Below are 115343 nucleotides of genomic sequence, written 5' to 3'. Positions count from 1 at the left end.
GAATGGCGAAACAGGTATCAGCGAGAGACCTTCAGGCCCGCCTTTCAGAAGGATCGCCAGCGACAGCACCACCAAAATGGCGACTTCCAGCGTGATGACCACGCCCAGCACGCGCGCATTGACTGCAACGCTGCGAGTACCCAGCACACCAATCAGCAGCGTCATACCCAATGCCCAGAAGTACCACGGCATGCTGAAGCCCAGCAGGTCCAGAGCCGTTGCATCTAGAAACACTGCAAAGGCACCGCCACCGCCAATTGCCGCGCAGGCATACACCAGTAGTGCCACGTATGAAGCACCGGCGCCGGCCATAGGCCCCAGGCCCTCCGAAACGAAACCGTACAAACCGCCCACTCGGCTCAGACGAGCCGCCATCGCGATGTAGCCGACTGCAAAAATTGCCAGAACCAGGGCCGCGAGCAGGAAAACCACTGCACCGCCCGCGACACCGCCTCGCCCCACCAGCAAGGGGATCGCCCCTAGGGAAAACCCCAAGGGCGCCGCTGCGGCAATGACGAAAAACATCAGTTGCCAAGCACCGACCCGGTGCGCCAAAGTCCCTGCCGAACCGCCATTCACGGGCCGTGATTCAGAATTGGGCATGTGTACCCCTCGCTTATTATTGTTGTTGCCAAAACGTTTTGGCGACAATAGAGTTGGCTGACTTGCCTTGCGTTGTCAACAAGATTTACAACGGAGTTTCGATGAGCAAAACACCACGCCCCAACATCGGGGACGTTGCCCGAGAAGCGGGTGTTTCCAATACGACGGTGTCCCACGCGCTCAATGGCAAAGGGCGTGTTGACGAGGAGACGCGGACACGGATCGCTGAGGCTGCACAGCGAATCGGTTATGTACCCAGTCGCGCGGCACGCAGTTTGGTGCTGGGCAAATCGGATGCCATTGGCTTGTTTCTTCCCCAAGTAGCCAATTTGTCTCTGCACGAATTGCTGTCTTCGGACTGGTATGGGCGAATCGTGGCGGGTGCTAGCCAGGCTGCTTTCGAGTCAGGGCGGGTACTGACGCTGCTACACATGACATGCGCAGCGGAAGAGGCGGCGCGCTTGGGGCTGGATGGAGTGATTCTGCTCGATCCCGTTCAGGACGATCCTCGCAAGCACGTCCTGCTCAAGAATCGCTTGCCGCATGTCCTTCTGGGCCGGGATACCCAAAGCAGCACCAGTTGCACGGTCTGCCCCGATACCCATCGCGCCATGGTCACGCTGCTTGAACATTTGCTTGAGGCCGGAGCGACCTCTATTGCCTTGCTGACGCACGATTTGCCCTGGGATTTGCTGGACGAAGAACAGCAAACCTATGTGGACTGGATGCGAGCACACGACATGCCAGCGGTGTCCCATACCGTGCCGATCAGTGAATCGCGCACTCGTGAGGAGATTTATCAGTCGGCCTATAAGGTAGCCTGCGCAGTGCTTTCAGCGCCCAATCGGCCTCGGGCGATCATAGGGTTAGTCGAGGACTTTGGCCCTGCCATCGTTGCGGCGGCAGAGTCTTTGGGCCTGCGCGTGCCTGACGATCTGCTGGTCGCTCAGGACTCTGATGGGCTGAGAGCGCAGTTGAGCAGGCCACCCATTACAGCTATCGATATGCACCCTGAGCAGCAAGTTGCGGCCGCTGTCGCGCTGCTGATCGAACAAATCCAGGGCCACTCCGTAGTTATGGAAACAAGAGCCCCGATCACCTTGAACGTCAGAGGGTCGACAGTGACCCGCTCGTGAGGGAAAGTAAGTCAACGAGCGTGACCATAATCGGTCACGTTCACATTGATCCTGAGATCGGCCCCATTGGATTTGGCACAGCCGACCCATAGTGGACTTCCGTAGTGACCTGTGCACAAGGTCACTATGGTGGTGGAGCTTTCACTTTGCCTGCACGATGCCCGGTGGCGACCATGTTCCGGAACCAGCTGGAAGAATGGAGGGCGCCTGCGTTTTCGGCCAGTAGAGGCGCATAACGAGATAGATGGGGCCGTTGAGGGCTGGCAACCAGTTTGCTTCTTTCGCCTTGCCTGGGGAATCCTTCTGGATATAGAGGGTGAGTGATCCATCGGCATTCTTTTTCATGCTGGGCAACATTGGCGAATTGATGAGGTAGCGGTTGATCGAGTTCTGGATCAACAGCTGCCTCTTGCCGTGGTACATCGTGACTGACCAGAAAGCGTTTACTGGCGGTAGTTTGCCGGCTGGAAAGGTCAGCGTGTAATTGTGCTTACTTCCATCGAGAAGCTCACCTTTTGCGTCGTTGCTGGCAATGGGGTACACATCTTCGACAGCATCATTGCCATAGATACCAGCCTTCGCAGCGGTGGCACGCATCAGCCAATTGCCGTTGTAAAAGTTCTCGTCTCCAAAAACAGAGCCGACCTTCCATCCATTGACTTGCTTGACCCTTGATGCGAGAAACTTTTCGATTTTCTCCTCACCGTCCTTCATGCCGAGCAAAACGGCCGCTTTGTGTTCCTCGGAAAGATCTTTGAACTCAAAGGTCTTTCCGGGCCCGATTCCGATGCTGGCGAGTCTGGCGCGCAGGTTTTTATCCAGTGGGGTTTCTGGCACGAATTGAAGCGCGGCATCCAGATACTCGTAGAAGTTATCTTTGATTCCCTGGGAGGTGGCCGGGGGGAAATCAGTATTGGGTATGGCGGCTAGAGCCGGTTGTTTAAGGAATGCCGAGAGTGTCTGCGCTTTGTACCCTGACTGAACCTTCATTACGTTCGGCATGTCCGCTGCGTTGAACAGTTGAGTCCGAAAACAGTGAGCGCGAAGGGCGTGGTCGAGTGAAAGACTTTTTTGATTCCGTCAGGTGGCGAACCTTTCCAATCAGGGCCAACTACCAAATAGTCGCCAGGTTCCGTTCCAGTGGCGCGACTGCCAATGTAGCGGTAGTTATAAGTGTTGCCATCGATAAACTGCACCGAGTATTAACGTTTTTTACGACTGCCGGTACGGAATGACGATGGGCTCAGAGCGCAGATCCAGCCAGAGCATGGAATATGGCGTATCGTTGATGACTCCGTAAGGAATGTCAGGTGTCGGTTTATTGCAACCAAACGCACCGAAACAGCTAAGGCCGTTCTTCGTATCCGATCACTGTTCGAGACGAAAAGTAGTCATTCGTGACTGACTGCTCCTGGCCGATTGTGTTGAAAAAGTCGGCCTGCGTTTTTATGGCAGAAACGTGCGCGTCGGAGGTTGAAATCCAGAATCTTCGCAGAGGCTTTAGGTCCAGATTTAACGTAGCAGCGTGCTAAAAAGGCGCTTTCGCCGATCAGTCTTCTGACCGTTTGAGAAAACCGACTTTTCAACAGAATCGACCCTTAGCTGACATTCGAGTGCATAAGTCCAGTGAGTATGCCTGGCTGATAGAGAAGAGCGCCTATGCGGCGCTCGCTGGCTCTCAGTTAGCCTTCGCAACAGGGGGGGGTGTCCATTGGCCGTTCAGCGCCGCTGGCTCTGGCCAGTACGCACGGATATACAGCGAGAAATCTGCGCCTTTGGGGGCCGGCAACCAATTGCTTTCCTTGTCCTTGCCCGGCGATTCGTTTTGCACGTAAATCGTCAGTGAGCCGTCAGCGTTGGACTTCAAACTCTTATTTTTGGTGCCGATGGAGTAACGGGCCAGATCGTTGGGGGAGAAGAAGTGCTGCTCGTTATACAACGTCAACGACCAGAACCCTTTGACCGGCGGCAATTGACCTTTGGGGAAGGTGACGCTGTAGCCGTTCTGCCCATTCAGACGAGTGCCGGATGCATCCAGGTCTTGGTAAAAGTACTTGGTCTCTTTTTGCTGGTTGACGAAGATATTCGAGCGCGCAACCGCAGTTCGGGTGAAATAGTCGGTACCAAAAGCCGCGCCATTGCTAACGGTGCTCCAGTGGTGGGGCAGTTGCAGGCCGTAGTTGCGGAACTGCAACAGTGGGTCGACGACTTCGCTGTCGGCCTTTTTGGCTTCATCGATCATCGCGGCCTTCAGCTGCGGATCAGCTTTGGCGATAGCAGCGAGAGCGGCCATTTGCGCGTAGCGGGCCTCTTCGCCTGGCAGCGGTTTGGCGTCTTTGAGCAGTGCTGGCAACTCGTCGAAGAACTTCTCTGGCACGACCCATTTGGTTTCGCTACTGCCTGATTCCTGCGATGGAAATTTCGGCAGCTGCGACCAGTCCCGGCGTTTGACCTTGCCGTCGTACTTGGACAGCGGGTACATATCAATCCCGGCCAGTGTCGGCTGCACGGCCTTGCGATCACCTGCCGTATCGTCCTGGAATACTCGGGGAATCACAAAGCCGGTGTTGGTGTGCGCACGGAACACCTTGGTGATGCCGGCGGGTACCTTGCCTTTCCAGTCAGGGCCTACTAGCAGGTAGAAGCCAGGTTTTGTTCCGTACATCTTGCCGAGTTCGGCAAAGCTGTCAGAGCGCAGGTCGACAACCTGATAAACCCAGAAACGGTTTCCAAAGTCTGGCACTTGAATAATTACCGGCTCCAGATCCAGGGCAATGCTACCGGCGCCGTAAACCACGTCCTGATTTGGACAAGCCACTAGACGCTCGGCAGGATCGATATAGTCACTGAGCAATGACAGGTGGTTGATTGGCGCCACCGGCACGATTCCGCCCATCAGACCGGGTTCTGGCAGGTCTTTAAAGGTCTGGCGGCGGTTGAAAATGTTGGCCATCGGCCAACCCCAAAAGTACGCCTCCCGCGCCATCATCCGAACGTAGGACTCAGTCACCTTGGTGTCGGCAATCGGCCCCGGAGGTGCCATATCGGCCGCAAAACTCTGGGTTGTCAGCAAACATGCGGCAACGAGGGTGCTGAGCGTCAGTGCGAGTAGGGGGCGACGATTTCCATTCATAGCGTGTCCTTGATTGTTTAGAGTCATGATCCGTAGGGAGCGCAGTTACGATAGCTCAACTCCAATTGAAACGTTGTGCACGTCCATTTGATGTGGCCGCTTTTGGCCGATTGCGGCCTGTCGCAAAGTGCAACAATAGCCCCCCACCTCGAAATACCAGACTCAGCTCTGCGCGTTCAAAAACAAAGAAAACAACTCTGACTGAGATTTAATCCCAAGCTTGCTGTACATGTGCTTGCGATGGACCTTCACCGTCTCTGCGGAAATCGCCAGCTTGCGCGCGATCTCCTTGTTCGAGCAGCCGCTGAGCATCAACCGGCCGACATCCAGTTCGCGGGCAGAGAGCGGGGTGTCCAACTGTTGGTCCGTGGAGCCCAGCCAGGTCTGCCAGTTGGGCGCAGGCGAGGCGCTCTGCTCCAGTGCCTCGCGCTCGAAGGCCATGCGCTGACGCATCAAAGGGGCAACCCAGGATTGGATGAGTGTGAGCAGGGCGATCTGGTCTGCGCTGAAGGGGCGCTCACTTCCCAGCGACAGGCTGAGGGTGCGTTGCGCGTCGAGCTGGACGTTGATATGGACTTCGTCGGCGACGATATTGAGGCGGAAATAGCGTTGGTAGTAGTCGGTTTGCTCGAAGCACTCCGGCGCCACGTCGGCTAACCAAAACAAGCCATTGTGTGGCGCTTCCCGGTTGGCCAGGTAAAAGGGGTCGAGCAGGTACAGGCCTTTGAGGTAATCCTGAAACAGGGGGTCTGGCCCGCCATCCTTGCCAGGGCATTCTGCGAGCACCTGCGGGCAGCTATTGCTGAGAATCAGCGCGACCCAACTGTCCACCGGAATGTACCTGCCCAGCAGACGCACCAGGACCAGCCAGAAATTAGGACGGTCAAGTGCCTCGATCAGCCTGCCAATCGCCTGGTGCCAGGCCATGTCCTGCAATGTGATGCTCACGTTCCTACCCATATGGGGTTACCCCATCGAAGTGATTACTTTCCGTTTTATGGCTCTCCATACTTTGTTCAGCCCTGGCGGGTGCTGTTCAGTTTGGCGATTGCGACCCGAATACACGTGAAAGGATCACCGATGAAGATTGAGCTTGTACAACTAACCGGTCGCGATGGCGATACCGCTTATAACCTAGAGCGTACCTTGCAGGCCATCGCTAGCTGCGCTGCAGATACCGATCTGCTGATTTTTCCAGAGACGCAGTTGATGGGGTTTGCCAGCGCGCAACAGCTCGCTGATGTCGCCGAGCCCCTGGACGGTCCCAGTGTGCAGGCCGTACAGCGCGCCGTAAACGAACGCAATGTCTCTGTGGTGATTGGCTTGGCCGAGAACGCCGCCGGCACCTTCTACAACACCTCATTGCTGATCACCCCGCAAGGCATCGCCTTGAGTTATCGCAAGACCCACCTTTGGCCGTCGGAACGGGGCTTGTTCCAGCCTGGAGATCGCTATGCCACTGTGCTTTGGCAGGGCATCCGCGTCGGCATCCTGATTTGCTACGACATTGAGTTGCCAGAAAGTGCTCGCGCACTCGGCCAGCTTGGCGTCGAGCTGATCCTGGTCACCAACGGCAACATGGACCCGTACGGCCCTGTGCACCGTACCGCGATCATGGCCCGTGCTCAGGAAAACCAAGCATTCGCAGTGATGGTGAATCGAGTGGGCGAGGGCGATGAGGGCCTCGTTTTTGCCGGTGGGAGCGCGGCAATCGACCCCTTCGGGCGCACGCTGTTCGAAGCGGGGCGCGCAGAATGCCGTCAGGTGGTGGAGCTGGATCTCGACCTGCTGCGCACCGCCCGCCAGGAATACGACTACCTCAATGACCGCCGCCTGCTGCTGGCCGGCGAGCGGGTCGAGCACCCGGATGGCCGACGTGAACTGCTGATCCCCTTGGTCGGGGGCGAGGGGGCTGACCACGCCAAGGCGGTTGCCCCGTCTTAACGCCGATCTGCCTTGCCATAACCATAATTCATTACTGGCCGTCGCCGTGCTCGTGTCCCTGGGCCCGGTGCCAACGCGTTGGAGCACCCCCATGAAACCCACTCGTTACCTGCAAATCGCACTGGTCTCGCTGTTCAGTGTCGGCCTGGCCTGCGCCGAGGCTGATGAAGCCGCCAAGCGCAGTCTTCATGTCTACAATTGGTATGACTACATCGCCCCGAACACCATTAAAGACTTCGAGAAAGAAGCGGGTATCAGCGCGGTGTACGACGTGTTCGACAACAGTGACGTGATGCAAAGCAAGTTGATGGCCGGCCGCAGCGGCTATGACGTAGTGGTGGCCAGTGGTGACCTGCTGCCGAACCTGATCAAAGCGGGCGTGCTGAAAAAACTGGATCGCAGCCAGTTACCCAACTGGTCCCACCTGGATCCCGATCTCCTCGCCAAGTTACAAGGCAACGACCCCGCAAACAGCTATGCGGCCCCCTATCTATGGGGCACCACTGGCATCGGCTATGACGCGGACAAGGTTAAATCGATACTGGGCCCAGATGCCCCAGTCAACTCCTGGGACTTGATTTTCAAGGAGGAAAATGTGGCCAAACTGAGCCAATGCGGCGTGGCCATGCTGGACGCGCCTAACGAGGTTATTCCCATTGTGTTGCACTACCTGGGGCTGCCCTACAACAGTCAGAATCCGGACGACTACAAAAAAGCCCAGGCACTCCTGCTCAAACTGCGTCCGCATATCGCCTACTTCGATTCTTCCAAGTTCATCTCTGACCTGGCCAATGGCAACATTTGCGTCGTGCTGGGATGGGCGGGGGGTGTTGCCGATGCGCAAAAAGCGTCCGAGCTGGCTGGCAACCATCGCAACCTTGTCTACAGCATTCCGCGTGAAGGGGCTCCGGTGTGGGTGGAGAGCCTGGTACAGCTCAACGATGCGCCCAACCCTGAGCAAGCGTTGGCCTTTATCAACTATATGTTGCGCCCTGAAGTCATCGCGCAGTCATCCAACTACCTGAGCTACCCGAACGCCAACAAAGATGCCACCGCGCTGGTCGATCAGAAAATCCGCGACAACCCAGGGGTGTATCCGTCCAAGCAAGTCCTGGACACATTATTTCCGCTGGAACCACTGCCGTTGAAGGCTGAGCGCGTGCGGACCCGCACTTGGAATACGGTGAAGACCGGCGCCTGATAGGCCCGTTCTGGCGATGCCTGGCCAAGCCCCGTCATGAAACCCATCGAATAAGAGAGCACTCATGAAAGACACGATCAAGCCCCGTGCCCGCGACCTGAACATTCGGTTCGGCCAACTGCAACCTGGCGCCCTGAATGCCATTACTGATGTGCCGGGCGTACGGGTGGGCCACAGTAATGTGCGGGGGCGTACCGCCAACGGTCGGGACATTATGACCGGTGTCACGGTCATTGAACCGCGAGCCGGTTCCACCAGCCAGCATCCGTGTTTTGCCGGTGTCCACGTGTTGAACGGTAACGGCGACGCCACCGGCCTGGAGTGGATTCGCGAGGCGGGTTTGTTGACCAGCCCCATCGCGTTCACCAACACCCACAGCCTGGGCGTGGTGCGCGATGCGCTGGTGGTGCTGGACCGTGAACAACAGCCCGATGACGGCCGTCTGTACTGGAACATGCCGGTGGTGCTGGAGACCTATGACGGCCTGCTCAGCGACATCAACGGTTTTCACGTGAAGCCTGAGCATGTGGCACACGCCTTGGAAAGTGCGGTGGGTGGGCCCGTGATGGAAGGCGCGGTCGGCGGCGGCAGCGGCATGATCTGCCACGAATTCAAGGGCGGCATCGGCACCGCATCGCGGCGCCTGGGCAGTGCGCAGGGCGGTTGGACCGTTGGCGCCATCGTGCAGGCCAACCACGGCATCCGTAACGAACTGCGCGTGGACGGCTACCCGGTCGGGCGCTACATGGAACAGGCCGACTCGCCATTCCTCAAGGCTTCGTTGCCGCACCCAGGCATGGGTTCGATAGTCGTTTGCCTGGCCACCGACGCGCCGTTGCTGCCGCACCAATGTACGCGCCTGGCGCAACGTGCAAGCCTGGGCCTGGCCCGCACCGGTGGCGGTAACGAAGACCACAGTGGTGACATCTTCATCGCCTTCGCCACCGGCAATCATGTGCCGCCGGCCGCTTATGAGTGCAAGCGTGCGTCCACCACCGACAACCTGAGCATGGTCAACAATGACCACATCAGCGAGTTGTTCCTGGCTGCCACCGAAGCGGTGGAAGAAGCAATCATCAATGCCTTGCTAGCCAGCGACACCGCCGAAGGCAATGGCCATGCGGTGCCGGGGCTGGACGCTGAGACGCTGCTCGACGCGCTGCATCAGGCCGGCTGGCCGGGCGCGGCAAAAGGTTGACGGAACCTGCGGTATTGGGGGGGCGTGCGTGTTCTGCATTCATGCCACCTCCAATGCGGTGATGCTCATGGGCTATGACCTGGAGGGTGAACGTAAATCACGCGATGCCCGACTTGCCTGGCCTTCGCTAGAATATATTTCTACAGAGCCTAGTAGTTGTCCGCCCATCGGCACATTTTGCTCTCGCCCAACAGCACAGGTTTGCCCGGTTCCGACCCCTGCGGTAGTTGCCTGGCCACCACCGTGCAATAGGAACTTCCCGAGGCGTTAAGTTCGTAGTCCGCTCCCGGCTTGGGTACAAAGGTGAACGTGTTGTAGCAACCATCGCGGTTGTAGACAAAGGCCATGGGCTCGCCTGCCGGTATCTTGAACTCACTCGACACCGTGCCAGGTGGCTGTGCGTCATTGGGTGGCATGCCCAGGCTTTCGTTATTGCGGTCAGCGTAGCCTTTGCGCGGCGCCACCAGCACACCGGCGCCGGGCAGGCGGTAGTCGATGCAAGCGGATTTGGGGATGGCCCTGACCATGCCATCGCTGAACACTCGCAAGCGTGCTGTCTGATCACTCGCTGGCAGGCTGTAGGGCGTTGAAAAAGATCTGACATTGGTGAAGGATCCACAGCCGCTGAGTAGTACCAGCAAGCTTGCGCCGACCAACGCGTTACGAAAGGGCGAGGGTAGAGTCAAGAGGGGTGCTCCATGCGGTTTAAATCTCCAGGTAAACGGCGCCATACACCGTGGCGCCGACAGTTGCCAGTCTTGGTCCACAAATGTGGCAATAAGTGCCCCGGCGCCGTGCAATTGAAATGTCGTGGCTGCAATAAGCGCTCATGGCCTGATCGCGGCGCCTGTGGGAGCAAGCTTGCTTGCGAATGGGCCAGAAAACCCCAGCCAAACTATTTGTCTGTAGGCGCGGATTCATCCGCGAAGCCCGCGGCGCGGAATGCCTGATTCACCGTTGCCTTTCGCAAGCAAGCTTGCTCCCACATTGGCTGCAACGTGCCGCATTCTGTTGGAGGTGTTGAGCACTTTGCAATGACTGTGGAAGCAAGCTTGCTTGCGAATGGGCGCCCGAAAACCCCAGCCAAACTTATTTGTCTGTAGGCGCGGATTGGTCCGCGAAGCAAGTGATGCTGAGACCGGCCGCCCGCGCGGCCTTTCGCAAGCAAGCTTGCTCCCACATCGGCTGCAACGTGCCGCATTCTGTTGGAGGGGCGCTGAGCACTTTGCCACGACTGCGGGAGCAAGCTTGCTTGCGAATGGCCGCCAGAAACCCCCAGCCAAACTTATTTGTCTGTAGGCGCGGATTGGTCCGCGAAGCAAGTGATGCTGAGACCGGCGCCCGCGCGGCCTTTCGCAAGCAAGCTTGCTCCCACATTGGCTGCAACGTGCCGCATTCTGTTGGAGGTGGGAGCAAGCTTGCTTGCGAATAGGCGTGGGCGCGAATAGATCGAAAACCAGGGACGCCGTGCGCCCCATCGCAGCCTGCGGCAGCGGACAGCAGGTTACGTTGCCGCGTAATCGTTACGGGTACTTCGCATCTAAGTATGGCAAGGCTTTTGATCAGATCACTCGTAGCCTGCTAACAACGCATCCACCAACCCTTTAGCCCCGTCAATGTGGTGCAGTGCAGACCACACCAACCCTCGGTCAGGGTTGGGCGTGTCGCACAGTTCGAACGTTGAGGCATGGGCGCATTTGAGTAAGTGCGACAGATGGGTCAGTGCATCTTCCAGGCTGATGCCTGCGTTCACACTGAAGAAGGGTTGTTGTTCTGAATCGCAGGTGCCGAAGGGCAGCGTGGTGGTTTCTGTGATGTCATTCATGGTCAAAATCCTTATCAATAAATTCCAAATGGCGGATACGAGCGGTGGCTTTAGGATTTGGGTATTCGCCAGAACTGCCACCAACGCCTGGGCCGGCTTTACAGCGTTCGACGTTGAGCTTGGCGTGGTAAATCGCATAGCGCTGGGCCAGCACTTTGGTCCAGGTCGACGGTGAACCTGGGGGTGGCGTTCAGGGGGTGGTCGGCGGGTAGGTAGAGGGGGATTTTGGGTGGATCGGGGGTTGGTTTGACCATGATGGAGATTGCGTAGAGTTCAAGGAATTACCAACCCGTCGTGACCAAACGAATGGGTGGCAACTGTGCGAGGGTTGGTCAACCGAGCTACGGACACCTCGGCGCATCAGAAGATGCCCCGCGCACAGCTGCCATAAAACGTCATGCGAGAGCATGGCTAGGCAGTACGGAGTGTTCATAGCATCGGGTGACCAAACCCGGCCGCGGATGAGCCGTGGCGCAGGGAGAATAGTTACGGGATGGGATGAGCACAACTAAGGAAATGTAAGCGAATTATTCAATTATTGCAGGAGTTGTAGGATAAATCCTAGGACTTTTCCGAAGGTTTTGTTTCGTCACGTGTACGCGGGTGAAGGGTAGCAACGACCGTCCTAGTTCTGTTTCTTGAATGAGCACTGTTTGATATCAAGTGGGCGCCGCCGTGTATCAGGCCCTCACACCGACACCGCTCTCACCCCATCGCAACCCCACAAACCCCACCCCCGCACCTACCACCAACAACCCCACCGAAACCACCAAAGCCAACCCCAACCCCGCCATAAAACCCTCCACCGTTACCCCTCGCCCCCAAAACCCAAACACCGCCACCCCCACGATTCCGCCAACCTGGCGAGCCGCATTCAGCAGCCCAGACGCAATGCCCGCCTGGCTTCTGTCGACCGCCGCCAAGGTCGCACTGGTGATGGTCGCAATTGTCAGCGCAATCCCACCCCCCGCCAACAACATCGGCACCACCAACCAGCCATAGGCCTGTGCCGCCAACGCGGGTATCAGCAGCAGGTAGCCCAACGCACTGATCAGCAACCCAACGGTGGCCAGGGCGCGTTTGCCGATGCGGCCCATCAACTTGCCAGCCACGATGTTCATGCCCATCAGAACCCCCATCATCGGCAAGAAAGCCAAGCCCGTTTGCTCCGGTGTGAACTGTTCAATGGCCTGGAAGTACAGGCTGAACGCGAACACCATGCCGTAGAAGACCAGGTTCACCATCAGCCCGATCAGGGTTGCGCTGCTCAGCGTGGGGTTGCGGAACACGCTCAGCGGCAGCATGGGGCGGGGCGTGTGTGCTTGCAGCCAAATGAACAGGGTGCCTAGCAGCAAGCTCAGTAACGCGGTGCCCAGGGTGACGGGGCTTGTCCAGCCCACTTGGCTGGTTTGCGTCAGGGCAAAGGTGAAGCTGGCCAAGGTCAGTGCCCCGGTGATTTGCCCAGGTATGTCCAGGGCCCGATCCGGTTGTGCGGGGGAGGTGGGGGCATAGCGGTAGGTAATCCATAGACCGGCAAGGCCGATGGGTACGTTGAGGTAAAACAGGCTGCGCCACCCCAATGTGGCAATCAGCAGCCCCCCTATCACGGGGCCGGCAGCCAGGGCGATACCGCCGCCGGCGCCCCACCAACCGACCGCGCGGTTGCGCGCCGCTTCATCGGTAAAGGCCTGTTGCAGCAGCGACAGCGAGGTGGGCACCAACAGTGCCGCGCCAACACCTTGCGCCAGGCGCCAGGTAATCAGTGCCTCAAGGCTGTGGGCGGTACCGCAGCCCATCGAGGCGAACGTGAATGCGCCGAAGCCGATCATGAACACGCGCTTGGCGCCCAGCCGATCGCCCAGCGTGCCGGCCAGCAGCAGTAGCGAGGCGAACACCAGTGCGTAGGCGTTGACCACCCACTGCAAGCCGGTGACGCCGGCGCCCATGGCCAGGCGCAAGCTTTGCAGCGCGACGTTGACCACGCTGACATCCATGAGCACCACGAAAAAGCCCAGGCAGGTGGCGAACTGCACAAGCCTTGCAGAGGAGCGGGGTGGGGTTGGCATCGTTTGACCTCCTGGTTGGAGGTGACAGGGTACGGCGGTGCGATCTGTGCGAATATTCGGTAAGTCTGCACACTTGCCTGGAGAAAACGCACCGATGTTTGATTGGGAAAACCTTCGCGTGTTCTTGGCCGTGGCGCGCGCCGGCAGCTTGTCGGGCGCAGCAAGGGCGCTCAAGGTCGACCATGCCACGGTGAGCCGACGCTTGAATGCGCTGGAAGCCCAGTTGAACGTGCGCCTGGTCGACCGCCAGCCGCGCGCCTGCCACCTCACTGCCGTCGGGCTGCAGGTGCACACCCTGGCCGCCGAGATGGAGGCCAACGCCTTTGCCGTGGAGCGGCTGGTGCGCGCCGAGCAGTCGCCGGCGGCGGGGCGGGTGACGGTCAGCGCGCCGCCGGTGTTGGCCAGCAATTTCCTGGCGGGCACGCTGAGCCAGTTCTGCAAGCTGTATCCGCAGGTGCAGCTGTCGATCGCCAGCCAAGCGCAGAGTGTGTCGTTGGGCCGTCGCGAAGCCGACATCGCCGTGCGCTTGTACCGCCCGACCGAGCCTGACAGTGTCACGCGCAAGCTGGGCGACATGCCGTTCGCGCTGTACGCAAGCCAGCACTATGAACACCTGGGCACGCCAGCCGAATGGGCGTTCATCGCCTACGAACCTCAGTATGCCGACATGCCCCACCAGAAATGGCTGCTCAGTGCCGCGCAGGGCCGCAAGGTCGTGTGCGAAGTCAGCGATATCACCACCCAGCACGCGGTCGCCCGCACGGGTGTGGGTGTGGCCGGGCTACCCACCTTTATCGGTGATGCAGACCCGCTGTTGCGCAGGCTGCCCTGTGAAGGCGATGGGTTTTCCCGTGAAATCTGGTTGGTGGTGCACGCGGACCTGAGGCATTCGCCGCTGTTGCGGGCGGTGATGGGGTTTATCGTTCAGGTGATTGGCGAGCGGTTCGGTACGCTGGCATGAGTTGCGGTGCGCCCCGTCGCAGCCTGCCGCGCAGGCGCAGGCGCACTCGCCGCACCGTCCTTAAGCACCGACACCGGATAAATCGCCGTGAACGCCCCGGCATCCACCTCCAGCGCCCGGCAATCCACGCCGTACACGTGCGCAAGGTTATGCGCGGTCAGCGTGGCGCGTGTGGTACCGCTGCAATGCACCTGGCCCTGATGCAGCATCAGGGTGTCGTCGGCATAGCGGCTGGCCAAATTCATGTCATGGAAAATGGCCAGCGTGACGATGTTGTTTTCGCGGGTGTACGTGCTCACGGCGTCGAGTATTTGCAGTTGGTTGGCCAGGTCCAGCGCTGACGTCGGTTCGTCCAATAGCAACAGTTGCGGGCTACGCACCAAGGCAAGGGCCAGGCCGATCATTTGCCGTTCGCCGCCTGAGAGTTGCCCGGGCTGGCACTGGGCGAAGCGCTCCAGGCCCAACAGCTCGAGCATGTGCGTGGCTTTGCGCTGTGGGGCTTGGCCGGTAGTCCAGCTGCGTGCACTGCCGCGCTGGGCCAACAGCAGCAATTCGTACACCGACAGCCGTACGTCCAGGTGCCCCATGTCTTGGGCCACGTAGCCGATCAGTTGCGCGCGGGTGCTTTGGGGCGTGCCCAGCAACTGCGTGCCATTGAGCGTGGCCGAGCCTTGTGCCGGCACCAGCCCGCACAGGCCTTTCATGAAGGTGGACTTGCCCGCGCCATTGGCGCCCAGCAGGGCCAGGGTGCGGCCGGGCTGGGCCTGGATGTCCAGGCCCTTGAGGATGGGCTTGCCTCGCAACGTGACTGTGTAGTCGGCGGTAGTAAAGCTCATCGGGACGTCAGCCTCCGGTCGCGCAGGATAAGGATGATGAAAAACGGCAGGCCGATCAGCGAGGTCATCATGCCGATGGGCAACACGGCGCCGGGCACGATCAACTTGCTGGCCAATGACGCCAGGGTCACGAAGATCACGCCGCAGGCGACGGTCACCGCGATGGTGAAACGTTGGTCTTCACCCACCAACAAGCGGGCGACGTGGGGTGCCACCAGGCCGACGAAGCCGATGATCCCGACCACCGAAGTCACCGCGCCCGCCAGCATGGCCGCCAGCACCAGCATCACGGTGCGGACCCGTTTGACTGGCACGCCGAACACCACGGCCTGTTCGCCGAAGCTGCGCAAGGCGGTCAACGCCCAGGCCTGCGCCAACACGATCGGCAAGGCGACGGCAGCGATCACCGCGCACAGGGTCACTTTGGTCCACGTGGCGTGCAGCAGCGAACCCATCAACCAGAAGACGATGCTTTGCAGTTGGTCGGCGCTGGCCACGTATTGGATCAGACCCAGCAGCGAGCTGAAGACGAAATGCACGGCGATACCGAGCAGCGTGATGGCTTGCAGGCCAATGCTGCCCCGGCTCATCAGCAAAATGATGCCCACCGTCAGCAAGGAAAACAGGAACGCATTGGCGGTGATGATCAGGTCGGTGCTCACGCCGGGCAACGCCTGGCTGATCGACACGTTGAAGGCCAGGGCCAACGAGGCGCCAAACCCTGCGGCCGAGGACAGGCCCAGGGTGAAGGGCTCGGCCAGGGGGTTATCCAGCACCGTCTGCATCATCAAGCCCGCCAACGACAGGCTGGTGCCGGCGAGCACGGCCATCAGCGTCATGGGCATGCGCAGCTCCCACAGGATCACGCGGGTGCTGGCATCGACGCTGTCGGGCTGCAGCAGGCCGCGGATGGCCTGGCCGAAGGTCAGCGTGCCGGAGCCGACCACAAGGTCAGCCACGAACGCGGCCACGGCACACACCACCAGGATCACCAGCAACAGGCTGCGGCGCCTGACCGTGTGCGTGTAGCGCGCTTGAAGCGCTGCCGGGGTGACTGGGGTCGTCATGGGTGGATCGCAGGGGCAGGGGCGTACAGGATCGACGGCACCGCCTTGAGGCCCGTCAGGCTGAACAACGCCTTCAGGCTTTGTGCGGTGTCCAGTTGCCAGGCGCTGTCCGGGTAGAATGACTGGCTCAGGTATTCAAGCGCCAAAATGTTCCAGGAACTGGCGTAGAACTGGTGGTAGATGCCGTAGACCCGATGGTTCTGGCTGGCCTTCAATTGAGAGAAGCCGGGGCGTTGCTGCAGCAGGCTCAGCGAATGGTCGATGGCTGCCTGTTGAACGCCCTCGCCAAAACCGAACGGCGCGGCGACCGAGGTATTGCCGGGGAATTTGGAACTGGTCATCAGGTACACGTCAGGCTGCTTGCCCAACACCGTTTCCAGGGTGACTTCCCCCGTCGCGCCCGGCAACAGGCTCGACCCCAGGTTTTGTCCGCCTGCGGCCTGCACCAGTTTGCCCCAGTACACGTCGCCATGGGTAAAGCAGCAGGTGGCAGAGCCGGCCTGGCCCGCTTTGGCTTCCACGAACACCACAGGTTTTTGTGTGTGCTGCTGCGCAATGGCCGTAACTTTCGCCAGCCGGGTCTTGTAGAAATCAAGGTAGGCCTTGGCCTCGGCTTCGCGGTTGAGCACCTTGCCCAGCAGGGCCACGGTCTGTTGGCTGTGGGTGACTGGGTCCAGGTCGCTGTCCACGAACACCACGGGAATGTGCAGCGCGGCCAGCTTTTGCTCGACCCCGGCACTGGCGAGCGACGCCCGGGCACGGGTCTGAAACACCAGCAAATCGGGGCGAGCGGCCACGATGGCTTCCAGGTTCAGGTCGCCCTCGTCACCAAACTGCATGTCGGTGGCTTGGTTGGCAGATTGGGGCCATTGCCGTTCAAACACCTGCCAGGTGTTGGGGTCGCTGCGTTTGATGATGTTGTTCCAGGCCACGATTCGCTTGAACGGGTCTTGGCGGTCGAGCACGGCCAGGGTGAACAGGTCGCGACCGTCTTGCAGCACCACGCGTTGGGGCTCGTGGTCAATCACCACTTGCCGGTTTGAAACGTCGGTCACGGTCACCGGGTAAGTGGTGGCATAGGCCATGTTTTGCCCGGCCAACAGCAGGCCGATCACAGGAAAACCAAAGCGTTTGAATAGGTGCATCAGGACATCCAAGGCAGGAGGAGGGCGAATCCAAGCGGCGCACAGCTCAGGACAGGAGGGGGAGTTTATGGAAATGAATATCATTATCCAATTAATTATTCTTTATTTTGGACACAGTGGTTCCATCGGCATTGGCGTGAAGCCCGGCCACCTGCCATTCGTCTGCTACGCGGCACTTGCCATTCACCAATGCCTCTCACGTTTAAGCGCCGACAAGCCGAGCGCTACAGTGGACGGAGAGCGAACATGCACATTGATGAAAATGCGCCGGGCAATATTTCCCAAAAGGGCGTGACCAGCCGCACCGACAGCGAAACCGGGCATGATTCAACCGGCAAGCCCCCGGCAGATTCGATACCCGAAGATAACAACGCGTCTGTCGATGAAGACATGGCGGACGTGGAGGCTGCTGATTCGGTAGCCAGTGAGCATCCCGCGCCTTGATGGTTTGGCGCTATCAAGCATGAACGCCTGGGGGCGCAAGGCTTGCCCGCGACGGTGATCTTGAGGCCGCTGTCGCAGGCACGCCTTGCTCGCATAATGGCGACCATCGTCTGATCAAAATCCTCAACGTACCCGTTAGATGGCAGAATCTGCACAACGTGAACGTTTTGGAGACCACAATGCTTCGTGTATTTGAACGAAGACTCGACCCTTTTCCACCTGACGAAGTGCCGCCGCCGCCCATGGGGCTTGCGCGTTTCCTGTGGGCCTGCACGCGCGGTGCCCGCGGTTATGTCCTGTTGCTGGCGCTGCTCGGTGGCGCGGTGTCGGTTTACGAGGCCTGGCTGTTTTCGTTCCTGGGGCAGGTGGTGGACCTGCTCTCCACCTGGCAGGCCGGTGGCGATGCGGCCGGCCGGGAAAGCCGCGTGTTGTGGGGCATGGGCCTGGTGATGCTGGCAAGCGTTGGCTTGGTGGCGTTGCGTACCATGGTGCAGCACCAGGTACTGGCGATCAATTTGCCGTTGCGGCTGCGCTGGGACTTCCATCGGCTGATGCTCAAGCAAAGCCTTTCGTTTTTTTCCGATGAGTTCTCAGGCCGGGTCACCACCAAGGTGATGCAAACGGCCCTGGCCGTACGTGACGTGCTGTTTACCCTGATCGAGATCATCCCCGGCATCGGCGTATATTTCATCGCCATCATCGCCCTGGCCGGCGGGTTTGCGTTGAAGCTGATGCTGCCGTTCCTGGCCTGGTTGGTGCTATTTGGGCTGGCCATGGTTTACTTCGTGCCCCGCTTGGGCAAGGTCGGGCAAGAGCAGGCCCATGCACGTTCGTCGATGACCGGGCGTATCTCGGATGCTTACACCAACATCACCACGGTCAAGCTGTTCTCCCACTCCAACCGCGAAGCGCACTTCGCGCGCGCGGCGATGGAAGACTTCAAGCACACCGGCTTTCGCCAGATGCGCCTGGTCAGCCAATTCGAGATCGTCAACCAGGCCTTGGTGGTTGCACTGCTGATGGCCGCTGGCGGCTACGCCCTGTGGCTATGGCACCTGGGCGAAATCGGTACCGGTGCGGTGGCGGCGATCACCGCCATGGCGCTGCGTATCAATGGCATGTCGCACTGGATCATGTGGCAGATGACCTCGCTGTTCGAAAACGTCGGCACGGTACAAGACGGCATGGCCACCCTGACCCGTGGCGCCAAGGTGCAGGATGCGCCGGATGCGGGCGTGCTGCAGACGCGCGGCGGTGCCGTCACGTTCGATAACGTGAGCTTTAACTACAATGGCGAACGCCAGGTGCTCGATGGCCTGAGCCTGAGCATCCGCCCAGGCGAAAAAATCGGCCTGGTGGGCCGCAGCGGCGCGGGCAAGTCCACGCTGATCAACCTGCTGCTGCGCTTTTACGACGTGGACAGCGGAGCGATCCGTATCGACGGGCAAGACATCGCGCAGGTCACGCAAGACAGCCTGCGCAGCGCTATCGGCATGGTCACCCAGGACACCTCGCTGCTGCACCGCTCCATCCGCGACAACATCGCCTACGGCCGCCCTGAAGCGAGCGACGCGCAAATCCGCAGTGCGGCGGCCAGCGCCCAGGCCGATGGGTTCATCAGCCAACTGAGCGACCGCCAAGGCCATACCGGCTACGACACCCTGGTGGGCGAGCGCGGTATCAAGCTGTCCGGCGGCCAGCGCCAACGCGTGGCGATCGCCCGGGTAATGCTCAAGAACGCGCCCATCCTGCTGCTGGACGAGGCTACCAGCGCGTTGGATTCAGAGGTCGAAGTGGCCATCCAGGAAAGCCTCGATGACATGATGCACGGCAAGACCGTGATCGCCATCGCCCATCGGCTGTCGACGATCGCGGCCATGGACCGGCTGATCGTGATGGATGACGGACGCATCATCGAACAGGGCACCCACGCCGAACTGCTCGCCAAAAATGGCATCTACGCGCGGCTGTGGCAGCACCAGAGCGGTGGTTTTTTGGGTGAGGACAAGGGCGTGACCGAGGCCATGGACCAAGCCTGAGCCTGAACGGCCGTGGGCGCTATTTGCACTGGGCCAACACGACCTTGCAGGTATCCGGCGTGCCCCCGGAACGGCTGGCATAGCGCGCGCAATATTCCAGGGACTTGTGGCGCGCAATGTTCTCGCTGGCGCCCCAGGCCAGGCCGCCCTCGCCGCGGGTGGGCAGCGCCTTTGCATAGCATTTGGAACTGGCCTGGCTGGAACAGCCGGCCAGCAAGGCCAGTTGCAAGGCGAGCAGGGCCGGCAAGGCCCATCGAACGTAGGGGCGCGGGGTAATGCTGGTCATTGCGGGTTCCGTGTGACGGGGGCGGCTGCATCTGGCTTTGGGCCAAACCTTGGGCCGTCATTATGCGGGCGTTCGCGGCGGTGTCTACTGCTGGCCGAAGGCCCCCAGCGCTCGCTCCCAGATTTGCCGGGTGCGCAACCACACCACTGCCTGCCAATCGCTGTCGGCAGGGTAGAACTGTTCCAGCAAACCGCGCTTGATGCGCGCGCCCGTGGCGTTCAGCGGGTCGCCGTAGAGGTGCAGCCAATGGTCATCGCGCAAGTGCTGGTGCACCTGGGGCCCGGCATAGGTGCCGCACTCGATCACGAACGGCATCAGGCGCACACCGGGCAATGCGTCGACCAGGGCCTGGGAGGTGTAGCCCGTGGAGGTGGCGGCAACGCCGGTGTCGCTCAGGGTATTGGCCCCGGTGATCAGGGTGTACAGCCACGGGCCAAACAGCGCCTGGGCGTCGGCCAGCGCTGGGTAGGGGGCTTGGGTGATGGTCATCAGCATGGGATGGCCGTACGCGCCGGCGCCAGTGTGCAGGTCGAAGGTCATGGCCTCCTGGGCGTGGCTCAGGTGCTGTTTGATGATATCGCGCAGCGTACGGTTGGACCACGACGGGCCAACGCCGCCGAAAAACAAGCCATCGGCGAACTGATACTGGCCGGCCTCAACGATCGACATCAAGCCTGGCCAGCCGTGCTCGTCGATCAGGGCGGCGAAGCGGGCGTCGGCCGCGTCGCGCTTGGGCCCTTGCAGGCTTGCACAGGTATACAGGTCATGAACCGCCGCATAGGCAGGGTTGTCGGGCAACGGTTGGGTGAAGTCCAGGTAATTGCGGTTCAGGTCGAGGTTGTCTTCGTTGACGCGGCGCATCCAGGCGGTGCCCCACGGGTTGATCAGGTGGACCATCACGATGGCGACGTCATCGGGCAACGTACGGCCGGCCAGCGATTCGAGCCAACGGCTTTGGCAGTCGGAACCGTAATAGCCCTCCACCCCATGGGTGCCGCTCAAGGCCACCAGCAGCCGCTTGGCTTGCGGATTGCCCAGTACCGCAACGTCGGTGCTCAAGGCCTCGCCAAACGGTCCGGCCAGCGGGTGTGCATAGCGCGTCAGGCTGGCGCCGGCGGCGCTGGCGGCGCTCAGGAAACGCTCACGCAGGGTGCGGTAGCTGGGGCTGGCAGGGAACGGAGTGGTCATGGGTGTGGCTCGCAAAAGGGTGCCTGCTGACTCTACAGGCATCGGCACAGGATGGAAAACGACTCAGCCCGCCAGCAGTGGAAACAACGGATGCGCCATCACCGCGCCTTCGGCCAAGGTTTCCCGCAGCCCGGGGAACTCTGGCGAAGTCACCCACGGCCGTGGCGCATGGCGCACGTCATCACCGAGCATGCGCACCGAAAACGCCCGGCGCCGCTGCCCACCGCCCACGCCTGCAGAGGCGTGCAGGGTAAGCATGTTGAAGCACACCATGTCGCCTGGCTGCAGCGCCCAGCCCAGGATCGGAAAGTCTTGGCGGTGCGCCTCGATGTTCGGCAGGTCGGCCAGGCTGCCCTCGGCGAACCACTTGGCCTGGTTGTCCATGAACGAGCGCGGCATTAGCCACGGGCCCAGGTGGGAGCCGGCGACGAACTCAAGCGTGGAGGCTTGCGCGACCGGGTCCACGGGGATCCAGAAACTGATGGTGTCGGCGCCGGTGATGTTGTAGTAGGGCTGGTCCTGATGCCAGGGCGTGCGCTGGCGGGTATTGGGTTCCTTGACCAGCAGGTGGTCGTGATACAGGCGGATCTGTCGGCTGCCGAGCAGGCGCTGGGCGATCGTCGCCAGTGCCGAATCCTCGATGAAACGCTGGTAGTGAGGGTTGTCCTGCCAGTTGCAGAAGTCTTCGAAAAACCAGCCCGGGTCATCCGGGTTACTGGCCACCTTGGCCCGCGGGCTGGGGTGGGCGAGGTTCTGTTCGATGCCGGTTTGCAGCTGCGCCACTTGCGCTTCGGTAAACGCATTGCGTATGCACAAGGCACCGTGGGTGCGAAAAAACTGCTGGGCGTCGCTGCCCAGGTCGTCGGCCTGGAAGTCACCCTCGGTCAATGCGAATTTATGCATGGCAATCACTCACCCGAGACGTCATAGCTGAAGTATTTGGCCGCGATCTTTTGGTACTCGCCGGATGCGTGCAGGGCCGCGATGGCCCCGTCGAGCCGCTGGCGCATGGCCGGATCGTTTTTGCGCACGCCAATGGCCACGCCGTTGCCAATGATGCTCTTGTCGATCACCGGCTCGCCGGCAAAGGCAAAGTCCTTGCCTTGAGGCTTTTGCAACAGGCCGCTATCACCCTGCGCCGAGGCTTGGAACGAGGCGTCCAGGCGCCCGCTGGTCAGGTCCATGAATACCTGGTCCTGAGTCTGATAGGACTGAATGCTGGCGCCGGCCGGTGCCCATTCGGCCTTGGCGTAGCTCTCTTGCAGCGAGCCCTGGACCACGCCCACCGACTTGCCCTTCAGCGAGGCAGGGGTGGGCAGCAGCCCTGAGTCTTTCTTGGCGATCAGCGAGGAAGGCGCCACATACAGTCGCTGGCTGAAGTCAACCTGCTGGCGGCGGGCTGCGGTGTCGCTGAAGGCCGAGAGGATGCCATCGAATTTGCGCGCCTTGAGGCCCGGGATCATGCCGTCGAAGGTTTGCTCGACCCACACGCAGCGCGCCTTGAGCTGCGCGCACAAGGCATTGCCCAGGTCGATGTCAAAGCCTGCCAGCGAGCCGTCGGGCAGCTTTTGCTCGAAGGGCGGGTAGCTGGGGTCCACGCCAAAGCGGATGACGTCGGCGGCGTGGCTGGTGCTCGCCATTGCCAGCCCGCAGATCAGGGCGGCGCATTGCAGGTTCAGTCGCAGCATGTGAGGCCTCGTGAAGGTCAGCAGGAAGGAGTCAGCGTCAAGTGCGCGATGCCAGGTAGGCTTGGGTCAGTTTGATCCAGTAGCCGGCGCCGCGCATGAGAATGTCGTCGTTGAAGTCGTAGCGCGGGTCGTGAATCATGCAGCTTTTTTCACCTTCGCCGTTGCCGATGATCAGGTAGCAGCCGGGGCGCTCGCGCAAGAACCAGGCAAAGTCTTCACTGCCGTTGAAGGGGGCAATGTCGGTCAGCACTTGATCGGCGCCCAGCCAATCGAGCGCCACCTGCGTCGCGAACTCAGTCATGGCCGGGTCGTTCACCAGCACCGGGTAGTCGGCGCTGTAGTGCACCTCGGCGCTGGCACCAAAAGCGTCTGCCTGGGCGTGGATCAGGTGCTTGATCTGCGCTTCGAGGCGCTCGCGCACGGTGTCATTCAGGGCGCGCACCGAGATCAGCATGTCGGCGCTGTCGGGGATCACGTTGGAGGCCTTGCCGGCGGTGATGGCGCCCACGGTGATCACGCTCATGTCCTGGGGCGAGACGTTGCGCGAGACGATGGTTTGCAAGGCCATGATTATGCTTGCGCACACCACTACCGGGTCGACGCACTGGTGGGGCATGGCGCCGTGGCCGCCGTGGCCGTGCACCGTGACCTTGACCTGGTCGGCCGAAGCCATGAACGCGCCGGGGCGAAAACCCAGCGTGCCGGCCGGGTAACCGGGCATGTTGTGCATGGCGAACAACGCGTCACAAGGGAACTGCTCGAGCACGCCTTCCTGGATCATCCGTCGGGCACCGGCGAGGCCTTCCTCGGCGGGCTGGAAAATCAACCGCAGGGTGCCATCGAAGGGGGTGTCCTGGGCCAGCACCTTGGCCGCCGCCAGCAACATGGTGGTGTGGCCATCATGCCCGCAGGCGTGCATTTTCCCCGGCACCTGGCTTGCGTAGGGCAGGCCGGTTTTCTCAAGGATGGGCAAGGCGTCCATGTCAGCGCGCAGGCCCAGCACGCGAGTCCCGGTGCCTTTTTTCAGGGTGCCGATGACGGCTGTTTCGGCGATGCCGCGGTGCACCTCATAGCCCCATTGCAACAGGCGCTCGGCAACCAGGTCGCTGGTGACGTATTCTTCGTACCCAAGCTCTGGGTGTGCGTGAATGCGCTGGCGCAATTGGCGCATCTGCGTTTCGATGGGCTGCAAGTGAGGGTCGATGTGCGGCATTGGCAAGGCTCTTCCAGGGGCATGGGGCCCAGCATAGGCCCGCCCCCCCAGGGCCTGAAAGGCAATTGGCGGTGAACGCGGCAACCCTGGGTTAACAACGGCAGGTGACCATGAAGTTCTATCAACTCAACGCCCTGGTGGCCGTGGCCGACGCGGGCAGTATCCGCGGTGCGGCCAAGCGCCTGGACACCTCGCCTGCGGCCGTGACCAAGGCGGTGCAGAAGCTGGAAAGCGAGATTTCCCTGCAGTTGCTGGTGCGCAACACCTCGGGCATCGATTTTACCGAAGCCGGCAAGCGCCTGCTGGAGCAGGCACGCTTGCTGGTGGCGCAGATGGACAGCGCCAGCCACGTGGTGGCCGATTGCAAGGGCGAGCTGGCAGGGCGCCTGTCGGTGGCGGTCACGCCGTGGCTGGCGATGACCTTGCTGGCGCAGGTGACGGTACAGTTCCGCCAGCGCTATCCCCATGTGCAACTGGAGCTTCACGAGGGCCTGCATTCGATCGCGTACCCGCGTTTGCGCGACGCCAGCCTGGATTTGTTCATTGGCCGGCTGGACAGCCAATGCACCAACGTCGACCTTAACTACGTGCCGCTGTTCAGCGCCGATTGCGCGGTGGTCGCGCGGCGCGGCCACCCCTTGGCCGACTGCCGTTCGCTGGACGAGTTGGCGTTCGCCGACTGGATTCTGTCCGCCCGCCACGACGGCGAATTCGTCGCGCCGGGCCACGCGCACTTCTCCCATTCGTTGTCCATTACCCTGAGCCTGTTGCGCGACACCGACATGCTCAGTATTTTCCCCTGGCCGCTGGTGGAGGTGTGTGCCCAGCGCGAAGGCTTGTGTGCGCTGCCCCTGCGCGAGCCGGTAGGCTCGGCGCTGGTGGGTGCGATCAGCCGCAGCGGCCAACCACTGAGGCCTGCGGCGGAGAAATTTCTGGAGTGCCTGATCGATACGATCGAAGCGCAGATGGCGGCCGCAGAGTCGCCCTACAAGCGCATTTTGCAGACGGTGGAATGGGTGAGTTGAGGTGCTGTGCGGGGGGCGCACTTACGGGCGATCAGTGCCAGCAGTTCAGTGGCCAGTTCCACAGGTTCAGACCGGTTTGTGTGCGCCTGAAAAATAGCGACTGGGCACTTCCCCCAGGCGCGGCTTGCCGCACCCAGGAGAAAGTGCCAGTTCACCAGGCGTATTTAACGCTGGTCAGCAACGTGCGCCGCAGCCCTGGGTAGCACTCGTACGAGTCGTCACAGGTGGCCACGTACTCGGTGTCCAGCAGGTTTTGTGCATTCACCGAGACGCTCACGTTTTTGTTGATCGGGTAGCTGGCGCCCAGGTCGAACAGCGTGTAGTTGTCGATGTGATAGGTGTTGTCGTTGTCGCCGTACAGCGCGCCGGTGTAGCGGGCGCCGCCGCCCAGGCTCAAGCCGTCCAGCCAGTTTTGGTGGAAGGTGTAGTTCAGCCAGGCCGAGGCCATGTGCTTGGGCACGTTGGCGGGGCGGTTGCCTTCGTCGCCGCGGTTGCTCTTGGTGATTTCGGCATGGGTGTAGGTGTAGGACGCGATCACATCCCAGTTCTGATCCAGCCGGGCCTTGATCTCGGCCTCCACCCCTGTGGATTTCTGCTCACCGGAGGCCACGGAGAACCCCGTGTTGACGCCACCGACGATCTCGTTGGTGAGCACGTTGGTCTTGGTCAGGTCGTAGGCGGCGAGGGTCATCAGGATCGCATCGACCGGCTGGTACTTCACGCCCACTTCCCATTGATGGGCCATGCTGGGGTCAAAGGCTTTGGCATTGCCGTCCGTGCCGGTGTTCGGGGTAAAGGACTCGGCATAGCTGACGTAGGGCGCCAGGCCAAAATCGGTCAGGTAAGTGAGCCCCAGGCGCCCGGTAAAGGCGTTGTCCTTCTGGTTGCTGGAGGCGCCTACATGGTTGTCCAGGGCATTACGCACATAGTCATAGCGCCCGCCGGCCGTGAGAATCCAGTGGTCATCGAACTTGATTTGATCCTGCAGGTAACCGCCGACCTGCTGGACCGTCTGGTCGTAATCAATGGAGCTCAAGCTATTGGCGGCCGTGGGGCGGATGATGTTCTGGCCGTACTGCGGATCGTAGAGATTCAAGCTTGGCGCCAGTGTTCGCCAGCGGGTGACGTCGGCGTCCAGCCAGGTGTAGTCAACACCCAGCAGTAATTTGTGGGTCAGCGGGCCGGTGCTGAAGTCGGCCTGCAATTGGTTGTCCAGGTTAAAGGTGTCCATGTGCTGGTCGAAACGGTCGGCGATGCGCGTCACGTTGCCAGAGCTGATATCAACGGCGGCCGGCAGCAAGTTCTGGAAAATCAGATCGACCTGGCCATAGCGAGCGTTCTGGCGCAACTCCCAGGTGTCGTTCAGGCGGTGACGAAATTCGTAGCCCAGGCTGTACTGGTCTTGCGAGAAGTGGTTGAAGCTGTGGTCACCCATCAGGATGTTGGTGGTGTGGCCGCTGGGCGTGCTGTAGGCGAACAGCGAGCCACCGTTGCGATCACGCAAAAAGTCGGTGAGCACGGTCAGGCTGGTGTCTTCATCCGGCGCCCAAGTGAGGGAGGGCGCGAGGTACAGGCGGTCGTCCTTCAGTTCGTGGCCGTCGGCGTAATCCACCTGGGTGTTGGCGTCACGCGCCAGGCCCACCACGCGGTAGAGCAGGTGTTGATCGTCGCTCAGCACGCCGCCGATGTCGAACTGCCCTTGCAGGCGATCATGATTGCCGCCGGTCAGCTGCACTTCGTTGACGTGGTCGGCTTCAGGCTTTTTGCTCACGCGGTTGACGATACCGCCCGCATCGCCTTGGCCAAACAGGCTGGAGGCCGGGCCCCGAACCACGTCAATGCGCTCGAGCGAATAAGGTTCGCTGCGGAAAAACGCGTAGCTGTTGTTTTGCTGACGCAGGCCGTTGAGGTAGTCGCTGCTGGCCTGGCCGTTGAAGCCACGGATGTACAGCCAGTCGAACCCTTTTGGGTCCAGGCCGTAGGCTTCGACCTTGACGCCGGGCACGTAGCGCAGCGCATCGGTAACGGTCTGCGCGCCCTGGGCTTGCATCTGCTGGCGGGTGATCACCGAGATCGACTGCGGGGTCTCGATCAGGGGCGTGTCGGTCTTGGTGCCGGCGCTGCTGTGCGTGGCCACGTAGCCTTGCACCGGGCCGCCTGCGGGCTCTGCGGTTTTGCCCGAAATGCTGGTGAGGTCAAGTTGTACCGCGCCGTCCACCACGGGGATCAACGTGTAGCTGCCATCGGCCAACTGCACCGCTTGCAACGAACTGCCGGCCAGCAATTGGCGCAAACCGGAGTCCACCGAATAGCTGCCGTGCAAACCGGTGGACCGTCGCCCTTGTGCTGCACCCGGGGCGAAAGAGATGTTTGCCAAGGTGGCGGCCGAAAACTGTGCCAGCGCCACATCCACGGCGCCTGCGGGAATATCAAAGCTGATTTCTTGCCGGGTTTGCGCCCACGCTGACGGCGTAACGGCCGCGGCTGCCAGTGGCACGCCCAGGGCAAGGCCCAACACCCCCCGGCGTACCGCGCGTGCGAGTCTGTGGGGGCGGTCAATCGTTAGCGTGTGTGCGGACATACAGTTTCCTTCGCCCAATGGCAGTAGTGGTAGCGTCTATTGCGCCTCTCTCTACCAAGTCGAACGAGAATCGAAAACCACACCCCCTTGGCTTGAATTATTTTCCGGCAGGTGGCTATGCGGGCTCCACGCGAGTCCAATAACGGCTCAATTGCCAGATGCGCACCGGTAAGGTGGACGACAGATTTGCCAGAATGGTGTCGATGTTGGACAGGTGGAACGACCCCGAAATCCGCAGGCCTGCAACGGCTGGATCACAGCCCAGATAACCCGGGCGATAGCGCTGCAGTTCGCTGATCAGGTCCGCCAGGTACCAGTCGTTGACCACCAGCATGCCGCGGGTCCAGGCATCCGCCTGCGCGGGGGCGGGTAGTACGCTGCCTACCTGATCCTGACGGAACATCAGCCTGTGCCCAGCCTCTACCTGCACTGCCGGGCCCAGCGCTGCCGTGCGCACTTGGACGGCATGCTCCAGCACGCATACCTGCGAGTGATCGGCTTCACGCAACACGATGAAGCGCGTACCCAGGGCGCGGATGCTGCCTTCCTGGGTGTGCACCACAAACGGTCGGGCTAGAGCGTCATGGGCGGTTTCAATGAGGATTTCCCCACTGAGCAGTTGCACCTCGCGAAGGCGCGGGGTGTAGCGGATGTTCACCGACGTGCAGGTGTTGAGCAGCAGTTGGCTGCCGTCGTCCAGGCGCAGGCTCAGGCGCTCTGCGGTGGCGGTACGTTGGTCTGCCAACAGCGTTGGCAGCGCGGTGGTGCGCCAGGCCAAGGTGCCCGTGCCGCCCGCCGCCAGCAACAGCGACAGTACCTTGAGGAACTCCCTGCGTTTGGCGCGGGCGTTGCTCAGCATGGGGCGGGCAAGGCCCGGGCCTACCCGCCCAAAGCTTTCTTGCAGCAGCGTCAACCGGTCCCACGCCTGGCGATGGCCCGGTGCACTGTCCAGCCAGCGCCTGTGCGCTTGGCGCGTGGCCTCATCGACGTCGTCGCAACGCAGGTCCACGTACCAGCGCGCCGCCGCCTCAAGGGTGGCATGATCCATCGCCATGGCTTACTCCTCGGTAGCCAGCAGGCACTGCATCAAGGCCCGCACGGCGTGCTTTTTGACGGTATTGACCGAGACGCCCAGTTGCCGACCGATGTCCACGTAACTCATGCCATCGAGCTGCGACATCAGAAAAATCTCGCGGGTGCGGCTGCCCAGCCCATCGAGCAATTGATCGATCTGCAGCAAGGTTTCAATGATCAGCAAGCGTGTTTCAGGTGAGATGTCCACGGCTTCGGGCCTGGCCGCCAGCACTTCAAGATAGGCCTGCTCCAGGGCACGGCGGCGGAACATGTCGATCATCAGGCTGCGTGCAATGGTGCTCAAATAAGCACGCGGCTCGCGCAGTTCCGGGGCTTTGCGCTGGGTTAGCACCCGTATGAACGTGTCTTGCGCCAGGTCCGCCGCGTGGTCCATACAGCCAAGCCGTTTACGCAACCAACCACACAGCCAGGGGTGGTGGTGGGTGTACAGCGTTTGCACGGCCTGTTGCTGCGCGAGGTCGACAGTGGGCATGGCTCAAACCTGAAACGAGAATTTATGATAATGAATCTCATTTTCAAGGGTGCCGGTGGATTTGGCAAGCGTGCCGGGTTTTTCCTGCTGGGGGCCCAGGCCAATCGGTGAGGGCTGGCGTCGATTGGCCGTCATGGTTAATCAGGCCTTCGGCCGGGTGTTTGTTGGACATATATTGATAATGTGTTCTATTTTGTTCGGGCGGTACTTTTGTCTTTTCCATCAACCGATCACATTTAACAAGGCCCTGCCATGACCGATTCACTCTACGACATCCCTTTGCAAAAAATCGACGGCACTCCCGCAACCCTGGATGAGTATCAGGGCCGGGTGTTGCTGGTGGTCAATGTCGCCTCCAAATGCGGCCTGACGCCCCAATACGAGGGGTTGGAAAAGCTCTATCAGCAAAAGCATGCCCAAGGCCTGAGCGTGCTGGGGTTTCCTGCAAACAACTTCAAGGAGCAGGAACCCGGCAGCGACGAGCAGATCCAGGAATTCTGTTCGTTGACCTATGGCGTGCAGTTCCCGTTGTTTTCCAAGGTGTCGGTTCGCGGTGACGACCAGCACCCACTCTACGCCCGGTTGACTGCCGCGCAGCCGGTGAGCACCGGCGAGGGACCGTTTCGCGAGCGCCTGAAGGGCTACGGCATCGACTCGGGCGCCAGCGACCAGGTGGTGTGGAACTTCGAGAAATTCCTCTTGGATCGCACCGGGCAGGTGGTCGGCCGCTTTGCCCCGGACGTGGCTGCTGACGACCCTCGCTTGTTGGCGGCCATCGACGCCGAGTTGGCCAAGTAAGGCGTAGGGCAGGGGGGTGTTGATTATGGTTCTGCATTCAGAATCGTTATCTGTATAGGGAATATCATCGAAAGCGCCTAAGCTCGGTTCAACGTTTCGTTTTGCAGCTTTGCTGCAAGGCGGTGTGAACATGACAAGACACCCAAAGGTGCGACATGGCCCCGGCAATTCTCGATGGTATTCGCGTCATCAGCCTATGCACCGGTATCGCCGGTTCTGCCGCAGGCCTGCAATTGTGCGAGGCCGGCGCCGAGGTGGTGATGGTCGAGCCCCCCGTCAACCCTGCCCGCCAGCCGGCGGCGCTGTTCGCGGTGCTCAACCGTGGCAAGCGCAGCGTTACCCTGGACCTGCAAGACGGCGGCGACCGCACCCGCTTGCACGCGCTGCTGGCGGGCGCCGATGTGCTGCTGCATGACCTCACCCCACGCGCGGCGCAAGCGTTGGGCTTGGCGGATGCCGGGCTCGGCGCGGCCTTCCCGCAATTGGTGGTGTCGGCGATCGGTGGCTGGCCCCAGCGCCATGCGCTGGCCAACGCGCTGCCTCGCGAGACGTTGATCCTGGCCCGCCTTGGGCTCTTGGACGAGCAACCCGGGCACCGAGTTGGCCCGGTGTTTGTGCGCATGCCGTTCGCCAACTGGCTGGCGTGCTGGCTATGCGTGGTGGGGGTGATGGCGCGCCTGCTCGCACGCCACCGTGACGGGCGCGGCGGCATCGCCCATACCAGCCTGGCCCAGGCCGCGTTGGTGCCCATGACCATGCACTGGAACCGTGCGCAAACGCCCACCAAGGCGTTTGCCAAGGGCCTGGACAAGCACATTCCCATCCCGTTGCATCAGTGCGCCGATGGCCGCTGGCTGCATGTGCACTATTCGCCCGACAAGGCCCCGTGGATGAGCGCCGCCCTGGCCGAGTTGGGCGAGGTGGAGGTGGCACGGCTCAATGCGCTGTGGCCGCCCAGCCATGTCGCGCCCAATTTCGGCGCGAACAAAGCGGTGATCGCGACCCGGCCGGCGCAAGACTGGGCCGAGCATTTCTGGCAGCACGACGTGGCCGCGCAGATCGCCGCGCCCTTGGGTCAGATCTACTTCGATGAGCAAGCGCGCCTCAATGGCTACGTGGTGCAGGTGCAAGACCCGCAACTGGGCCATACCCTTCAGCCGGGCCCGGCCTGGCAGGTGCAACCGCCTGCGCGGGTCGGTGCCGGCGCGCCCCGGGCTGGCGAGGCCAACGGTCGATTGAGCGACCGGCCAGGTCACGCGGCCACTGTGCCGGTAACTGCGCCGCCGCCCTTGCCGCCGCTGCACGGCCTCAAGGTGCTGGACCTGGGCGCCTACCTGGCCGGGCCATTCGCCTGCATGCTGCTGGCAGACCTGGGTGCCGAGGTGATCAAGGTCGAGGCGCCCAAGGGCGATGCCATGCGCCGCCTGGAACGCATCTTCAGTGGTACCCAGCGCGGCAAGCTTGGGGTGGCGCTGCAACTGGGCGTCGAGCAGACCGACCCATTGGTCCAAACCCTGGTGCGCTGGGCCGACGTGGTGCACCACAACATGCGTCTGCCGGCCGCGCGCAAGCTCAAGGTGGATTACGACAGCCTCAAGGCGCTGAACCCCCAGTTGCTTTACTGCCACGTCAGTGCATATGGCGCCACGGGGCCGCGTGCCGATTGGCCGGGGTTCGACCAGTTGATGCAGGCCTCGTGCGGTTGGGAAATGGAGCAGGGCGGTCAGGGGCAGCCACCCATGTGGCTGCGCTTTGGCGTGGGTGATTTTTTCGCCGGGCTGTCCTCGCTCTACGCGTTGCTGCTGGGGCTGTACCAGCGCAATCGCAGTGGTGCCGGGCAAATGGTCAGCTCCTCGTTGCTGGGTGCGACTCTGCTGACCCTGAGCGAAACCGTGGTACGAGAGGATGGCACCCTGACGCCGGTCGCGCACATGGACGGACAACAGACCGGCCTGGGCGACCATCACCGTCTCTACCCCTGCAGCGATGGTTGGATCGCCGTCGCTGCCCTGGCGCCTGCCGAAGCCCTGCGATTCGATCAACTGACGGGCCGCTCGCCGCCGCAATGGTGCGCCGGCCTGACCCGAAAAGCGGCGTTGGCGGCCCTGGCCGGCGCCGAAGTACCGGCCGAAGCGGTGCTGGAGGCGCAGTTGGACGCTTTCCTCGACGACCCTGAACACGCCGCCGCCGGCCTGCACGCCCATTACCCCCATGCTGTGTATGGCGACCTGCAACAGATTGGCGCGTTCTGGGATTTCGGCGATCTGCCGTTGTCCCTGCAGCGACCGCCCCCAGCCCTGGGCCAGCACACTCGGCAGGTGCTGCAAGGGCTGGGCGTTTGCAACGAAGAACTCGAGCGCCTGGCCGCCAGCGGCTGGCTGGCGCTCTAGTCGCCTCCCTTTCTATCGAAAAGCAGTGCAAGGAATACCTATGGACGAGTTGGATTTCAGCGGCAAAACCGTGCTGGTAGTCGGCGGTTCCAGCGGAATCGGCAATGGCATCGCGCAAAACTTTCGCCAGCGCGGCGCCCAGGTGCACGTGTGGGGTACGCGCGCCTGCGCGGCGGCGTATCGAAACTCGGCGGGCTCGGACCTGGAAGGCTTGCACTACGCCCAGGTCGATGTCGCTGACGCCGAGCGGATCGAGGCGACCCGGGTGCCGTTTACGCGCCTGGACGTGCTGGTGCTGGCCCAGGGCACGGTGCTCTATGACCAACAGGAGTTCTTGAGCGAAGGTTTCAAGCGCGTCATCGACATCAACCTCACCAGCGTGATGGTGTGCGCGCAGAAGTTTCACCCGTTGCTCAGCGAAGCCAAGGGCGCGGTCATCGTGGTCAGCTCGGCTGCAGCGTTCCATTCAACGCGTGGCAACCCGGCCTACAACGCCTCCAAGACTGGCGCCTTTGGCCTGACCCGCACCTTGGCCGAAGCCTGGGCGCGGGATGGCATCCGGGTCAATGGCATTGCGCCGGGCCTGGTGCAAACCAAACTCACCGAGGTCACCACGGCCAACCCCAAACGCCTGGAGAGCGCCTTGCGCGGCATCCCCCTGGGGCGCCTGGGCACACCCCAGGACATGGCCAACGTAGCGCTGTTTTTGGCCTCGCCACTGGCTGGCTACCTGCTGGGCCAAACCTTGCTGGTCGACGGCGGCATGTTGTTGGCCTGATCATTTTTTGCGTGGAGACACACCATGGCCTGGGACTTTCAGACCGACCCCGAGACACAAGCAGAACTGGATTGGATCGATCAATTCGTGCGTGAACAAGTCGAGCCCCTCGACCACCTGCTGGGCAGCCCCTGGAACATCCATGACCCGCTGTTCGTGCAGTTGGTCAAGCCGTTGCAAGCGCAGGTCAAGGCGCGCAAGTTGTGGGCCTGCCACCTGGGGCCCGAGTTGGGCGGTGCCGGCTACGGCCAGGTGCGCCTGGGGCTGATCAACGAGATACTTGGCCGTTCACTGTTCGGCCCGATCGTGTTTGGTTGCCAGGCACCGGATTCGGGCAACAGCGAAATCCTCGCGCATTTTGGCACGCCCCCGCAAAAGCAGCGCTACCTGCAACCGTTGCTGGCCGGCGACATCGTGTCGTGCTTTGCCATGACCGAACCCCAGGGCGGCGCCGACCCCAGCGTGTTCACCACCCACGCGGTGCGCGACGGTGACGGCTGGTTGCTCAGTGGCCAAAAATGGTTCGCTTCCAACGCCCGATACGCGGCGTTCTACATCGTGATGGCCGTCACCGATAAAAGTGTCTCGGTGTACAAGGGCATGTCGATGTTCATCATCCCCGCCGATACCCCGGGGGTGAGCATCATCCGCAACGTTGGCATCGCCGATGACCCGGCGGCCACCCACGCCTATCTGTCGTTCGACAAGGTGCGCGTAGCCGCCAGCGACATGCTCGGTGCGCCGGGGCAGGCCTTCGTGGTGGCCCAGGTACGCCTGGGCGGCGGTCGCGTGCACCACGCCATGCGCGTGATCGGCCAGGCGCAGAAAGCACTGGATGCGCTGTGCCAGCGCTCGCTGTCGCGCAGCACCCAGGGCGAGCGCCTGGCAGACAAGCAGATGGTCCAGGAAAAGATCGCCGACTCGTGGGTGGAACTGGAACAGTTTCGTTTGTTGGTGATGCGCACCGCCTGGCGCATCGATCAGTACCAGGACTACCAGCGGGTGCGCAAGGACATCGCCGCCGTCAAGGCCATCATGCCCAAGGTGCTGCACGACATCGCCGCGCGGGCCCTGCAGGTGCATGGCGCACTCGGGGTCAGCGACGAGATGCCATTCACCGGCTATATCGTCCGCTCGTTCCAGCTGGGGCTGGCCGACGGCCCCACCGAAGTGCACAAGATCACTGTGGCCAAGCAATTGTTGCGCGATTACCTGCCCTGCGATGACCTGTTCCCCGACTACCATCGGCCGACCGCCGCGTTGCGTGCCCGGGAAAAATACGCCGAGGTGCTGGCGAGCGTCGCCGAGCCGCAGCCATGAGCGATTGGCAAGCCTGCGTGAACCTTCAACATCTGGCCCGCTGGATGGATAGCCAAGGCCTGGAGGCCGGCCCCATCCGGGCCCCCACCGTGCTCGCGGGGGGCACCCAGAACCTGTTGCTCAGGTTTGGCCGCGGTACCCGCGAGTTTGTGCTGCGCACCCCATCGGTGGCCCTGCGGCCCACCGGCAGCAAGACCATCGAACGCGAGGCCTGCCTGCTGCGGGCACTGACCGGTTCGGCGGTGCCCCATGCCGGCCTGATCGCGGCCTGCGACGACCCCGGGGTGCTGGGCGCAAGCTTTTATCTGATGGCGCCGGTACAGGGCTTCAACCCCAGCAACCCCGCCGGTTTGCCCGCCTTGCACGCGGGCGACCCGGCGCTGCGCCGGCGCATGGGCCTGGCCATGGTGGACGCGCTGCTGCGCCTGGGCGAGGTCGACTACCGGGCCGTGGGGCTGGCCGATTTTGGCCGGCCCCATGGCTTTCACCAGCGCCAGGTAGCGCGGTGGCTGGCGCACCTGGACAGCGTCAAGGGTAGCCCCGGCTGGCCCGGCGCCGATGGCCTGCCGGGCCTGGCGCGACTGGCCCAATGGCTGGGCGCGCACTGCCCCCGGCAGTTCCAGCCCGGCATCCTGCACGGTGATTTTCACCTGTCCAACGTGATGTTTTGCCACGACAGCGCAGAACTCGCGGCCGTGGTGGATTGGGAGTTGGCCACGGTCGGCGACCCCTTGCTCGACCTTGCCTGGCTGGTGGTCACCTGGCCCGGTGCCGATGGCAAAGGGGCCGGCACCATCCAGGTACAGCCCTGGGCCGGCTTTTGCAGCAGCGAGGAGCTGGTCGCGCATTATCGCGCCGGCAGTTCGCGCTCGTTGGCGGACTTCAACTGGTACCTGGTGCTGGCTGGTTTCAAGCTGGGCATCTTCCTGGAGGTCAGCTATGCCCGCGCCTGTGCGGGCAAGGCGCCGATGGCCACCGGCGAGAAACACCACGCTTCGGCCCTGCGCCTGTGCGCGGCGGCGTTGCAGCGTATCGATCAATAACATCACGACACGAGGAGTTAGGCCATGCAACTGGCAGCCAAGCGCATCATCGTCACGGGCGGCGGCCGAGGGATCGGCGCCGCGGTGGTCAAGGCATTCGTCGAGCAGGGGGCACGCGTGGTCAGCCTCGACCTGGGTGAATCCGCCCCGCTGCAAGCGCCCGGCGGGGGCTGGGCGCGTTCGACTGTCTGCGACATTGCCGACAGCGGCTCGGTGGACACAGCCTTTGCCTGGGCCGACCAGCAACTGGGCGGGTTGGACGTGCTGGTGCACGCGGCCGGTATCGCGCCCAATGCCCAAGCCGCAGACATCAGCCTGGAGGAATGGGAGCAGGTGTTCGCGGTAAATACCCGTGGCACCTTCCTGACCAACCGCGCCGCCTACGAACGGCTCAAGGACAGCGGCGGGCGCATCATCAATTTTGCCTCGGCCGCAGGCGTGCTGGGCCAGCCAGGCAAGGCCCACTACGCCGCGAGCAAAGGCGCAGTGCTGGCCTGGACCCGCACGGTGGCCCGCGAATGGGGCCCGCTGGGCATCACCGTCAATGCCATTGCGCCGGCCATGTGGACGCCCATGTACGACGCCACGCGTGCCAGCATGAGCCCTGAGCAGTTGCGCCAACACGACGCCTTCATGGCCGGGCAAGTGCCCCTCGGGGGGCGCCTGGGCGATGCGGCCCGCGACCTTGCGCCCGTGCTGGTGTTCCTGGCCGGCGACGGCTCGCGCTTCGTCACCGGGCAAACCCTGGCGATCGATGGCGGCATGCTGATGCTCAGTTAAGCCCAGCAGCGGCCGCAGTCCAGGTACGAAAACGCCTAGGTAATGTGTTCCAGCGAAGGCCAGGCAAGGCGAAAACAGGCGAGGAAAGGACCGGGGTCGCGCTCGACTTGACGGGTGGTCAATGAGCATTGCGATCGGACTCGCGCACGAGCCTGTTTTCCACGCAGCATGGCCGAGCTGGGATACATTTCGTACCGAGCCTAGAGTTGAGTGACAGCAATCTGCCCGGCGGGTTGGCTGGCATCGTGAAAGCGTGCCGGCGGCCCGTTGCGCCATTGGTCCAGCAACTGCGCCTGGCGCTCGTGGGCCTTGGCCAGGTAGCGCTCTTTCACCGGGCCGTAGCCACGCACGCTGTCCGGCAACTCGGCCAGGTCGTGGGCCAGCCCCAGCTTGTCGGCGCTCAGGCCTGCCAGCAGTTCGTCCAGGATGGCCTCGTAGCTGGCCAGCCAGGCGCGTTCCACCTTGCGCTCATGGGTGCGCCCGAACGGGTCGAGCCAGGTGTTACGCAGCCACTTGAATTTTGCCAGCACCTTGAAGCCTTGGAGCATCCAGGGGCCAAAGCTGCGTTTCCTTGGCTCGCCGCCGCTGCTGTCGCCGTTGAGCACGGGCGGTGCCAGATGAAAGCGCAGGCGGTAGTCACCCTCGAACGTGGCCTGCACTTTTTCCAGGAACGGGCCTTGGGTAAACAGCCGCGCCACTTCGTATTCATCCTTGATCGCCAGCACCTTGAAGTAGTGACGGGCAACACTGGCCGACAACTCGCCTGGCTGGCCCAGCAGGGTGGTTTCCGCTGCCATGAACTGCTCCACGCGCTGGCGGTAGCGCTGGCCCAGCGCCGCGTTCTGGTAGGCGGTGAGAAAGCTCACGCGCCGCGCCACGGTTTCTTCCAGGCTGTGTGAAAGGCTGCGGTCGGCGCTTTGCACGTTGCCCGCCTGCAGCTTGCGCAACACCCGTGGCAAGTCGTGGGCGCAGCGCCTGCCCCAGGCGAATGCCGAGAGGTTGAACGCCACGGCCGTGCCGTTCAGCTCGATGGCCTGCAACAGCGCCGCTTCGCCCACCGGCAACCAGCCTTTCTGGCAGGCGTAGCCGAGCATGAACGTGTTGGTGGCAATCGAGTCGCCCATCAGCGAGGTGGCGATTTTGCTCGCGTCGACGAAGTCCGCTTGGGCATGGCCCACCGCTTCGGCGATTTGCGCCGACATGCTTTGGGTGTGGAAGGTGGGGTCGGGGTGTTTGACCAGGTCGCCGCTTTCGGCCTGCAAGGCAAAGGTGCGCACAAAGGCGCTGGTGATGCTTTCTTCGCAGTTGACCAGGGCATGGGTCACGCCCTGGCGCAGCTTGGACAGGGTTTCGGTGTTGGCGCTCACCACCAGGTCGCAGCCCAGCAGCAGGGCGGCCTCACCTTCGGCGATGCGCGGGGCAAACAGCTGATCCTGGCGGGCGGCGATGCGGATGTGCGACCACACCGCGCCACCTTTCTGCGCCATGCCGGCCATGTCCAGGTTGAGCGTGCCCTTGCCTTCGATAAAGGCCGCCATGCCCAGCAAGGCGCCGATGGTCACCACCCCGGTGCCACCGACACCGGTCACCAGGATGCTGTAGGGCTCATCCAGCGCGGCAATGGTCGGCACGGGCAAGTCCCAGGCTTCTTCGGTATTGGCCAATGGCTTGGGCTTGCGCAGGGTGCCGCCCTCCACCGTGACGAAGCTTGGGCAAAAACCGTTGAGGCAGGTGAAGTCCTTGTTGCACGACGACTGGTCGATCTCGCGCTTGCGCCCGTACTCGGTTTCTACCGCCACCACCGACATGCAGTTGGACTTGCTGCTGCAATCGCCGCAGCCTTCGCACACGGCTTCGTTGATCATCACCCGGCGCGCAGGGTCGGGGAATTTGCCGCGCTTGCGCCGCCGGCGTTTTTCCGCGGCGCAGGTCTGGTCGTAAATGATCGCCGACACGCCGGGGTATTCACGCAGTTGCTGTTGCACCGCGTCCATCTGGTCGCGGCCAAGCACCGGCACGCCTTGGGCCAGGTCGTCGACGTGGCGGTACTTTTCCACGTCGTCGCTGACCACCACCAGGCGCTGCACGCCTTCGGCGGCCAGTTGCCGGCTGATCTGCGCCACGCTCAGGTTGCCATCCACCGGCTGGCCCCCGGTCATGGCGACGGCATCGTTGTAGAGAATCTTGTAGGTGATGGGCACCTTGGCGGCAATGGCGGCGCGAATGGCCAGGATACCGGAGTGGAAATAGGTGCCGTCGCCCAGGTTGGCAAACACGTGTGGGGTGGTGGTGAAGGGCGCCTGGCCGATCCAGGCCACGCCTTCACCGCCCATTTGGCTGAAGGTCTGGGTTTGCGGGTAGATCCAGGCGGCCATGTAGTGGCAGCCGATGCCGGCCAGCGCGCGGCTGCCCTCGGGCACTTTGGTCGAAGTGTTGTGGGGGCAGCCGGAGCAGTAGTGGGGCACCCGGTCCATCAGGTTGCGAAACTGGTCCTTGCTCGCCAGTTGCGCCTCGAGCACGGCCAGGCGCACTTGCAGCGGGCCGCTTTGATGCAGGCGCAGGATACGCTTGGCCAGGGCCCGCGCGATCATCGCCGGGGTCAGGTCGCTGATGGCCGGCAGCAGCCAGCCGGTGTGCGGCAGGCTCCATTCGCCCTTGTCGTCGAACTTGCCGACGATGCGCGGGCGTACATCCTCGCGCCAGTTGTAGAGTTCTTCCTTGAGTTGGTACTCGATCAGGTGGCGTTTTTCTTCCACCACCACGATCTCTTCCAGGCCTTCGGCGAACTGGCGCACGCCTTCGGCCTCCAGGGGCCAGACCATGCCGACCTTGTACACCCGCAGGCCAATCTGTTGCGCCAACGTGTCGTCGATGCCCAGGATCTTCAGTGCCTGGCACACGTCCAGGTAGGACTTGCCCGAGGTGACAATGCCAATGCGCGCCTTGGGCGAGTCCATCACGATGCGGTCCAGGCGGTTGGCGCGGGCATAGGCCAGGGCGGCATACAGCTTGTGTTCCAGCAGCCGCTGCTCCTGGTCCAACGGTGGGTCGGGCCAGCGAATGTTCAGGCCACCCTGCGGCAATGTGATGTCTGGGATCACCGGCTGCACGCGATGAATATCGATGTCCACCACCGCCGCGCTTTCCACGGTGTCGGCCACGGCCTTGAGCGCCACCCAGCAACCGGAGTAGCGCGACATGGCCCAGCCATGCATGCCGTAGTCCAAGTATTCCTGCACGCCCGAGGGGGCGAGCACCGGCATCATCACCGCTTTGAAAATGTGCTCGGTCTGGTGCGGCAGCGAAGAGGAACGGGCGCCATGGTCGTCGCCGGCAATCGCCAGCACGCCGCCGAACGCCGAGGTGCCGGCGGCATTGGCATGGCGCAGCACATCGCCGCAGCGATCCACGCCCGGGCCCTTGCCGTACCACATGCCGAACACACCATCGTAGGTGGCACCCTCGAACAGGTTGACCTGCTGGGTGCCCCAGATCGAGGTGGCCGCCAGGTCTTCGTTCATGCCCGGGTGGAATACCGTGTGGTGCGCCTTGAGGTGCTCGCGCGCCTTCCATAACGCCTGGTCCAGGCCGCCCAGCGGTGAGCCGCGGTAGCCGGAAATGAACCCGGCGGTGTTCAGGCCGTTGGCCAGGTCGCGTTGGCGCTGCATCAGCGGCAGGCGCACCAGCGCCTGAATGCCGGTGAGCAAAACGCTGCCGCTGTGCTGGACGTATTTGTCGTCCAGGGACGGGGTCGCACTCATGTTCATCCTCCAGGCTTTATTGTTCATGGCGGCCCCGGGAGCACGGCGCAGCCTTGTTGTTTGCCGCAGTCTAGGCAGCGGCCCTGGCATCGTAAAATCACAAAAACACCCCGCCGGTATTGGTTTTCCAGATACCACCGGCCTGTGTTCCAGGCCCCCGCATTTGGCCAATAGCGAAAGGCATTTGGGCAATGCCGCCGAGCGTTGTTTGCCGCCGCCGCGTCTCGTCTACTTCAGGTGCACCACCAAGCCAAGGCCCTCGACTGCCAATAACAAGAATGTGACGGGAGTGTTGATGATCAACCCAAAGCTTTTGCCGCTGCGCCTGGCCGTGTGTTTGTGCACGACGGCAGGCGCCCTGTGCGCTACCCCGCTTGAGGCTGCCGAGTTCGATACCGGTATCCCTGACCTGACCGCTCGCTGGGACAACACGGTGCGCTACAACCTGGGCGTGCGGGCCGAGTCACGGGACCCTGCGCTGGCCAACAACGCCACTTACGATGAGTCCGATGCCAAGTTCGATCGGGGCGACGTGGTGACCAACCGGGTCGACCTGATGAGCGAGCTGGAGGTGGCCTACAAGCAGTACCACGGCTTTCGCGTCAGCGCCGCGGGCTGGTATGACCAGGCCTATGACGACTCCGACGTGGCGACCACGGCGGGCAATGTCTACTACCCGGGCGCAGTGCCTGGCCCCAGCACCCCCAGCTACAGTGGTGGCCGGTACTCAAGCTTCACCCAGCGCTACCACCACGGCCCCAGCGGCGAATTGCTGGACGCCTTTGCCTTCACCCGTTTCGACCTGGGCGAGGTGCCGGTGAGCGTGCGCGCAGGGCGCCACACGGTGTACTGGGGCAATGGCCTGCTGATCGCCGGGCATGCCATTTCCTACTCCCAAGCGCCGCTGGATGGCCGCAAGGCGGTGAGTAACCCCGGCACCGAAACGCGGGAAATATTCTTGCCGTTGACCCAGGTGTCTACCCAGGCGCAACTCACCGATCGGCTGTCGGTGGCGGCGCAGTATTTCCTGGAATGGGACACCACCCGCGCGCCGGAGGGCGGTACATACCTGGCCTCGGCCGACGTCGCCCTGCAAGGGCCCGATCAGTTGCCCTTGCTCAGTGGCGTGACGCGCCCTTTGGTCGACCCCTACAAGCCGCACAACGCCGGCAACTGGGGGGTGATGGGCACCTATAGCCTGGATTTCATGCACTCGGACGTGAGCCTGTATTACCGCCAGTTCGACGACTACAACCCCTGGGGCCTGCAGGTGGCCCCCACCTTTGCCCGTTACGTCTACGCCAGGGACGTCAGGCTCTACGGCCTGGGCTTTTCCGCTGGCCCCATCCTGGGCGGCGGCTCCCTTGGCGTGGACCTGTCGTACCGGCAGAACACCTCGCTGGTGTCCAGCAACATCAGCACGCTGGACAACGAGGGCGCCCGCGGCGACACCTGGCACATGGTGGTCAACGGCCTGTGGTTGCTACCGCGCACGGCCTATTTCGACACCGGCAGCCTGATCGTCGAGACGGCCTTCAGCCACGTGCAGCGCGTCACCGAGCACGCCGAACTCTATAAGGGCGAAGGCTACGCCGGTTGCCCGGCTGGGCAGGACAAGCACTACGGCTGCGCCACCAACAACTACGTGGGCATGGCGGTGAGTTTTACCCCGCAGTGGCTGGGCGTGTTCCCTGGCTGGAACATCAGCGCGCCGATGAGCGTGGACTACGGGGTGTATGGCAACGCCGCTACCGGCGGCGGCAACGAAGGCAAATACACCTGGAAGGCCGGCATAAAAGGCACCTACGACGAGCGCTACGACGTGACCTTGTCGTACATCGGCTACGGCAGCGAGCGCAAATACGCCAACGTGCCCGGGGTTGGCAAGACCGTCGTCGGCGGCAGTGGCGATGTCGGCCTCACCGACCGTAACTGGCTGTCCCTGACCCTCAGCACCTCGTTCTGAACCGACCTGCACTGCACTGATGGCCCCGATGGGCGATCACCCCACCTGACTGGAGAGCGTTATGACGGTTAACAACCCTGGGGCCACGTTGGCGACGATCGGCCTGCTGGCCATCACCTTGGCGGGCGGCCCGGCCGTGGCCGACGACAGCTATACCGTTGCAGACCTGGGCGGCAAGCTCACACCGTTTGGCGCGATTGTGGCCGGCAATGCCGCCGGCACCATTCCTGCCTATGACGGCGGCTTTAAAGCGCCCGCAGGCCTGGTGCCGGGGGACGGCACCTGGCCCAACCCGTTCGCCGGGGAAAAGCCGCGCCTGCGCATCAGCGCCGCCAACGTGGACCAATACCAGGACCAACTGCCGGCGGGGCAGGTGCAACTGCTCAAGCAGAACCCAAGCACCTACTACCTCGACGTTTACCCCACCCACCGCACCGCCGCCTATCCGGCCAATTTTTTGGCCGCCAGCCAGCGCAACGCGAGCCGCCAGGGCTGCAAGACCGAGAACGACGGGCTGTCGATCAGCGAGGGGTGCCGTGGCGGCCTGCCATTCCCATTGCCCAAGGACGGCCATGAGGTGATGTGGAACTACATCCTCAACTACCAGGGGGTCAACGGTTGGGACTGGAACCACAGCGCCTACGTGGTCAACCAGGGCCACGCGACGTTGACCAATACCAACCGCTCCACGGGTGAAAAGCCTTTCTACCAATTGGACGTGCCAGGCCGCGACCCGAAAATCGCCCAGCGCATCTGGTCGTTCATCGTCGCGCCAGCCCGCACGGCGGGGCAGGCTTCCGGTTACTGGGACTACCTGGACCCGGTGGCCGAAGCCCGCTACGCCTGGAGCTACAGCACCGGCCAGCGGCGCGTGCGCAAGGCCCCGGAATTCAACTACGACACGCCAAACTCGGCGTTTGGCGGCGTGGCTTTCTACGATGAGATCTTCTTGTTCTCGGGGAAAATGGACCGCTTTGACTGGAAGCTGGTGGGCAAGAAGGAAATGTTCATTCCCTACAGCAACTACACGCTCAAGTGGGGCTGCGACATGGACCGCAAGCTGATGCCCAAGCACATCAACCCCGAGTGCGAACGCTGGGAATTGCACCGCGTGTGGGTAGTGGAGGCGACCCGCAAGGAGGGCGTGCGGCACGCGCATAAAAAACGTCGCTACTACATCGACGAAGACACCTTTGGCGCCGCCACGTATGACGCCTGGGACGACAGTGGCGCGCTGTTTCGCACCGGTTCGCAGTACAACATCGAAGCCTACGGCACACCCAACAACCCGCAGCAGGACTCCTATTCGCTGTACGACTTCACGCGTGACCAGTACGGCATGTTCGGCAATGGCCCGTCGCGTTACCGCGCCGCCCCGGTTTCCGAGCGTGAAGCCAACCCACAGACCATCGCCGGTGGCCAGACCCGCTGAGGCGGCGCCGTCTTTTTACCTGTAAAGCGAGCGTGCTTGATGAACCAGTTTTTGAAACGCCTGGAAGGCAAAGTGTGCGTGATCACCGGGGCCGGCAGTGGCATTGGCCGTGCCTCGGCCCTGCGGTTTGCCCAAGAGGGCGCCACGGTGGTGGTCACCGACCTGTACGCCGAATCGGCCCAGGCCGTGGCCGCGCAAATCGGCCCCAACGCCTTGGCCCTGCAAGTGGACGTGGGCGAGGAGGAGGCGCTGCGGCACATGGTCGAGGAAACCGTGAACACCTTCGGCCGCATCGACGTGCTGTTCAATAACGCCGTGTACAAGAACCCCGCTACCACCCGCGACATTGATTTCATCGATTTCAATACCGAGCTGTTTCACAACTGCATGCGGGTCAACGTGCTGGGCGGCGTGCTGGCGTGCAAGCATGCCTTACCGCACATGCTGGCCCAGGGCAGCGGCGCCATCCTCTTCACCTCGTCCACCAGCTCCATCGCCGGTGAAATCGCCCAGTTCAGCTATGGCGCATCCAAGGCCGCGTTGAACTGGTACGTGCAAACCATCGCCGCCACCTTTGGCAAACGCGGCATTCGCTGCAACGGCATCCTGCCCGGCGTGATCCGCACCCCGGCCATGGAAAGTTGGGCCAACGAGGCGATGAAGGCAGCCTTCCTCGATCTGCAGAACGTGCCGCAACTGGGCGAACCCGAGGACATCGCAGCCATGGCCGCCTTCCTCGCCAGCGACGATGCGGCCTATGTCAATGGCGCGCTGATGCGCGTCGATGGCGGCATGAGCTGCGGCACACCGATGGTGCCGGTGGTGCGCAACTTCCTGTTGCCCCAGGCCTGAACCCGATTTTTTTTGACGAGGAGTACAGCACATGGCTTTGCCGCAGGAGCAACTGGTTCTCGACATGCTGGCCGCCTGGGGCGACGGCTCGCCCGGCTGCCGCCCGGACATCGAACGCATCATGGCCGCCTTCGCCGAGCAGGTGGTATGGCAATTATGGGTGCCCGGCGGCCCGGTTATCCGGGGGCGTGCGGCGTTGCGCCAGGAGATCGAACGGCAGATGAGCTACGTCACCCACAACCTGTGCACCACCCGCCAGATCGTTTCGTCGGCGCGGGTGGTGATGACCGAGCGCGATGACTACTGCGTCAACAATGGCGTGCCCATGCCGCACTCGATGGTGGCGGTGTACGAATTGGATGAACAGGGCTTGATCTGCGCCTGGCGCGAATACCTCGACACCGCGGACCTGGCCAGGAAAAAGGGCGTGGCGCTGGCAGAGGTCGGCGGCCCGAACACTGGCGTCACCGGCGCCAATTGACAGTGGCGCCGACACCCGGCGCCGGATGGAGACTGATATGCAAGTAACCCCCGATTGTACCGCTGACCCGGTCGAGGCCAAATTGCGCGCCTTCGTCGAAGGCCTACTGGGCGGCCAGGTCACTGCCATGCAGCGCCTGCTGCGCTGGCGCCCGGCCTGGAACCTTGAGCTGCAACGCGGCGACCAAACCCTGCAACTGCATATCCGTGGCGAGCGTGGCGGCGACGTCAGCCCGTTTCCGGAGCTTGCCCGCGAGGCCGACATCCTGACCCTGCTCGGCGAGCAAGGGGTGCCGGTACCGCACATCTACGGCCTGTGCGAAGACCCCAAGGCCATCGTGATGCAGCGGGTGCCCGGCAGCCGCGACGTGCGCACCGCCAAGGACGATGCGCAGCGCCACGACGTGGCCCGCCAGTGGGTGCAGGCCATGGCGCGCATGCATCAACTGCCGTTGCAGCCCTTCGTCGAGCAGGGCATCGAGTTGCCGCGCAGTGCCCAGGACATCGCCTTGGCGGGGCTGCACGCCTACTACCCGCTGTACGCACGCAACAAGACCCGTGCCCAGCCCCTGGCCGAGTTCGCCGTGGGCTGGCTGCGCCGCCATGTGCCGCAGCATCGCACCCAGCCAGGTTTCGTGCAGTACGACTCGGGGCAGTTCCTGTTCGAAAACGGCCAGGTGCTGGGGCTGTACGACTTCGAGTTCGCGATGATCGGCGATCCCCTGGCCGACCTGGCGTCGGCGCGTATGCGCGACAACTACGAACCCCTGGGGGACAGTTTTGCCGCCCTGTACCGCCATTACCAGGCGCTGACCGGCGAGCCGGCCGACGCCGACGTGGTGCGCTACCACACCGTGCTGTTCGCCACCGTCAGCACCTTGCAGTTCTCGGCCTCGGTGGCCACCCCGCAGCCGGGCGACCCGCACGACACCTATGTCGAATTCGACCTGGCGCTGCGCCGGGTCGTGGTGCATGCACTGGCCGAAGCCATGGGCGTAGCCCTGGAGGTGCCGAGCCTGGTGATCGCCGAGCGTGGCCCCAATGCCCACCTGCTCACCATGCTCGCCGATGCCCTGGCCCACGTCGAGGTCGCCAGCGAGTTCCAGCAAACCAAGCTGGCCGCTGCCAGCAAGCTGGTGGAGTACCTGGGCTGCGGCGATGCCATGGAACTGCAGTTGCGCCAGCAGGAGCTGCAGGAGGCGCAAACCTTGTTGGGCCGCACGTTTGAGGACTACAGCGAGATAGAGCCGGCACTGGAAGCCTTCGTCAAACAGGCTGGGCCGGAACACGACGTGCCGCTGCTGCGCCTGTTCATGGCCCAGGTCGAACGCCGCGTACGGGTTTACGGCAATACCGCCATCGGCGCCTCCGCGCGCCATATCGACCTGCCACCTGTGGCTTGAAAGGAGCCTGCATGACTGATCCGGATTTCCTCCACCGCTATGGCCCTTGGGCCGTGATCGCCGGCGCCTCCCACGGCGTGGGCGCAGCCTTTGCCCACTTGCTGGCGGCCCGTGGCCTGAACTGCGTGCTGGTGGCACGCCGTGGCGACGCGCTGGCCCAGTTGCAACACCAGCTGGAGCAGCAATACGCTGTCCAGGTGCTGCTGGTGACCCAGGACCTGGCTCGCCCAGACGCCTGTGACCAATTGGTGGCGGCCATCGGCACGCGGCAGGTCGGGCTGTTTGTGTACAACGCCGGTGGCGACCCCTACATCACCCGTTTTTTGGCAACCCCGGCCGACGATTGGGACGCCTTGCTCACCCTCAACAGCCAGACGGTGATGCGCTGCAGCCACGCCTTTGGCGGTGCAATGGTGGCGCGCGGGCGCGGCGGCCTGCTGTTAGTGGGCTCCCAGGCGGCGTTGGGCGGTATCCGCAAACTGGCGATGTACAGCGCCACCAAGGGTTTCGCGCTGAACTTGGGCGAAGCACTGTGGGCGGAGTGGAAAGACCTGGGGGTGGATGTGCTCAACCTGCTGATCGGCACCGTGGACACCCCCACCATGCGCGAGGCCATGGTCAAGCTGAACATCCCCGACGCGCTGACCATGGCCCTGCCCAAGGCCCAGGAGTTGGCGCAGTGGGCGCTGCAGGAACTGGGCAATGGCCCGACGCTGATCCACCCCCAGGACACCCTGGCCCATCCCCCCGGCCAGGCTCGACGCGCGCAGGTGCTGAACAAGAGCGCCGAAGCCGCCGTGTTTATTGGCAACGATTGAGGTGCGCCCCATGAAAGGTTTGGACACTGCAGAATTCAAACGTGGCTGGCGGGTGTTGGTGCTGGCCCTGGTCGGCGTGGCGACCAGCTCCAGCTCGTTGCTGCTGTACAGCTTCAGCTCGATGGTCATCCCCTTGCAGAACGCCATGGGCTGGGACCGGGCGCAATTGCAGGTGGCGATCAGCGCGTTGTCGCTGGGCACCATCGTCGCCTCGCAATTGGCCGGCTGGCTCAACCTTCGCCATGGCTTGCGCCGTGTCACTTGGGTTTCCCTGTTGGCGCTGTGCCTGAGCATGTGGGCGTTGACCGGCATCAACGGCTCGATCTGGAGCCTGTACCTGGGCTTTTTCCTGGTGCCGCTGGCAGGGCTGGGCACGTTGCAGGTGACCTGGTCGCACTTGGTCAACCTGTGGTTCGAGGAAAACCGCGGGCTGGCACTGGCAATCATCCTCAGTGGCTCGGGCCTGGCGGCCATCGGCTTGCCATTGCTCACCGCGTGGGCGGTGGGCCGCTGGAACTGGCAGGCAGGCTTTTTCGCCCTGGGGCTGTTGCCGGTGGTCCTGGCCTTGCCACTGACGCTGCGCTGGCTGCTGCCCGCCGCCGGCGCCCCTGGCCATCGCGCCGCCGCGCCGGTTGGCGCAGCACCGGCAAATGGGCTGCGCCTGGGTGAGGCGTTGCGTTCATGGCGCTTCTGGGTATGCAACCTGTCGATGACCCTGGTGGTGTCGTGTGTGGTGGGCATGGTGACCAACATCGTGCCGTTGCTTCAGGACCGTGGCCTCAGTGCACTGCAGGCCAGCCAGGTGTTCAGCAGCTTTGGCATCTCGCTGATCCTCGGCCGGCTGCTGGTGGGCTACCTGATCGACCGGCTGTGGGCGCCTGCCGTGGCGTCGCTGGCGCTGCTGATGCCGGCCTTTGCCTGCGCCATTTTCACCTTCGGCGCCTCGACCATCGCCCTGTACACCCTGGCCACGCTGCTGGTGGGCGTGGGGGCGGGTGCCGAGTTCGACATCGCCGCTTTTTTGATCGCGCGCTACTTTGGTATGCGCGATTACGGCCGGCTGTTTGGGGCGCACCTGGGGCTGGTGACGGCTGGCGCGGCAATCGCGCCACTGCTGTTTGCACTGCTGTACAAGAACACCGGCGGCTATTCGGCGATGCTGCTGTTTTGCGGCGTGTGTTTTGTCGTCGGGCCGTTGCTGTTGCTGACGTTGGGCGGTTACCCGCGCTTCCAGGGCCAAGGGCTGCCTGCCTCGTGAAGCGCCTGATGACTAAATATATAGACAATAATAGTGAAAGTGTTCAACTATTGCGTCATGCGCAGACCAAAACAAGACAGACAAGGAGAAAGCCATGCGTGCAGCCATCATTAGCGAGCGTAATGCACCGCCCGTCGTGGGCGAGTTTCGCGACCCGCAGCCCCAGGAGGGCGCGGTACTGATCGACGTCGATACCGCAGGCCTGGGCGGCTGGGACGTATTGGGCGCCTACCGCCTGGGTGTCGAATACCCCTGTGTGATCCGCGGCGAAGGCGTGGGCCGCGCGCCCGATGGGCGCCGGGTGTATTTCGGCGAGCGCTCGGTGCTGCCGTTCGGTGCCTGGGCAGAGCGTACCCTGGTGCCCCAGGCCGAAGTCTGGAACGTGCCGGAGGAGGTCGATGACAAAACCGCCATCAGCATGGGCATCGCCGCGACGGGCGCCATCGTGCCGCTGGAGAAAGCCCAGATCCAGAAGGGTGAAAAAGTGTTGGTACTGGGCGCCACGGGCACCCTCGGCCAGATCGCCTTGCAACTGGCACGTGGCATGGGCGCCGGCAAGGTAGTGGGGGCCGCGCGTTCCGGCGAGGCCCTGGGCCGCCTGAAGTCGCGGGGCATTGCCGACGAGGTGGTGACCCTGGGCGGCAGCGATGACGTGGGCGCTCTGAAGGAGGCGGCCGATGGCGGTTTTGACGTGGTGCTCGACCTGGTGTGTGGCCAGCCGATGCTGACGTCCTTGAAAGCCACCAATTGGGGGGCGCGCATCATGACCATCGGCACCGGCGCCGGGCGCCAGTTGAACCTGGACATCGCCGACCTGCTGTTTCGCAACCTGTCCTGCATCGGCACTGGCCAGCGCCCGCCGGCCGACCGCGAGCAGATCTGGCTGCGCTTGCTGAAAATCGCCAGGGAACAGCAGATCCAGGTGGACTACCTGGACTTCACCCTCGACCAGGCTGCGCAAGCGTGGGCGGCCCAGGTGAGTGGGCCCCATGCGAAAATCACCGCCACGATCGGCCGATAGCCAACGGTTGGGCGCGCCCTTGAACGGGCGCGCTCAGCGCAGGCGTTGGCGGCGGAACGCCTCGGGCGTGACGCCCAGTTCCTTGCGAAAGGCGGCACCGAATGCGGCGGCGTTGTTGAAGCCGGCCTGGTAAGCCACCTGCTTGACCAGCAAGGTGCGGTCGGCCAGCAATGCCATGGCCGTTTGCAGCCGGCAGTGCGCGGCGTAACGGCGCAGGGTCATGCCGGTGGTGTTCTTGCAGCGGCTGGACAGGGCGCGCAATGGCATGTCACAGGCCTGCGCCAGGCGCTGCAACGCGCCGCTTTGCTCGCCCATGGCATCGAACTGTTCGCGCAGGAACTTGAGTTGCGTGGGGCTGAGTTTTTCGCCGCCTGGCGCGGGGTCGGCACCGGGGGCGTCGATGTATTCGCGGCGCAGGTCCAGGGCGATGCTGGTCAGTAGGCATTCGGTTTGCAATTCGCTGGCAAAGCCCGGTTGGGCCACCTCTTCGGCCAAGCGCAGCAAGGAGGCCTGCAGGTAGTGGCTTTTGAGGTTGAGCATGGATTCATCGACATTGTCTTGCCAGTCCCAGCGAAAGCAGCCCAGCGCACCCAAGGTGGCGGGGTCGAAAACGCACACCAAGGCCTTTTGCGCGCAAGCGTCGTGGCGCAGGTGGAACTGGGTGTCGTGGGGGATGAACAGCAGTTTGCCCAGGGGGTGGAACGCCTGCCTGCGCGGGTGGGCAAAACTGCCCAGGTTGGGGTTGGCATGGCCGCTGGCGGGCAACATCAGGCGCAGCAGGCAACTGTCGCCGGTTTCGATCAGGGCAGTGCCGCTATTGGACCACTGGGCGTGCTCGATGCGGATGTCGAAGCCCTGTTTGGCCACCGACGCCTCGGTCAGGAAAAGGCCCGAGTCTTCGCAGTCGTATTCGCTGTACTGGATCGCGTTCATCTTCCCTACCTTCAGCTTTTTTTATTGTTGGTGCTGAAATTCGACGGTTGGCGCACGTCAAGGGCGCCTCCCGGCCTTGAGTGTAACCAGCGCCGGGGCCCGGCTGTTTCATATATTCAGGTGGCAGGTATCAGGAAATCAGATGACCAAGGGCAAAGATATTTCCATGCGCCAATTGCGCTATTTCGTTGCTGCCGCCGACGCGGGGCAGTTCTCCCAGGCCGCGCTCAAGGTGCACGTGTCACAGTCGGCGATCACCGCGGCGGTGCTGCAACTGGAGGAGTCGCTGGGCGTGGGCCTGTTCGACCGCATGCCCCATGGCGTCGCGTTGACGGCCGAGGGCAACAAGTTCTGCCAACATGCCCGGCACATCCTCGACACCCTGCAGGATGCGCTCAGCGAGCCGCTGTTTCTCAGCCACGCCATGCAAGGCACGGTGCGGGTAGGGGCGTCCTATACGGTGCTAGGCTACTTTTTGCCGGCGTTGCTGGCGCGCTTCAAGCGCAGCTACCCGCTGGTTGAAATCGACCTGGTAGACATGGACCGCCTGAGCATCGAGCGCGCGGTGAGCAATGGCGAGCTCGACCTGGGCCTGACCATCGTGTCCAACACCCCGGACCTGGCAGGGTTTGCCCACCACGTGCTGATTCGCTCGCGTCGCCAGCTGTGGCTGGCCAGCCAGCACCCGCTGATGCAAACCCCCTCGATCAACTTGCAGGACGTGGCCGGGCACGCCTATATCCTGGCTACGCTGGATGAGGGCGACACCTCGACATTGCGCTATTGGGAGTCGCGCGGGTTGGCGCCCAAGGTGGCGTTTCGCACCTCGTCCATGGAGGCGCTGCGCGGGTTGGTGGGCCATGGGTTCGGGGTCACGATCCTCTCGGACATGCTGTACCGGGCCTGGTCGCTGGAGGGCAAGAAAATCGAGATCCGCCCGTTGGTGGACGTGATCCCGCCCATGGAGCTGGGCCTGGTCTGGTTGCCGGACTGCCCGATGCCGGCGCCTGCGCAGGCATTCCGGCAGTTCCTGATCATGGCGTGCGCGTCCTAGGCCAGGCTGAAAGCCTGCGCAGACTCACTCGGGCGGCGCGCCGGGCGCCGGCCATTGGCCGTTATTCATCAGGCTGTCGAACGCCTCGGTCATGTCCTGTGCCGACCCCGGGTAATCATGTCGCACCCACCATAGCCACAGCCCCAACAGCGCCCCGACAAAACTGCGCACCGCCACTTCGTCGCGCAGGTGCGCGGGCGAATACATCCCTTGTTTGCGGTAGTGTTCGCGCACTTGCACCACCAGGATGTTTTCCAGGTGCGCGAGTACCACCCGCTGGCCTTCGCCGCTGAAAAACGAAGTCGTCAGCGCCGCATGCCGCTCGGTGGCGCCAAACAGCCAGGTCGAAACGTCCAGCACCTCCCGCTCGTCGCCCTGTACCTCGGTGACCCGGGTGGTGGGCATGCCGATGATTTCGTAACCGGCCGCGATCAGGTCTTCCTTGTCGCGAAAGTGTGCATAAAACGTCGAGCGCGCCACCCCCGATCGGTCGAGCAGGTCTTGCACGGTGATCTCGCCGTAGTCCTTCTCCAGGGCCAGGCGGTACATGTGGTCCAACAGCAAATCACGGGTGCGCTGGGAGCGCAGCAGGTGGCGCTGGCTTGAACACGATTGATCGGCCTTGTGGGCGGGAGCGGAGTGGGGCATCCGGAACCTCTGCATTGTTTTTATGGGTATGTGCGAGTACCTAAGGTTTTAGAACAGTTTTTGTGAAAGTGTTATTTTTCTTCACGATGTCGAACACATTTGCCGTTCTGTTCGTTGTGGGGTGGTACGGCGGCACTTATGTTTTCTGCGGTCCGCAAGAGACCTTGGAGAACAACAATGAGCACTGTCTACGACTACATCATCATCGGCGCGGGCTCGGCCGGCTGCGTGCTGGCCAATCGTCTATCCGCCGACCCTTCGGCCTCGGTGCTGTTGGTCGAAAGTGGCCCGGACCACACCAGCCCCTTGATTGCCATGCCCCGGGGCATGGGCAAGTTGTTGAGCCCGGGCAACCCCCATGTGTGGCATTACCAGGCCGAGCGCGGCCAGGGCATGCAAAGCGAGCAATGGCTCAAGGGCCGGGCCATTGGGGGGTCCAGCTCGATCAACGGCATGGTCTACGTGCGCGGCACGCCGGCTGATTATGATGGCTGGGAGGCGCAGGGTTGCGTCGGCTGGGGCTGGGCCGACATGGGGCGCCAGTTCGTCGCGCTGGAAGATCACCAACTGGGCAAGGGCACGTGGCGCGGCGTGGGCGGGCCGTTGAAGGTCACCGTGCACCCGGCGGGCGACGCCTTGTGCGATGCGGTGATCAGCGCTGCGGGCGGGCTGGGCGTGGCCCGCACCGATGACACCAACCATGTCGATTCGGTAGGCAAAGGCGGCTTTGGCTACCAGCCGCAAACCACCTGGAACGGCCAGCGCTTCAGTGCGGCCAAGGCCTTTCTCGACCCGGTGCGCGGGCGGCCGAACCTGACGGTGATGACCGGCACGTCGGTGCAACGCATCGAATTTGTCGGCCGCCGTGCCACGGCGGTACAGCTCAGCCCCGGCCAGGCGCACGTGCAGGTACGCCGCGAAGTGCTGCTGTGCGCCGGGGCGATCGAGTCGCCCAAGCTGTTGCAATTGTCAGGCATCGGCCCGGCCGAGTTGCTTGGCAAGCTGGGTATTGCGCTGGTGCAGGACGCCCCCGAGGTGGGCCGTAATTTGCGTGAGCACGTGTACATGGCAATGCAGTACCGGGTGACCCGTGGCAGCTTCAACCATTGTTTTCATGGCTTGGGATTGCTGGGTGCGCTGGGCCAGTACTTTTTGCGCAAGAGCGGGCCCATGACCCATGCCGCCCACGAAGCCGGTGGCTTTATCAAGACCCGCCCGGAGCTTGAGCAGCCAGACGCGCAGATTGGCGTGAGCCTGTATTCCATGAACGGCGACGGCAACAAGATCGAAATCGACAAACAGCCGGGCCTGACCATCGGTGGCTATTTCCTGCGCCCGCAAAGCCAGGGTGAGCTGCGCATCCAATCGAAAGACGCCGCGGTGCCGCCACTGATCAACGCCAATTACCTGAATGCCGAGATCGATCGCACCTCGGCCATCGCCTTGTTCCGCTGGTTCCGCCAGTTGGCCGCACAGCCGGCGCTCAAGCCGTTCATCGTCAGTGAGCTGACGCCGGGGGCGCAGGTGCAAAGCGACGAGCAGATCCTGGCGGCCTTTCGCCGTTTCGGCCAAACCGCCTATCACGTCTCCGGCACCTGCCGCATGGGCGCCGACAGCACCTCGGTACTGGACCCACAGTTGCGCGTGCGCGGCGTGGAGGGCTTGCGGGTAGTGGACACCTCGGTCATGCCCTGCCTGGTGTCGGGCAACACCAACGCCCCGGCGATGGCCATCGCCATGCGCGCCGCGGAAATGATCACCGGCACCCTGTCAGGAGCAAACGCGGCATGACTATTCCTTTTACCCACCTGGACAAACTCTACATCGATGGCGCCTGGGTAGGCGCCGACGGCCCGCCTGAAGCGGTGCTCAACCCGGCCACTGAAGCTGTGATCGGCCAAGCCCCCAGCGGCGACCTGGGCAGTGCCGACGCCGCCATCGCCGCCGCGCGCCAGGCCTTCGACAACGGCCCGTGGCCGTGGCTGAGCATGGCCGAGCGCGCCGGCTACCTGCGGCGCATGCACGCCGCCCTGGTGAGCAAGCGCGAGCAGATCGCCGCGTTGATCATCGCCGAAGTCGGCTGCTCCCAAGGGGTGACCTACGCGATGCAAGTGGACATGCCGTTGGCCCATGTACTGACCGCCATCGAGCAGTCGGTGTGCAGCGACAGCCAGCAAATCGCCGTTCACACCAACCCCAACCCGTTCAACCCCGCAGGCCCGCTGCTGTTGGGCAGCGGCACCGTGGAGCGCGAACCCATAGGTGTGGTGGCCGGCATCACCGGCTACAACTTCCCGTTCTTGCTGAACCTGGCCAAGGTGTTTCCGGCCTTGCTGGCGGGCAATACCCTGGTGCTCAAACCTTCGCCGTTCACCCCGTATTCGGCCTTGCTGTTTGGCCAGATCGCCGAAGAAGTCGGCCTGCCCAAGGGCGTGCTGAACATTGTCACCGGCGGCATCGAGGTGGGCAGCCAGTTGAGCTGCGACCCGCGGGTGGACATGGTCTCGTTCACCGGCTCCGAAACCGTGGGCGCGAGCATCATGAGCCAGGCCGCGCCGACCCTCAAGCGGGTGCACCTGGAGCTGGGGGGCAAATCGGCATTGATCGTGCGCGCCGACGCCGATATCCCGGCCACTGCCCTGGGCGCGGTGGCCGGGCTTGCAGTCAATGCCGGGCAGGGCTGCGCGCTGTTGACGCGGTTCGTGGTGCACCAGTCGGTGCGCGAGCAGTTCGTGCAGTGCGCCAAGGCCGTCGCGGCGCAGTGGAAGGTGGGCGACCCGGCCGACCCCAGCGTCATGATGGGCCCGCTGATCCGTGCTTCGCAGCGGGCCAAGGTCGAGCACTTCATTGCCAGTGGCCGCGACGCAGGCGCCACCTTGGTGTGCGGCGGCGGGCGCCCGGCGCACCTGGACAAGGGCTTTTTCAGCGAGCTGACGCTGTTCGATGACGTGCGCAACGACATGCAGATCGCCCAGGAAGAGATCTTCGGGCCGGTGGGCGTGGTGATCGGCTTTGACAGCGACGAGCAGGCCATCGCCATCGCCAACGACTCGCGTTTTGGCCTGGCTGGCGCGGTGGCTTCGGCCGATGCGGCCACCGCCTATGCCTTGGCCCGGCGTATTCGCGCCGGCAGCGTGTTCCTCAACGGCGGCAGCGGCGGCTTGCCCTACGCGCCCATTGGCGGTTTCAAACGCTCAGGCATCGGGCGTGAGTTCGGGCCCAACTGGCTGAAAGAGTTCACCCAGGAAAAATCGATTATCTACCCCATCGGGCGCTAGCCCTGGCGCGGGTGCGGGTATCAAAAAACGGCTGACAATAAAAACAAAAGGTGGTTTGCATGAAACCAATGAGCAAGCAGGGGCGCGAACGGGCCCGGCAGGCCCTGGCCCTGATGGTGCTGGTGGGGCAGGGCGGCGCGGCAATGGCGGCGGTGATAACGCTGCCCGACTCCGACTATCACCTGCGTTGGGACAATACCGTGCGCTACAACTTGGGCATGCGCATGGAGAACCAGGACCGGCGCATCATGAACAACCCCAACTACGACGAGTCCGACGGCAAGTTCGACAAGGGCGATATCGTCACCAACCGCGTCGACGTGCTCAGCGAAATGGACTTCTCCTTTCGCAAAGAGTGGGGTGCGCGGCTCAGTGCCGCCGGCTGGTTCGACCAGGCGTACCACGACGATGACGTGCACAGCCACGTGGCCGGCTACCAGACCAGCTACGACAACGACCACTACAGCTCGCAGGTGAAGCGCTACGCCGCCGGCCCCTCGGGGGAGATCCTCGACGCCTTTTTGTGGAAGAACTTTCGCTTCGGCGACACCACGGTCAACGTCAAGGCGGGTCGCCACACCAACTATTGGGGCGAAGGACTGCTGTTCGGCGCCCACGCCATTTCCTACTCCCAGGCACCGCTGGACGGCGCCAAGGCGGTGACCAGCCCCGGTATCGAGACCAAGGAGGTGTTCTTGCCCATCGGGCAGGTGTCGGCCAAGGCCCAGGTGACCGAAAACCTGACCCTTGCCGCGCAGTATTTCTATGAATGGGATTACACCCGGTTGCCCTACGGCGGCACCTACTTTGGCGCGGCCGACCCTTTTTTCGAAGGGCCGGACCGCTTGCCCGTGGCGCCGGGCGTGTCCTTTGATCGGGAGCAGTCCAAATTTGGCCGCGACTCCGCCAACTGGGGGGTGATGGCCAAGTACGAGGCCGAGCCGATCAGTTCCACCCTTGGCCTGTACTACCGCCAGTTCGATGACTACCAGCCCTGGCTTGCACCGCAGGTCTCGGCAGCCACCGCCAGCTACCGGCTGGTGTACCCGCGCAACGTCAAGTTGATCGGCGTGAGTTTCTCCCGCGTGTTCGACACGGTGTCGGTGGGCAGCGAGCTGTCCTACCGCAAGGACGGTGCATTGAACGCCGTGGGCATCGACACTACGGACAATGAAGGGCCGCGTGGCGACACCGTGCACTTTATCGCCAACGCCGTGTACGGGGTGCCGCGCAACTTTATCGCCAACAACGCCACCCTGGTCGCCGAGTTTGCCTATAGCCACCTGCGCGAGGTGACCGAACACAAAGAGCTCTACCTGGGTGACAACACCAGCAATTGCGTGGACCCACGGGTGGGCACCCCAGGGTCGGGGAGCAAGCGCGACGGTTGCTCGACCCGCGACTACTCGGCCTTGGCGGTCAACTACACGCCGCAGTACCTGTCGGTGTTCCCGTCCTGGGACATGACCGTGCCCTTTACCGTCAACTATGGCCTATCGGGCAACGCTGCCTCGGCGGGCGGTGGTAACGAAGGCGCGCTCACCTGGTCGGCCGGCGTGCAGATGACCTATGCCCAGCGTTACGAGTTCGGCCTGCGGTATGCCGACAGCGATGCCCAGTCCAAACGCATCCCCGGTGACACTGTGGGCGGCAACGGTGCCGTCGGCGGTACCGATCGCGGCTGGCTGGCTTTTACCTTCAAGACTTCCATTTGACACGCCAAGAAACGGAGTACCTGTCAATGAACGGAAAATTTGCACTGGCGCTGGCGTTGCTCGGCGTGGCCACTTGCAGCCTGGCAGCGGCGCCTGCCGACCAGGTGGCGCAAATCGGCAAGACCCTCACGCCCTTTGGCGCAATCATCGCCGGCAATGCCGACGGCAGCATTCCGGCCTACACCGGCGGCCTGCGGCAAAGCCCTCCGGGTTTCAAGCCCGACAGCGGGTTTTGGGCCGACCCCTTCAAGGATGAGAAACCGCTGCTGCGCATCGACGCCAAGAACATGCAGCAATACGCCGACCGGCTCAGTGGCGGGCAGAAAATGCTGCTGCAGAAGTTCCCGGACTATTACCTGGACATCTACCCTTCGCACCGCACCGCGGCCTACCCCCAGGAAGTGCTCGATGCCACGGCGCGTAACGCCAGCAGTTGCCACACCACCCAAGACAAACTGGCGGTGGACCCGGCTTGCCGGGGCGGCCTGCCGTTCCCGCTGCCGCAAAACGGCAACGAGGTGATCTGGAACCAGCAACTGCGCTACAAGGGCGCGGGCTATACCACCACGGTGTCGTCCAACAGTTGGGTGGTGGACGCGTCGGGCTCGGTGACCAAGACCGCCGAGTCGGCGACCATGGAGGAGGCGCCGTATTATCAGGTCAAGCAGGCCGACCGGGACCCGCAGTTGTACTATCGCGCCTGGGCATTGGACAGCTACCCGGCACGCAGCGCGGGGCAGTTGATCATTCTGGCCGACTACCTCGATCCGCAGACCCAGCCGCGCCGTGCCTGGAGTTACACACCCGGGATGCGTCGGATCAAGCTGGCACCGGAGTTCGCCTACGACACGCCGGTGCCGAACCAGGGTGGGGTGAACCTGTTCGACGAGTTGCAGATGTTCTCGGGCAGCCAGGATCGTTTTGACTATAAGTTGGTGGGCCGCAAGGAGATGTATATCCCTTATAACGCCTACAAGTTTTATTTTAGCTGTGGCCAGGAGGAGCAGTTTTTGCCCCACCATGCCAACCCGGCGTGCGAGCGGTGGGAGTTGCACCGGGTGTGGGTGGTGGAGGCGACGTTGAAGCCGGGCAAGCGGCATGTGTACAGCAAGCGTACGTATTACCTGGACGAGGATACTTTTGGCGCGGGGCTGTATGACGCCTGGGACCAGGGTGGGGTGTTGTACCGTGCGTTGTTTCTCAGTGGCGTGCAGCTGTATGACAAGGTGATTCCGTACACGGTGAAGAACGTCAGTTATGACTTTAACAAGGGCATGTGGTCGTTGCTCAATGATGGGTTGAAGGGCGGCTATTGGGTGCATGACAAGCCGGAATCGGAGCGGGACATGAAGCCCGAGTCGATTGTGTCTCAGGAAACTCAACGCTGATCCCCAGTGACGAGTACCACCTTTGCGGCCCCTCGGGGCCGTTTTTTTGCTCATCGCAAACTGCCTGCGATCTCGCCGTTGCTCTGCTCTTGCTCTGTTCTTGATCTGCTCTTGATCTGCTTGGCTTTTGATCTTGATTGTATGCCCCATTAAGCGCCCGGGCCGACTGGAGGCATTGATCAAGCGGCCGGAGGCGTAGCCGCCGGAGACGGAGCCGGAGGAGCTTCTATTCCGGGCCGTCGTCCGCTTGAGCGATGCCGTAGGGAGGGGACCCGTAGCGCAGCGTAGGGCCCAAGCAGGGGCAAGCCTTTTTTGCTTACTTTTTGTGGCGTTTGACAAAAAGTAAGACGTCGTAAGGGCGGAAAGGTGAAGTGGCCTCCCCCTAGATAATGGATATGCTCGCAATTCTCAGAAGCAGGATGCCGATGCCTTGCACATATCCATTGGTTAGGGTGGTGCCGAATCACCTTTCCGGCCTTACGCCGGCTCACTTTTTGTCAAACGCCACAAAAAGTAAGCAAAAAAGGCTTGCCCCTGCTTGGGCCCTCCGCTGCGCTGCGGGTCCCCTCCTTCCGGCGCCGATCAAGGGGCAGACGGCACCGGCTATAGAAGCTTGCCGGCTGCCGTCTCCCTCGGCTACGCCTCGGGCCCTGCGGGCCGCCCCTTGATCGACGCCTCCAGTCGGCCCGGGCGCTTTACGGGGCATACCATCAAGATCAAAAGCAGATCAAAAGCGGATCAAGATCGAAAGCCAAGGCCGAAGATTGTAGGCGCCTTGATTGTTTGGGTGGTGGAAGAGTTAGGAATTAAATGAACACTTATTGAAAATGTGTTTATATTAATTCGAGGGGCTTACCTGCCCCATGGCCCATCCGCCGACCGGATGATTAAAATAAGGAAAATGCCATGCTGATCGATGTCCACGCACACCTGCTGACCGAAGGTATGCTCAACCGCCACGAATTCTGGGGCCCGTTCATGAAGGTGCAAGGCCTCACCGTCGGGCACTTTTCACTGGGCACCAAGCAGCCAGCCAAGGCTGCCACCGATGCCGAGGCGCAAGCCAACCTGCTCGCGCGCATGACCCACGCCAGCCGGCGCAAGCTGATGGCCGAGCGTGGCGTCGACAAACTGGTGATGTCCACGCCATCCCATTGCTTCATGTATTGGGCCGGTGACTTTGCCAACGAATATGCGCGCATCTGCAACGATGAGTTGTCGGCCTTCTGCAAGGTCGACCCCGACCACTTCGACTTCTGGTGCCACGCCAACCTCGCGGACCCGCTCAACGCCGCCAAGGAAATCGAGCGCGCCGTCACCCAGCTTGGCGCCAAGGGCCTGTGCGTGGGCGGTGCCAACTTCAATGGCCTGGAGGCCCATGACGAACGGCTGTTCCCGGTCTGGGAAAAACTCACCCAACTCGACGTGCCGATCATGGTTCACGGCTTCAACCAGTCGATCTACTGGGGCGAAAAACACACCGACGATAAATTCGAGACCACTTCCATCGTCGGTGACTGCGTCGATGAAACCCTGTTCTTCTGGTACCTGATCTGCGGTGGCGCGCTGGACGTGTTCCCCACCCTTAAAACCTACATCACCCATGCCGGCGGCATGGCGGTGTTCCAGCTGGGCCGCTTGAGCGAGCTCAACCGTGCGATGGCCCCGGACTCGCGCAACCAGCGGCCGTTGATGGACTACCTGAAAAACTTCTACTTCGACCTCGACGTGCATGCACCGGGCCTGCGCCGTGGCGTGGCGGAAGTGGTGGGGGCCGAGCGCCTGCTGTACGGCACCAATTTCGGCGGGGCCTATGACCATGGCGACTTGACCGCAGGGATTGGTTTGTCGGCCGAGGATCGGGAGCGCATTCGCAGCGGCAACGCCATCGACCTGCTCAAGTTGAAGGTGCCGGCAGTCGTCGCATCATGACCGACCCGCTGATGGACATGGGCGCCGGGCGCCCTTATCCGCAACGCAGCGGCCGCCTGCCGCGGCAGTTGGGCGAGGTGACCGCGCCCTGGTTGACCCAACTGCTGCAGCCGCGCTACCCCGGGGTCCAGGTGCGGGCCCTGGAAACCGTGGAAGTGCGCAACGGGCACTCCACCAAGTTGCGCGCCCGGCTCACGCTGAACGAGGCGGGTGTGCGTGCGGGCCTGGCGCTGAACGTGTGCCTGAAGTCCAACTGGTCCGAGGGCTTTGAGAGCGGTGACATCTGCGAGTTGGAATCACGCTTTTATCACTTGGCGCGCGGCTGGGCCGACGCACCGTTGCCCACCACTTATTTCAGTGATTGGGACGCCGACGGTGGTGGCCGTGGCGTGGTGGTGATGGAAGACCTGGGCCTGGCCGCCGGGCAGTTTGGCCACAGCACCGACCAGTTAGGCGTGGACGGCGTGGCCAAGGGCCTGGAGTCGCTGGCGACCTTGCATGGCGCCACCTGGGGCAATGCGCAGTTGCAGCAGCAGCGCTGGCTGCCGGTGTCCATGGCCAACCCGGTGGACAGCGACGGCCTGTTGCGCATGTACAACTACATCCTGGTCAACCTGCGCAAACCAGCCTATCAACAGTTGCTGCCCAGGTGGATGTACGACACGCCGGAGTTGTTCAGCCATGCCTTCGATGAAATGGCCGCGTTCGAACGCGAACAGGTTTCGCCCAGTTGCCTGATCCACGGTGACTCTCACCAGGGCAACAGTTTCTTGCGCAGTAACGGCCAGCGCATCTGGCTTGATTGGCAACTGGCCAGGCGCGGTCGACCGTGGCGCGACGTGGCGTACTTCATGCTGGGGGCGCTCACCGTGGCAGAGCGCCAGGCCGATGCACAGCGCTTGTTGCAGGTATACCGTGAAAAGCTCATCAGCCTGGGTGCCGAAGGCGTGCTGGGGCAGGACGCGGCCTGGGAGCAGTTGCGTCGTTGGCCGGTGTGGGGCATGCAAACCTGGATGTCCAACATGGATGACTGGGGTCAGGCCGGCTTGCCGATGGTGGAGCGGTTTTTCGCCGCCGCCGAGGACTTTGATACCATTGGCCTTTTGACCAAAGGCCGCACGCCCCGTCGCCGACCCATCCTGGGGCAAGACGCACGGCCGTTGGCGCCTGCCTACAAACACTTGCTGGAGCAATGAAATGCCTGAATCCGTTCAACTGCGCCTGCACGGTGCAGACAACGTTCGCAGCCTCAAGGGCATGCCGGCCCTTTGTGGCCGGCACATCGCCGGCCACAGCCTGTTACGGGGCGACCAGTTGCACCGCTTGACCGGCGATGACTGGCAGACGCTGCAGCAGTTGGGGCTCAAGACCGTGTGCGATTTACGCAGCACCTCGGAGCGCGTGAGATACCCCAGCGTTTTGCCGGCAGGTGCCATGCAGCACTTGCACCTGGAGGTGACGGGGGATGTGCGGGCCGACCCGCGGGTGGCTGCGATGCTGGCGGCCAACCCGGTTGCGCAGGGTGCGCGGGAGATGATGCTGGAGGTGTACCGCAGCCTGCCGGACTTGCTGGCGCCGCGGCTGGCGGCGCTGTTCGGGGTGTTTGCCAGTGGCCAGTCGCCGGTGTTGATCCACTGCGCGGCCGGCAAGGACCGCACCGGCGTGGCCGTGGCGCTGCTGTTGCATGCCCTTGGCGTGGCGCCCGAGGTGATCATGGCCGACTACCTGCTGTCGGCGCGGCGCTTCCAACAGCTGGACGAGCAACGCCAAATGGCAATGACCAGCGCGATCACGCACATGGTCGGCCAGCCGGTCAACGAGGCGGCCATGGACGCGGTGCTCGATGCACGGCCTGAGTACCTGCAGGCGGCCTACGCGCGCATCGAGGCGGGGTATGGCGGCCTGCAGGCTTACCTGTTGCGCTTCAGTGGTCTGGACGCGGCGGGGTTGCAACGCTGGCGCGACGGCGTGCTGGCCACCGGGGCCACAAGCCCTGCGTGAGCGCGATGCCCAGCAAGATCAAGCCGCCGCCCACCGCGTGGTACAGGTGCAACGTTTCACCCAGCAACGTGATCGCCAGCACGGCGGTGAACAGCGGCACCAGGTTCATCAGCACGGCGGTTTTCTCGGGCCCCAGGGTATTGAGCCCTCGCATCCACAACCCAGGGGCCAGTGCCGAGGCCAGGAGCCCGGCGAACAGCACCAGGGGGATGTTTTCAGTGGTAAGGGCCACCGAGGGCGCCAGCATGAAGGGCGGCACCAACAACAGCGTGCCGAAGGCGATCTGCACGTACAGGCTTTCCCAGGTGGGCAAGGCGATTTGCCAGCGCTTGACCAGCACGCAGTACAGCGCATAGGACAGCGACGCCAGCAACATCATCAACTCGCCCCGACCGACACCCTGGCGCCACAACGACGCCAGGTCGCCGGCAGCCAACAACCAGGCAAGGCCGGCGAACGACAAGGCGGCGCCCAGCAACATCACCGGGGTAGGGCGGGTGTCGAGCAGCACGAAGGCCAGCAGCACGGTCAGCAGGGGCATGGTGGCCAGGATCAGCCCCATGGAGGTGGCGCTGACCGTGTGCGCGGCGAAATAGGCCAGCGACTGGTACAGCGCCATGCCCAATAAACCCAACAGCGCCAGTTTCGGCAGGTAAGGCCGGATACTGCGGCGCAGGCGCCACACCCTGGGCAGCAACACCGGTGACAGCACCAGCAACGCCACCAGCCAGCGGTAGAAAGAGATCGCCGCAGGGTCGATCACCCCCACCGAAAGGCGATTGACCACGGTGCTGGCCGCCCAGATCAGGGTGGCCAGCACAGGCAGCAAAAAATTCATCATGGCAAGGCCCAGACTTAGTGTTCGGCGCTGTTACGCGCCTTGACCGCCGCAGCGAAATCGCGCTTGAGCGTCGGGAAATAAGCGATCTGGCCGCCCATGCCGCCGGCAATGTCGATCGAGGCGGCGCTGATGAAACTGGCGTATTCGCTGGATAAAAACAGCACCATGCCGGCGACATCCTCAGGCTTGCCGTAGCGGCCGATGGGCACCACCTTCATTACCATCGCGTCAAACTCCTCGCGGCTGACGCCAGGGCCCATTTCCCGATAATGGCGGTCCCATTGCCCGGTGTCGATCCAGCCCATGTTCAGGCTGTTGACCAGGATGTTGTCCTTGGCCAGGGACATGCCCAGGGAGCGGGAGAGGGCGACGCAGGCGGCGCGGTTGATCACCGAAGGGATGCCGTCGGGGGTGGGCACCGTGCCGGCCAGGGCGTTGATTTCGATGATTCGCCCCCAGCGTTGCTGGCGCATGTGCGGCACCACCGCTTGCACGAAGCGAAAATGGCCCATTTGCAGCACATTGGCGTGTTCAAGAATGGCCTCCGGGGTCAGGGTTTCGAGGCTGCCACCGCGGCCCTGGCCGGCGTTATTGACCAAAATGTCGACCCCGCCCCATGCCTGGACCACTTCACTGACAAAGTGTTGAACACCTTGTGTGTCGGTCACATCCACTGCCCGGGCCAGCACCTGTTGGGCGTTTTCCCGTAGCGGGCCGGCGGCCGCGTCGATGGCTTCCTGGCTGCGGGCGCATATCGCCACGCGGGCCCCTTCAAGGGCGAAGGCGCGCGCTATGGCAAGGCCTATGCCTCGCGAGGCACCCGTGACGATTACCCGTTTTGACCTCAGATCGATGTTCATTCGCGGCATTTTCCTGTTGTTTTTATGGGCGAGGCGAAGGCGCATCGAAGGCGCCCTTCAAGCCCCATTAGAACGCAATTCGTCCCGGGATCAAAACATAATTGAACAGTTACTATTTTTGTGTGCAATATGCGCGAGAGGTTTTTTCGGGCTGACGCGGCCCGGCAGGCGGGAGAATGCGAAAATGGCCACCAGCATTCTGAATGTAGAATTGAAATCTTTATATGGAATTTTCTGGATTTCTCGGTTAATTTGATTTCCAGGTCGCGGCAACTGCCGCGGTCGGCAAGTCAGGCAGCACTGGCCCAGGCACGTGGGCGAGGTACGCGATACCGCTCATCACAGAGGCTGCAACCGTTCTACTGACCTCACATAAACGACTGAAAATAAAAATAAAAGGTGGCTCGTATGAAAGACATGACCAAGCATGGTCGGCAGGTGTTCAGCCGCAGCGCTGTCGCGCTGGCAGTGCTCAGCGGCATGAGCTGTGCCCACGCGGTTTCGTTCGACATGAGTAACCCCGATTACCGCCTGCGTTGGGACAATACCGTGCGCTACAACCTCGGTATGCGCATGGATGGTCAGGACAGCCGCATCATGAATACCCCCACCTACGACGAATCCGATAGCAAGTTCGGCAAGCACGATATCGTGACAGATCGGGTCGATTTGTTGAGCGAGGTTGACTTCTCGTACCTGAACGAGTGGGGCGCGCGCATGAGCCTGGCCGGCTGGTACGACAACGCGTACGACGATACCAGCGTCAAAAGCCAGGTGGGCGGCCAGACCAGCTACGAAAACGGCCACTACAGCAACGACGTGAAGCGCTATGTACGGGGCCCGTCGGGCGAAATCCTCGATGCGTTCGTGTGGAAGAACTTTCAGTTGGGCGACGTGCCGGTCAACGTCAAGATCGGTCGCCATACCAACTACTGGGGTGAAGGCCTGCTGTTCGGCGCCCACTCCGTTTCCTACTCCCAGGCCCCGAGCGATGGTGTGAAAGCGGCCACCAGCCCCGGTATTGAGACAAAAGAAGTGTTTCTGCCTGTCGGCCAGGTGTCGGCCAAGGCGCAGGTTACCGATCACCTGTCGATTGCCGGCCAGTATTACTATGAATGGGACAACACTCGCATCCCTTATGGCGGCACCTATTTCGGTGGCGCGGACTTCCTGTTCGAAGGGCCGGACCAGTTGCCCGTGGGCGCAGGCGCCTTGCAACGCCAATCCTCCAAATTTGGCCGCGACAATGCCAACTGGGGGGTCATGGCCAAATACAACATGGAGGCCATCGAATCGACCTTCGGTTTCTACTACCGCCAGTTCGATGACTACCAGCCGTGGCTCGCGCCAGAAATCAAGGCCAGCCTGGGCGAGTACCGCGTGGTGTACCCACGCGGCGTGAAACTGGCGGGCGTCAGCTTTGCACGGGTATTTGACTCGGTAGCCGTGGGCAGTGAGTTGTCCTACCGCATGAACGGCGCGTTGAATGCCACAGGCGTCAGCACCGTGGATGACGAAGGCCCACGCGGCGACACCGTGCACTTTATCGCCAACGCCGTGTATGGCGTGCCGCGTAACTTCATTTCCGAGAACGGTACCTTGGTGGCCGAGTTCGCGTTCAGCCACCTGGCCAAGGTCACCGAACACGACGAGCTGTTCAAATACAAGGGCAACGCAGCCTGCACCAGCGCCCGTACACCTGCGATCGCAGGCTCTGGCGATGAGTCCGATGGTTGCTCCACCCGCGACTACTACGCAGTGGCAGTCAACTACACGCCGCAGTACCTGAACATCTTCCCGTCGTGGGACCTGGAAGTGCCGTTCACTGCCAACTATGGCATTCACGGTAACGCCGCCTCCGCCGGTGGCGGCAGTGAAGGCGCCCTGGCCTGGTCCACCGGCGTCAAGTTCACCTACCAGCAACAGTATGAATTTGGCCTGCGCTACGCTGACACCCACGCCCAATCCAAGAACCTGGCCAATGGCACGGTCGCCGGCAACGGCGCTGTGGGCAACACCGACCGCGGCTGGCTGGCTTTTACGTTCAAAACCTCCTTCTGAACAAATCCAATAAAAACGGAGACCGCCTGAATGAAACGACAAATTGCCTGGTCCATCGCACTGCTTGGGTTTGCAACCTGCAGCATGGCCGCCGTCAGCCCGCAGGAAGCGGCGCAGTTGGGTAAAACGCTCACCCCATTCGGTGCGATCCAGGCGGGTAATGCCGAAGGCACCATCCCGGCCTACACCGGCGGTTTGACCAAGGCGCCGGCAGACTACAAGCCTGACAGCGGCTTTTGGACCGACCCGTTCCGTGACGAGAAACCCTTGTTCCGGATTACCGCGCAGAACATGGCGCAGTACGCCGACAAGCTCAGCGAAGGGCAGAAGGAAGCGCTGAAAAAGTTTCCTGACTATTACTTTGATATCTACCCAAGCCACCGCACCACGGCCTACCCCAAGGACGTGCTGGAGGCGACCACCCGTAACGCCACCACCTGCAACACCCTCAAAGATGGCCTGGCGGTAGACGTGGCGTGCCGCGGTGGCCTGCCGTTTCCGATCCCCAAGAACGGCAACGAAGTGATCTGGAACCAGCAGCTGCGCTACAAGATCGGCCACGGCTACTCCACCACCAGCTCGTCCAACAGCTGGGTAATGGATGCCAACGGCCAGCGCACCAAGGCGGCCGAGCAGGCAACCTTCGAGGAGCAGCCTTACTACCAGACCGCCCAGGCGGACCGTGACCCCAACATGTATGCGCGGGTGTATTCGCTGAACAACTACCCGGCGCGCCGTTCGGGCGAGGTCACGGGCATCAATGACTACCTGGACCCCACCACCAAGCCACGCCGGGCCTTCAGCTATTCGCCGGGCCAGCGCCGGGTGAAACTGGCCCCAGAGTTTTCCTTCGACACCCCGGTGGCGAGCCAGGGCGGCGTGACCTTGTTCGACGAACTGCAAATGTTCTCGGGCAGCCAGGACCGCTTCGACTATAAGCTGGTGGGGCGCAAGGAAATGTACATCCCGTACAACGCCTACAAGTTCTATTTCGAGTGCAAGCAGGACGACCAGTTTCTCACCCACCACGCCAACCCTGCCTGCGAGCGTTGGGAGTTGCACCGCGTATGGGTGGTGGAGGCCACGCTCAAGCCGGGCAAGCGCCACGTCTACAGCAAACGCACCTACTACCTGGATGAGGACACCTTCGGCATCGGCCTGTACGACGCCTGGGACCAGAGCGGTGCCCTGTACCGCGCGATCTTCCTCAGCGGCGTGCAGCTGTACGACAAGACCCTGCCGTACAACGTCAAGAACGTGGTGTACGACTTCAACAAAGGCATGTGGGCCTTGCTCAACGATGGCCTGAAGGGCGGCTACCGCTTTGTCGACACGCCGCGTTCGGAACGGGAAATGAACCCAGAGGCGATCGTGGCGCGCGAAACTCAGCGCTGACCCAGGCGTTGCACGGCAGTTGAACAAGGGTCGCCTGTACAACGCATCGCCATTGAGCGGCGCGCTGGCGGGTGACCCGGCATGGTGAGGATAAAAATAATGATTAGCCAACGCCTTGTACGCCCCATTTATGTTGTCGCGCAGTGGTTGAGTGCCACCCTGGTGTCCGTGCTGCTGGCAGCAGGGCCCACCCAGGCGGCCGAGCTCATCGACCCGTTGGCCGAACCGGCCAGCACGCTGCAAGGCCCGTTGAACTGGCCGCTCATTGGCGTGGCACAGGCGGGCGATGCGCTGGTCGGTGTCGGCCTGCACGGCTTGATCCAACGCTCGCTCGACAACGGCAAGACCTGGGAACAGGTGCCAAGCCCGGTCGCAAGCGACCTGGTGCAAGTACGCTTCAGCGATGCCCGCAATGGCTGGATCGTCGGCCATGATTGCGTGGTGCTGCACAGCAGTGACGGCGGTGCCAGTTGGGCCGTGCAGATGGATGGGCGGCAATTGCTCGGCCTGCTCGACACCGTGTACGGCCAACGGGCCGCGCAAGGTGATCAGGACGCAGCCGACATGGTGCGCGAAGTCAAACGCGCCATGGGTTCCTCGGCAACCGCCGACGTGCTGCCGGCGCCCTTGCTGGACGTGCTGTTCGATGCCCAGGGCCATGGGTTTGCCGTGGGTGCCTTCGGCATGATCCTGCACAGCGACGACGCCGGCAAAACCTGGCAGCCGTGGATCGAGCGAGCGGACAACCCGCGACGCATGCACCTTTATGGCCTGGCGCAACGCGATGGCACGTTCTACATCAGCGGTGAACAGGGGCTGTTGCTGCGCCTGGATGCCCAGCAGCAGCGCTTCGTGGCAATCGAAACGCCCTACACCGGTACCTATTTCGGCGTCGCGGCACTGGACCACCTGCTGCTGGCCTACGGGCTACGCGGCACGCTCTATGCCAGCCGCGACGAGGGCCAGAACTGGCAGGCCGTGGACACCCACTTGAACAGCAGCCTGGTGAACATTGTCGAGCAGGGCCCAGCCCTGATCGTGGTGAGCCAGGGCGGCCAACTGGTCCAGCTCGATCGCCAGAGCCTGCAGGTCACGCCACTGGCCGAACGGCGCGTGGGCGAGGTGTTCGCCGCCAGCAACACCGGGCAGGCGGCAAGCCTGGTGGTGACCGGCTTTGGCGGCGCCCAGGTCATCGATATCGCCAAGGCTGATTGACGCGATCGGCACGATTCCCCTACGAGACAGAAAAAATGGTCGAGCAAAAATTCAACAGCGGGATGCCAGTGATCGCCAACCTCGCGGATTTCGACAAGGACTCCGGCGGCTGGTTTGAGCGCGTCATCTTCAAAAACCGCATGTTGGTCATCATTGCCTGCCTGGTCGCGACGGTCGTGCTGGGCTTTTTTGCCACGCGCCTGCAGGTCAACGCCAGCTTCGAGCGGATGATTCCCAGCTCCAGCCCCTACATCAAGAATTACATGGCCAACAAAAGCCAGCTGCCGGGCCTGGGCAACAGCGTGCGCATCGTGGTGGAAAACAAGACCGGCGATATCTATAACGCCGATTACCTGTTGGCCCTGCAAAAGGTCAACGACATCCTGTACCTGATCCCAGGCGTGGACCGCTCCTGGATGAAGTCGTTGTGGATGCCCATCGTGCGCTGGAAAGAGGTCACGGAGGAGGGCATCGACGGCGGTGCGGTGATGCCTGCCGACTACAATGGCAGCCCCGAGTCGATCCAGGCCCTGCGCCGCAACATCATGCGCGCCGGTATCGTCGGCAACCTGGTGGCCAACGACGGCAAGTCGAGCATGATCGTCGCGCCGCTGCTGGACATCAACCCGCAAACCGGCAAGCCGCTCGACTACGGCGATTTTTCCCGGCAGCTGGAAGCCAAGGTGCGCAGCCTGGAAAGCCCCACGGTGGGCATCCACATCGTCGGCTTCAGCAAACTGGTGGGCGACCTGATCGATGGCCTGTACTCGGTGATGCTGTTCTTCGGCGCCTCGGTGCTGATCGCCGGGCTGTTCGTCTACTTCTATACCCGTTGCCTGCGCAGCACGCTGTTGCTGGTGGGCGTGGCGGTGGCCGGGGTGGTATGGCTGCTGGGGTTGATGCAGTTGCTGGGCTACGACCTGGACCCGTACTCGATCCTGGTGCCGTTCCTGATCTTCGCCATTGGTATCTCCCACGGCACGCAGAAGATGAACGGCATCCTTCAGGACATCGGCCGCGGCACGCACAAATACGTGGCGGCGCGCTACACGTTCCGCCGCCTGTTCCTCACCGGCCTCACGGCGCTGTTAACCAACATCGTTGGCTTCGCGGTGCTGGTGATCATCGATATCCCGGTGATCCGCGACCTGGCATTGACCACCAGCATTGGCGTGGCGGTGTTGATTTTTACCAAGCTGTTGCTGATTCCGGTGGCGCTGTCGTACCTGGGCGTGAGCAAGAAGGCGGCGCGCATCGCCATCGCCAAGGACCAGGCCGGCGAAGCCAACCGCGGCCTGCTGGGGCGCATCTGGCACGGCCTGGACCGTTTTACCGAGCGCCCGGTTGCCACGGCGGTGATCGCCGTGTCGCTGCTGGTGACGTTGCTGGGCAGCGTGATGATGATGCACTTGAAGGTGGGCGACCTGGACCCTGGCGCGCCCGAACTGCGGGCCGACTCGCGCTACAACCGCGACAACGCCTACATCACCGCCCACTATGGGCTGTCGAGCGATCAGTTCGTGGTCATCGTGAAAACCAACGAAGACAGCTGCCGCCTTTATCAATCGCTGCAAAGCATGGACCGCCTGGCCTGGCGCCTGCGCCAGGTACCGGGGGTACAGACCACCCAGTCGCTGCCCGAGACCGTGCGCATGATCACCTCGGGCATGGCCGAGGGCAGCCCGAAATGGCTGAGCATCAGCCGCGACCAGGCCATCACCAACTCGGCGGTGGATGCGGCGATGATTTCAGCGCCCGGCATCACTAACCAGCAGTGCTCGGTGACCCCGGTGATTGCCTACCTGGCCGACCACAAGGCAGACACCCTGAACCGCGTGTTGAAGGTGTCCGAAGATTTCGCCAAGGCCCATGACAGCGCACCGGGCGCCGAGCAGCCGGTGCAATTTTTGCTGGCCGCGGGCAACGCCGGCATCGAGGCGGCCACCAATATCGAAGTGGAGAAAGGCATCGTCACCATGTACCTGGCGGTGTATGGCGCCACGGCGCTGTTGTGCCTGCTGACCTTCCGCAGTTGGCGCGCGACCCTGGTGGCGCTGATTCCGCTGCTGATGACCACCATCATTTGCAAGGCGCTGATGGTGTGGCTGGGCATCGGCCTGAAAGTCGCCACCCTGCCGGTGATCGCTGTCGGCGTGGGGGTGGGGGTGGACTACGCGCTGTACCTGCTGAGCGTGCAACTGGCCGTGCAGGCACGTGGCGGCAGCCTGGCCGTGGCCTATCGCCGCTCGCTGGATTTCACCGGCCGCGTGGTGGCCCTGGTAGGCCTGACCATGGCCGCCGGGGTGATCACCTGGGCGTGGTCGCCGATCAAGTTCCAGGCCGACATGGGCATCCTGCTGACCTTCATGTTCCTGTGGAACATGCTCGGCGCGCTGGTGTTGATCCCGGCCCTGTCGCACTTTTTGCTCAACCCCAAGGGTAACTCGAAAGGGGGCGCGGCCCTGGACCTGGAGGACGCGCGCCAGCAGCAGGACAGCCGCAAGCCTGCCGCCCAACCGCGCACGCATTCTTTGAATAAGGCCGCCGCGCCCCGGCGCGCTCGCTGACAGATCGCCAGGCCAGCCCCTGGCCGCACATTGCAAGGAGAGACACATGTTCGAATTATTGATGAGCGCCGACATGATGGTGCCGGACCCGGACGGCATGACCGAAATGCTGGTCGACAAGCTCGGTATCTACAAGCACGAGCGCTGGCGCCAGGCGTTTGATAACCACCCCTACATCGCGCACTTTTTGCGTGTGCATAAATCCCTGGCGGTGTCGCCCACGCGCATCGAGCCGCAGTGGCACCTGGACCGGCCCAACCCGGGCGACCCGCTGTTCCATGACTTCCTGGAAAGCCTGAAGGACTACCAGGGCCACCACCGGCCCATGCTGACCCACTCCATCGTGCTGGCCTTGCACGGCGACAAGTTCGATGCCCTGGTAGACAAGCTGATGCGACGTGGCTTGCCGTTTCGCATGGCCCAGCGCACCCCGGAAATGCCCTTCGACCGCCTGTGGCTGGGCGCAACCCCCGAGCAGCCGTATTACCAGCCTTCGGTGGATGGCGGCCTGTGCATTGAAATCATGCCGACCGAGCCGTTGCAGATGCCGCCCGAAACCTACCAGTTGCCGGCCGCCCAACCGCGCGACCTCAAGCCTGGCGACATGGTGCGGGTGACCGCGCGCGGGTTTCTGGTGCGCGACCTGGACGAGACGCTGCGCAAGGTCTCGACCAACCTGGACTGGGAGCCCAGCGGGCCGGTGCAAACCATTCAGAGCGAGGGCTACCGCCGTGCACGAATGGGCTTCACGGTGCCCAACAGCGCGACGCTGGACGTGCTGCAAGCCACGTACTGGAACACCGACGCCGGCCATTACGTCAACAATTGGGGCCCGGGCCCTTACTACATCCGCATCGGCGTCAACGACCTGGCCGCCAAGGCCCAAGACCTGCGCGCCCGTGGCACGCGCTTCCAGTGGATCGAGTCGAGCGAAGCCGTGCAGGGCCGGCCGCTGATCAAGATCGACCCGCAGGAGCTCAATGGCCAGGTGTTCGAGTTCGAGGAGTGCCCGGTATGAGCACCGAGCCAAACACGCACATCCACGAAGCCATTAACCCGGCCGTGCGCCTGGAGCGTGAGGCCGCGATCGGCTGGGTGGTGCTGACCCGGCCGGGGCAAATCAACGCCATCAACGACGACATCCGCGTGGGCGTGCCCCAGGCGCTGGCAGTGCTGCAGCAAGACCCGCAAATCCGCGTGATCGTGATCCGTGGCGAAGGCGAGCGGGGCTTCTGTGCCGGGGCCGACATCAAGGAGCGCCGGGGCCCCGAGTCCAGCCTGCAGGTGCGCCAGCGCATGGAAAAAGTGCGTTGGATCGAAGCCCTGGATGCGGTGGCCAAACCCATCATCGCGGCGGTCCATGGCTACTGCATGGGCGGCGGGCTGGAGCTGGCGCTGGCGTGCGACATCCGCTTCGCGGCGCCCAACGCGGTGTTTGCCCTGCCGGAAACCGGCCTGGGGCTGATCCCCGGTGGTGGCGGCACGCAGCGCCTGTCACGGGTGGTGGCGCCGGGCCAGGCGCTGGACATGCTGCTGACCGGTGACCGCATGACGGCCGAGCAGGCCCAGCGCATTGGCCTGGTCAGCCGCCTGGCTGGCGACAACGCAAGCCTTGTGGACGAGGTGCGGGCATTTGCCCAGCGCATCGCCGGCAAGCCGCCAACGGCCTCGGCCTATGTAAAACGCGCGGCGCGTGCGGCGCTGGAACTGGACCTCAAGAGCGGCCTGAACCTGGAGCTGGACCTGTTTGCCTTGCTGGCCCCGACCCAGGACGCCCGCGAGGCGGCACTGGCCTTCAGCGAACGGCGCGAGGCACGGTTTACCGGCGAATAAACGCTGCCACGTGCCCACACAACAATAAGGACAAGCACATGACTACAGGCAAACTGGCAGGACGCGTGGCAATCATCACCGGTTCCGGTGGCGGCCTGGGCGCTGAGTGCGCGCGGGTGCTGGCTGCCCATGGGGCGAGCATCGCGGTGGTGGACATCAACCTGGAAGGCGCCAATGCGGTGGCCCAGGCGTTGCAGGCGCAAGGGCACCAGGCCTTGGCGATTCGCACCGACGTGTCCCAGGAAGAAGACGTACGGGCCATGGTCGCCCAGGTGCGCGAACACTTCGGACGCATCGACGTATTGCACAACAACGCGGCGATCCTCAACGCCGAGCAACGCCAACTGGACCGTGATTTCGTCAACCTCGACATGCAGGCCTGGGACCGGGCCATCGCGGTCAACCTGCGGGGCGCGGTGCTGTGCACCAAGCATGTGATCCCGGTAATGCTGGAACACGGCCGCGGCTCGATCATTTTTGCAACCTCGGGGCTGGGCATGCAGGGCGACATGTCCCTGACCGGCTACGCCACCTCCAAGGCGGGCTTGATGATGTTGCCGCGCATGGTCGCCTCGCAATACGGCAAGCAGGGCATCCGCGGCAACGCCGTGCAGATCGGCCTGGCGCCTTCGGAGCACGCCATGCCAGCGGCCTTGCTGGACATCCTGCGCGACAACCACTGCACCGCCGAGTTGGGCACGCCCCGGCAGATCGCTGACGTGGTGGCGTTTTTGGCCAGTGACGAATCGTCCTTCGTGACCGGCACCACGCTGGTGGCCGACGGCGGTTTCAGCAGCCACACGCCATCGCTGGTGGCCATGCGTGAACTATTCGCGCAGATGGGCCGCACGGGTATGTGACGCCGTGCGATGCGCTTTGTGGCGCATCGCAATCCCTATGATCGCCACCGGCGCCGAGCGCCGTCGTGGTTGCACTTGAACCTGGAAACTTCGATGAATCAGAACACTCACGCGCCGAGCAGCGATTTTGATGTGATCGTGGTGGGCGGCGGCACCAATGGCCTGTCCGCGGGCTGCTACCTGGGCAAGGAAGGCAAGAAAGTGCTGGTGCTGGAGGCACTCGACAAAGTCGGTGGCATGGCGTCCTCAGGCTACCTGATCGCCGAAGCGCCGCAGCACCTGGTGCACCCCTGTGCGTTGGACATGATGTCCATGCGTGTGCATGCCCATGTACCGGAGGAGCTGGAACTGGCGCGGCACGGTTTCAAGTCAATCGAGCTGGCGCCGGGTTATGTGTACCTGCACCCGGACGGTACTTCACTGATCTTCTGGCGTGACCGCGAGAAGACCGCCGCCGAGATCCGTCGCTTCAGCAGCAAGGACGCCGCCGCGTTTCTTGAATTCATGAAGGTCATCGATCTGTTTCTCGACATCGCACTGCCGATGATGCGTGTCGACCCGGCGCAGGCCAACCTGGGCACCAAGCTGAGGATCCTGGGCACGGCGATCAAGCACAAGGCGCTCAAGCCCGAACTGATGGCGTTGATGACCGGCTCCGCGCTGCAGGCGGCGCGCGAGCGCTTCGAGCACCCGGTGACCATTAGCGCGATGTGCGCGCTTACCGGCCTTGCCGGTGACATCAGCGCCGACGGGGGCGGCATTTATTATGCGTTGCTTGGTTTCCTCCATCGCTTTGGCGTGGGCCGCGTGTTGGGCGGTATGCAGCAGTTGAGCAATGCCTTGCGCTCGCGTTTCGAGGAGCTGGGCGGCCAGGTGCTGGTGTCGGCCAGCGTCAGTGAAATCATCGCCCAGGACGGCCAGGTCAAAGGCGTGAAGCTGGCCGATGGGCGCACCTTCAGCGCCCCCGTGGTGATCGCCGGTTGCCACCCCAAGCCTGCGCTGGAAATGGTCACCGCCGGGCAGATACCCCGGCACCTGTTGACGCGCATCGCCATGGCGCCGGCCAACGCCAAGGGCTCGGGCCCCTTGAAGGTGGACGTGGCCTTGCGCGGGCAGATCTCGCTACCGCGCTTTGAAGCCGCGCGCGGCGATGGCGTGGACTTGCGCAAGACCTGCCTGTTGATCGGCACCGAGGAGGCGGTGCTGGAAAACTTCGCCGCTTGCGCCCGGGGCGAGGTGCCGACCTTGCCCTACATCACCGTTGCCGCGCCCAGCGCCGCAGACCCCTCGCAAGCCCCGGCCGGCCAGGACGTGTTGTACATTTACCCGCCGGTGATGCCGGTCAATCCGACCCAGGGCTGGGATGGGCTGCGCGAGCAGGTGGCCGACCAGGTGACGCAGCAGCTGTATGACTATATCGAGGGCATCGAGGGGCAGGTGATCGGCCGGCACATCGAGGCCGCGCCTGACTTTACGGCCCGCCTGAACACTGTCAATGGCTGTGTGGTGCACATCGACACCACCACGCTACGCTCCAGTACCCTGCGCCCGGCACATGGCCTGGGCGGCGATACGTTGCCGGTGGCCGGGTTGTATCTGGGCAGCGCGGGCATTCACCCGGGGGGCGGGGTTAACGGCATGGCCGGGCGGTTGGCGGCCCAGCGGGTGAGCAAGTACCTGAAAAAAGGTTCTTCGCGGAATTCTGGGAAATAGGCACATCGTATCCTGCCCGTGCCCGTGCCCGTGCTCTCTGGCCGCTGCTCTGCTTGTGATCTGCTTGTGATCTGCTTGTGATCTGCTTGTGATCTGCTTGTGATCTGCTTGTGATCTGCTTGTGATCTGCTTGTGATCTGCTTGTGATCTGCTTGTGATCTGCTTGTGATCTGCTTGTGATTTTGCTTTTGATCTTGATCTTGATTGTGTGCCCCATTAAGCGCCCGGGCCGACTGGAGGCGTCGATCAAGCGGCCGGAGGCGTAGCCGCCGGAGACGGAGCCGGAGGAGCTTCTATTCCGGGCCGTCGTCCGCTTGAGCGACGCCGGAGGGAGGGGACCCGTAGCGCAGCGTAGGGCCCAAGCAGGGGCAAGCCTTTTTTGCTTACTTTTTGTGGCGTTTGACAAAAAGTAAGACGCCGTAAGGGCGGAAAGGTGAAGTGGCCTCCCCCTAGATAATGGATATGCTCGCAATTCTCAGAAGCAGGATTCCGATGCCTTGCACATATCCATTGGTTAGGGTGATGCCGAATCACCTTTCCGGCCTTACGCCGTCTTACTTTTTGTCAAACGCCACAAAAAGTAAGCAAAAAAGGCTTGCCCCTGCTTGGGCCCTCCGCTGCGCTGCGGGTCCCCTCCTTCCGGCGTCGCTCAAGGGGCAGACGGCACCGGCTATAGAAGCTTGCCGGCTGCCGTCTCCCTCGGCTGCGCCTCGGGCCCTGCGGGCCGCCCCTTGAGCGACGCCTCCAGTCGGCCCGGGCGCTTTACGGGGCATACCATCAAGATCAAAAGCAGATCAAGATCAAGATCAAGATCAAGATCAAGATCGAAAGCCAAAGCCAAAGCCAAATTCTGCTCTTGATCTGCTCTTGATCTGCTCTTGATCTGCTCTTGATCTGCTCTTGATCTGCTCTTGATCTGCTTGGCTTTTGATCTTGATTGTATGCCCCATTAAGCGCCCGGGCCGACTGGAGGCGTCGATCAAGCGGCCGGAGGCGTAGCCGCCGGAGACGGAGCCGGAGACGCTTCTATTCCGGGCCGTCGTCCGCTTGAGCGATGCCGGAGGGAGGGGACCCGTAGCGCAGCGTAGGGCCCAAGCAGGGGCAAGCCTTTTTTGCTTATTTTTTGGCTGGGCCGGCACACCGGGCGTTTGACAAAAAGTGAGCCGGCGTAAGGCCGGAAAGGTGATTCGGCATCATCCTAGCCAATGGATATGTTCACCGTTTTAAGAGCAAGCTTCAAAGATGCGTGAACATATCCATTATCAATGGCGCGATCACTTCACCGTTCCGCCCTTACGGCGTCTTACTTTTTGTCAAACGCCACAAAAAGTAAGCAAAAAAGGCTTGCCCCTGCTTGGGCCCTCCGCTGCGCTGCGGGTCCCCTCCCTCCGGCGTCGCTCAAGGGGCAGACGGCACCGGCTATAGAAGCTTGCCGGCTGCCGTCTCCCTCGGCTACGCCTCGGGCCCTGCGGGCCGCCCCTTGAGCGACGCCTCCAGTCGGCCCGGGCGCTTTACGGGGCACACAATCAAGATCAAAAGCCAAGCAGATCACAAGCAGATCACAAGCAGATCACAAGCAGATCACAAGCAGATCACAAGCAGATCACGAGCAGATCACAAGCAGATCACGAGCAGATCACCGGCTCCGGGTTTTAGCTGCGCAAGGAGATGCCGGCCAGCACGAAGTCCGCCGAGTACTGGCGCCAGGTCGACAAGCCTTCCTGGGAGTCGGTGTCCAGGCCCGCCAGCGCCGACATCGAGTAGCGGTTGGTAAACCAGCCGGTGGTCACCAGCGAGGCGCTGGCCAACAGCAGGCGCGGGTTGATGTCGGAGCGAAAATCACCGCTGGCGGCGCCTCGCTTGAGAATCGCGTCCAGCTTGGCGATCAGCGCGGGGGCCATCTCCAGGAAATGGTTACGCGGTGTTTCATGGACATCGTGGTAACGGATGCCCTCCAGCGCCAGGCTGCCCAGGAAAGGGTCCAGGCGGTATTGATCGAAGAAATGGTTGAGCACCGCGCGCATCGCCAACGGCGGTGGCAGGTGTTCGATGTCCAGGCCAACAAGCTCCGACATGATGTGGCCCGACGACTCGTCCAGCACAGCCACGAACAGGCCTTCCTTGGAGCCGTAATAGTGATAGACCAACTGTTTGGTGACCCCGGCATCGCCGGCGATGGTCTCCACGCGCGCGCCAGCCAGGCCCTTGCGGGCGAACTCGATGCGTGCAGCGGCGAGCAAGCGATTCATCGTGCTGCGCTTGCCCTGTTCACCACCTTCTACTGCCTTTGTCGCCACCTTGTACTCCTTGTTGCCGGGGACCTTCGTTTGACCCCAGGTCAAACGAATCGAACTGCCCATCCAGAGGGCAGCGCATACCATAGGTTGGCAGCCTGGGCACTGGACGTAAAGCGTGCGGCCAGAACAATAAAAAAGAGCGTCGCCGATGCTGTATTCGCTGGCGCTTGAGAACCGATAGGAGATCTTGATGAGCAACGAAAGCGCAGCACTGGACCTGGCCACCGCGTATTCGGCGGTGTCGCAACTGTACCGTGGCACCGACCTGGATATCCACGAGGTGTGCCGTGAGCAACGGCTCAAGTCGCCGATCTACGAGGGTGACTTCATCAAGCAGTTCGGCGTACCCACCAACGCCGGTACCCAGCAGGGTACGCGCCCCACCTTTGCCTTGTTCACGTATCAGGACGTGATGAGCGTGCTGCGCGATGGCGCCACCTACACCAGCGGGTTTATCGCCGAGGGCCTGGGGGCGTTTTTCGATGGTTTGATCATTCTGGCGATGGATGGCGATGAACACCGCAAGGTGCGCGCCCTGCTGCAGCCAGCGTTCATGCCCGAAACCGTGAACAAGTGGCGCCCGCAGATCGACCAGGTGATTCGCGAAGAGTACATCCAGCCGATGTTGCCGGCCAAAAAGGCCGACCTGATGAAGTTTGGCCTGGAGCTGCCGATCCGGGTCATGTACGCGCTGATGGGTTTTCCTTCCGATGACCCGTCCAGCTACAAACAGTACGCCGCCTGGGCGCTGGCCATCGTGGGCGGCAACCAGATCGACCCGGCCAAGATGGTCGAGGCGCGGCGCCAGGCCGGCATCGCCGTCAAGGGTTTGTACGACGCGCTGCAAGAGGTGGTGGTCAAGCGTCGCGCCGAAGGCAGTCAGGGCGATGACGTGGTCGGCCGGCTGCTGCGCGCCGAATACGAAGGGCGCACCCTGGATGACCACGAGGTGATCACCTTCACCCGCTCGTTGTTGCCCGCCGCCGGGGAAACCACCACGCGTATGTTTGGCTCGGTGATGACGTTGTTGCTCACCACGCCAGGCTTGCTTGAAAGGGTGAAAGCCGACCGCGCGCTGATCGGCAAGCTGATGGATGAAACCACCCGCTTCGAACCGGTGGCCACCTTCAAGGTGCGCGAGACCGCCAGGGAAGTTGAATTCCACGGCGTGAAGATTCCCAAGGGCGCCTTCGTGCAATGCATGGTGGTGTCGGCCAACCGTGACGAGGACGCCTTCGACCGGCCGGATGTGTTCGACATCGACCGCAAGCCCAAGCCGTCCTTCGGCTTTGGCTTTGGCCCGCACATGTGCATCGGCCAGTTCGTCGCCAAGGTGGAAATCAGCAGCGCGGTCAACGCCATCCTGGACCTGTTCCCCAATTTGCGCCTGGACCCCAGCCAACCGGTACCGCAGATCAGCGGTGCGCAGTTGCGCGGCGTTTCCACGCTGCCGGTGATCTGGGACTGAGCCCGGCTACGCCATTGCACATCCAACCCCACGCCTTTACAAAAAAAACAGAGGGCACCATGAGAACGTTTAAAACCATTCCGGAACGCGGCGATTTCGGCTTTCAGCAATTGGTTGGGCCGCACAAGGTCACGGGCGCCTCGATGGCGGCCGAACGCGGCTTCTTCGGCCTGCACCTGAGCAAGAGCTCGCCGTTTGGCTCTGTACGTGACGAGCAGGGCAACATCTATTCGTTCGTGCGCTCGTTGATGGCGCCCAACGGCACGCCGAACCCGACCAAATTCTTCTACCTGAACAACCATGTCGATCACGTCAACCTGCGCATGGACCACGAGAAAATGGCCAGGCAGGCGCTCACGCCGATGCCGGTGCACAGCTTGGACGGCGACACGGCACGCTGGGCCAGCCAGCCGGGTGAGCCTGGCAACGGCTGGGAGATCACCGCCAACAGCGAGCGCCTGACCTGGAAAGAGGACGGCCTGTTTCACCTGGAAGGCCGCCTGCTGGGCCCGGGCCTGCAGTGGTACCTGCCGGGCGTTGAGTGGGGCACCTTCTACGTCTCGCAACTGTGGGAGCTGTCGGGGGTGTGCGAAGGCCGCCCGGTCAAGGGCGCCATGGCGCTGGATCAGTTCTACATGGCAGAAGGCGGCGCCATCCACTTCAAGAAGGATTTGGTGGTCAACAACAATAAGCACGTGATCTGGTGGTCGTTCGTCACCGTATACAAGGACGGCACCTGGGACACCGGCTCGTTCATGGTGGGCCATGACCACTTGGGTTACGCGATTTTCAACAATGAAAAAGGCGAGGTGCGGGTAACCACCGACATCGAAGGGCTGACCGAGCACAAGGACGGCAGCTACTTCCTCAAATCCGCGAAAATCGTGCTGGAAGGCAAGGAGCAATGGGAGTTCTTGCCGGACGAGAAGGGCGAGATGATCGATTTCGTCGGCGGCTTCCCCATCACCGCCCAGCAGGAAGGGCGCTGGCGCAAGGTGGGCGATACCCGCGAGCCGTCGCACTGGTTGGGCTGGGGTGAATCGGACCGGCGCAACGGTTCGGCGCGCAACGTCAAGGGCCAGGACCTGTAGCACCCCTCTGCAGGCGCCCGCTGCCGGCAAGGGCCGGGCGCCCACTGCAACACGCCTCGGCTAATAAGAATAATGAGGACATGGCGATGAAGTTTTCCAACAAAGTAGTTTTGGTCACCGGTGCCGGGCGCGGCATGGGCCGGGCCATCGCGCTGGCCTATGCCCGCGAAGGTGCCAAGGTGGTGGTTTCGGCCCGCACCGCCAGCCATGGCGAGCACACCGTGGCGCAGATCCAGGCCCTGGGCGCCCAGGCGTGCCTGGTAGGCGGCGACATTGCCGACCGCGAGGCGATCAGGTCGATGGTGCAAGGCGCTGTCGAGCATTTCGGCACGCTGGACATCGTCGTGCATTGCGCTGCCGATACCAGCCACGGGTTGATGGCCGAAATGGCCGATGACACCTTTGATCACATCGTGCGCAGCAATATCCAGTCGCTGTTCTGGCTGGCCAAGGACTGCGCGCCGTACCTGTCCCTAGCCACCGACAAAGGCCGGCTGATCTTTATCTCCTCCGGCGAAGCCAACCGCAAGTACACGCCCCGGCTGATCGCCTATGGCGCCAGCAAGGCGTTCATGAACGCCTTTGCCCGTGGCCTGGCGGTGGAGTTTGGCGCCTTGAACATCCTGGTCAACGTGGTGGAGCCCGGCTTGATCGGCACCGATCACATGCTCGAAACCCTGGGCAACGAGTTGCCTCATCAGTTGGCCGCGCACTTCCCGGTAGGGCGGTTGGGCGAGTCGGCCGACATTGCCAACGCAGTGCTGTTTTTGACCTCCAACGAGGCGTCCTATATCACCGGCACCTCGCTGCTGGTGGACGGCGGCGCGACCATGATCGCGCTGCCCAAGGTCGAAGACATCCTCAAGGGCCATTAATCATGTGGCGCGGCCGCATGGGCGGCCTCGCCGGGAGTTTACACATGACCACTGACACACGCGGTACCAAGGCCCCTGGCGGCAGCGATTTTTCCGAGTTCCGGCGCGGCTGGCGCGTGGTGCTGCTGGGGCTGTTCGGCATCTGCACCAGCATTACCGCCGCGCTGTTGTACGCCTTTGGCACCCTGGTGATCCCGCTGGAACAGGCCTTCGGCTGGAGCCGCGGCGATCTGCAGGCCAGCATCACCTTCCTGTTCGCCGGCGTCGCGATCTCCACGCAACTGGTCGGCTGGCTGTACCGCCGCCATGGCCTGCGCCGGGTGGCGATCTTCTCGATCGTGCTGCAAATTATCGGCTACTTCGCGATCACCCGCATCCAGGGCTCGATCGGCTGGTTGTACCTGGCGTTTTTTGCCATGCCCATCGTGTGCGCCGGCACCATCGCCATCACCTGGACCCAACTGGTCAACCTGTGGTTCGAGCGCAACCGCGGCCTGGCGCTGGCGATCATCCTCTGTGGCACCGGCCTCATGGCAATGATTTTGCCGCCGCTGTTGTCGCGGCTGATCGCCGCCTACGGCTGGCAGGCCGGGTTCTATGCCCTGGGGGCGATGCCGTTGCTGTTTACCTTGCCCCTGACGTTATGCTGGTTGCGCCTGCCGGGCCAGCCTGCCGGGGCTCAACCGGCCAAACAGGACGCCCCCGTGCAACTGTCCGGCATGAGTTTCAAGCAGGCGTTGCGCAGCCGCATGTACTGGGGCTTCAACGTGGCGCTGATCCTGTCGGTGTCGTTGACCGTCGGCATGGTCACCAACATCGTGCCGATGCTGCAAAGCAAGGGCCTGAGCCCGCAGCAGGCGGCGCAAGTGTTCAGCACCTTTGGCATTTCGATCATTGCCGGCCGGTTGCTGGTAGGTTACCTGCTGGACCGCTATTCGCCTTCCAAGGTGGCAGCGGCGAGCCTGGCATTGCCCGCGCTGGGTTGCGCCATTTTCTACTTCAGTGCGGGCCAAAGCACCCCTCTGCTGGTGCTCGCCACCTTGTGCATCGGTGCCAGTGCCGGCGCCGAGTTCGACCTGGCGGCGTTCCTGATGGCGCGCTATTTCGGTCTTCGCGATTACGCACGCATCTTTGGCCTGCACCTGTGCCTGATCACCATCGTTTCCGGGTTGGTACCGATGCTTTTTGGTCACCTATACGATGTCTACGGCAGCTATTCGGCGGTGCTGGCGTGCTGTTTCTGCTGCGCCATCATTGGCCCGGCCCTGTTGCTGTGGCTGAGGATGGAGCCGGCGTTCCTGGCGCGCCAATATCCGTGGCAACAGCAGCAACCCACTTGATCCTAACCTGAGGAAGACCTGCATCATGAGCATGGACAGAATGGCAATCGAACGTTTCCTGCACGGTCAGATCGACTGCTGGAACAAGGGCGACAAGCAGGGGTTTTTTGACCACTACAAAAGTGTCTCGGCCAACGGCCTGGACATCGAGTACGTCGGCCGGCCGCCGCAAGAGGACGCGTGGCAAGTGCTGGAGGGCATGTGGGCGGCGCAGCAGCCGAAGATTCGCGTCGAGGTGCGCCAGTGCATCATCAATGGCAACGAGGCCGCCTGCCACCACCTCAATGCCCTCCGTGAACAGGAGGGCGGTATCGAGACCATCGAGTTGTATCAGTTCGGCGAGGGCACGCTGTCGGTGCGCTACTTCATCGACCTGTAGCCTTTCACATACCGTCGGTTGAAGCCGACAGCTCGCGCCATTGTTCACTGTGCGCGAGCATGTCGGTGAGTTTGTCGCGTACCTGCCGGTAGGCGTCAGAGCCTGCGAGGTAGCGCAGTGGCGGCTCCGGGTGATTGGCCAGGTGCACCAGGGCTGCGCCCAGCTTTGCCGGGTTGCCGGTCTGCTTGTGGTTGTAGGCGGCCGAGGCGCCCCGGACTTTGTCCGTGAACGCGGCGTAGTCCTCAAGCGCCCTTGCGCCAAACACTGCGGAACTTGGGTCCAGGAAGTCGGTGTTGAACACGCCCGGTTCCACCAGCGTGACCTTGATGCCGAACATGGCCACTTCCTGGGCCAGCGACTCGGAAAACCCCTCCACGGCAAACTTCGACGCGCAGTACAGCGCGGCGCCGCCCATGCCCAGGATCCCGCCCATCGACGACACATTGAACACCCGCCCGCTGCGCTGCCGGCGCATCACCGGCAGCACGGCGCGGCACACGTTGAATACGCCGAAAACATTGGTGGCGAATTGCCTGTCGGCATCGCTGGCAAAATTGTCCTCGAAGGGCGCCAACTGGCCATAACCGGCGTTGTTGACCAGCACGTCGATGCGCCCGAAGTGCGCCACGGCGTGTTCCACGGCCGTGAGGGCCTGGGCTGGGTCACTGACATCCAGGGCCACCGACAGCACGCGCTCGCCGTAATCGGCAAAGTTGCCTTGCAGCGCCTCTAGGCGCCGGCCACTGACCACCACGTTGTCGCCTGCGGCCAGGGCAGCATGGGCGATGGCGGCGCCCAGCCCGCGGGCGGCACCGGTAATAAACCAGGTCTTGTTCATTGCATTGCTCCTGCCATGTGCGCACGAAAAAGCCGCATGCAGCGCCACGCTGATGCGGCTTGGGGGGAGATCATTCGCGGTTGGCCGCTTCCCAGGCCTTGAGGTCGAAACCCTCGGCGGCCGCTTGTACGGCAGTCAGGCGGGGCGCGCGGGCGAGGATCTTGCGCGCGGCCATGTGGTCGCCCATGCGGTTGCAGGACTCCACCGCCACCAGCCGGTCATTGCGAAAGCACAATACGGACAGTTGCCGGTCGGCTGCCGAGCCCAGTACCACGCTGCTGTCGTAGCCCGTCGAGAGCCCGGCAATCTGCAGCTTGAGGTCGCCCTGGTCGGTCCAGAACCAGGGCAGGGCGCCGTAGGGTGCTGGCTTGCCCATCAGGCGCGCCGCCACGGCGCGGGCTTGATCCACGGCGTTTTGCACCGACTCGAGCCGGGTGTGCTGTTCATCGTTCTGCAGGCACGGGAAGCTGGCCACGTCGCCCAGGGCGCTAATCAACGGGTCGCTGGTGAGCAGGTTGGCGTCCACCTTGATGCCGTTCTCGATGGCCAGGCCCGCTTCGGTCGCCAGTTGCGCGTTGGGAATCACGCCGATACCGAACACCACCAGGTCCGCTGGCAGGCTGCGCCCGTCTTGGGTGTGCACGGCGCAGACCTTGCCGTTGTCACTGTCGATGCGGCTCAGGCCCTGGCGAAAATCAAAACGCACGCCCCAGGCTTCGTGGGCCTGGCGAAACAGCGCCGACATTTCCTGCGACACGGCGCGGGCCATGGGCCGCTCGCCCAGCTCCAGCACATGCACGGTCGCACCTTGGGCTGCGGCGACAGCGGCGAATTCCAGGCCGATAAAGCCTGCGCCCACCACCACCACGTTGCGCGCCGCCTTGGCCAGCGGCGCCAGTGCATCAGCGTCGGCCTTGGTCTTGATGCCAAACACCTGCGGCAGGTCTGCGCCGGGCACCGGCAACGGCCGGTTGTGGGCCCCAGTGGCCAGCACCAGGTGGTCGTAGCCCAGCGCATCACCTGAAGCCAGCAGCACGCGGCGGTTCAGCCGATCGATGGCGGTGGCCTGGTCATGCAGCAGGTCGATGCGCTGGGTGACGTAGAACGCCTGCGGGCGGAACAACAGGTTACTGTCCTGGATCTTGCCCAGCAGGTAGGCCTTGGACAACGGCGGGCGCTGGTAGGGCAGGCCTGGTTCGTCGCCCACCAGGGTAATGCGGCCTTCATAGCCTTCCTGGCGCAGCGAGGTGGCCACTTGAAAGCCGGCCTGGCCGGCACCGACGATAACGACAGAGGCGAGGGTCATGGATGCTCCTTGACGCACATTCAGAATTGCGAGGACGGCAGGCGCAGCACCATGCCGTCCATGTCTTCGCTGATGGTCAGCTGGCAGCACAGGCGGCTGTTGTCCTGGCGCTCGAAGGCGTATTCCAGCATGTCGGTTTCCGGGCTTTGGGCCTGGCCCACCGTGCCCAGCCAGGCGTCGTCGACATAGGCGTGGCAAGTGGCGCAGCTGCAGGCGCCGCCGCAGTCGGCGGGGATGCCGGGCACCGAGGCAAAGGTGGCTGCCTGCATCACCGATTGGCCGATGCTGCCCGTGACCTGGTGCTCGGTGCCGTTGTGTTCAATAAACGTCAATGTGGGCATGATCTGCTCCGGTTGTTCTCAGGAGTGGGTGGGCAGTGCGTGCGCGGCAAAGCGCGGCACTCGCCCCAGGGTCAGTAGCAGCAGCGGGCCGATCACGCAGCAGGCGGCGCTGTACAGCAACATGGCGGTGTAGGAGCCGGTACGGGCCAGCAGCATGGCGAACAACAGCGGGGCCAGGGCCGACGCCACGGTATTGAGGCCCTGGTGCACGCCAAACAGGCGCCCGTATTCACGCAGGCCGAAGTACCGGGCGACCAGGAACGCGGCGATGTCGAACTCTGCGCCCGCACCAAAGCCCACCAGTACGGCTGCCAGTATCAATGGGGCGATTTCGGTGGTTGTGTTCAAATAGATAAAGCAGCCGATGGCTGGCAACAGCAGGCTGATTGCGGACACGGCCGGCGGCCACAGGCGGTCCAGCAGGTAGCCAATCAGCAACCGGCCAAAAATCAGCGAAAGGCCGAAGCCGCTGAACACCGTGGCTGCGTCGCCGGCCGACAGGCCCCTGGCCTGCAGCATGGGGATGGTGCTGGTGACCATGCCCACGATCGAGGAAATCACCAGGCTGAGCGCCAGGTTGCAGGTCCAGAACTTCAGCGAGCCCATGGCTTCGCGAAAGCCCATGCCGGGCAGGGCGGCCAGCTCGCCGGCGGCGTTGCCGTTGCTGGCCGCCGTGGGCAACTTGAACCAGAACACGATCAGCGGCAGTAGCACCAACAGGTTGAGCAGCGCCAGGATCACGAAGGCGGCGCGCCAGTCCCACTGTTCAATGCCCCAGGCCAACAGCCGGGGAATGATGGCGGCGGTCACGCCGGTGCCCGACAGCCCGATGGCCAGGGCCAGCCCGCGGTTGCGGTCGAACCACAGGCTCAGCAGTTGGGTCCAGGTGACCGCCAGGGCGCCCATGCCGACGATCGGCAGCAGCGCGAAGGCCAGGTACATCGACCAGATCGAGGAGGTCAATTGGGTGGTGGCCAGGTAGCCGAGTGACAGCAGCAACAGGGAAACGATCGTGACCCGCTTGATCCCAAAGCGCAGGTTGAACCAGCCCACCAGCTGCAGCGACACCACCGCGCCGCCGAACAGAAAGGTAATGCACGCCTGCAGCTCACCTGGTGTCCAGCCAAAGGCGTTGCGCAACGGCACCACCAAAGTCCCGAAGCCATACAGCAAGGCGGCGTTGATGCTGATGGCGACGCCGGCCAATGACAGGACCAGGATCCGCCAGCCTTGGCGAAATTCACGGAAATCGATGGCCGCTTCGTTTTTCGAAGGCTGCATGGGGTTGGCTTCCTTATAGGTTTTGTTGAGCCAAGCACGGGTAGCGAGACAGTGTGTTCAAGTCGCTTTTCGCAGAATCCTGTTTCGTATCCAGAATAAAATCAGCGATTTTCATTTGTCCACTACAGCCATGCGACCAATAGACAAACGAATTTCCTGCACCGACGGCCGTGTTCAATCAAATTGCTTTTGCCGTGCCGAATGCCTGTCAGCATATCCGCGCTAAAAATTAATTGCACATAAAATAAATAAGTGTTCATAATTTGCTGAGGCTGGACCTTATAAGGAGAAAAAAATGAGTTCAGAACCCGTGCAATTCATCGCGGTGGCAGACCGCAGCCGCTGCTGTGGCTACGGCCTGTGCGCCGCCATCTGCCCCAGTGTCTACAAGCTCGATGCCGATGGCCTGGTGTACTTCGACGACCCCCGTGTGCCACCGGAGCTGGAAGAGGAGGCCCGCGAAGGCGCGGCGGCTTGCCCGGCAGAAGCCATCTGGCTGGAACCGGTCGCCGCGCACGACGCCGTCTGATCCAATCACCGAGTCGAGGAAGTGCTGATGGGACGATTGAACAACAAGGTGGCCTTGATCACCGGCACCGGCGGCGGCCAAGGGCGCGCGGCAGCACTGCGGTTCGCCCGCGAAGGGGCGATAGTGGTGGGGTGTGACTTCGTTGCCGCAGGCCACGAAGAGACTGCGGCGCTGATGCAGGCCGAAGGCTTCACCCTGTACGGCAGCGCGCCGGTTGACCTGGGCGACCACGAGCAGGCCAAGGCCTGGATCGAGGCCGCGGTGGCCGAGCATGGGCGTATCGACGTGCTCTACAACAACGCCTCGGCGGCGCGTTTCGGGCTGGTCAGCGAGCTGTCGATCGAGGATTGGCACTACACCCTGCGCAACGAGATCGACCTGCTGTTCTATACGACCAAGTACGCCTGGCATCACCTGGCCGAACAGCGCGGGGTGATCATCAACGTGTCGTCCACTGCCGCCTGGGGCGGCTCGAAAGCGGCCGGTATCAGCGCGCATTCGGCGGCCAAGGGCGCGGTGGTGTCCTTTACCCGGCAAGTGGCCGTGGAAGGCGCGCCGTTCGGCATTCGTGCGGTCAGCGTAAGCCCCGGCTTCGTCGCCACGCCCGGCACCCGGCCGTTCCTGGAAGACCCCAAACTGCGCGCCATGCTGCTGGACGGCGTGCTGATGGATCGCCCCGGCGAGCCCGAGGAGGTGGTGGCGCTTGCGGTGTTTTTGGCCAGCGACGAGGCGTCTTTCGTCACCGGCTCAGACTTTGTCATCGACGGTGGCCTATTGGCGGTCTAGGGCACGTCGCTTCATCCCAACAAGAACAAGAAGGTGGATAACGTGGACATCATCGGTATCGGCTACATGGGCTTCGAGACCCCGCACCTGCAAGCGTGGCGCGAGTATGGTCCGCAGGTGATGGGCTTCGGCATCGGCAAGAACCCCGAAAGTGACCCCGACTCGCTGTATTTCAGGATTGACGATCGCCGCCATCGCTTTGCCTTTCACCCAGGCAAGGTCGACCGTATTGCCTACATCGGCTGGGAAGCCGTGGGCCGCATGGCGTTCGAGGCGGGCATCAAGAAGCTGGAAGCCGCCAACGTCGAGTACAGCCGCGGCGACGCGCAGTTCTGCGAGCTGCGCGGGGTTCGCGAAGTGGTGCGTTTTCGCGACCCCGTGGGCTACCGCCACGAACTGTTCTATGGGCAGAAATGGCTGCCGCGCTCCTTCCAGCCCGGGCGCCCGCACAGTGGCTTTCTGGCCGATGAGCGCGGCGCCGGCCACGTGGTGCTGATCACCCCGGACTACACCCCGGAACTGGAAAACTTTTTGCTCAACGTCATGGGCTTCAGTTGGTATGGGGCGGGGGCGGGCAAGGGCCGCACCGGGTTTTTCCGCTCCAAGCTCAACCACCACACCAGCCACGACATCGCTTATGGCCACGGCCCCGGCCGGATGGGCGTGCAACATGTCGGGTTGTTTGTGCGCAACGTGCGCGACGTGGGCGAAACCTACGACATCGTCCGCCAGCGCGAACTGCCGATGATGATGACCTTGGGCCAACATGCCCAGGACCCGCACCTGTCGTTCTACCATTTCAACCCCTCGGGCTTTGCTTTCGAAACCATTGCCGAAATCGAGCCGTGGCAGGGCGATCCCTACGAGTTGAACCCGGAAAAACTCAGCCTGTGGGGGCACGAGATGGTCGGGCCGATACTGGGCGCCAGCGTCAAGACGCCTGAAGAAGTGCTCGACGCCGACTACCTGCCCACCTACCTGGCCAAACGCTGACATGCGCGTGGCACGGGTGGAGGTTGATGGCCGGGCCTTCTGGGCATTGCTGGAAGCGGAAACCAGCCGGCTGCGGCCCATCAACGCGCCATTTGCCCAGTGGGCCGGGTTGCGCGGGCCGGCTGCGCTGCAAGCGCTTGATCTGGGCGAGCAGCGCCTGCCCCTGGCCGCGGCGCGCCTGCTCCCGCCGCTGGAACCAGGCGGCCGGGTATTCGGCGTGGGCCTGAATTACCTGAGCCACCTCAAGCGCCTGGGCAGCGAGGCGCCGGCCCATCCGTTGGCCTACATCAAGCCTGAATCGGCGCTGGTCGGGGCCGAGGACGACATCCATTACCCGCCGCTGACCCGCCAACTGGACTACGAAGTGGAACTGGTCGCGGTGGTGGGCCGCCCGTTGCTCGACGAACTGCGGGCCAGCCACTGCCTGCTGGGCTACACGGTGGGCAATGACATCAGCGCGCGGGACGCCGGCAAGCAGATCGGCCGCCTGGACCTGCTGACCCAGAAAGCCATGGACCGCACCACGCCGGTCGGTCCGTGGATCGTTACCCCGGACGAGTTGGGCGTGCGCGGGCAGCCAGCGTTGAACATGCAACTGCATGTCAACGACGAACTGCGCCAGCAGGACAACACCCGGCACATGATCTTCCCCTTGGATGAGCTGCTCAATTACCTGGATGCACGCATCAGCCTGCGCCCAGGCGACTTGGTGTTTACCGGTTCCAGCCACGGCGTGGGGCTGGAGAGCGGGCGGTTTTTGCAGCCCGGTGACCAGGTCCACGCGCAGATCAGCGGCATCGGCCGCTTGCGCAACACCATTGGCGCCCCGCGGCGCTTGAATGCCGCGCGGGCGAAGGGCCGCCTGGGCCAACCGCTGGTCCCTTGAACGACGACTACCCCCTTACACAACAGCCAGGAGTGAAGATGAGCGAGGCTTCGGCGTGGGCGCCGTTTCGCAACAAAGCGTTCCGCGGCTTATGGCTGGCGGGCGCTGTGGTCAACCTGGCGATCTGGATGCAGACGGTGGGTGCAGCCTGGATCATGACCACCCTGACCACCTCGCCAGCTTTGGTGTCGCTGGTGCAAACCGCGATGACCTTGCCGGTGTTCCTGTTCGCCTTCCCGGGCGGGGTGATCGCCGACCGGGTGGACCGCCGCCGTTGGCTGATCATTACCCAGGCGATGATGCTGTGCGCCGCCGTGGCGTTGGGCGCCTTGGCCTGGTGTGCGCATTTGCAAGCCCTGGGCTTGCTGGCATTGACCTTTGTGCTGGGCACCGGCAGCGCCCTGGGCATGTCGGCGTGGATGGTGACCATGGTGGGCGTGCTGTCGCGCGACCAGGTGCCAGCCGCGGTGTCACTCAACGGCATTGCCATCAACGCCACCCGTGCCTTGGGCCCGGCGTTGGCGGGCGCGTTGATCGCCTACTGGAACACCACCTCGGTATTTTTGGTCATCGCCCTGTGCATGTTCGTGGTGCTGCTGTTTCTGTTTCGCCTGGCCCCTGTGCCTCCTGAGACGGGCCTGCCACCGGAAACCCTGGTGGGCGGCATGCGCAGCGGCCTGCGCTACATCCGTCATTCTTCGGTGCTGGGCAGCGCACTGCTGCAAGTGCTGGTGTTTACCAGCAGCGCCAGCGCGCTGTGGGCCTTGATGCCGCTGGTGGCCAAGCAGTCGCTGGGCATGGATGCCGGTGGCTACGGCCTGTTGATGGCGTTCCTGGGGGCTGGCGCGGTGATCGCGGCGCTGAACTTGCCGCGGTTGTACCGCCGCCTGAGCCTGCGGCGCTTGATCATATGGGGCGTGCTCGCGTTCAGCGCCGCCACCTTGAGTGCCGCGCTGGCGCACGACCGCTACGTGGTCTGCGCGATGATGCTGCTGGCCGGCTTCGGCTGGATGGCAGTGAACGCGACGATTTCCACCGTGGTGCAAACCTATGCTGCCAATTGGGTGCGGGCGCGGGTGGCTTCGCTGTACGTGTTGACCTTGATGGGCTCGATGGCGGCGGGCGGTGCAGTGTGGGGCGCCTTGGCCGAGTACCTGGGGCTTGGGCACAGCCTGTTGCTGGCGGGGCTGTTGTTACCGGCCGGGTTGCTGGTGACGCGCAAGGGCCACGTGGAATTGGGGCAGGAGGCCGACTTTGCCCAGGTGCAGGCCACCGACAAACTGCCGCTGATGAGCACGGTGAGCCACGCCGAAGGCCCGGTGTCGGTGGAAATCGTTTATCACGTGACCCAGGCCGAGCGCGACGGCTTCCTGGCTGCCGTGTACGCCGTCGGCAAGGCCCGGCGGCGCAACGGCGCGCAGGGTTGGCGGCTTTACCGCGACATGGCGGACCCGCACGTGTACAGCGAGCGGTTTATCGTCGAGTCCTGGCTCGACTACCTGCGCCAGCAAGCCCGGGTAACCCGCGCCGACCATGGCCAGGAGCGCCTGCTGGCGCACTTTCGGCGCGAAGCCCTGCAACCTCGGCGGCTGATTTACCAACCGCCCACGTGAGGCTAGGTATCAAAAAGGTGAAATTCCCAGATAAAATTTTACGTCAGGTTTTGTTCTCAGGTTAGAATGATGAAAATCATGGGTTACCTGGGCCGGGCATGGACACTACTGACGTCAACGACAGCACTAAACTGGCAGGAGCGGTCATCGTCAAGCCGGTCTCCAACGCCGTGCGCATCCTGCGCCACTTAAGCCTGGTCGGCACGCCGGAACGCTCGGTGGACATCGCCCGGCAACTGGAGATCAACCCCAGTACCTGCTTCAACATTCTGCGCACCCTGGTGCACGAGGACGTGGTCGACTTCAGCGCCTTGTCCAAGCGTTATTCGGTGGGGCTGGGGCTGGCCCGGTTGGTGGAGCAACAGGTCAGCCAGGGCCATCGCATACAAATGGCCAAGCCACAGTTGCAAAACCTGGCGGCCCGTTTAGGGGTGACCATCACCCTGTGGCGCCGCATCAGCCCCAATCGCATCGTCATCGTCAGCTCTGCCGCAAGCCCCGCCGCCGTGCGCATCGACATGGCCGAAGGGCAGCGCCTGCCGTTGTTGATGGGCGCCAGCGGGCGGCTGTTCGCCACCCAAGTGGACCTGGACGACCCGCAGGTACAGAGCGGTTTCGAGGGCATCCGCTGGACCCGCCCTTTGACGCTTGCCGACTATCGCGAAGAAGTGAAACTGGCGGCCCAGCGCGGTTGGGCGATGGACGACGGGCACTTCTCGATGGGCATCCTGGCGGTGGCGGCGCCCATCTACTCACCGTCCGGCAGCATCGATTTCACCGTGTCGGCGGTGATGTTTCGCGGGCAGCGGGACGAAGAGGGCCTTGCCGAGCTTGGCAAGGCGCTGATCGAGTTCTGCGCCGAAGTGGCGTGCGTGCTGTACTGAAGTGAAGCGCGCTGCTATTCGCGCACCAGCAGCAGGCTGCCGCCCAGCGGGCCGCCGCCTGCGGCCACGGTGCTGACTGCGTGGTCGTGGGTTTGTCGGCCCTCGGCGCGGCCCCACAGTTGCTGGCAGGCCTCGTGCACGTAGCCCAGGCCGTGGGTGCGCCCCCCCGATAACTGCCCGCCATTGGTATTGATCGGCAAGCTGCCGTGCAGGGCGATGCGCGTGCCGCCCTCCACGAACGCACCACTTTCGCCGGTGGGGCACAGGCCCAGGGCTTCCAGCCAGATCAGCGTCAGGATCGAAAAACCATCGTACAGTTGCGCGCTGCCCACGTCCCGGGGGGTGTAGTCGGTGCGCGCCCACATCATCCGGCCCACGTCGAAGGCGGCCATGCGGGTCAGCGAGATCTGGTCCCAGGACCAGGGCTGGTTCAGCGCCGCGCCCATGGCTTCGATGCGGATGGGCCGATTTGGCAGGTCCTGGGCAATCTCCCGGCGCGACAGGATGATGGCGGTGGAGGCGTCGCAGTGCACGTCGCAGTCGAACAGGCGCAGGGGCGAGGAGATCATGCGCGACGCCATGTAGTCGTCCATGCTCATGGGCGTGCGGTACACCGCCTTGGGATTGCGCATGGCGTTCTGCCGGCAGGTCAGGGCGATCTGCGCCAACTGCTCGGGCCGGGTGCCGTACTGGTGAAAGTGGCGCTGGGCATACAACGCCATCAGGTTGATGCCCGACTGCACGTTGAACGGCGTGAACCACTGCCAGGCAAAGCTGCTGTCGCGGCCCTGGGTCTTGCTGGTCAGGGCGCCGGCCTGCTTGTTGGTGACGCGGGCCGAGGCCTCGGTGATGGTGCGAAACACCAGCACGTGCTTGCACAGCCCAGTGGCAATGGCCATGGCCCCGTTGATCACCCCGGCAAGCGGCCCCGGGCCTTCATAGCCGCCGCCGAACCAGTTCACGTTGAGCCCCAGGGCGCTTTTCAATGCGCTGGGGCCGACCGGCGAAAACGCGTCGCCATTGTTGTTGTCACCCGGCCAGCAGGCTACCCCGTCGATATCGCTGCGTTGCAGGCCGGCGTCGGCGATCGCCTGCAGGCAGGCGTCGACGGTCAGGCGCATGGCCGACAGGTTGGACGGCCGGCCGACTTCCGACTGGCCGACACCGGTGATGGCGACGTCTTTTTCGTAACGATGATCGAACATCACTGATCCTTCTCGAACAGAGGCAACCACACGTCCTCGACATTGAGGAAACGCACCTTCACGGGCAGGTCGATGTGCACCTCGTTGACTGGCATGCCTACCACGTTGCTGACGAACTGCAGGCCGGGTTGCTCTGCAAGCTCGATGATCGCCACCACGTAGGGCACCTCAAGGTCAGGCGCCCACGGCTGGTGGTTCACGGTGTAGCTGAGCACTCGGCCCTTGCCGGAAACCGCCTGGGGCGCCACCTCAAAGCTTGCGCAGTGGGGGCAGAGCGGGGCAGGCGGGTGGAAGAACTGGCTGCAGGCCGCACAGCGGTGCATCAGCAAGGTGCCCTGTGCGCCACCCTGCCAGAAGGCACGGTTGTCGGCATTGAGTGCGGGGAGTTTTCTAGGCATGGGCAGTCCGCGGCTAAGGATTTGACTCGAAGTCATACGGTATCATTTGAACATATTTTAGAAAAGTGTCATATATTTGTGCAGTGAACGCACGGGTCGACCGTTCGTGCGGTAAAAACAACAACAAGAGGGTTGCGCTATGTCCCAGTCATTACAGGGCAAAAGGATAGTTGTCACCGGCGGGTTCGGTGTCTTGGGCAGCACATTGGGCAAGTACTTGCTGGCGCGCGGTGCGCGAGTGGCCTTGCTCGATCGCAGCGAGGCACCGGCGGCGCTGCTGGACACCCCCGACCTGCTGTGCCTGGAGGGGGTCGACTTGAGTTCGACAGCCTCGGCCGACAACGCTTTTGCGCGTGTCGCCGCGCAGTGGGACGGCATTGATGGCCTGGTCAACGTGGCGGGCGGCTTTGCCTGGGAGACCGTGGAGCAAGGGCACCTGGAGACCTGGGACCGCCTGTACCAGATGAACCTGCGCACGGCGGTGGTCAGTGCCCAGTCGGCGCTGACGCACCTGGTGGCCAGCGCCGCCGGGCGCATCGTCAACATCGGTGCCCTGGCTTCGCTCAAGGCAGCAGCCGGCATGGGCGCCTATGCCGCTTCCAAGGCCGGGGTGGCGCGCTTTACCGAAGCCCTGGCCGAAGAACTGAAAGACCGTGGGGTGACGGTCAACGCGGTGCTGCCGAGCATCATCGACACCCCGGCTAACCGCGCCGACATGCCCGATGCCGACAGCAGCCGCTGGGTAACCCCGCAGGCATTGGCGGCCGTGGTTGCGTTCTTGTTGTCTGATGACGCGCAGGCCGTCACCGGCGCCCTGCTGCCTGTGAGTGGCCGCGTATGAGGCTGGTGACCTACACCGACGCCTGGGGCGTGGACCGTGCCGGTGCGTTGTTCAATCAGGACCAGCAGGTGCTCGACCTGCAAGGCGCCTACCGCACGCTGGAAGGGCAGGACACTGCTGCCCTGGCCAGCATATTGGCGCTGGTGGAGGCCGGTGAGCCGGCACTGGCCTTGGCGCGCACGCTGTTGGCCCGGGCACCGGCGCCGGCGGTGCTGGAGCGCGCCGACGTGAAGCTGCGTGCGCCGATCCAGCCGCCGCCGCAAATGCGCGATTGCTCCTGCTTTGAACTGCACCTGCGCCAGAGCTTTGCCGCGGCACGACGCGCCCGTGCGCTGCGCACCGAAGACCCCGAGGCTACCTTGAAGGCCATGAACACCCGCGCCGACGACCGGGTGATCGAGACCTTCAACAAGCAACCGATCTACTACAAGGGCAACCGTTTCGCCGTGATCGGCATCGACGACGAATTTCAATGGCCCAGCTTCAGCCGGGCGCTGGATTTCGAGCTGGAGTTTGGCTGCTACATCGGCAAACGGGGCAAGGACATCAGCCGCGACGCCGCCCGCGGGCACATCGTTGGCTACACCATTTTCAACGACATGAGCGCCCGCGACGCCCAGGCCCTGGAGATGCCCGGCATGCTTGGCCCAGCCAAGAGCAAGGACTTCGACACCGCCAACATCATGGGCCCGTGCCTGGTGACCGCCGATGAACTGGGCGATCCGTACGACCTGAACATGGTCGCCCGGGTCAACGGCCAGGAGTGGGGGCGCGGCAATACCCGCGACATGCGCTGGCAGTTCGAGGATGTGATCGCCCATGTGTCGCGCGACGAAACCCTGTACCCCGGCGAGTTCCTGGGGTCGGGCACGGTCGGCAACGGCTGTGGCCTGGAACAGCTGCGCTATCTGAAGCGTGGCGACGTGGTGGAACTGGAAATCGACGGTATCGGCGTTTTGCGCACCCAGGTTGGCCACAAAGTGCTGGCCGGGGCTTGAAAGGAGCGTGAAGGACAGGTGATTTCACTCACAGTAAGTGCGTGAATTTTATATACACAAATCAATAAAGTGTCTTATATTATCGTGCGGCTCACCGCCGTGAAGCCAAGAGTAGGAGGCAAGCATGCTAACAATAACAAGCCCCGTGTTGTCGGATGGAACCAAGGTCTCGGACCTCATCTACCCCTCCAGCCGTGAAGTACAGATGCGCGTGTTGTCTGACCGCGAAATTTACGAACTGGAGATGGAAAAGATCTTCGGCAAGATATGGGTGCTCCTGGGGCACGAATCGGAGATCCCGAATTCCGGCGATTTCATGGTTCGCGACCTGGGTTCGGACTCGGTGATCGTCGCCCGGGGCAAGGAAGGCGAGGTCTTCGTTACCCTCAACGTCTGCCCGCACCGTGGCATGCGCATCAGCACCGCCGACTGCGGCAACACGCAAATTCACAAATGCATCTACCACGGTTGGGCGTTCCGGCCCAACGGTGATTTCATCGGTTCGCCCGTCGAGCGCGAATGCATGCACGGCAAGATGCTGCCCAAGTCCGAACTGGGCCTGAAGAAGGCCCGGGTCACCTTGTATGGTGGCTTGGTGTTTGCGACCTGGAACACCGAGGGTCCTTCGTTCGACGAGTTCCTGGGTGATGCCAAGTGGTATTACGACATGCTGTTCTGCCGCTCGGACAAGGGCATGGAAGTGCTCGGCCCGCCGCAGCGTTTTATCGTCAACGCCAACTGGAAAACCGCGGGCGAGCAGTCGGCTGCCGACGGCTTCCACACCCTGACCTTGCACCGCTGGCTGGGCGAGGTGGGCAACTATGCGAAAAAAGGCGAGGGCGAAACCGCCGACCTCAGCCCGGAAATGATCGGCGTCGAAATCAGCTCGCCCCACGGCCACGCCCTGCGTTGCATTGACCTGGCGCGCAAGATCAAGCGCCTGACCGGGCTGGACCCTGCCGAGCTTACGGTGCAGCAAAAGCTTGAAGCCTTGCCGCCGGCCGGCATGACCGCCGACATGGTCGAGCAACTGGCGCGCAACCTGACCGAAGACCAGTTGAAGGTGCTGACCAGCATGCCGCCGCAGGTGGGGGGCATGTTCCCGAACATTCTCTTTGGTTTTGTCTACATTCCCCAGCCAGACGGCAGCGTGGTGGGCTCCATGACCCTGCACGCCTATGTACCCCGCGGGCCCGACCAGTTGGAGTTCGTCAACTGGGTATTTGCCGAGAAGGACGCCTCGCCGGAGCTGCGCGACAAGATGCTCAAGCAGACCATCCAGTTGTTTGGCACCTCGGGCATGGTCGAGCAGGACGATTCCGACACCTGGCCGCACATGACCCTGGCCGCCAAAGGCGCCATGGGCCGCAAGAGCACGCTCAAGTACCAGGCGTGCTTTGAAACCGGTGCGCCAGAAGGCTGGCCCGGCCCTGGCATCGTCAACGAAGGTTTCACCAAGGATGACACCCAGTGGCATTGGTGGTTGTACTGGCATGAACTGATGATGGCCGACGACCAGCAATAAGCCTATGCGTGCGCCGCGGCTCAAATGGGCCGCAGCGCAGGCAGCGTCCCCTGCACAACAATAACAGTGAGGAAATACTCATGGCTCAGGTTCAACAACGCGGCGTGGAGGATATCCAGCCGGGTTCCCCGGTCGGTACCCAGCGGGTGCCGGTGGGCTCGCCGATCTATAACCAGGTGGTGACCTTTCTCTACGAGGAAGCCACCTTGCTCGACCAGATCCGCCTGCAGGAATGGGCCGAGCGCCTGGACACCGACCTGGTGTACACGGTGCCCCTGCGCCAGACGCGCCTGGCGGCCGAACTCAGCGCCACCATCGTGCGCACGGTGCAGCATTACCATGACGACTACCGCTCGATCATGGGTCGTATCCTGCGCTTGTCCGGCAAGAGCGCCTGGGCCGAGGACCCACCCTCGCGCACCCGTCGCCTGGTGACCAACGTGTTCGTCGAAGAAACCACCAAGCCCGACGAGTTCGTGGTCACCAGTTACCTGCTGTTGACCCGCAGCCGGTTCAAGGACCACCACGTCGACATCATCAGCGGCGAGCGGCGCGACGTACTGCGCCTAAGTGATGCGGGCTTCAAGTTGGCCCGGCGCGAGGTCATCCTGGACCAGGCCGTGCTGGGCACGCCGAACCTGGCGGTGTTCCTCTAGGGCGTTTTGGGCAGGGGCCTGGTTCCGCTAAAGCCCCTGCAACCAGGCCTGGTCCTGGGCGCATAGCAATTGGCGTTGATGGCTGAAATCCAGGGTCGAGCCTTTCATGCGCAAGGCCTGCTCGGCGCGCTCGGCCTGCTGGCTGTAGCAGCGATTGCTGTTTTCGGCATGCACGTGCGCGTCCAGGTCATGGGCACGGCCCATGGAAATCAAGGTGCACCGGCGCAGCAGCAGGGCGGCCTCGGCGGTTTCCTCGCTTAGCGTGCCCAGGGCCCAGCGGGCCATGCCTGCGCGCAGGTTGACGCCGGCATAGGGGCTGGGGCCCTCGATCAGCGTACCGTTGACTTCCCAGGCCAGCAACACGTGATGGTCACGCGCAAGCGTGGCGTGGGTGCGCTGGTTGACCCGCCGTGGGATCTCGATGTCGTAGCGCCGCATGGCAGTACCACGCGCAGCGCTGGCAATGGCCAGCCCCGCCAGGTCGAGCAGGTGGGTGCATTGATGGCTGGCATCGGTTTGCCGGGTCACCGAATGGGCGACGCGATCCAGCGGCATGCCCAGCAGTTGCTGTAATTGATCGCAGGCTTGGGTGCACAGGGTATAGGGATAGCGCAGCGCTTCGCCGCCGATGGCAATGACGCAGCGGCCGTCGTGGCGGGCCCACACGCGAAAGTGATGGAAGTCGTCTTCCAGGGCGGCGCGCACTTCGCCCGCGCCGTTGGCGGCGCGACCGATGATGTCCACGCGGCGGTGAAATGCAGTCATCCTCGATATCCTTGTTCTACAGCTGTTCAGGCGGAAGAAATCAGTTATATTTGAACACTATACTAAAATATGTTCACTAAAAAACAAGAAATGGAGTGGCTCATGGCACTGCTGAACGAACAGGTTGCGTTGATCACCGGCGCAGGGGGTGGCATCGGCCGCGGCGTTGCACTCAATTTTGCCAAGGAGGGTGCCGCGGTGGTGGTGGCCGAGCTGGACGCCGCCAGCGGCGAGGCGGTGGTCGCCGAGCTCAAGGCTCTGGGCGCCAGGGCGGTGTTCATCAAGACCGACGTGTGCGACAAGGCCCAGGTAGAGGCCGCCGTGCAATTGGCGGTGGACGAGTTCGGCGGGTTGGACATCTTGGTCAACAACGCCTTCGCGCCCACCCCCAACGTGCTGCTGGAAGACAAGACCGACGCCATGCTGGAGCAAACCCTGGGGTCGACCGTGTGGGCCGCCTGGTGGGCGATGAAAGCCGCGTTGCCGCATATGAAGGCACGGGGCGGTGGCAAGATCGTCAATTTCTACTCCATCGATACCGAGATCGGCGCCTGGTTGCATGGTGACTACAACACCGCCAAGGCTGCCATCGTCGGGCTTACGCGCAGCGGGGCCGCGGAGTGGGGGCGCTTCAATATTCGCGTCAACGCGATCGCGCCCACGGCCATGGGCGCCACGTTCCACAAGCTGGCGGCTGAAAACCCAGGCTTTGCCGAGATGTCCGCGTCCATGCGCCCGCTGGGGCGTTGTGGCGAGCCGGAAGCCGACATCGGCCCGGCGGTGGTGTTCCTGGCCTCGGAGATGTCGCGGTTTATTACCGGGGAAACCTTGCATGTGGATGGAGGGCTGCATTTGCCAGGCTATAACTCGCGGCCCAAAGGGATACCCGTGCGCGAGTATTGATTAAGCGTTGGCTGCGGCCTTCCCCCCAGCCCTCTCCCGGGGGCGAGGGCTGGGGTGAGGGGCAAAGGTGCTACTTCTTGGAAACCACAATGGACGTGGTTTCAAGGTCCCACGTCGTCGCCGTCTTGCCTTCATCGCGCAACTGGTACTTCAGCACGCGCCCCTGAGGGTTCTTTGGCAAGCTGGCGCGAAACTCGATGTAGCGCGGCAGCGCGTAGTAGGGCACCGCGTCGGTGGCCCAGTGGAACAGCGCCTCGGGCTCAAGCGCGACACCTTCGTGCAGCACCGCGGTGACCTTCACGTCATCCTCGCCCTTTTCCGAAGGCACCGCGTGCACGGCCACCTCGGCCAGCGCCGGGTGGACGGCAAACGCGGCCTCCATCTCGAAGCTGGAGATATTTTCGCCACGGCGGCGCAAATAGTCCTTCTTGCGGTCGACGAAATAGAAGAAGCCCTCGTCGTCGAATTTGCCGATGTCACCGCTGTGAAACCACATGTTGCGCATCAGCTTCTGGGTGTCTTCGGGGCGGCGCCAGTAGCCCTGGAACATGATGTCGGGGCGCAGCGGGCGCACGACGATCTCGCCGGCGCAGTTGGCCGGCAGCTCCTGGTCCAGTTCGTCGACGATGCGCACGTCGAAGTCGGCGATGCGCTTTCCAGACGAGCCGGGCGCGGCGTATTCGCCCGCAGGCAGCGAGGTGATCACGCAGGCTTCGGTCAGGCCGTAGCCGTTGCCGCCCACCAGCGGAGTGCCGAAACGCTCGCGCCAGATTTTCTTGGTGTCTTCGGTGTAGGGGTTGCCGCGGGCGGTGTGGATCTGGCCAACGCAACGCAGCATCGCGTCGTTATCCGGGGCTTGGGCCAGCAAGCCACCCATGCCGCCCAGGATCGAGGCAATGGTGGCGCCCGAGCGCTCCACTTCTTGCCAGAAGTTGGACACCGAGAAGCGCGGCAGGATCGCGGCACGCGCGCCTACCAGAATGCTGGCGATGATCGACACGCACAGGGCGTTCATGTGGAACAGCGGCAGCGGCGTGATGGTGACGTCGTCGGCGCTGGCCGGGCCTGCGCGCAATTGCAGGCGTGCCAGGTTGCACATGAAGTTGTAGCTGATCATGCAGCCCTTGGACGGGCCCGTGGTGCCGGAGGTATAGATCAGGCAGGCCAGGTCCGACGGTTGCGGTTTGCCGGGCAGGGGCGTGGTGTCGTTGCCACGCAGATCGTCCAGGGGGGCGATGCGAATTCGGCAATCGGCCACGCTTGCCAATGGGCCGCGATGAAGAATGTGCCGGACGTCGTGCAGCTGTTCCGCCAAGGGGGTGATGCGCGACAGGTAGGCCGCTTCGCAGATCACCAGCGATGTGCCGGTATCGGCGATCTGGTGGCGCAGGAACTCGCCCTTGAGCGCCGTGTTGATGGGCACGCTGACGGCGCACAGCTTGTTGATGGCCAGCCAGGTGGTCACCGCATCGATGTTGTTGTCCAGCATCGTCAGCACGGTTTCGCCAGCCTTGACCCCCAGAACGGCCAGCGCGTTAGCCATTTTTGTGGAAAGTGAGTCAACCTGTGAATATGTGTATAACTCGCCGCTGAAATCCAACAGGATTTTGTCTGGGTGCCTTGCTACTGAACGCTCTAACGCATCGATGACCGTGTCTCGATCTCCCACTGCCCATGTCTCGGCATTTCCGGTGCTGCCCATGTCTGTTCTCCGTTTAGGCGCCAAAAGCGGGTGGCTCGCCTGATTTTATTTTGATGAGAGAATCGCATTCTAGATAAAAAATCAAATAATGTCTTTAGCAATAAGTTGAACATGTTGTGTTATTTATGCACAGATCCTGTGTTAATGTTTCTCATCTTTATTTTTCATGAGCTCATCACGCCATGCCAAAACCCGCTTCCCAAAAGGCGCAAACGCCTTCTCCCGCTGCCAAAAGCACGAAGGCAAAGAAGCCTGCGGTGGCGCCAGTCAGCCCGCCTGCAGCCAAGCCGGTAGAGCGTCGCGCGGGTGTCAAAGCGGCGACCAACAGCCCTGTCAAACCTAATCGCCGTTCAGAAGAAACCATCGCCAACATCCTCAAGGCCACTGAAGAAGTGGTGCTGATGTCGGGTGCCGATCGCATCTCGATCCTCGATGTGTGCCAAGTGGCAGGTGTTTCGCGCGGCACTTTTTATCGGTACTTCGCTTCGCAAGAAGACCTGTTGGACACGTTTTCGCGACACAAGCGCGAAAGCTTCCACAGCTCCCTGTCCCAGGAGCTGGGCCACATCACCGACCCCGAAGCGCGCCTCAACGCCTTGTTCGCCTACCTGGATAACTACTTGGAGCAAAGCCGGGCACGTCGCCTGCTGGTGGTCGCACCCGACTACGCGCTGGGGTTTTTCCGGCGGATCTTTCACGACTCGATCGTGCGTTTCCAAGACGGCCTGGGCATCGTTTTCGATGACTGGGACGAGCGCCTTGGCGTGCGCCTGGACCGCGAATTGATCTGTGAAATGATCATCCGCTACGTCTTGAGCGAAATCCTGGTGCCCGAGGCCGCAGGCCGTCGTTTATTCCCCGTGCGGGTTAAAAAACTGCTTGGCGCGCTGATCATGGGCTCCACCTCGCGCACCCGCCGCTAAACCCGACGTTTTATCCCCCTTGCGTTGCGAGAGCCCCCGAATTTCGGGGGCTTTTGCATTTTCGTGCCGTCGTTTTCCGGCCTGCAAAACGCTTCCTTTTCGCTGAATGCGCCAGGTTTTGACCTGGGTGCCCTTTGCATCGCAGCGCCTTGAGGGCTCTGGAATGGGCTTCTGCGTGCCTGGCTAAAAATAATATGAACAGTATTTTGATTTCTGCTCAATTTAAATTTAAGCTCAGGCCTTAGCAGCGAGCCGTTCGGCTTTACCTGGTTGCGGCGAACCGACCTTCGCCGCGGCCAGGCACCGCGCTAACAACCAACAAAAAAGTGCCAACCTCGAGGTACCTAGACATGCTCATCGATCTCCACGCCCACGCTCCCCACCCGGGCTACTACAACCAGCACCCTCACTGGGGGCCGTTCTTCGAACAGCACGCCGACGGCGACATCAAGCTGCGCGTGGGGGACTGGATCCTGGGCCTCGGCTCGCCCGAGCGTAAGGCAGCCGTGCGCGCCGGCAATGGCCCCAAGCTCGAGGAGTACCTGTCACGCTGGGCCGACCCGAAGGTGCGCCTGGCGGGCATGGACAAGGCGGGGCAGAACCTGCAAGTGGTCTCGGTGCCTTCCCATTGCTACATGTACTGGACCGAGGCTGAGTTCGCCGTGCCGTTCGCTCGCACGGTGAACAGCACCCTGGCCGAATACTGCTCGGCAGCACCGGACCGCCTGATGTTCTGGGCACACGTGCCGTTGAACTCGCCTGAGGCGGCGGCCGCCGAGCTTCGCTACGCCTGCACCGAACTGGGTGCCAAGGGCATGGTGGCCGGTGGCGCCAACTTCGGTGGCTTGGAGTTTGACTCGCCGGAGCTGGACGTGGTGTGGCGCACCCTGTGCGACCTGGACCTGCCGATGTTCATCCACGGCTACAACCAGTCCGTCACCTGGGGCAAGAAAGCCAACGACGATCGTTACGAAACCACGGCCATCGTCGGCATGCAGTACGACGAGACACGCTGCTTCTGGAATCTGATCTGTGGTGGCGTGCTCGATCGCTTCCCGGACCTTAAGGTGTACATCACCCACGGTGGCGGTTACGTGCCGTACCAGTTGGGCCGCCTGGCCAAGACCAACGAGAACCTGGACGTCAAGTACAACAAGAAGCCGCTGCTGGAGTACATGAAGAACTTCTACTTCGACGTGGAACTGCACGAAGTGCCGATGCGCCAGGCCCTGGTCGACATCATTGGCGCCGACCACGTGCTGTACGGCAGCAACTTCGGTGGCAGCGACGCCGTGCGTCACGACCTGACCGATGGCCTGCGCCTGTCGGACGGCGATTTGCGCAAGATCCGCTATGAGAACGCTTGCCGCTTGCTGCACCTGGACCCGGCCAAGTTGGGCAAGGTAGGTGCCTGATGAAAATCGCCCGCTGCGAGTACTTCGAGTCCGGGATTTTCTGGGCAGTGGTCGACATTGCGCAAAATGAAGTGACGCCGATTTCCGGCGAGTTCAAGGATTGGGCGCCGGCGGTGGCCGCCGGTCGCGGCATCAGCTCGGTGCGTATCGCCGGGCCCTCGCTGCCGTTGTCCAAGGTGCGCCTGCTGCCACCCATCGAACCGGTCAACCGGGTGGTGGTGGCCGGGGCCAACTACGCCAAGCATCTGGTGGAGTTTGGCTTGAATGCGCCGGCCCAGCCGGTGGCCTTTCTCAAGGCCTACGGTGCGTTGATCGGCGCCCATGACCCGATTCGCTTTCCACCTTTGACCGAGGAGCTTGATCACGAAGTCGAGCTGGTGGCAGTGATCGGCACGTCGGAAATTGACCTGGAAAACCCGCTGGCCTGCGTGCTGGGGTACACGGTGGGCAACGACGTCAGTGCCCGCGACCTGCAGCGCAGCGGCGCGGCGGGCATTGGCATGGACTTGTTCGCCGCCAAGAGCCAGGACCAGACCACCGGCCTTGGCCCCTGGATCGTCACCAAGGACGAGTTTGCCGAAGGTTCGCCCAAGCTGCGCCTGACCTTGAAGGTCAATGGCCAGGTACGGCAAGACGGCAGCACCGCCGAAATGACCTGGGATGTGGGGCAGTTGATTCGCTTCGTGCAGCAACGCTCCAGTTTTGCCTGTGGCGACGTGCTGTTCACCGGTTCGCCAGCGGGCGTTGGCATGGGCACCGGCCTGTTCCTGCACGAGGGTGATGTGGTGGAGGCCAGCGTCGAGGGTATCGGCACGCTGCGCAATGTGGTCGGCAAGAAAATCCGCGTCTAATCGAGAGCCAGACATGAACGCCAAACAACAAAAAGTAGTGGTGGTGGGGGCTGGGTTGATGGGCACCGGCATCGCGCACGCGTTTGCAAGCTCAGGGTTTACCACGCTGTTGGTCGACACGAACGGGGATGCTTTAGCCCAGAGCCGGGCCAGCATCGAAAAAATCCTTGCCGACGGCGTGCGCCTGGGCAAGGTCAGTGAGGAACAGGCCGGGGCAGCCCTGGCCAACCTGCACACCGGTAGCGACTTGAATGACGCGGCCACCGGCGCTCATTGGCTGGTGGAGACGGTGTCCGAGCAGTTGGCCGTGAAAAAAGCGGTGATTGGCCAGGCGGCGGCGCTGTTGGCGGAGGACGCGATCATCGCGACCAACACCTCGGCGCTCAGCGTGACCGAGATCGCCGCCTCGGTGCCCGGTGCGGACCGAGTGATCGGCATGCACTTCTTCAACCCCGTGCACAAAATGAAGCTGATCGAACTGGTGCGTGGCCTGGCCACCAGCGATGAGGTGGTGGCCCGTACCCGCGCCTTGTGCGAGCAGTTGGGCAAGACCTCGATCGTGGTCAACGAGTCCCCTGGGCTGACCACCAGCCGCATGTCCGCGCTGCTGGGCAACGAGGCGATGTGGATGCTGCAGGAGGGCACTGCCAGCGCCGAAGACATCGACACCGCCTTGCGGCTGGGTTTCAACCACCCCATGGGGCCGCTGGAGTTGGGCGACCTGACCGGCTGGGACACGCGGCTGTCGGTGTTGCGTTACTTGCATCAAACCCTGGGCGAGAAGTTTCGGCCCTGCCCATTGATCATCAAGATGGTGGCGGCCGGGCGCCTGGGTCGCAAGACCGGGCACGGGGTTTACCGCTATGAGGACGGTCGACAGGTGCCGGGTTCCGGGCTCAAGGCGAGTGCGCTATGAAGGACATCGTGATCCTGGATGCCGTGCGCACCCCCATCGGTAGGTTCCGTGGCAGCCTGGCAGGCGTGCGCGCCGATCACCTGGGCGCGTGGGTGATCGACCGCCTGTTGCAGCGCATGGAGCTTGCGCCCAGCCACGTCGACGACGTGATTTTCGGCTGTGTCACCCAGATTGGCGAGCAGTCGGCCAATATCGCCCGCACCGCGCTGCTGGGCGCCGGGTGGCCGGTGACCATCCCGGGCCTGACCATCGACCGCAAATGCGGCTCGGGTGAAGTGGCTGTGCACCTGGCGGCGGGCATGATTGCCGCCGGCGCTGCCCATGTGGTGGTGGCGGGGGGCGCGGAGAACATGAGCCGCGTGCCCATGGGCAGCAACCGCGAGATCCATGGCGAGGCGTTCGGCTGGATGGCTGCGCAACGCCATGAGTTGACCAGCCAGGGCGAGGCGGCCGAACGCATCGCCAGCAAGTATGGCATCAGCCGCGAGGCGCTGGACCAATTTGCGCTGACCAGCCAGCAGCGTGCGGCCGCCGCCTGCGATGCCGGCTATTTCGATAATGAAATCGTGCCGGTGTCGGTCGCCGAACTGCGCGAGCGCGACCGGGTAGAGCCGGCCCTGGTGCTGAGCCGCGACGAAACCATTCGCCGTGACACTTCGTTGGAGAAGCTCTCGACCCTCAAGACCAGCTTTCGCCCGGAACATGGGCGTATCACCGCCGGCAATTCGTCGCAGATATCCGATGGTGCCGCGGCGTTGCTGGTGATGGCCGGTGATACCGCGCGCAAGCTGGGGCTGCGGGCGCGGGCGCGGATCGTCGCGTTCACCACGGTTGGCTCCGACCCCACGCTGATGCTGACCGGGCCCATCGCCGCCACCCACAAGGTGCTGGCCATGGCCGGGTTGAGCCTGGCCGACATCGACCTGTTTGAAGTGAACGAAGCGTTCGCCTCGGTACCCTTGGCCTGGATGCAGGAGACCGGCGTGCCCCACCACAAGCTCAACGTCAATGGCGGCGCGATTGCCCTGGGGCACCCGCTGGGCGCCAGTGGTGCGCGGCTGATGACCACCTTGCTCAATGAGCTTGAGCGGCGCGGCGCGCGTTATGGCCTGCAAGCCATTTGCTGCGCCGGTGGCATGGGCACGGCGACCATCATCGAGCGGTTGGATTGAGGTGGCGCGCCTGCCACTGATTGCCGTACAGGCCATGCCGGCCGCGTTGCAGGATGCGGTCGAGCGCGGCCTGCACAGCCGCATGCTCAGCGCCACCACGCCGGTGCAAGTTTGGGCTCACCGGCCAGAGGCGGCGCTGGCCTGGCTGGCACTGATGGAAACCCTGCACGCGGGCAGCCTGCTGGACGAGCGCCTGCGCGAACTGGTGCGGCTCAAGATCGCCAGCATCACCACGTGCCAGGCCTGCCGGCTGGCGCGCAAATCGGACACGGTCACCGAACAGGACATTGCCTGCATGGCCTCCGGCAGCGCGCACTTCACCGCGCCCGAGCAGGCGGCGCTGGCGTATGCCGAGCTGTTTGCCGGCGATTACCTGGCCATTGACGAACAACATTTCGCCCTGCTGGCGACGTTTTACTCGCCGGCGCAGGTGGTGGAGCTCTCGATGTACTGCGCGCTGATGCTGGCCGGCGGGCGCATGACCGCGGTGCAGCAGGCGTATTGACCGGGTTTTTCGGCTGTTACTGATCAAAATATTGAAAAGCGTACAACAATAGGCCGGCAAGGCTTATTGTTAGCCGTGACGCCAGGCCTCCCACCGGGGCAACTTCAAAAATAATGACAAAAATGACGGAGAAGACCATGTCCACACCGGCACACAATGACCTGACCAAGGCCTTTACCGATGTCGCCAGCAATTACCGTGGCAACAGTGACATCGACCTGCACGCTACCTACCGCGACATGCGCGCCAACTCACCGGTGCTGCAGGACAACTTCATGGCCCGCCTGGGCGTACCGAGCATTGCCGGGCTGGACGCCAGCCGGCCGACCTTTACCCTGTTCAAATACGACGACGTGATGGCGGTGATGCGCGATGCCGGCACGTTCACCAGCGGCTTTATTGCCGAAGGCCTGGGCGCTTTCTTCGACGGCTTGATCCTGACCGCGATGGACGGCGATGCGCACAAGCACATCCGCAGCCTGCTGCAACCGGTGTTCATGCCCGAAACCGTCAACCGCTGGAAAGAAACCAAGATCGACCGGGTGATCCGCGAGGAATACATCAAGCCCATGGTGGCGGCCAAAGGCGCCGACCTGATGGATTTCGCCCTGTATTTCCCGATCCGGGTCATTTACGCCCTGATCGGTTTTCCGGAAGACCGCCCCGAACAGATCGAGCAGTACGCGGCCTGGGCCCTGGCGATCCTGGCCGGGCCCCAGGTAGATCCCGAAAAAGCTGCTGCCGCCCGCGGCGCCGCGATGGAAGCGGCCAAAGCCCTGTACGACGTGGTCAAGGTGGTGGTGGCCGAGCGTCGGGCGCAAGGGGCCAGCGGCGACGACCTGATCAGCCGGCTGATCAACGCCGAGTACCAGGGGCGCTCCCTGGACGATCACGAAATCGCCACTTTCGTGCGCTCGCTGCTGCCAGCTGCCAGCGAGACCACCACACGCACCTTCGGCACTTTGATGTCGCTGCTGTTGCAGCACCCCGAGATGCTTGAGCGCGTGCGCGCAGACCGCAGCCTGGTCAACAAGGCCATTGACGAGGCGGTGCGTTTCGAGCCGGTGGCCACCTTCAAGGTGCGCCAGGCCGCCAAGGACCTGGAGATCCGCGGCGTGGCGATTCCCAAGGGGGCGATGGTGCAGTGCATCGTGACCTCGGCCAACCGCGACGAAGACGCCTTCGAGCGCGCCGACACGTTCGACATCGACCGCAAGCCCAAGCCCTCGTTCGGCTTCGGCTTTGGCCCGCACATGTGCATCGGCCAGTTCGTGGCCAAGACCGAAATCAATTGCGCGCTCAATGCCATTCTCGACCTGTTGCCCAACATCCGGCTGGACCCTGCCAAGCCAGCGCCGCGCATCGAGGGCGCCCAGTTGCGTGGGCCGCATTACCTGCACGTACTGTGGGATTAAGCGTTGGCCAGGCGATTGAAATCGCAATTAAACTGAACACATTTAAAAAAAGTGTTTAATTAAGGCGTAGCCTGCTCTATGATTCAGGCACAACAACAAGCCCGAATGCGAAGGGGAAAACAATGAAAGTTGAAGATCTGATTCTTGTCAGCGTCGATGACCACGCGATCGAGCCGCCAAACGCTTTTGCTCGCCACATGCCGGCCCGCTTCAAGGGCCGCGAGCCGCACGTGGTCAAGAAGGGCGAGCGCGACGTGTGGGTGTTCGAGGAGCAGGCCACCGGCTACATGGGCTTGAACTCGGTGGTCGGCCGGCCGAAAGAGGAATACGGCATGGAGCCGCTGGGCTACGAGCAGATGCGTCGTGGCACCTGGAACATCAAGGACCGTGTCGACGACATGAACGCCAATGGCGTGCTCGGCTCATTGTGCTTCCCGACCTTCCCAGGCTTTGCCGGGCAGCGCTTCCAGGTACATGCCGACCGTGACGTGTCGCTGGCGGCCATCCAGGCCTACAACGACTGGCACTTGCACGATTGGTGCAACGCCGCGCCGGGTCGCTTCATCCCGCTGATGATCGTGCCGTGGTGGGACATGAAAGCCGCCGTCGCCGAAGTCGAGCGCCTGGCCCGCCAGGGCGTGCACGCGCTATCGCTGTCGGACAACCCGGCCATTCACGGCTACCCCTCGATCCACAGCGATTACTGGGACCCACTGTGGAAAGTCTGCAGCGACAACAAGGTGGTGATCTGCTGCCATATCGGCACCGGCGTCAAGGCCAACCACGCCTCCGACATGTCGCCGATCGATGCCTGGATCACCTCCATGCCGATCTCCATCGCCAACTCGGCTGCCGACTGGATCTGGGCGCCGATGTGGAAAAAATTCCCCGACCTGCGCATGGCGCTTTCTGAAGGTGGCATCGGCTGGATCCCGTACCTGCTAGAGCGCGCGGACTTCACCCACCGCCATCACAACGCCTGGACCAACTCCAACTTCGGCGGGAAGATGCCCAGCGACATCTTCAACAAGCATTTCGTCACCTGCTTTATCGAAGACAAATTTGGCCTGCAGAATCTCAACTTCCTGAACACCGACATGGTCACCTGGGAAAGCGACTATCCGCACTCCGACTGCACCTGGCCGAACTCGCCGGAAACCGCATGGGAAGGGCTGCAACACCTGGACAAGGCGATGATCGACAAGGTCACCCACCTGAACGCCATGCGCGAGTTCTCCTACGACCCGTTCTCGATCCACCCACGTGAAACCTGCACGGTCGCAGCCCTCAGGGCCAAGGCCACCCACGTCAGCATCGAGCCGGCCCTGGGGCTGGGGGGGGCCGATCATGGTCGCGACGACAACAAACCGGTGACCTCTGGCGATATCAACGCGATGTTCGCCCAGGCGGACGCGCAAACCGCGTTGTAGGTTGCCACCTGCGCCTACCGGTGCCGGCCAACGGCAACGGTGGGGCGGTTGCGGTTTCGGGGTTGCTTGGTTCCAAGCGGCGCCTGTGTTCAGCGTGAGAGAGCGCATATGGCCATCAGCCAATTTTCCTACAGCACTATTGCGGCCGACGCCGAAGCGCTTCGCGCGCACGTTCGAGGGTTTATCGAGGCCACGTTGGCCGATTACCCGATCACCCGGCGGGCCGAGTCATGGATGGGCTTCGATGCTCACTTCAGTCGGCAACTGGGTGCCCAGGGCTGGGTTGGCATGGCGTTGCCCAAGGCCTACGGCGGCGCTGCCGCCGGGCCGTTCGCGCGCTATGTGATTATCGAGGAACTGCTGGCGGCGGGTGCGCCAGTGTCGGCCCACTGGATTGCCGATCGGCAAAGCGGGCCACTGATCAATCGCTTTGGCACCGAGGCGCAGAAGCAGCACTACCTGCCACCGATCTGCCGGGGTGAAAGCTACTTTTGCATTGGCATGAGCGAGCCCAATTCGGGCTCCGACCTGGCGTCGATCAAGAGCCGTGCGGTGCGCGACGGCGACAGCTGGGTGCTCAGCGGGCAAAAGGTCTGGACCACCAACGCACACCATTCGCACTACATGATCGCCCTGGTGCGCACGGGCGAACAGCAGGCGGCGCGCCATGAGGGCATGTCGCAGTTCATCGTCGACCTGAGCCTGCCGGGCATCACCATTCGGCCCATCCGCGACCTGGCGGGGGGCGAACACTTCAACGAGGTGTTTTTCGACCAGGTGCGCCTGCCGGCCGACGCCTTGATTGGGACCGAAGGCAAGGGCTGGGACCAGGTAACCGCCGAGCTTGCGTTCGAGCGCAGCGGCCCGGAGCGCTTTCTCAGTTGCATCGCGCTGCTCAAGGGCCTGGTCGATGCCGTGGGCGCGAAGCCTGATGCTTTGCAGGCGCGGGAAATCGGCCGGCTTTCGGCCAAGTTGCTGACGCTGCGCAATATGTCGTTGTCGGTCACCGCGCAACTGGCCGCAGGCGAAAACCCGGCGTGGGCAGCGTCCTGTGTGAAAGACCTGGGCAATGCCTTCGAGCAGGAAATACCTGAAGTGGCGCACCTGCTGCTGGAGGCCGAGCCACGCCAGCAGGGCGGCAACGCGTATTCGCAGGTACTGGCCTACCTGACACAAATGGCGCCGTCGTTCTCGCTGCGCGGCGGCACTCGCGAAATTCTGCGGGGCATCATTGCCCGTGGCCTGGGGTTGCGATAATGCGCGAACTATTTGAATCGACGATTGAACGCCTATTCGCCGACCTGGCGACGCCAGCCTGTGCCATGGCCTGCGAAGGCGGGGTGTGGCCTACGGCGCTGTGGGGCGCGCTGGACGAGTCCGGCTTTACCCTGGCCGGTGTCAGTGAAGCGCTGGGCGGCGCCCAGGCCAGTTGGGCCGACATGTACGTGTTGGTGCGTGCGGCGGGGCGCCATTGCGTGCCGGCGCCCTTGGCCGAGGCGTTGTTGGGCAACTGGCTGTTGAGCAAGGCCGGCTTGGAAGGGTACGCCGGGGCCTTGAGTTTCACCGCCGGCACGGATGTGCACGTTGCAGGCGAGCAGGCGCATGGCACTGCCCGCGCCGTGCCCTGGGGGCGCAATGTCGATGCGCTGGTGGCAGTGGCCAACACGGCCTCTGGCGCCCCTCGGGTCGTGCTGCTGCAACGCAGCGCCGCCAGTACGCTGGCCACCCACCTGAATGTGGCGGGCGAGCCGCGCGACGACCTGCACTTCAATGGCGCCCGGGTGTTGGCCCAGGCACCGCTGCCGGAAGGGGTGGGCGCCAACGTGCTGGAACTGGGGGGCGCGATGCTGCGCTCGGCGCAGATCGCCGGCGCGCTGCACGCCTTGCTGGACATGACCGCCAACTACGCCCGCGAACGCCAGCAGTTCGGCAAGGCCATCGGGTCGTTCCAGGCCATTCAACAACAACTGGCGGTATTTGCCGAACAGGCGGCCGCCGCTGCCATCGCCGCCGAGGCAGGGTTTGCCGAATCTGGCGATGGCCTGGCCGAGCTGACCATTGCCGCGGCCAAGATCAGCACGGGGGAGGCGGCCAGCGTTGGCGCCGGCATTGCCCACTCCGTGCACGGGGCCATCGGTTTTACCGAGGAATACCCGCTGCACCTGCTTACCCGCAGGTTATGGGCATGGCGCAGCGAGTTCGGCTCCGCCAGCCTGTGGAGCCAGCTCCTGGGCGTGCGGGTTTGCCGGGCAGGCAGCGAGGGCTACTGGCCGTTGCTCACCCAGCACGGTCAGCAATCGTTAACCCCACGTGTGAGTACTGTGCGATGAGCCCGTTTCTGCAGATCGAGCGCGAGGGCGGCATTGTCACCGTGCGCATGAACCACCCTGAAACCCGCAACGCCCTGACCACGCCCGAGCAGATCCAGGAGTTCGTCGACCTGTGCGCGCAATTGCGCGTGGACAAGACGGCGCGGGTCATGGTGCTCACCGGCAACGGCAGCGCGTTCTGTGCCGGTGGCAACGTCAAGGACATGCATGAGCGTGGCGGTATCTTCGCAGGCTCCCCCTATGAGCTACGCAACACCTACCGCGATGGCATCCAGCGTATCCCGTTGGCGATCTACGAGCTGGAAATACCGGTGATCGCCGCCGTCAACGGCCCGGCCGTGGGCGCCGGGCTCGACCTGGCCTGCATGTGCGACATCCGGTTGGCGGCGCCCAAGGCGATCTTTGCCGAGAGCTTCGTGCGCCTGGGGATCGTGCCCGGTGACGGCGGCGCCTGGCTGTTGCCGCGCATCATCGGCATACCCAAGGCCAGCCTGATGGCCTTTACCGGGGACGCCATCGATGCGGCCAAGGCGCTGGAATGGGGGCTGGTGGAGCAAGTGTGCACCCACGAAACGCTGCAAGCGGAGGCGCAGGCCCTGGCCCGGCGGATCGCCAGCAACCCGGGCCATGCGCTGCGACTGTGCAAGCGGTTGCTGCGCGAAGGCCAGCACATGCGCCTGGATTCTTTGCTCGAATTGTCCGCCGCCTACCAGGCGCTGGCGCATCACACCCAGGACCATGAGGAAGCGGTGGCCGCGTTCGTGAACAAGCGCGACGCCAACTACCAGGACCGCTGAGCCGTCCATGCCAACAACAAGAATCGATCGGGAGTAAGCAAGATGCGTGGCGTATTTCGAGAAGACCACAACATGTTCCGTGATCAGGCCCGCCGCTTCGTGGAGCGCGAAATCGTGCCGTACCTGCACGAGTGGGAAAAAAACGGCATCGTGCCCAAGGAGGTCTGGCTCAAGGCCGGTGAAAACGGCTTGTTATGCTCCACGGTGCCGGAAGAGTACGGCGGCCCGGGCGGTGATTTCGGCCACAGCGCGGTGATGATTGAGGAACTGGCGCGTGCCAACGCCACTGCCGTGGGGTTCACCACGCACTCGGAAATCGTCACGCCCTACATCGTCGCCTACGGCAGTGAGGCGCAAAAGCAGCAGTGGCTGCCGCGCATGGTCAGCGGTGAGCTGATTGGCGTGATCGCCATGAGCGAACCGGGCATCGGCAGTGACCTGCGGGCCATGCGCACCTCGGCGCGCCAAGACGGTGACGACTACATCGTCAATGGCCAGAAAACTTTCATCACCAACGGCGGCAACGCCGGCCTGGTGGTGACCGCCACCAAGCTGGACCCGGCGGCCAAGGAACTGACCCTGATCTGCGTCGAGGAGACGCGTGCAGGTTTTGCCAAAGGACGGCTGCTGGAAAAGATCGGCCTGAAGGGCCAGGACACCGCCGAACTGTTCTTTGACGAGGTGCGTGTGCCGGTGGGCAATCGCTTGGGCGAGGAGGGCATGGGCTTCAAGTACCTGACCCATCAACTGGCCTGGGAGCGCTTGATCATCGCGATTCGTGCCGCGCAATCGATCGATACCTTGCTTGAGGAAACCATCGGTTATACCCGTGAGCGCAAGGTGTTCGGCAAACCGGTGCTGGACTTTCAGAACACCCGTTTCAAACTGGCTGAGGCCAAGGCCCAGGCCACCATGCTGCGGGTGTTCGTGGACGACTGCCTGGCCAAGGTGATGCGCGGCGAACTGACCCCTGAGATCGCCGCGATGGCCAAGCTGCTAGGCTCGGAAATGCAGGGCAAGCTGCTCGACGAGTTCTTGCAGTTGCACGGCGGGTACGGCTTCATGAGCGAATACAAGATCGGCCGCGCCTGGGTCGACGCCCGGGTGGCGCGTATTTATGGCGGTACCTCGGAAATCATGAAGGAGATCATTGGCCGTACCCTGTGACATTTCGTACAGTGCCAAGGGTTGAACGTCCGGTCAGCGGGCCAGGTCTATGCTTGTAATGCCCTTGGCGATTTGCCCAGGGGCGAACGCTGCCGACCTCGCCGGTCGGCACCTTGACAGGACATCCCTCATGTTAAGAAGCATGCACGACCTGGCGCACTACACCCTGGGCGCCACCGACGGTGACATTGGCGAGGTGAAGGACTTTTATTTTGACGATGCCACGTGGGTGATCCGCTATCTGGTCGTCGAAACGGGCACCTGGCTTGCCAGCCGCAAAGTGCTGATCGCCCCGGCGTCGATCCAGCACTGCGACTGGCAAGCACAGCGCCTGACCCTGAACATCACCCGCGAGCAGGTCAAGGCCAGCCCGGACATCGACACGGACAAACCCGTGTCGCGCCAGCACGAAATGGACTACCTGGGTTATTACGGCTACCCCTTTTACTGGGGCACCGGCGGGCTGTGGGACGCCGCTCGCCCCGACACCCCCCTGGAGCCCAAGGACGACGTGCGCTTGCGCAGTGGCAAGGAAGTCACGGGTTATCACATCCAGGCCAAGGACGGCGAGATCGGCCATGTGCACGGCCTGCTGGTGAACGAGGAGTCCTGGGCCGTGCAGTACCTGGTGGTCAACACCAGCAATTGGTGGGTAGGGCACAAGGTACTGATTGCCCCGGAATGGATCGATGACATTTCCTGGCAAGAGCAGAAGGTGTTCCTGGACCTGGATCGCGACTCGGTCAAAAACTCACCGGCCTACGACGACACCCTGCCGCTGAGCCGCGAGCATGAAACGGTGCTGTATACCCATTATCGGCGCACGGTGTATTGGTCGGTCGAGACTCGGGTGGATCCGCCACAGTGAAACGACCGCGATTACTCGCTTACGCCGCGAAGCGCTGCGATCACCATCCGCACCGCCAACGATGATTGGCGCCTGGTCGCATAGTACGCATGGGTGCCGGTAAAGGTCGCGAAC

At 63.0% G+C, this 115343-nt stretch carries 103 protein-coding genes (2 of these 103 only partly in view); 67 read left to right on the top strand and 36 right to left on the bottom strand.

Going from position 1 to position 115343, the window contains the following annotated elements:
- On the bottom strand, window positions 1-603 hold the 5' end (the start) of the coding sequence (locus L9B60_RS29955) for an APC family permease (RefSeq protein ID WP_249674791.1). Its footprint begins 828 nt before the window's first position; only the first 603 of its 1431 coding nucleotides appear in the window; the start codon lies at window positions 601-603; its stop codon lies beyond the left edge, outside the window.
- Window positions 604-704: 101 nt separating this feature from the next.
- Here L9B60_RS29955 and L9B60_RS29950 point away from each other — a divergent pair, with 101 nt between their 5' ends.
- On the top strand, window positions 705-1739 hold the full coding sequence (locus L9B60_RS29950) for a LacI family DNA-binding transcriptional regulator (protein ID WP_249674790.1): 1035 nt from the start codon (window positions 705-707) through the stop codon (window positions 1737-1739).
- Between the two features lie 141 nt (window positions 1740-1880).
- Here L9B60_RS29950 and L9B60_RS29945 read toward each other — a convergent pair whose 3' ends face one another.
- The 5 genes from L9B60_RS29945 to L9B60_RS29930 all read right to left on the bottom strand — a co-directional run bounded on the left by L9B60_RS29945 (window position 1881) and on the right by L9B60_RS29930 (window position 5820).
- Entirely contained in the window at window positions 1881-2741 is an 861-nt protein-coding gene (locus tag L9B60_RS29945) for a DUF1254 domain-containing protein (RefSeq protein WP_249674789.1), read from the bottom strand.
- Complete coding sequence (locus L9B60_RS29940) at window positions 2729-2935, bottom strand: DUF1254 domain-containing protein (protein WP_249674788.1); 207 nt, start codon at window positions 2933-2935, stop codon at window positions 2729-2731. The genes L9B60_RS29945 and L9B60_RS29940 overlap by 13 nt, the downstream gene beginning before the upstream one ends.
- A gap of 16 nt (window positions 2936-2951) precedes the next feature.
- Window positions 2952-3029, bottom strand: coding sequence for a DUF1254 domain-containing protein (locus L9B60_RS30555; protein ID WP_438866164.1), 78 nt, complete (start codon window positions 3027-3029; stop codon window positions 2952-2954).
- A gap of 388 nt (window positions 3030-3417) precedes the next feature.
- Window positions 3418-4872, bottom strand: a complete 1455-nt coding sequence (locus L9B60_RS29935; protein ID WP_249674787.1) for a DUF1254 domain-containing protein — start codon at window positions 4870-4872, stop codon at window positions 3418-3420.
- A gap of 162 nt (window positions 4873-5034) precedes the next feature.
- Window positions 5035-5820, bottom strand: a complete 786-nt coding sequence (locus tag L9B60_RS29930; RefSeq protein WP_249674786.1) for a LuxR C-terminal-related transcriptional regulator — start codon at window positions 5818-5820, stop codon at window positions 5035-5037.
- A 132-nt stretch (window positions 5821-5952) separates the two neighbouring features.
- Between L9B60_RS29930 and L9B60_RS29925 the strand changes: the two genes are divergently transcribed.
- The 3 genes from L9B60_RS29925 (at window position 5953) to L9B60_RS29915 (ending at window position 9215) form a co-directional block, all read left to right on the top strand.
- Window positions 5953-6816: a carbon-nitrogen hydrolase family protein gene (locus L9B60_RS29925; RefSeq protein ID WP_249674785.1), complete on the top strand. Its 864-nt coding sequence runs from the start codon at window positions 5953-5955 to the stop codon at window positions 6814-6816.
- 91 nt (window positions 6817-6907) lie between these two features.
- Entirely contained in the window at window positions 6908-8017 is a 1110-nt protein-coding gene (locus tag L9B60_RS29920; protein WP_249680226.1) for a polyamine ABC transporter substrate-binding protein, read from the top strand.
- A 76-nt stretch (window positions 8018-8093) separates the two neighbouring features.
- A complete protein-coding gene (locus L9B60_RS29915) occupies window positions 8094-9215 on the top strand; it encodes a DmpA family aminopeptidase (protein ID WP_249680224.1) in 1122 nt (373 codons plus the stop codon).
- Window positions 9216-9364: 149 nt separating this feature from the next.
- Here the strand turns inward: L9B60_RS29915 and L9B60_RS29910 are convergent, their stop codons facing one another.
- The 4 genes from L9B60_RS29910 to L9B60_RS29895 all read right to left on the bottom strand — a co-directional run bounded on the left by L9B60_RS29910 (window position 9365) and on the right by L9B60_RS29895 (window position 13106).
- The gene (locus L9B60_RS29910) at window positions 9365-9757 is read right to left on the bottom strand and encodes a hypothetical protein (protein ID WP_249680222.1); all 393 of its coding nucleotides are present in this window, start codon (window positions 9755-9757) and stop codon (window positions 9365-9367) included.
- Window positions 9758-10782: 1025 nt separating this feature from the next.
- Window positions 10783-11040 carry a DUF3077 domain-containing protein gene (locus tag L9B60_RS29905; protein ID WP_249674784.1) on the bottom strand — a complete coding sequence of 86 codons (258 nt, stop codon included), beginning with the start codon at window positions 11038-11040 and terminating at the stop codon, window positions 10783-10785.
- Complete coding sequence (locus tag L9B60_RS29900; RefSeq protein ID WP_249674782.1) at window positions 11033-11194, bottom strand: hypothetical protein; 162 nt, start codon at window positions 11192-11194, stop codon at window positions 11033-11035. Before L9B60_RS29900 ends, L9B60_RS29905 begins: the two co-directional genes overlap by 8 nt.
- 526 nt (window positions 11195-11720) lie before the next feature.
- Window positions 11721-13106, bottom strand: coding sequence for an MFS transporter (locus L9B60_RS29895; RefSeq protein ID WP_249674781.1), 1386 nt, complete (start codon window positions 13104-13106; stop codon window positions 11721-11723).
- Window positions 13107-13200: 94 nt separating this feature from the next.
- Here L9B60_RS29895 and L9B60_RS29890 point away from each other — a divergent pair, with 94 nt between their 5' ends.
- Window positions 13201-14067 carry a LysR family transcriptional regulator gene (locus tag L9B60_RS29890; protein ID WP_249674780.1) on the top strand — a complete coding sequence of 289 codons (867 nt, stop codon included), beginning with the start codon at window positions 13201-13203 and terminating at the stop codon, window positions 14065-14067.
- On the opposite strand, the gene L9B60_RS29885 is transcribed toward L9B60_RS29890, so the two are convergent.
- Genes L9B60_RS29885 through L9B60_RS29875 form a run of 3 tightly spaced genes read right to left on the bottom strand, consistent with a single transcriptional unit; the run spans window position 14031 to window position 17115 of the window.
- Window positions 14031-14903, bottom strand: a complete 873-nt coding sequence (locus L9B60_RS29885; RefSeq protein ID WP_249674779.1) for an ABC transporter ATP-binding protein — start codon at window positions 14901-14903, stop codon at window positions 14031-14033. The two genes, L9B60_RS29890 and L9B60_RS29885, sit on opposite strands and share 37 nt — an antisense overlap.
- Window positions 14900-15970, bottom strand: coding sequence for a FecCD family ABC transporter permease (locus L9B60_RS29880; protein WP_249674778.1), 1071 nt, complete (start codon window positions 15968-15970; stop codon window positions 14900-14902). The genes L9B60_RS29885 and L9B60_RS29880 overlap by 4 nt, the downstream gene beginning before the upstream one ends.
- Window positions 15967-17115: an ABC transporter substrate-binding protein gene (locus L9B60_RS29875; protein ID WP_249674777.1), complete on the bottom strand. Its 1149-nt coding sequence runs from the start codon at window positions 17113-17115 to the stop codon at window positions 15967-15969. Before L9B60_RS29875 ends, L9B60_RS29880 begins: the two co-directional genes overlap by 4 nt.
- A 246-nt stretch (window positions 17116-17361) precedes the next feature.
- Here L9B60_RS29875 and L9B60_RS29870 point away from each other — a divergent pair, with 246 nt between their 5' ends.
- Entirely contained in the window at window positions 17362-17559 is a 198-nt protein-coding gene (locus L9B60_RS29870; protein WP_249674776.1) for a hypothetical protein, read from the top strand.
- 179 nt (window positions 17560-17738) lie between these two features.
- Window positions 17739-19598, top strand: a complete 1860-nt coding sequence (locus tag L9B60_RS29865) for an ABC transporter ATP-binding protein (RefSeq protein ID WP_249674774.1) — start codon at window positions 17739-17741, stop codon at window positions 19596-19598.
- Between the two features lie 19 nt (window positions 19599-19617).
- Here L9B60_RS29865 and L9B60_RS29860 read toward each other — a convergent pair whose 3' ends face one another.
- From L9B60_RS29860 to L9B60_RS29840, 5 genes are all read right to left on the bottom strand, one after another.
- Window positions 19618-19884, bottom strand: a complete 267-nt coding sequence (locus L9B60_RS29860) for a hypothetical protein (RefSeq protein WP_249674773.1) — start codon at window positions 19882-19884, stop codon at window positions 19618-19620.
- A gap of 84 nt (window positions 19885-19968) precedes the next feature.
- Window positions 19969-21072, bottom strand: coding sequence for a DUF2817 domain-containing protein (locus L9B60_RS29855; protein ID WP_249674772.1), 1104 nt, complete (start codon window positions 21070-21072; stop codon window positions 19969-19971).
- Window positions 21073-21135: 63 nt separating this feature from the next.
- A complete protein-coding gene (locus L9B60_RS29850; protein WP_249674771.1) occupies window positions 21136-21975 on the bottom strand; it encodes a phytanoyl-CoA dioxygenase family protein in 840 nt (279 codons plus the stop codon).
- Window positions 21976-21980: 5 nt separating this feature from the next.
- The gene (locus L9B60_RS29845) at window positions 21981-22760 is read right to left on the bottom strand and encodes an ABC transporter substrate-binding protein (protein WP_249674770.1); all 780 of its coding nucleotides are present in this window, start codon (window positions 22758-22760) and stop codon (window positions 21981-21983) included.
- A gap of 37 nt (window positions 22761-22797) precedes the next feature.
- Window positions 22798-23973 carry a M20 aminoacylase family protein gene (locus L9B60_RS29840; protein WP_249674769.1) on the bottom strand — a complete coding sequence of 392 codons (1176 nt, stop codon included), beginning with the start codon at window positions 23971-23973 and terminating at the stop codon, window positions 22798-22800.
- A gap of 110 nt (window positions 23974-24083) precedes the next feature.
- Between L9B60_RS29840 and L9B60_RS29835 the strand changes: the two genes are divergently transcribed.
- Entirely contained in the window at window positions 24084-24998 is a 915-nt protein-coding gene (locus L9B60_RS29835) for a LysR family transcriptional regulator (protein WP_249674768.1), read from the top strand.
- 151 nt (window positions 24999-25149) lie between these two features.
- Here L9B60_RS29835 and L9B60_RS29830 read toward each other — a convergent pair whose 3' ends face one another.
- The 3 genes from L9B60_RS29830 to L9B60_RS29820 form a co-directional block, all read right to left on the bottom strand.
- Window positions 25150-27579, bottom strand: coding sequence for a TonB-dependent siderophore receptor (locus L9B60_RS29830; protein ID WP_249674767.1), 2430 nt, complete (start codon window positions 27577-27579; stop codon window positions 25150-25152).
- A 115-nt stretch (window positions 27580-27694) separates the two neighbouring features.
- Window positions 27695-28633 carry a FecR domain-containing protein gene (locus tag L9B60_RS29825; RefSeq protein WP_249674766.1) on the bottom strand — a complete coding sequence of 313 codons (939 nt, stop codon included), beginning with the start codon at window positions 28631-28633 and terminating at the stop codon, window positions 27695-27697.
- A 3-nt stretch (window positions 28634-28636) separates the two neighbouring features.
- Window positions 28637-29146 (bottom strand): sigma-70 family RNA polymerase sigma factor, encoded by a 510-nt coding sequence (locus tag L9B60_RS29820; protein WP_249674765.1) that lies wholly within the window; start codon window positions 29144-29146, stop codon window positions 28637-28639.
- Window positions 29147-29398: 252 nt separating this feature from the next.
- Here L9B60_RS29820 and L9B60_RS29815 point away from each other — a divergent pair, with 252 nt between their 5' ends.
- From L9B60_RS29815 to L9B60_RS29790, 6 genes are all read left to right on the top strand, one after another.
- Window positions 29399-29944, top strand: coding sequence for a glutathione peroxidase (locus L9B60_RS29815; protein WP_249674764.1), 546 nt, complete (start codon window positions 29399-29401; stop codon window positions 29942-29944).
- Window positions 29945-30099: 155 nt separating this feature from the next.
- Window positions 30100-32334, top strand: coding sequence for a CoA transferase (locus tag L9B60_RS29810; protein ID WP_249674763.1), 2235 nt, complete (start codon window positions 30100-30102; stop codon window positions 32332-32334).
- Between the two features lie 40 nt (window positions 32335-32374).
- Window positions 32375-33112, top strand: coding sequence for an SDR family NAD(P)-dependent oxidoreductase (locus L9B60_RS29805; protein ID WP_249674761.1), 738 nt, complete (start codon window positions 32375-32377; stop codon window positions 33110-33112).
- A 24-nt stretch (window positions 33113-33136) separates the two neighbouring features.
- The gene (locus L9B60_RS29800; RefSeq protein WP_249674759.1) at window positions 33137-34432 is read left to right on the top strand and encodes an acyl-CoA dehydrogenase family protein; all 1296 of its coding nucleotides are present in this window, start codon (window positions 33137-33139) and stop codon (window positions 34430-34432) included.
- Window positions 34429-35475 carry a phosphotransferase family protein gene (locus tag L9B60_RS29795; RefSeq protein WP_249674758.1) on the top strand — a complete coding sequence of 349 codons (1047 nt, stop codon included), beginning with the start codon at window positions 34429-34431 and terminating at the stop codon, window positions 35473-35475. The genes L9B60_RS29800 and L9B60_RS29795 overlap by 4 nt, the downstream gene beginning before the upstream one ends.
- Window positions 35476-35499: 24 nt before the next feature.
- On the top strand, window positions 35500-36255 hold the full coding sequence (locus L9B60_RS29790) for an SDR family NAD(P)-dependent oxidoreductase (protein ID WP_249674757.1): 756 nt from the start codon (window positions 35500-35502) through the stop codon (window positions 36253-36255).
- 200 nt (window positions 36256-36455) lie between these two features.
- On the opposite strand, the gene L9B60_RS29785 is transcribed toward L9B60_RS29790, so the two are convergent.
- Window positions 36456-40016 (bottom strand): indolepyruvate ferredoxin oxidoreductase family protein, encoded by a 3561-nt coding sequence (locus tag L9B60_RS29785; protein ID WP_249674756.1) that lies wholly within the window; start codon window positions 40014-40016, stop codon window positions 36456-36458.
- A 295-nt stretch (window positions 40017-40311) separates the two neighbouring features.
- Between L9B60_RS29785 and L9B60_RS29780 the strand changes: the two genes are divergently transcribed.
- From L9B60_RS29780 to L9B60_RS29745, 8 genes are all read left to right on the top strand, one after another.
- Window positions 40312-41982, top strand: coding sequence for a DUF1302 domain-containing protein (locus L9B60_RS29780; protein ID WP_249674755.1), 1671 nt, complete (start codon window positions 40312-40314; stop codon window positions 41980-41982).
- Between the two features lie 61 nt (window positions 41983-42043).
- Window positions 42044-43414 (top strand): DUF1329 domain-containing protein, encoded by a 1371-nt coding sequence (locus L9B60_RS29775; protein WP_249674754.1) that lies wholly within the window; start codon window positions 42044-42046, stop codon window positions 43412-43414.
- A gap of 39 nt (window positions 43415-43453) precedes the next feature.
- On the top strand, window positions 43454-44266 hold the full coding sequence (locus L9B60_RS29770; protein WP_249674753.1) for an SDR family NAD(P)-dependent oxidoreductase: 813 nt from the start codon (window positions 43454-43456) through the stop codon (window positions 44264-44266).
- Between the two features lie 31 nt (window positions 44267-44297).
- On the top strand, window positions 44298-44747 hold the full coding sequence (locus L9B60_RS29765; RefSeq protein WP_249674752.1) for a nuclear transport factor 2 family protein: 450 nt from the start codon (window positions 44298-44300) through the stop codon (window positions 44745-44747).
- A gap of 37 nt (window positions 44748-44784) precedes the next feature.
- The gene (locus L9B60_RS29760) at window positions 44785-46149 is read left to right on the top strand and encodes a phosphotransferase family protein (RefSeq protein WP_249674751.1); all 1365 of its coding nucleotides are present in this window, start codon (window positions 44785-44787) and stop codon (window positions 46147-46149) included.
- An 11-nt stretch (window positions 46150-46160) separates the two neighbouring features.
- Complete coding sequence (locus L9B60_RS29755; RefSeq protein ID WP_249674750.1) at window positions 46161-46967, top strand: SDR family NAD(P)-dependent oxidoreductase; 807 nt, start codon at window positions 46161-46163, stop codon at window positions 46965-46967.
- Window positions 46968-46977: 10 nt separating this feature from the next.
- The gene (locus L9B60_RS29750) at window positions 46978-48225 is read left to right on the top strand and encodes an MFS transporter (protein WP_249674749.1); all 1248 of its coding nucleotides are present in this window, start codon (window positions 46978-46980) and stop codon (window positions 48223-48225) included.
- A gap of 94 nt (window positions 48226-48319) precedes the next feature.
- Window positions 48320-49246, top strand: coding sequence for a quinone oxidoreductase family protein (locus L9B60_RS29745; protein WP_249674747.1), 927 nt, complete (start codon window positions 48320-48322; stop codon window positions 49244-49246).
- A gap of 33 nt (window positions 49247-49279) precedes the next feature.
- Here the strand turns inward: L9B60_RS29745 and L9B60_RS29740 are convergent, their stop codons facing one another.
- A complete protein-coding gene (locus L9B60_RS29740) occupies window positions 49280-50179 on the bottom strand; it encodes a helix-turn-helix transcriptional regulator (protein WP_249674746.1) in 900 nt (299 codons plus the stop codon).
- 142 nt (window positions 50180-50321) lie between these two features.
- On the opposite strand from L9B60_RS29740, the gene L9B60_RS29735 reads away from it, so the two are divergent.
- A complete protein-coding gene (locus tag L9B60_RS29735) occupies window positions 50322-51233 on the top strand; it encodes a LysR family transcriptional regulator (protein WP_249674745.1) in 912 nt (303 codons plus the stop codon).
- 24 nt (window positions 51234-51257) lie between these two features.
- Here L9B60_RS29735 and L9B60_RS29730 read toward each other — a convergent pair whose 3' ends face one another.
- Entirely contained in the window at window positions 51258-51881 is a 624-nt protein-coding gene (locus L9B60_RS29730; protein ID WP_249674744.1) for a TetR/AcrR family transcriptional regulator, read from the bottom strand.
- Between the two features lie 177 nt (window positions 51882-52058).
- Here L9B60_RS29730 and L9B60_RS29725 point away from each other — a divergent pair, with 177 nt between their 5' ends.
- The 7 genes from L9B60_RS29725 to L9B60_RS29695 all read left to right on the top strand — a co-directional run bounded on the left by L9B60_RS29725 (window position 52059) and on the right by L9B60_RS29695 (window position 62195).
- Entirely contained in the window at window positions 52059-53672 is a 1614-nt protein-coding gene (locus tag L9B60_RS29725) for a GMC family oxidoreductase (protein ID WP_249674743.1), read from the top strand.
- A complete protein-coding gene (locus tag L9B60_RS29720) occupies window positions 53669-55159 on the top strand; it encodes an aldehyde dehydrogenase family protein (protein ID WP_249674742.1) in 1491 nt (496 codons plus the stop codon). Before L9B60_RS29725 ends, L9B60_RS29720 begins: the two co-directional genes overlap by 4 nt.
- A 59-nt stretch (window positions 55160-55218) precedes the next feature.
- Entirely contained in the window at window positions 55219-56874 is a 1656-nt protein-coding gene (locus L9B60_RS29715) for a DUF1302 domain-containing protein (RefSeq protein WP_249674741.1), read from the top strand.
- 26 nt (window positions 56875-56900) lie between these two features.
- Window positions 56901-58262, top strand: coding sequence for a DUF1329 domain-containing protein (locus tag L9B60_RS29710; RefSeq protein WP_249674740.1), 1362 nt, complete (start codon window positions 56901-56903; stop codon window positions 58260-58262).
- 906 nt (window positions 58263-59168) lie between these two features.
- Complete coding sequence (locus L9B60_RS29705; protein WP_249674739.1) at window positions 59169-60194, top strand: amidohydrolase family protein; 1026 nt, start codon at window positions 59169-59171, stop codon at window positions 60192-60194.
- Window positions 60191-61390, top strand: coding sequence for a phosphotransferase (locus tag L9B60_RS29700; protein ID WP_249674737.1), 1200 nt, complete (start codon window positions 60191-60193; stop codon window positions 61388-61390). The genes L9B60_RS29705 and L9B60_RS29700 overlap by 4 nt, the downstream gene beginning before the upstream one ends.
- 1 nt (window position 61391) lies before the next feature.
- Entirely contained in the window at window positions 61392-62195 is an 804-nt protein-coding gene (locus tag L9B60_RS29695) for a tyrosine-protein phosphatase (protein ID WP_249674735.1), read from the top strand.
- On the opposite strand, the gene L9B60_RS29690 is transcribed toward L9B60_RS29695, so the two are convergent.
- Both L9B60_RS29690 and L9B60_RS29685 read right to left on the bottom strand, forming a co-directional pair.
- On the bottom strand, window positions 62119-63033 hold the full coding sequence (locus L9B60_RS29690) for a DMT family transporter (RefSeq protein ID WP_249680221.1): 915 nt from the start codon (window positions 63031-63033) through the stop codon (window positions 62119-62121). The two genes, L9B60_RS29695 and L9B60_RS29690, sit on opposite strands and share 77 nt — an antisense overlap.
- 17 nt (window positions 63034-63050) lie before the next feature.
- On the bottom strand, window positions 63051-63896 hold the full coding sequence (locus tag L9B60_RS29685) for an SDR family oxidoreductase (RefSeq protein ID WP_249674734.1): 846 nt from the start codon (window positions 63894-63896) through the stop codon (window positions 63051-63053).
- A 408-nt stretch (window positions 63897-64304) separates the two neighbouring features.
- Between L9B60_RS29685 and L9B60_RS29680 the strand changes: the two genes are divergently transcribed.
- The 8 genes from L9B60_RS29680 (at window position 64305) to L9B60_RS29645 (ending at window position 75540) form a co-directional block, all read left to right on the top strand.
- Window positions 64305-65957 carry a DUF1302 domain-containing protein gene (locus L9B60_RS29680; protein ID WP_249674733.1) on the top strand — a complete coding sequence of 551 codons (1653 nt, stop codon included), beginning with the start codon at window positions 64305-64307 and terminating at the stop codon, window positions 65955-65957.
- Window positions 65958-65987: 30 nt separating this feature from the next.
- Entirely contained in the window at window positions 65988-67352 is a 1365-nt protein-coding gene (locus L9B60_RS29675; protein ID WP_249674731.1) for a DUF1329 domain-containing protein, read from the top strand.
- Between the two features lie 99 nt (window positions 67353-67451).
- Window positions 67452-68567: a WD40/YVTN/BNR-like repeat-containing protein gene (locus L9B60_RS29670; protein ID WP_249674730.1), complete on the top strand. Its 1116-nt coding sequence runs from the start codon at window positions 67452-67454 to the stop codon at window positions 68565-68567.
- A gap of 35 nt (window positions 68568-68602) precedes the next feature.
- Window positions 68603-71134, top strand: a complete 2532-nt coding sequence (locus L9B60_RS29665) for an efflux RND transporter permease subunit (protein WP_249674729.1) — start codon at window positions 68603-68605, stop codon at window positions 71132-71134.
- 46 nt (window positions 71135-71180) lie between these two features.
- Entirely contained in the window at window positions 71181-72152 is a 972-nt protein-coding gene (locus L9B60_RS29660; protein WP_249674728.1) for a VOC family protein, read from the top strand.
- Entirely contained in the window at window positions 72149-72967 is an 819-nt protein-coding gene (locus L9B60_RS29655) for an enoyl-CoA hydratase/isomerase family protein (RefSeq protein WP_249674727.1), read from the top strand. The genes L9B60_RS29660 and L9B60_RS29655 overlap by 4 nt, the downstream gene beginning before the upstream one ends.
- Window positions 72968-73005: 38 nt before the next feature.
- Complete coding sequence (locus L9B60_RS29650; RefSeq protein ID WP_249674726.1) at window positions 73006-73827, top strand: SDR family NAD(P)-dependent oxidoreductase; 822 nt, start codon at window positions 73006-73008, stop codon at window positions 73825-73827.
- 93 nt (window positions 73828-73920) lie between these two features.
- The gene (locus L9B60_RS29645) at window positions 73921-75540 is read left to right on the top strand and encodes a phytoene desaturase family protein (RefSeq protein WP_249674725.1); all 1620 of its coding nucleotides are present in this window, start codon (window positions 73921-73923) and stop codon (window positions 75538-75540) included.
- A gap of 1652 nt (window positions 75541-77192) precedes the next feature.
- Here L9B60_RS29645 and L9B60_RS29640 read toward each other — a convergent pair.
- Complete coding sequence (locus L9B60_RS29640) at window positions 77193-77837, bottom strand: TetR/AcrR family transcriptional regulator (protein ID WP_249674724.1); 645 nt, start codon at window positions 77835-77837, stop codon at window positions 77193-77195.
- 190 nt (window positions 77838-78027) lie between these two features.
- On the opposite strand from L9B60_RS29640, the gene L9B60_RS29635 reads away from it, so the two are divergent.
- The 5 genes from L9B60_RS29635 (at window position 78028) to L9B60_RS29615 (ending at window position 82990) form a co-directional block, all read left to right on the top strand.
- Window positions 78028-79305: a cytochrome P450 gene (locus tag L9B60_RS29635; RefSeq protein ID WP_249674723.1), complete on the top strand. Its 1278-nt coding sequence runs from the start codon at window positions 78028-78030 to the stop codon at window positions 79303-79305.
- 59 nt (window positions 79306-79364) lie between these two features.
- Entirely contained in the window at window positions 79365-80396 is a 1032-nt protein-coding gene (locus L9B60_RS29630) for a hypothetical protein (RefSeq protein WP_249674721.1), read from the top strand.
- Between the two features lie 86 nt (window positions 80397-80482).
- The gene (locus L9B60_RS29625) at window positions 80483-81271 is read left to right on the top strand and encodes an SDR family NAD(P)-dependent oxidoreductase (protein WP_249674719.1); all 789 of its coding nucleotides are present in this window, start codon (window positions 80483-80485) and stop codon (window positions 81269-81271) included.
- A 44-nt stretch (window positions 81272-81315) separates the two neighbouring features.
- Window positions 81316-82611: an MFS transporter gene (locus L9B60_RS29620; RefSeq protein ID WP_249674717.1), complete on the top strand. Its 1296-nt coding sequence runs from the start codon at window positions 81316-81318 to the stop codon at window positions 82609-82611.
- A gap of 25 nt (window positions 82612-82636) precedes the next feature.
- Window positions 82637-82990 (top strand): nuclear transport factor 2 family protein, encoded by a 354-nt coding sequence (locus L9B60_RS29615; protein WP_249674716.1) that lies wholly within the window; start codon window positions 82637-82639, stop codon window positions 82988-82990.
- A 4-nt stretch (window positions 82991-82994) separates the two neighbouring features.
- Here the strand turns inward: L9B60_RS29615 and L9B60_RS29610 are convergent, their stop codons facing one another.
- From L9B60_RS29610 to L9B60_RS29595, 4 genes are all read right to left on the bottom strand, one after another.
- A complete protein-coding gene (locus tag L9B60_RS29610; RefSeq protein WP_249674715.1) occupies window positions 82995-83828 on the bottom strand; it encodes an oxidoreductase in 834 nt (277 codons plus the stop codon).
- Window positions 83829-83898: 70 nt separating this feature from the next.
- Window positions 83899-85134, bottom strand: coding sequence for an NAD(P)/FAD-dependent oxidoreductase (locus tag L9B60_RS29605; protein ID WP_249674714.1), 1236 nt, complete (start codon window positions 85132-85134; stop codon window positions 83899-83901).
- 20 nt (window positions 85135-85154) lie between these two features.
- Window positions 85155-85475 (bottom strand): 2Fe-2S iron-sulfur cluster-binding protein, encoded by a 321-nt coding sequence (locus L9B60_RS29600; protein ID WP_249674713.1) that lies wholly within the window; start codon window positions 85473-85475, stop codon window positions 85155-85157.
- Between the two features lie 18 nt (window positions 85476-85493).
- Window positions 85494-86756 (bottom strand): MFS transporter, encoded by a 1263-nt coding sequence (locus L9B60_RS29595; RefSeq protein WP_249674712.1) that lies wholly within the window; start codon window positions 86754-86756, stop codon window positions 85494-85496.
- A 295-nt stretch (window positions 86757-87051) separates the two neighbouring features.
- On the opposite strand from L9B60_RS29595, the gene L9B60_RS29590 reads away from it, so the two are divergent.
- The 6 genes from L9B60_RS29590 (at window position 87052) to L9B60_RS29565 (ending at window position 92447) form a co-directional block, all read left to right on the top strand.
- Window positions 87052-87285 carry a ferredoxin gene (locus tag L9B60_RS29590; protein ID WP_249674711.1) on the top strand — a complete coding sequence of 78 codons (234 nt, stop codon included), beginning with the start codon at window positions 87052-87054 and terminating at the stop codon, window positions 87283-87285.
- 27 nt (window positions 87286-87312) lie between these two features.
- Window positions 87313-88071: an SDR family NAD(P)-dependent oxidoreductase gene (locus tag L9B60_RS29585; RefSeq protein ID WP_249674710.1), complete on the top strand. Its 759-nt coding sequence runs from the start codon at window positions 87313-87315 to the stop codon at window positions 88069-88071.
- Window positions 88072-88113: 42 nt separating this feature from the next.
- Window positions 88114-89064, top strand: a complete 951-nt coding sequence (locus L9B60_RS29580) for a VOC family protein (protein WP_249674709.1) — start codon at window positions 88114-88116, stop codon at window positions 89062-89064.
- A 1-nt stretch (window position 89065) separates the two neighbouring features.
- A complete protein-coding gene (locus L9B60_RS29575) occupies window positions 89066-89950 on the top strand; it encodes a fumarylacetoacetate hydrolase family protein (RefSeq protein ID WP_249674708.1) in 885 nt (294 codons plus the stop codon).
- 38 nt (window positions 89951-89988) lie between these two features.
- Window positions 89989-91563: an MFS transporter gene (locus tag L9B60_RS29570; protein WP_249674707.1), complete on the top strand. Its 1575-nt coding sequence runs from the start codon at window positions 89989-89991 to the stop codon at window positions 91561-91563.
- A 98-nt stretch (window positions 91564-91661) separates the two neighbouring features.
- Window positions 91662-92447: an IclR family transcriptional regulator gene (locus tag L9B60_RS29565; protein ID WP_249674706.1), complete on the top strand. Its 786-nt coding sequence runs from the start codon at window positions 91662-91664 to the stop codon at window positions 92445-92447.
- Window positions 92448-92461: 14 nt separating this feature from the next.
- Here L9B60_RS29565 and L9B60_RS29560 read toward each other — a convergent pair whose 3' ends face one another.
- Entirely contained in the window at window positions 92462-93652 is a 1191-nt protein-coding gene (locus L9B60_RS29560) for a thiolase family protein (protein ID WP_249674704.1), read from the bottom strand.
- On the bottom strand, window positions 93652-94050 hold the full coding sequence (locus L9B60_RS29555; protein ID WP_249674703.1) for a Zn-ribbon domain-containing OB-fold protein: 399 nt from the start codon (window positions 94048-94050) through the stop codon (window positions 93652-93654). The genes L9B60_RS29560 and L9B60_RS29555 overlap by 1 nt, the downstream gene beginning before the upstream one ends.
- A gap of 139 nt (window positions 94051-94189) precedes the next feature.
- Here L9B60_RS29555 and L9B60_RS29550 point away from each other — a divergent pair, with 139 nt between their 5' ends.
- The 4 genes from L9B60_RS29550 (at window position 94190) to L9B60_RS29535 (ending at window position 98070) form a co-directional block, all read left to right on the top strand.
- Complete coding sequence (locus tag L9B60_RS29550) at window positions 94190-94891, top strand: SDR family NAD(P)-dependent oxidoreductase (RefSeq protein ID WP_249674701.1); 702 nt, start codon at window positions 94190-94192, stop codon at window positions 94889-94891.
- On the top strand, window positions 94888-95889 hold the full coding sequence (locus L9B60_RS29545; RefSeq protein WP_249674700.1) for a fumarylacetoacetate hydrolase family protein: 1002 nt from the start codon (window positions 94888-94890) through the stop codon (window positions 95887-95889). Before L9B60_RS29550 ends, L9B60_RS29545 begins: the two co-directional genes overlap by 4 nt.
- Before the next feature lie 124 nt (window positions 95890-96013).
- A complete protein-coding gene (locus tag L9B60_RS29540; RefSeq protein WP_249674699.1) occupies window positions 96014-97414 on the top strand; it encodes an aromatic ring-hydroxylating dioxygenase subunit alpha in 1401 nt (466 codons plus the stop codon).
- A gap of 80 nt (window positions 97415-97494) precedes the next feature.
- Window positions 97495-98070: an aromatic-ring-hydroxylating dioxygenase subunit beta gene (locus L9B60_RS29535; RefSeq protein ID WP_249674698.1), complete on the top strand. Its 576-nt coding sequence runs from the start codon at window positions 97495-97497 to the stop codon at window positions 98068-98070.
- 27 nt (window positions 98071-98097) lie between these two features.
- Here the strand turns inward: L9B60_RS29535 and L9B60_RS29530 are convergent, their stop codons facing one another.
- A complete protein-coding gene (locus L9B60_RS29530) occupies window positions 98098-98835 on the bottom strand; it encodes a DUF2889 domain-containing protein (RefSeq protein WP_249674697.1) in 738 nt (245 codons plus the stop codon).
- A 102-nt stretch (window positions 98836-98937) separates the two neighbouring features.
- On the opposite strand from L9B60_RS29530, the gene L9B60_RS29525 reads away from it, so the two are divergent.
- On the top strand, window positions 98938-99738 hold the full coding sequence (locus tag L9B60_RS29525) for an SDR family NAD(P)-dependent oxidoreductase (protein ID WP_249674695.1): 801 nt from the start codon (window positions 98938-98940) through the stop codon (window positions 99736-99738).
- A gap of 70 nt (window positions 99739-99808) precedes the next feature.
- Here the strand turns inward: L9B60_RS29525 and L9B60_RS29520 are convergent, their stop codons facing one another.
- Complete coding sequence (locus L9B60_RS29520; RefSeq protein WP_249674694.1) at window positions 99809-101440, bottom strand: ATP-dependent acyl-CoA ligase; 1632 nt, start codon at window positions 101438-101440, stop codon at window positions 99809-99811.
- 257 nt (window positions 101441-101697) lie between these two features.
- Between L9B60_RS29520 and L9B60_RS29515 the strand changes: the two genes are divergently transcribed.
- From L9B60_RS29515 to L9B60_RS29455, 13 genes are all read left to right on the top strand, one after another.
- On the top strand, window positions 101698-102363 hold the full coding sequence (locus L9B60_RS29515; RefSeq protein WP_438866036.1) for a TetR/AcrR family transcriptional regulator: 666 nt from the start codon (window positions 101698-101700) through the stop codon (window positions 102361-102363).
- A gap of 350 nt (window positions 102364-102713) precedes the next feature.
- Window positions 102714-103778, top strand: a complete 1065-nt coding sequence (locus tag L9B60_RS29510) for an amidohydrolase family protein (protein WP_249674692.1) — start codon at window positions 102714-102716, stop codon at window positions 103776-103778.
- Window positions 103778-104629, top strand: coding sequence for a fumarylacetoacetate hydrolase family protein (locus L9B60_RS29505; RefSeq protein ID WP_249674691.1), 852 nt, complete (start codon window positions 103778-103780; stop codon window positions 104627-104629). The genes L9B60_RS29510 and L9B60_RS29505 overlap by 1 nt, the downstream gene beginning before the upstream one ends.
- 13 nt (window positions 104630-104642) lie before the next feature.
- On the top strand, window positions 104643-105545 hold the full coding sequence (locus L9B60_RS29500; RefSeq protein ID WP_249674690.1) for a 3-hydroxyacyl-CoA dehydrogenase: 903 nt from the start codon (window positions 104643-104645) through the stop codon (window positions 105543-105545).
- Window positions 105542-106717 carry a thiolase family protein gene (locus L9B60_RS29495; protein WP_249674689.1) on the top strand — a complete coding sequence of 392 codons (1176 nt, stop codon included), beginning with the start codon at window positions 105542-105544 and terminating at the stop codon, window positions 106715-106717. The genes L9B60_RS29500 and L9B60_RS29495 overlap by 4 nt, the downstream gene beginning before the upstream one ends.
- Window position 106718: 1 nt before the next feature.
- Complete coding sequence (locus tag L9B60_RS29490; protein WP_249674688.1) at window positions 106719-107222, top strand: carboxymuconolactone decarboxylase family protein; 504 nt, start codon at window positions 106719-106721, stop codon at window positions 107220-107222.
- 137 nt (window positions 107223-107359) lie between these two features.
- Window positions 107360-108637, top strand: a complete 1278-nt coding sequence (locus L9B60_RS29485; RefSeq protein WP_249674687.1) for a cytochrome P450 — start codon at window positions 107360-107362, stop codon at window positions 108635-108637.
- A gap of 122 nt (window positions 108638-108759) precedes the next feature.
- Window positions 108760-110067: an amidohydrolase family protein gene (locus L9B60_RS29480; RefSeq protein WP_249674686.1), complete on the top strand. Its 1308-nt coding sequence runs from the start codon at window positions 108760-108762 to the stop codon at window positions 110065-110067.
- A gap of 108 nt (window positions 110068-110175) precedes the next feature.
- On the top strand, window positions 110176-111324 hold the full coding sequence (locus L9B60_RS29475) for an acyl-CoA dehydrogenase family protein (protein ID WP_249674685.1): 1149 nt from the start codon (window positions 110176-110178) through the stop codon (window positions 111322-111324).
- Entirely contained in the window at window positions 111324-112397 is a 1074-nt protein-coding gene (locus tag L9B60_RS29470) for an acyl-CoA dehydrogenase family protein (protein WP_249674684.1), read from the top strand. Before L9B60_RS29475 ends, L9B60_RS29470 begins: the two co-directional genes overlap by 1 nt.
- Window positions 112394-113194 (top strand): crotonase/enoyl-CoA hydratase family protein, encoded by an 801-nt coding sequence (locus L9B60_RS29465; protein ID WP_249674682.1) that lies wholly within the window; start codon window positions 112394-112396, stop codon window positions 113192-113194. The genes L9B60_RS29470 and L9B60_RS29465 overlap by 4 nt, the downstream gene beginning before the upstream one ends.
- A 42-nt stretch (window positions 113195-113236) precedes the next feature.
- On the top strand, window positions 113237-114361 hold the full coding sequence (locus L9B60_RS29460) for an acyl-CoA dehydrogenase family protein (protein ID WP_249674681.1): 1125 nt from the start codon (window positions 113237-113239) through the stop codon (window positions 114359-114361).
- Between the two features lie 130 nt (window positions 114362-114491).
- Complete coding sequence (locus L9B60_RS29455) at window positions 114492-115229, top strand: PRC-barrel domain-containing protein (protein ID WP_249674680.1); 738 nt, start codon at window positions 114492-114494, stop codon at window positions 115227-115229.
- Window positions 115230-115240: 11 nt separating this feature from the next.
- Here the strand turns inward: L9B60_RS29455 and L9B60_RS29450 are convergent, their stop codons facing one another.
- Window positions 115241-115343, bottom strand: partial view of a LysR family transcriptional regulator gene (locus L9B60_RS29450; RefSeq protein WP_249674678.1) — the final stretch only. Its footprint extends 794 nt past the window's final position; 103 of the gene's 897 nt are visible here — the last part of the coding sequence; its start codon lies off the right edge, out of view; the stop codon is at window positions 115241-115243.

The sequence above is a fragment of the Pseudomonas abieticivorans genome, assembly GCF_023509015.1.
Taxonomy (GTDB): Bacteria; Pseudomonadota; Gammaproteobacteria; order Pseudomonadales; family Pseudomonadaceae; genus Aquipseudomonas; species Aquipseudomonas abieticivorans.
The sequence above is the reverse complement of the archived record's forward strand: the minus strand, read 5'-3'. Positions and strand labels throughout refer to the sequence as shown.

Excerpts from the sequence above, each read along its gene's own strand:
- L9B60_RS29715 (WP_249674741.1), top strand. The coding sequence starts at position 55,219 with ATGAAACCAATGAGCAAGCAGGGGCGCGAACGGGCCCGGCAGGCCCTG.
- L9B60_RS29870 (WP_249674776.1), top strand. The coding sequence starts at position 17,362 with ATGCACATTGATGAAAATGCGCCGGGCAATATTTCCCAAAAGGGCGTG.
- L9B60_RS29890 (WP_249674780.1), top strand. The coding sequence starts at position 13,201 with ATGTTTGATTGGGAAAACCTTCGCGTGTTCTTGGCCGTGGCGCGCGCC.
- L9B60_RS29800 (WP_249674759.1), top strand. The coding sequence starts at position 33,137 with ATGGCCTGGGACTTTCAGACCGACCCCGAGACACAAGCAGAACTGGAT.
- L9B60_RS29470 (WP_249674684.1), top strand. The coding sequence starts at position 111,324 with ATGCGCGAACTATTTGAATCGACGATTGAACGCCTATTCGCCGACCTG.
- L9B60_RS29765 (WP_249674752.1), top strand. The coding sequence starts at position 44,298 with ATGGCTTTGCCGCAGGAGCAACTGGTTCTCGACATGCTGGCCGCCTGG.
- L9B60_RS29520 (WP_249674694.1), bottom strand. The coding sequence starts at position 101,440 with ATGGGCAGCACCGGAAATGCCGAGACATGGGCAGTGGGAGATCGAGAC.
- L9B60_RS29850 (WP_249674771.1), bottom strand. The coding sequence starts at position 21,975 with ATGCATAAATTCGCATTGACCGAGGGTGACTTCCAGGCCGACGACCTG.
- L9B60_RS29575 (WP_249674708.1), top strand. The coding sequence starts at position 89,066 with ATGCGCGTGGCACGGGTGGAGGTTGATGGCCGGGCCTTCTGGGCATTG.
- L9B60_RS29820 (WP_249674765.1), bottom strand. The coding sequence starts at position 29,146 with ATGCCCACTGTCGACCTCGCGCAGCAACAGGCCGTGCAAACGCTGTAC.
- L9B60_RS29815 (WP_249674764.1), top strand. The coding sequence starts at position 29,399 with ATGACCGATTCACTCTACGACATCCCTTTGCAAAAAATCGACGGCACT.
- L9B60_RS29460 (WP_249674681.1), top strand. The coding sequence starts at position 113,237 with ATGCGTGGCGTATTTCGAGAAGACCACAACATGTTCCGTGATCAGGCC.
- L9B60_RS29855 (WP_249674772.1), bottom strand. The coding sequence starts at position 21,072 with ATGACCACTCCGTTCCCTGCCAGCCCCAGCTACCGCACCCTGCGTGAG.
- L9B60_RS29655 (WP_249674727.1), top strand. The coding sequence starts at position 72,149 with ATGAGCACCGAGCCAAACACGCACATCCACGAAGCCATTAACCCGGCC.
- L9B60_RS29600 (WP_249674713.1), bottom strand. The coding sequence starts at position 85,475 with ATGCCCACATTGACGTTTATTGAACACAACGGCACCGAGCACCAGGTC.
- L9B60_RS29525 (WP_249674695.1), top strand. The coding sequence starts at position 98,938 with ATGGCACTGCTGAACGAACAGGTTGCGTTGATCACCGGCGCAGGGGGT.
- L9B60_RS29670 (WP_249674730.1), top strand. The coding sequence starts at position 67,452 with ATGATTAGCCAACGCCTTGTACGCCCCATTTATGTTGTCGCGCAGTGG.
- L9B60_RS29535 (WP_249674698.1), top strand. The coding sequence starts at position 97,495 with ATGGCTCAGGTTCAACAACGCGGCGTGGAGGATATCCAGCCGGGTTCC.
- L9B60_RS29530 (WP_249674697.1), bottom strand. The coding sequence starts at position 98,835 with ATGACTGCATTTCACCGCCGCGTGGACATCATCGGTCGCGCCGCCAAC.
- L9B60_RS29835 (WP_249674768.1), top strand. The coding sequence starts at position 24,084 with ATGAAGTTCTATCAACTCAACGCCCTGGTGGCCGTGGCCGACGCGGGC.
- L9B60_RS29795 (WP_249674758.1), top strand. The coding sequence starts at position 34,429 with ATGAGCGATTGGCAAGCCTGCGTGAACCTTCAACATCTGGCCCGCTGG.
- L9B60_RS29770 (WP_249674753.1), top strand. The coding sequence starts at position 43,454 with ATGAACCAGTTTTTGAAACGCCTGGAAGGCAAAGTGTGCGTGATCACC.
- L9B60_RS29495 (WP_249674689.1), top strand. The coding sequence starts at position 105,542 with ATGAAGGACATCGTGATCCTGGATGCCGTGCGCACCCCCATCGGTAGG.
- L9B60_RS29875 (WP_249674777.1), bottom strand. The coding sequence starts at position 17,115 with ATGCACCTATTCAAACGCTTTGGTTTTCCTGTGATCGGCCTGCTGTTG.
- L9B60_RS29945 (WP_249674789.1), bottom strand. The coding sequence starts at position 2,741 with ATGCCGAACGTAATGAAGGTTCAGTCAGGGTACAAAGCGCAGACACTC.
- L9B60_RS29790 (WP_249674757.1), top strand. The coding sequence starts at position 35,500 with ATGCAACTGGCAGCCAAGCGCATCATCGTCACGGGCGGCGGCCGAGGG.
- L9B60_RS29880 (WP_249674778.1), bottom strand. The coding sequence starts at position 15,970 with ATGACGACCCCAGTCACCCCGGCAGCGCTTCAAGCGCGCTACACGCAC.
- L9B60_RS29745 (WP_249674747.1), top strand. The coding sequence starts at position 48,320 with ATGCGTGCAGCCATCATTAGCGAGCGTAATGCACCGCCCGTCGTGGGC.
- L9B60_RS29685 (WP_249674734.1), bottom strand. The coding sequence starts at position 63,896 with ATGAACATCGATCTGAGGTCAAAACGGGTAATCGTCACGGGTGCCTCG.
- L9B60_RS29810 (WP_249674763.1), top strand. The coding sequence starts at position 30,100 with ATGGCCCCGGCAATTCTCGATGGTATTCGCGTCATCAGCCTATGCACC.
- L9B60_RS29540 (WP_249674699.1), top strand. The coding sequence starts at position 96,014 with ATGCTAACAATAACAAGCCCCGTGTTGTCGGATGGAACCAAGGTCTCG.
- L9B60_RS29845 (WP_249674770.1), bottom strand. The coding sequence starts at position 22,760 with ATGCTGCGACTGAACCTGCAATGCGCCGCCCTGATCTGCGGGCTGGCA.
- L9B60_RS29805 (WP_249674761.1), top strand. The coding sequence starts at position 32,375 with ATGGACGAGTTGGATTTCAGCGGCAAAACCGTGCTGGTAGTCGGCGGT.
- L9B60_RS29825 (WP_249674766.1), bottom strand. The coding sequence starts at position 28,633 with ATGGCGATGGATCATGCCACCCTTGAGGCGGCGGCGCGCTGGTACGTG.
- L9B60_RS29605 (WP_249674714.1), bottom strand. The coding sequence starts at position 85,134 with ATGACCCTCGCCTCTGTCGTTATCGTCGGTGCCGGCCAGGCCGGCTTT.
- L9B60_RS29545 (WP_249674700.1), top strand. The coding sequence starts at position 94,888 with ATGAGGCTGGTGACCTACACCGACGCCTGGGGCGTGGACCGTGCCGGT.
- L9B60_RS29615 (WP_249674716.1), top strand. The coding sequence starts at position 82,637 with ATGAGCATGGACAGAATGGCAATCGAACGTTTCCTGCACGGTCAGATC.
- L9B60_RS29840 (WP_249674769.1), bottom strand. The coding sequence starts at position 23,973 with ATGCCGCACATCGACCCTCACTTGCAGCCCATCGAAACGCAGATGCGC.
- L9B60_RS29740 (WP_249674746.1), bottom strand. The coding sequence starts at position 50,179 with ATGAACGCGATCCAGTACAGCGAATACGACTGCGAAGACTCGGGCCTT.
- L9B60_RS29510 (WP_249674692.1), top strand. The coding sequence starts at position 102,714 with ATGCTCATCGATCTCCACGCCCACGCTCCCCACCCGGGCTACTACAAC.
- L9B60_RS29905 (WP_249674784.1), bottom strand. The coding sequence starts at position 11,040 with ATGAATGACATCACAGAAACCACCACGCTGCCCTTCGGCACCTGCGAT.
- L9B60_RS29865 (WP_249674774.1), top strand. The coding sequence starts at position 17,739 with ATGCTTCGTGTATTTGAACGAAGACTCGACCCTTTTCCACCTGACGAA.
- L9B60_RS29550 (WP_249674701.1), top strand. The coding sequence starts at position 94,190 with ATGTCCCAGTCATTACAGGGCAAAAGGATAGTTGTCACCGGCGGGTTC.
- L9B60_RS29750 (WP_249674749.1), top strand. The coding sequence starts at position 46,978 with ATGAAAGGTTTGGACACTGCAGAATTCAAACGTGGCTGGCGGGTGTTG.
- L9B60_RS29630 (WP_249674721.1), top strand. The coding sequence starts at position 79,365 with ATGAGAACGTTTAAAACCATTCCGGAACGCGGCGATTTCGGCTTTCAG.
- L9B60_RS29735 (WP_249674745.1), top strand. The coding sequence starts at position 50,322 with ATGACCAAGGGCAAAGATATTTCCATGCGCCAATTGCGCTATTTCGTT.
- L9B60_RS29480 (WP_249674686.1), top strand. The coding sequence starts at position 108,760 with ATGAAAGTTGAAGATCTGATTCTTGTCAGCGTCGATGACCACGCGATC.
- L9B60_RS29665 (WP_249674729.1), top strand. The coding sequence starts at position 68,603 with ATGGTCGAGCAAAAATTCAACAGCGGGATGCCAGTGATCGCCAACCTC.
- L9B60_RS29590 (WP_249674711.1), top strand. The coding sequence starts at position 87,052 with ATGAGTTCAGAACCCGTGCAATTCATCGCGGTGGCAGACCGCAGCCGC.
- L9B60_RS29505 (WP_249674691.1), top strand. The coding sequence starts at position 103,778 with ATGAAAATCGCCCGCTGCGAGTACTTCGAGTCCGGGATTTTCTGGGCA.
- L9B60_RS29635 (WP_249674723.1), top strand. The coding sequence starts at position 78,028 with ATGAGCAACGAAAGCGCAGCACTGGACCTGGCCACCGCGTATTCGGCG.
- L9B60_RS29785 (WP_249674756.1), bottom strand. The coding sequence starts at position 40,016 with ATGAGTGCGACCCCGTCCCTGGACGACAAATACGTCCAGCACAGCGGC.
- L9B60_RS29660 (WP_249674728.1), top strand. The coding sequence starts at position 71,181 with ATGTTCGAATTATTGATGAGCGCCGACATGATGGTGCCGGACCCGGAC.
- L9B60_RS29730 (WP_249674744.1), bottom strand. The coding sequence starts at position 51,881 with ATGCCCCACTCCGCTCCCGCCCACAAGGCCGATCAATCGTGTTCAAGC.
- L9B60_RS29645 (WP_249674725.1), top strand. The coding sequence starts at position 73,921 with ATGAATCAGAACACTCACGCGCCGAGCAGCGATTTTGATGTGATCGTG.
- L9B60_RS29860 (WP_249674773.1), bottom strand. The coding sequence starts at position 19,884 with ATGACCAGCATTACCCCGCGCCCCTACGTTCGATGGGCCTTGCCGGCC.
- L9B60_RS29950 (WP_249674790.1), top strand. The coding sequence starts at position 705 with ATGAGCAAAACACCACGCCCCAACATCGGGGACGTTGCCCGAGAAGCG.
- L9B60_RS29560 (WP_249674704.1), bottom strand. The coding sequence starts at position 93,652 with ATGTTCGATCATCGTTACGAAAAAGACGTCGCCATCACCGGTGTCGGC.
- L9B60_RS29690 (WP_249680221.1), bottom strand. The coding sequence starts at position 63,033 with ATGAATTTTTTGCTGCCTGTGCTGGCCACCCTGATCTGGGCGGCCAGC.
- L9B60_RS29610 (WP_249674715.1), bottom strand. The coding sequence starts at position 83,828 with ATGAACAAGACCTGGTTTATTACCGGTGCCGCCCGCGGGCTGGGCGCC.
- L9B60_RS29710 (WP_249674740.1), top strand. The coding sequence starts at position 56,901 with ATGAACGGAAAATTTGCACTGGCGCTGGCGTTGCTCGGCGTGGCCACT.
- L9B60_RS29585 (WP_249674710.1), top strand. The coding sequence starts at position 87,313 with ATGGGACGATTGAACAACAAGGTGGCCTTGATCACCGGCACCGGCGGC.
- L9B60_RS29455 (WP_249674680.1), top strand. The coding sequence starts at position 114,492 with ATGTTAAGAAGCATGCACGACCTGGCGCACTACACCCTGGGCGCCACC.
- L9B60_RS29700 (WP_249674737.1), top strand. The coding sequence starts at position 60,191 with ATGACCGACCCGCTGATGGACATGGGCGCCGGGCGCCCTTATCCGCAA.
- L9B60_RS29705 (WP_249674739.1), top strand. The coding sequence starts at position 59,169 with ATGCTGATCGATGTCCACGCACACCTGCTGACCGAAGGTATGCTCAAC.
- L9B60_RS29935 (WP_249674787.1), bottom strand. The coding sequence starts at position 4,872 with ATGAATGGAAATCGTCGCCCCCTACTCGCACTGACGCTCAGCACCCTC.
- L9B60_RS29695 (WP_249674735.1), top strand. The coding sequence starts at position 61,392 with ATGCCTGAATCCGTTCAACTGCGCCTGCACGGTGCAGACAACGTTCGC.
- L9B60_RS29625 (WP_249674719.1), top strand. The coding sequence starts at position 80,483 with ATGAAGTTTTCCAACAAAGTAGTTTTGGTCACCGGTGCCGGGCGCGGC.
- L9B60_RS29485 (WP_249674687.1), top strand. The coding sequence starts at position 107,360 with ATGTCCACACCGGCACACAATGACCTGACCAAGGCCTTTACCGATGTC.
- L9B60_RS29895 (WP_249674781.1), bottom strand. The coding sequence starts at position 13,106 with ATGCCAACCCCACCCCGCTCCTCTGCAAGGCTTGTGCAGTTCGCCACC.
- L9B60_RS29920 (WP_249680226.1), top strand. The coding sequence starts at position 6,908 with ATGAAACCCACTCGTTACCTGCAAATCGCACTGGTCTCGCTGTTCAGT.
- L9B60_RS29760 (WP_249674751.1), top strand. The coding sequence starts at position 44,785 with ATGCAAGTAACCCCCGATTGTACCGCTGACCCGGTCGAGGCCAAATTG.
- L9B60_RS29725 (WP_249674743.1), top strand. The coding sequence starts at position 52,059 with ATGAGCACTGTCTACGACTACATCATCATCGGCGCGGGCTCGGCCGGC.
- L9B60_RS29720 (WP_249674742.1), top strand. The coding sequence starts at position 53,669 with ATGACTATTCCTTTTACCCACCTGGACAAACTCTACATCGATGGCGCC.
- L9B60_RS29620 (WP_249674717.1), top strand. The coding sequence starts at position 81,316 with ATGACCACTGACACACGCGGTACCAAGGCCCCTGGCGGCAGCGATTTT.
- L9B60_RS29475 (WP_249674685.1), top strand. The coding sequence starts at position 110,176 with ATGGCCATCAGCCAATTTTCCTACAGCACTATTGCGGCCGACGCCGAA.
- L9B60_RS29565 (WP_249674706.1), top strand. The coding sequence starts at position 91,662 with ATGGACACTACTGACGTCAACGACAGCACTAAACTGGCAGGAGCGGTC.
- L9B60_RS29500 (WP_249674690.1), top strand. The coding sequence starts at position 104,643 with ATGAACGCCAAACAACAAAAAGTAGTGGTGGTGGGGGCTGGGTTGATG.
- L9B60_RS29675 (WP_249674731.1), top strand. The coding sequence starts at position 65,988 with ATGAAACGACAAATTGCCTGGTCCATCGCACTGCTTGGGTTTGCAACC.
- L9B60_RS29925 (WP_249674785.1), top strand. The coding sequence starts at position 5,953 with ATGAAGATTGAGCTTGTACAACTAACCGGTCGCGATGGCGATACCGCT.
- L9B60_RS29555 (WP_249674703.1), bottom strand. The coding sequence starts at position 94,050 with ATGCCTAGAAAACTCCCCGCACTCAATGCCGACAACCGTGCCTTCTGG.
- L9B60_RS29755 (WP_249674750.1), top strand. The coding sequence starts at position 46,161 with ATGACTGATCCGGATTTCCTCCACCGCTATGGCCCTTGGGCCGTGATC.
- L9B60_RS29680 (WP_249674733.1), top strand. The coding sequence starts at position 64,305 with ATGAAAGACATGACCAAGCATGGTCGGCAGGTGTTCAGCCGCAGCGCT.
- L9B60_RS29830 (WP_249674767.1), bottom strand. The coding sequence starts at position 27,579 with ATGTCCGCACACACGCTAACGATTGACCGCCCCCACAGACTCGCACGC.
- L9B60_RS29465 (WP_249674682.1), top strand. The coding sequence starts at position 112,394 with ATGAGCCCGTTTCTGCAGATCGAGCGCGAGGGCGGCATTGTCACCGTG.
- L9B60_RS29570 (WP_249674707.1), top strand. The coding sequence starts at position 89,989 with ATGAGCGAGGCTTCGGCGTGGGCGCCGTTTCGCAACAAAGCGTTCCGC.
- L9B60_RS29595 (WP_249674712.1), bottom strand. The coding sequence starts at position 86,756 with ATGCAGCCTTCGAAAAACGAAGCGGCCATCGATTTCCGTGAATTTCGC.
- L9B60_RS29775 (WP_249674754.1), top strand. The coding sequence starts at position 42,044 with ATGACGGTTAACAACCCTGGGGCCACGTTGGCGACGATCGGCCTGCTG.
- L9B60_RS29780 (WP_249674755.1), top strand. The coding sequence starts at position 40,312 with ATGATCAACCCAAAGCTTTTGCCGCTGCGCCTGGCCGTGTGTTTGTGC.
- L9B60_RS29885 (WP_249674779.1), bottom strand. The coding sequence starts at position 14,903 with ATGAGCTTTACTACCGCCGACTACACAGTCACGTTGCGAGGCAAGCCC.
- L9B60_RS29650 (WP_249674726.1), top strand. The coding sequence starts at position 73,006 with ATGACTACAGGCAAACTGGCAGGACGCGTGGCAATCATCACCGGTTCC.